Annotated in this window: 112 protein-coding genes, 1 tRNA gene and 1 pseudogene (1 of these 114 only partly in view); 62 read left to right on the forward strand and 52 right to left on the reverse strand. The window is 59.7% G+C overall.

Annotated features, from left to right (window positions below; translation table 11 throughout):
- Positions 1-62 precede the first annotated feature (62 nt).
- Positions 63-845 carry a 2-oxo-tetronate isomerase gene (gene otnI / locus AC07VO_RS00005; RefSeq protein WP_018928935.1) on the forward strand — a complete coding sequence of 261 codons (783 nt, stop codon included), beginning with the start codon at positions 63-65 and terminating at the stop codon, positions 843-845.
- A 4-nt stretch (positions 846-849) separates the two neighbouring features.
- Here the strand turns inward: otnI and AC07VO_RS00010 are convergent, their stop codons facing one another.
- The 3 genes from AC07VO_RS00010 to AC07VO_RS00020 form a co-directional block, all read right to left on the reverse strand.
- On the reverse strand, positions 850-1,668 hold the full coding sequence (locus tag AC07VO_RS00010; protein ID WP_018928936.1) for a DeoR/GlpR family DNA-binding transcription regulator: 819 nt from the start codon (positions 1,666-1,668) through the stop codon (positions 850-852).
- Positions 1,669-1,779: 111 nt separating this feature from the next.
- Positions 1,780-2,337, reverse strand: coding sequence for a hypothetical protein (locus tag AC07VO_RS00015; protein ID WP_064621261.1), 558 nt, complete (start codon positions 2,335-2,337; stop codon positions 1,780-1,782).
- A gap of 86 nt (positions 2,338-2,423) precedes the next feature.
- On the reverse strand, positions 2,424-3,722 hold the full coding sequence (locus AC07VO_RS00020; protein WP_374727781.1) for a methyl-accepting chemotaxis protein: 1,299 nt from the start codon (positions 3,720-3,722) through the stop codon (positions 2,424-2,426).
- A gap of 616 nt (positions 3,723-4,338) precedes the next feature.
- Here AC07VO_RS00020 and AC07VO_RS00025 point away from each other — a divergent pair.
- The 4 genes from AC07VO_RS00025 to AC07VO_RS00040 are packed head-to-tail and all read left to right on the forward strand — an operon-like array spanning position 4,339 to position 8,647.
- Entirely contained in the window at positions 4,339-5,196 is an 858-nt protein-coding gene (locus tag AC07VO_RS00025; protein WP_192350312.1) for a sugar phosphate isomerase/epimerase family protein, read from the forward strand.
- Positions 5,189-6,238, forward strand: a complete 1,050-nt coding sequence (locus AC07VO_RS00030) for an isopenicillin N synthase family dioxygenase (RefSeq protein ID WP_192350314.1) — start codon at positions 5,189-5,191, stop codon at positions 6,236-6,238. Before AC07VO_RS00025 ends, AC07VO_RS00030 begins: the two co-directional genes overlap by 8 nt.
- Before the next feature lie 26 nt (positions 6,239-6,264).
- Entirely contained in the window at positions 6,265-7,062 is a 798-nt protein-coding gene (locus tag AC07VO_RS00035) for a transporter substrate-binding domain-containing protein (protein WP_064617543.1), read from the forward strand.
- A gap of 49 nt (positions 7,063-7,111) precedes the next feature.
- Positions 7,112-8,647, forward strand: coding sequence for an amino acid ABC transporter permease/ATP-binding protein (locus tag AC07VO_RS00040; RefSeq protein WP_192350316.1), 1,536 nt, complete (start codon positions 7,112-7,114; stop codon positions 8,645-8,647).
- A gap of 29 nt (positions 8,648-8,676) precedes the next feature.
- Here AC07VO_RS00040 and AC07VO_RS00045 read toward each other — a convergent pair whose 3' ends face one another.
- From AC07VO_RS00045 to bamA, 11 genes are all read right to left on the reverse strand, one after another.
- Positions 8,677-9,441, reverse strand: a complete 765-nt coding sequence (locus AC07VO_RS00045) for a substrate-binding periplasmic protein (protein ID WP_192350318.1) — start codon at positions 9,439-9,441, stop codon at positions 8,677-8,679.
- Positions 9,442-9,657: 216 nt separating this feature from the next.
- Positions 9,658-10,635 (reverse strand): helix-turn-helix domain-containing protein, encoded by a 978-nt coding sequence (locus AC07VO_RS00050; protein ID WP_018928944.1) that lies wholly within the window; start codon positions 10,633-10,635, stop codon positions 9,658-9,660.
- Positions 10,636-10,723: 88 nt separating this feature from the next.
- Positions 10,724-12,202, reverse strand: a complete 1,479-nt coding sequence (locus AC07VO_RS00055; protein WP_192350320.1) for an aldehyde dehydrogenase family protein — start codon at positions 12,200-12,202, stop codon at positions 10,724-10,726.
- A gap of 75 nt (positions 12,203-12,277) precedes the next feature.
- Complete coding sequence (locus AC07VO_RS00060) at positions 12,278-13,126, reverse strand: VOC family protein (RefSeq protein ID WP_192350322.1); 849 nt, start codon at positions 13,124-13,126, stop codon at positions 12,278-12,280.
- Positions 13,127-13,150: 24 nt separating this feature from the next.
- Positions 13,151-14,797: a bifunctional 3-(3-hydroxy-phenyl)propionate/3-hydroxycinnamic acid hydroxylase gene (locus AC07VO_RS00065; protein ID WP_192350324.1), complete on the reverse strand. Its 1,647-nt coding sequence runs from the start codon at positions 14,795-14,797 to the stop codon at positions 13,151-13,153.
- Between the two features lie 24 nt (positions 14,798-14,821).
- Positions 14,822-15,643, reverse strand: a complete 822-nt coding sequence (locus tag AC07VO_RS00070) for an IclR family transcriptional regulator (RefSeq protein WP_028940728.1) — start codon at positions 15,641-15,643, stop codon at positions 14,822-14,824.
- A gap of 3 nt (positions 15,644-15,646) precedes the next feature.
- Positions 15,647-16,498 (reverse strand): fumarylacetoacetate hydrolase family protein, encoded by an 852-nt coding sequence (locus tag AC07VO_RS00075; RefSeq protein WP_086945614.1) that lies wholly within the window; start codon positions 16,496-16,498, stop codon positions 15,647-15,649.
- Between the two features lie 316 nt (positions 16,499-16,814).
- Entirely contained in the window at positions 16,815-18,266 is a 1,452-nt protein-coding gene (locus tag AC07VO_RS00080; RefSeq protein WP_064621263.1) for a carotenoid oxygenase family protein, read from the reverse strand.
- A 62-nt stretch (positions 18,267-18,328) separates the two neighbouring features.
- Positions 18,329-19,510 carry an MFS transporter gene (locus tag AC07VO_RS00085; RefSeq protein WP_192350325.1) on the reverse strand — a complete coding sequence of 394 codons (1,182 nt, stop codon included), beginning with the start codon at positions 19,508-19,510 and terminating at the stop codon, positions 18,329-18,331.
- A 54-nt stretch (positions 19,511-19,564) separates the two neighbouring features.
- A complete protein-coding gene (locus AC07VO_RS00090) occupies positions 19,565-20,557 on the reverse strand; it encodes a SphA family protein (protein WP_064617557.1) in 993 nt (330 codons plus the stop codon).
- Between the two features lie 221 nt (positions 20,558-20,778).
- On the reverse strand, positions 20,779-23,145 hold the full coding sequence (gene bamA, locus AC07VO_RS00095; RefSeq protein ID WP_064617559.1) for an outer membrane protein assembly factor BamA: 2,367 nt from the start codon (positions 23,143-23,145) through the stop codon (positions 20,779-20,781).
- Positions 23,146-23,368: 223 nt separating this feature from the next.
- Here bamA and AC07VO_RS00100 point away from each other — a divergent pair, with 223 nt between their 5' ends.
- From AC07VO_RS00100 to AC07VO_RS00115, 4 genes are all read left to right on the forward strand, one after another.
- On the forward strand, positions 23,369-24,052 hold the full coding sequence (locus AC07VO_RS00100; RefSeq protein WP_138867430.1) for a response regulator transcription factor: 684 nt from the start codon (positions 23,369-23,371) through the stop codon (positions 24,050-24,052).
- Complete coding sequence (locus tag AC07VO_RS00105) at positions 24,049-25,311, forward strand: HAMP domain-containing sensor histidine kinase (RefSeq protein ID WP_192350327.1); 1,263 nt, start codon at positions 24,049-24,051, stop codon at positions 25,309-25,311. The genes AC07VO_RS00100 and AC07VO_RS00105 overlap by 4 nt, the downstream gene beginning before the upstream one ends.
- 107 nt (positions 25,312-25,418) lie before the next feature.
- Positions 25,419-25,868, forward strand: a complete 450-nt coding sequence (locus AC07VO_RS00110; protein ID WP_138867432.1) for a hypothetical protein — start codon at positions 25,419-25,421, stop codon at positions 25,866-25,868.
- Between the two features lie 91 nt (positions 25,869-25,959).
- A complete protein-coding gene (locus AC07VO_RS00115) occupies positions 25,960-28,086 on the forward strand; it encodes a TonB-dependent siderophore receptor (RefSeq protein WP_192350329.1) in 2,127 nt (708 codons plus the stop codon).
- A gap of 74 nt (positions 28,087-28,160) precedes the next feature.
- On the opposite strand, the gene AC07VO_RS00120 is transcribed toward AC07VO_RS00115, so the two are convergent.
- Together AC07VO_RS00120 and baeS are read right to left on the reverse strand one after the other, a co-directional pair.
- The gene (locus tag AC07VO_RS00120; RefSeq protein WP_018928958.1) at positions 28,161-28,844 is read right to left on the reverse strand and encodes a response regulator; all 684 of its coding nucleotides are present in this window, start codon (positions 28,842-28,844) and stop codon (positions 28,161-28,163) included.
- Between the two features lie 3 nt (positions 28,845-28,847).
- A complete protein-coding gene (baeS, locus tag AC07VO_RS00125; protein ID WP_192350331.1) occupies positions 28,848-30,266 on the reverse strand; it encodes a sensor histidine kinase efflux regulator BaeS in 1,419 nt (472 codons plus the stop codon).
- Positions 30,267-30,379: 113 nt separating this feature from the next.
- On the opposite strand from baeS, the gene AC07VO_RS00130 reads away from it, so the two are divergent.
- Genes AC07VO_RS00130 through AC07VO_RS00140 form a run of 3 tightly spaced genes read left to right on the forward strand, consistent with a single transcriptional unit; the run spans position 30,380 to position 36,107 of the window.
- Positions 30,380-31,576 carry an efflux RND transporter periplasmic adaptor subunit gene (locus tag AC07VO_RS00130; RefSeq protein WP_064617570.1) on the forward strand — a complete coding sequence of 399 codons (1,197 nt, stop codon included), beginning with the start codon at positions 30,380-30,382 and terminating at the stop codon, positions 31,574-31,576.
- Positions 31,577-31,578: 2 nt separating this feature from the next.
- Positions 31,579-34,725: an efflux RND transporter permease subunit gene (locus AC07VO_RS00135; RefSeq protein ID WP_192350333.1), complete on the forward strand. Its 3,147-nt coding sequence runs from the start codon at positions 31,579-31,581 to the stop codon at positions 34,723-34,725.
- Entirely contained in the window at positions 34,722-36,107 is a 1,386-nt protein-coding gene (locus AC07VO_RS00140) for an efflux transporter outer membrane subunit (RefSeq protein WP_192350335.1), read from the forward strand. Before AC07VO_RS00135 ends, AC07VO_RS00140 begins: the two co-directional genes overlap by 4 nt.
- Before the next feature lie 28 nt (positions 36,108-36,135).
- On the opposite strand, the gene AC07VO_RS00145 is transcribed toward AC07VO_RS00140, so the two are convergent.
- Together AC07VO_RS00145 and AC07VO_RS00150 are read right to left on the reverse strand one after the other, a co-directional pair.
- Positions 36,136-37,899 carry an L-lactate permease gene (locus AC07VO_RS00145; RefSeq protein ID WP_018928963.1) on the reverse strand — a complete coding sequence of 588 codons (1,764 nt, stop codon included), beginning with the start codon at positions 37,897-37,899 and terminating at the stop codon, positions 36,136-36,138.
- Positions 37,900-38,004: 105 nt separating this feature from the next.
- Positions 38,005-38,643: a TetR/AcrR family transcriptional regulator gene (locus tag AC07VO_RS00150; RefSeq protein ID WP_192350336.1), complete on the reverse strand. Its 639-nt coding sequence runs from the start codon at positions 38,641-38,643 to the stop codon at positions 38,005-38,007.
- A 100-nt stretch (positions 38,644-38,743) separates the two neighbouring features.
- On the opposite strand from AC07VO_RS00150, the gene AC07VO_RS00155 reads away from it, so the two are divergent.
- Positions 38,744-39,397 (forward strand): NAD(P)H-dependent oxidoreductase, encoded by a 654-nt coding sequence (locus AC07VO_RS00155; protein WP_018928965.1) that lies wholly within the window; start codon positions 38,744-38,746, stop codon positions 39,395-39,397.
- 242 nt (positions 39,398-39,639) lie between these two features.
- Here the strand turns inward: AC07VO_RS00155 and AC07VO_RS00160 are convergent, their stop codons facing one another.
- Complete coding sequence (locus AC07VO_RS00160) at positions 39,640-40,578, reverse strand: class I SAM-dependent methyltransferase (protein WP_192350337.1); 939 nt, start codon at positions 40,576-40,578, stop codon at positions 39,640-39,642.
- 202 nt (positions 40,579-40,780) lie between these two features.
- On the opposite strand from AC07VO_RS00160, the gene AC07VO_RS00165 reads away from it, so the two are divergent.
- The gene (locus AC07VO_RS00165; RefSeq protein ID WP_192350338.1) at positions 40,781-41,188 is read left to right on the forward strand and encodes a response regulator; all 408 of its coding nucleotides are present in this window, start codon (positions 40,781-40,783) and stop codon (positions 41,186-41,188) included.
- Positions 41,189-41,246: 58 nt separating this feature from the next.
- Positions 41,247-41,915 carry an HAD-IA family hydrolase gene (locus tag AC07VO_RS00170; RefSeq protein WP_018928968.1) on the forward strand — a complete coding sequence of 223 codons (669 nt, stop codon included), beginning with the start codon at positions 41,247-41,249 and terminating at the stop codon, positions 41,913-41,915.
- Positions 41,916-41,940: 25 nt separating this feature from the next.
- Here AC07VO_RS00170 and AC07VO_RS00175 read toward each other — a convergent pair whose 3' ends face one another.
- The gene (locus tag AC07VO_RS00175; RefSeq protein WP_064617588.1) at positions 41,941-42,600 is read right to left on the reverse strand and encodes a methyltransferase family protein; all 660 of its coding nucleotides are present in this window, start codon (positions 42,598-42,600) and stop codon (positions 41,941-41,943) included.
- A gap of 166 nt (positions 42,601-42,766) precedes the next feature.
- On the opposite strand from AC07VO_RS00175, the gene AC07VO_RS00180 reads away from it, so the two are divergent.
- Positions 42,767-43,714 carry a pyridoxal-phosphate dependent enzyme gene (locus AC07VO_RS00180; RefSeq protein WP_064617590.1) on the forward strand — a complete coding sequence of 316 codons (948 nt, stop codon included), beginning with the start codon at positions 42,767-42,769 and terminating at the stop codon, positions 43,712-43,714.
- A 35-nt stretch (positions 43,715-43,749) separates the two neighbouring features.
- On the opposite strand, the gene AC07VO_RS00185 is transcribed toward AC07VO_RS00180, so the two are convergent.
- The 3 genes from AC07VO_RS00185 to AC07VO_RS00195 form a co-directional block, all read right to left on the reverse strand.
- Positions 43,750-44,067, reverse strand: coding sequence for a DUF2388 domain-containing protein (locus AC07VO_RS00185; RefSeq protein WP_026286632.1), 318 nt, complete (start codon positions 44,065-44,067; stop codon positions 43,750-43,752).
- A 95-nt stretch (positions 44,068-44,162) separates the two neighbouring features.
- On the reverse strand, positions 44,163-45,833 hold the full coding sequence (locus tag AC07VO_RS00190) for a Na/Pi cotransporter family protein (protein WP_192350339.1): 1,671 nt from the start codon (positions 45,831-45,833) through the stop codon (positions 44,163-44,165).
- Between the two features lie 199 nt (positions 45,834-46,032).
- The gene (locus AC07VO_RS00195; protein ID WP_018928973.1) at positions 46,033-46,329 is read right to left on the reverse strand and encodes a hypothetical protein; all 297 of its coding nucleotides are present in this window, start codon (positions 46,327-46,329) and stop codon (positions 46,033-46,035) included.
- Positions 46,330-46,781: 452 nt separating this feature from the next.
- On the opposite strand from AC07VO_RS00195, the gene AC07VO_RS00200 reads away from it, so the two are divergent.
- Positions 46,782-47,900 carry an NAD(P)/FAD-dependent oxidoreductase gene (locus AC07VO_RS00200; protein WP_192350340.1) on the forward strand — a complete coding sequence of 373 codons (1,119 nt, stop codon included), beginning with the start codon at positions 46,782-46,784 and terminating at the stop codon, positions 47,898-47,900.
- 223 nt (positions 47,901-48,123) lie between these two features.
- The gene (locus AC07VO_RS00205; protein WP_018928975.1) at positions 48,124-48,630 is read left to right on the forward strand and encodes a DinB family protein; all 507 of its coding nucleotides are present in this window, start codon (positions 48,124-48,126) and stop codon (positions 48,628-48,630) included.
- A 100-nt stretch (positions 48,631-48,730) separates the two neighbouring features.
- Here AC07VO_RS00205 and AC07VO_RS00210 read toward each other — a convergent pair whose 3' ends face one another.
- Both AC07VO_RS00210 and AC07VO_RS00215 read right to left on the reverse strand, forming a co-directional pair.
- Positions 48,731-50,125 carry a sensor histidine kinase gene (locus tag AC07VO_RS00210; protein ID WP_018928976.1) on the reverse strand — a complete coding sequence of 465 codons (1,395 nt, stop codon included), beginning with the start codon at positions 50,123-50,125 and terminating at the stop codon, positions 48,731-48,733.
- Complete coding sequence (locus tag AC07VO_RS00215) at positions 50,103-50,786, reverse strand: response regulator transcription factor (protein WP_064617594.1); 684 nt, start codon at positions 50,784-50,786, stop codon at positions 50,103-50,105. Before AC07VO_RS00215 ends, AC07VO_RS00210 begins: the two co-directional genes overlap by 23 nt.
- 160 nt (positions 50,787-50,946) lie before the next feature.
- Between AC07VO_RS00215 and AC07VO_RS00220 the strand changes: the two genes are divergently transcribed.
- From AC07VO_RS00220 to hcnC, 4 genes are all read left to right on the forward strand, one after another.
- The gene (locus tag AC07VO_RS00220) at positions 50,947-51,267 is read left to right on the forward strand and encodes a YdcA family protein (RefSeq protein WP_018928978.1); all 321 of its coding nucleotides are present in this window, start codon (positions 50,947-50,949) and stop codon (positions 51,265-51,267) included.
- A 287-nt stretch (positions 51,268-51,554) separates the two neighbouring features.
- Positions 51,555-51,869, forward strand: coding sequence for a (2Fe-2S)-binding protein (locus AC07VO_RS00225; protein ID WP_018928979.1), 315 nt, complete (start codon positions 51,555-51,557; stop codon positions 51,867-51,869).
- Complete coding sequence (gene hcnB, locus AC07VO_RS00230; RefSeq protein WP_192350341.1) at positions 51,866-53,275, forward strand: cyanide-forming glycine dehydrogenase subunit HcnB; 1,410 nt, start codon at positions 51,866-51,868, stop codon at positions 53,273-53,275. Before AC07VO_RS00225 ends, hcnB begins: the two co-directional genes overlap by 4 nt.
- The gene (gene hcnC, locus AC07VO_RS00235) at positions 53,268-54,527 is read left to right on the forward strand and encodes a cyanide-forming glycine dehydrogenase subunit HcnC (RefSeq protein WP_018928981.1); all 1,260 of its coding nucleotides are present in this window, start codon (positions 53,268-53,270) and stop codon (positions 54,525-54,527) included. Before hcnB ends, hcnC begins: the two co-directional genes overlap by 8 nt.
- A gap of 51 nt (positions 54,528-54,578) precedes the next feature.
- On the opposite strand, the gene AC07VO_RS00240 is transcribed toward hcnC, so the two are convergent.
- The 8 genes from AC07VO_RS00240 to AC07VO_RS00275 form a co-directional block, all read right to left on the reverse strand.
- Complete coding sequence (locus tag AC07VO_RS00240) at positions 54,579-55,448, reverse strand: isocitrate lyase/PEP mutase family protein (protein ID WP_192350343.1); 870 nt, start codon at positions 55,446-55,448, stop codon at positions 54,579-54,581.
- Positions 55,449-55,582: 134 nt separating this feature from the next.
- Entirely contained in the window at positions 55,583-56,617 is a 1,035-nt protein-coding gene (gene astA, locus AC07VO_RS00245; protein ID WP_064617603.1) for an arginine N-succinyltransferase, read from the reverse strand.
- Positions 56,618-56,678: 61 nt separating this feature from the next.
- Positions 56,679-57,695 (reverse strand): arginine N-succinyltransferase, encoded by a 1,017-nt coding sequence (locus AC07VO_RS00250; RefSeq protein ID WP_495007415.1) that lies wholly within the window; start codon positions 57,693-57,695, stop codon positions 56,679-56,681.
- A 119-nt stretch (positions 57,696-57,814) separates the two neighbouring features.
- Entirely contained in the window at positions 57,815-59,164 is a 1,350-nt protein-coding gene (locus tag AC07VO_RS00255; RefSeq protein WP_192350347.1) for an APC family permease, read from the reverse strand.
- A 53-nt stretch (positions 59,165-59,217) separates the two neighbouring features.
- Positions 59,218-59,970: an N-formylglutamate amidohydrolase gene (locus AC07VO_RS00260; RefSeq protein ID WP_192350348.1), complete on the reverse strand. Its 753-nt coding sequence runs from the start codon at positions 59,968-59,970 to the stop codon at positions 59,218-59,220.
- Positions 59,954-61,285 carry a type I glutamate--ammonia ligase gene (locus AC07VO_RS00265; protein ID WP_192350351.1) on the reverse strand — a complete coding sequence of 444 codons (1,332 nt, stop codon included), beginning with the start codon at positions 61,283-61,285 and terminating at the stop codon, positions 59,954-59,956. Before AC07VO_RS00265 ends, AC07VO_RS00260 begins: the two co-directional genes overlap by 17 nt.
- A complete protein-coding gene (locus tag AC07VO_RS00270; RefSeq protein WP_192350353.1) occupies positions 61,282-61,926 on the reverse strand; it encodes a cysteine hydrolase family protein in 645 nt (214 codons plus the stop codon). The genes AC07VO_RS00265 and AC07VO_RS00270 overlap by 4 nt, the downstream gene beginning before the upstream one ends.
- A gap of 2 nt (positions 61,927-61,928) precedes the next feature.
- A complete protein-coding gene (locus AC07VO_RS00275; RefSeq protein ID WP_018928989.1) occupies positions 61,929-62,783 on the reverse strand; it encodes a MurR/RpiR family transcriptional regulator in 855 nt (284 codons plus the stop codon).
- Positions 62,784-63,297: 514 nt separating this feature from the next.
- Between AC07VO_RS00275 and AC07VO_RS00280 the strand changes: the two genes are divergently transcribed.
- Complete coding sequence (locus tag AC07VO_RS00280) at positions 63,298-63,870, forward strand: histidine phosphatase family protein (protein WP_086945593.1); 573 nt, start codon at positions 63,298-63,300, stop codon at positions 63,868-63,870.
- Positions 63,870-64,625, forward strand: coding sequence for a precorrin-6A synthase (deacetylating) (gene cobF / locus AC07VO_RS00285; RefSeq protein ID WP_192350355.1), 756 nt, complete (start codon positions 63,870-63,872; stop codon positions 64,623-64,625). The genes AC07VO_RS00280 and cobF overlap by 1 nt, the downstream gene beginning before the upstream one ends.
- Before the next feature lie 18 nt (positions 64,626-64,643).
- Here the strand turns inward: cobF and AC07VO_RS00290 are convergent, their stop codons facing one another.
- On the reverse strand, positions 64,644-65,867 hold the full coding sequence (locus AC07VO_RS00290) for a DUF3422 domain-containing protein (protein WP_019651636.1): 1,224 nt from the start codon (positions 65,865-65,867) through the stop codon (positions 64,644-64,646).
- A 259-nt stretch (positions 65,868-66,126) separates the two neighbouring features.
- Between AC07VO_RS00290 and AC07VO_RS00295 the strand changes: the two genes are divergently transcribed.
- The 3 genes from AC07VO_RS00295 (at position 66,127) to AC07VO_RS00305 (ending at position 68,165) form a co-directional block, all read left to right on the forward strand.
- Positions 66,127-67,014 carry a universal stress protein gene (locus AC07VO_RS00295; RefSeq protein WP_018928993.1) on the forward strand — a complete coding sequence of 296 codons (888 nt, stop codon included), beginning with the start codon at positions 66,127-66,129 and terminating at the stop codon, positions 67,012-67,014.
- Between the two features lie 65 nt (positions 67,015-67,079).
- A complete protein-coding gene (locus tag AC07VO_RS00300; RefSeq protein ID WP_310391917.1) occupies positions 67,080-67,760 on the forward strand; it encodes a phosphoribosyltransferase in 681 nt (226 codons plus the stop codon).
- Positions 67,761-67,835: 75 nt separating this feature from the next.
- Positions 67,836-68,165 (forward strand): hypothetical protein, encoded by a 330-nt coding sequence (locus AC07VO_RS00305; RefSeq protein WP_018928995.1) that lies wholly within the window; start codon positions 67,836-67,838, stop codon positions 68,163-68,165.
- A gap of 119 nt (positions 68,166-68,284) precedes the next feature.
- Here AC07VO_RS00305 and AC07VO_RS00310 read toward each other — a convergent pair whose 3' ends face one another.
- Entirely contained in the window at positions 68,285-68,965 is a 681-nt protein-coding gene (locus AC07VO_RS00310; RefSeq protein ID WP_192350358.1) for a glutathione S-transferase family protein, read from the reverse strand.
- A gap of 285 nt (positions 68,966-69,250) precedes the next feature.
- Here AC07VO_RS00310 and AC07VO_RS00315 point away from each other — a divergent pair, with 285 nt between their 5' ends.
- Positions 69,251-70,171: an alpha/beta fold hydrolase gene (locus AC07VO_RS00315; protein WP_192350360.1), complete on the forward strand. Its 921-nt coding sequence runs from the start codon at positions 69,251-69,253 to the stop codon at positions 70,169-70,171.
- Here the strand turns inward: AC07VO_RS00315 and AC07VO_RS00320 are convergent.
- The 4 genes from AC07VO_RS00320 to AC07VO_RS00335 are packed head-to-tail and all read right to left on the reverse strand — an operon-like array spanning position 70,148 to position 74,764.
- A complete protein-coding gene (locus tag AC07VO_RS00320; protein ID WP_018928998.1) occupies positions 70,148-70,612 on the reverse strand; it encodes a response regulator in 465 nt (154 codons plus the stop codon). The two genes, AC07VO_RS00315 and AC07VO_RS00320, sit on opposite strands and share 24 nt — an antisense overlap.
- Entirely contained in the window at positions 70,609-72,936 is a 2,328-nt protein-coding gene (locus AC07VO_RS00325) for an ATP-binding protein (protein ID WP_192350363.1), read from the reverse strand. Before AC07VO_RS00325 ends, AC07VO_RS00320 begins: the two co-directional genes overlap by 4 nt.
- Positions 72,933-73,583, reverse strand: coding sequence for a response regulator (locus AC07VO_RS00330; RefSeq protein WP_192350365.1), 651 nt, complete (start codon positions 73,581-73,583; stop codon positions 72,933-72,935). Before AC07VO_RS00330 ends, AC07VO_RS00325 begins: the two co-directional genes overlap by 4 nt.
- Positions 73,580-74,764, reverse strand: coding sequence for a sensor histidine kinase (locus AC07VO_RS00335; protein ID WP_192350367.1), 1,185 nt, complete (start codon positions 74,762-74,764; stop codon positions 73,580-73,582). The genes AC07VO_RS00330 and AC07VO_RS00335 overlap by 4 nt, the downstream gene beginning before the upstream one ends.
- 172 nt (positions 74,765-74,936) lie before the next feature.
- On the opposite strand from AC07VO_RS00335, the gene AC07VO_RS00340 reads away from it, so the two are divergent.
- Complete coding sequence (locus AC07VO_RS00340; RefSeq protein WP_018929002.1) at positions 74,937-75,455, forward strand: SgcJ/EcaC family oxidoreductase; 519 nt, start codon at positions 74,937-74,939, stop codon at positions 75,453-75,455.
- Positions 75,456-75,513: 58 nt separating this feature from the next.
- Here the strand turns inward: AC07VO_RS00340 and AC07VO_RS00345 are convergent, their stop codons facing one another.
- From AC07VO_RS00345 to AC07VO_RS00355, 3 genes are all read right to left on the reverse strand, one after another.
- A complete protein-coding gene (locus AC07VO_RS00345) occupies positions 75,514-76,440 on the reverse strand; it encodes a bifunctional 5,10-methylenetetrahydrofolate dehydrogenase/5,10-methenyltetrahydrofolate cyclohydrolase (protein WP_018929003.1) in 927 nt (308 codons plus the stop codon).
- Positions 76,441-76,609: 169 nt separating this feature from the next.
- On the reverse strand, positions 76,610-77,098 hold the full coding sequence (locus tag AC07VO_RS00350; protein ID WP_192350369.1) for a copper chaperone PCu(A)C: 489 nt from the start codon (positions 77,096-77,098) through the stop codon (positions 76,610-76,612).
- Positions 77,098-77,703 (reverse strand): SCO family protein, encoded by a 606-nt coding sequence (locus tag AC07VO_RS00355; protein WP_019651622.1) that lies wholly within the window; start codon positions 77,701-77,703, stop codon positions 77,098-77,100. The genes AC07VO_RS00350 and AC07VO_RS00355 overlap by 1 nt, the downstream gene beginning before the upstream one ends.
- Before the next feature lie 786 nt (positions 77,704-78,489).
- On the opposite strand from AC07VO_RS00355, the gene nirB reads away from it, so the two are divergent.
- From nirB to AC07VO_RS00380, 5 genes and pseudogenes are all read left to right on the forward strand, one after another.
- Positions 78,490-81,051, forward strand: coding sequence for a nitrite reductase large subunit NirB (gene nirB / locus AC07VO_RS00360; protein WP_192350371.1), 2,562 nt, complete (start codon positions 78,490-78,492; stop codon positions 81,049-81,051).
- Complete coding sequence (nirD, locus tag AC07VO_RS00365) at positions 81,051-81,437, forward strand: nitrite reductase small subunit NirD (protein ID WP_018929007.1); 387 nt, start codon at positions 81,051-81,053, stop codon at positions 81,435-81,437. Before nirB ends, nirD begins: the two co-directional genes overlap by 1 nt.
- Before the next feature lie 31 nt (positions 81,438-81,468).
- The gene (locus tag AC07VO_RS00370) at positions 81,469-81,909 is read left to right on the forward strand and encodes a CBS domain-containing protein (RefSeq protein ID WP_018929008.1); all 441 of its coding nucleotides are present in this window, start codon (positions 81,469-81,471) and stop codon (positions 81,907-81,909) included.
- Between the two features lie 130 nt (positions 81,910-82,039).
- Positions 82,040-82,549, forward strand: a pseudogene (locus AC07VO_RS00375) (MCP four helix bundle domain-containing protein); the annotation flags it as partial.
- Between the two features lie 450 nt (positions 82,550-82,999).
- Positions 83,000-83,653 (forward strand): methyl-accepting chemotaxis protein, encoded by a 654-nt coding sequence (locus AC07VO_RS00380; RefSeq protein ID WP_371861319.1) that lies wholly within the window; start codon positions 83,000-83,002, stop codon positions 83,651-83,653.
- A 30-nt stretch (positions 83,654-83,683) separates the two neighbouring features.
- Here AC07VO_RS00380 and AC07VO_RS00385 read toward each other — a convergent pair whose 3' ends face one another.
- Positions 83,684-84,457 carry an L-iditol 2-dehydrogenase gene (locus tag AC07VO_RS00385; protein WP_192350375.1) on the reverse strand — a complete coding sequence of 258 codons (774 nt, stop codon included), beginning with the start codon at positions 84,455-84,457 and terminating at the stop codon, positions 83,684-83,686.
- A 100-nt stretch (positions 84,458-84,557) separates the two neighbouring features.
- On the reverse strand, positions 84,558-85,868 hold the full coding sequence (locus AC07VO_RS00390) for an ABC transporter substrate-binding protein (RefSeq protein WP_086945579.1): 1,311 nt from the start codon (positions 85,866-85,868) through the stop codon (positions 84,558-84,560).
- A 301-nt stretch (positions 85,869-86,169) separates the two neighbouring features.
- Here AC07VO_RS00390 and AC07VO_RS00395 point away from each other — a divergent pair, with 301 nt between their 5' ends.
- The 4 genes from AC07VO_RS00395 to AC07VO_RS00410 all read left to right on the forward strand — a co-directional run bounded on the left by AC07VO_RS00395 (position 86,170) and on the right by AC07VO_RS00410 (position 89,307).
- A complete protein-coding gene (locus AC07VO_RS00395; protein ID WP_064617637.1) occupies positions 86,170-87,072 on the forward strand; it encodes a helix-turn-helix domain-containing protein in 903 nt (300 codons plus the stop codon).
- Between the two features lie 241 nt (positions 87,073-87,313).
- Positions 87,314-87,387 (forward strand) — tRNA-Cys (locus AC07VO_RS00400).
- 214 nt (positions 87,388-87,601) lie between these two features.
- Positions 87,602-88,648 carry a DUF262 domain-containing protein gene (locus AC07VO_RS00405; RefSeq protein ID WP_495007416.1) on the forward strand — a complete coding sequence of 349 codons (1,047 nt, stop codon included), beginning with the start codon at positions 87,602-87,604 and terminating at the stop codon, positions 88,646-88,648.
- 2 nt (positions 88,649-88,650) lie between these two features.
- Positions 88,651-89,307 carry a hypothetical protein gene (locus AC07VO_RS00410; protein WP_495007417.1) on the forward strand — a complete coding sequence of 219 codons (657 nt, stop codon included), beginning with the start codon at positions 88,651-88,653 and terminating at the stop codon, positions 89,305-89,307.
- Between the two features lie 60 nt (positions 89,308-89,367).
- On the opposite strand, the gene AC07VO_RS00415 is transcribed toward AC07VO_RS00410, so the two are convergent.
- The 7 genes from AC07VO_RS00415 to AC07VO_RS00445 form a co-directional block, all read right to left on the reverse strand.
- Positions 89,368-90,435 carry a tyrosine-type recombinase/integrase gene (locus AC07VO_RS00415; RefSeq protein WP_495007418.1) on the reverse strand — a complete coding sequence of 356 codons (1,068 nt, stop codon included), beginning with the start codon at positions 90,433-90,435 and terminating at the stop codon, positions 89,368-89,370.
- A 2-nt stretch (positions 90,436-90,437) separates the two neighbouring features.
- Positions 90,438-90,701, reverse strand: a complete 264-nt coding sequence (locus tag AC07VO_RS00420; protein ID WP_495007419.1) for a DUF4224 domain-containing protein — start codon at positions 90,699-90,701, stop codon at positions 90,438-90,440.
- Positions 90,702-90,716: 15 nt separating this feature from the next.
- On the reverse strand, positions 90,717-91,460 hold the full coding sequence (locus AC07VO_RS00425; RefSeq protein WP_495007420.1) for a DNA cytosine methyltransferase: 744 nt from the start codon (positions 91,458-91,460) through the stop codon (positions 90,717-90,719).
- Between the two features lie 118 nt (positions 91,461-91,578).
- Positions 91,579-91,821, reverse strand: coding sequence for a pyocin activator PrtN family protein (locus AC07VO_RS00430; RefSeq protein WP_495007421.1), 243 nt, complete (start codon positions 91,819-91,821; stop codon positions 91,579-91,581).
- The gene (locus AC07VO_RS00435; protein WP_495007422.1) at positions 91,818-92,201 is read right to left on the reverse strand and encodes a hypothetical protein; all 384 of its coding nucleotides are present in this window, start codon (positions 92,199-92,201) and stop codon (positions 91,818-91,820) included. Before AC07VO_RS00435 ends, AC07VO_RS00430 begins: the two co-directional genes overlap by 4 nt.
- A complete protein-coding gene (locus tag AC07VO_RS00440; RefSeq protein ID WP_495007423.1) occupies positions 92,198-92,473 on the reverse strand; it encodes a hypothetical protein in 276 nt (91 codons plus the stop codon). The genes AC07VO_RS00435 and AC07VO_RS00440 overlap by 4 nt, the downstream gene beginning before the upstream one ends.
- A gap of 10 nt (positions 92,474-92,483) precedes the next feature.
- Positions 92,484-92,750, reverse strand: a complete 267-nt coding sequence (locus AC07VO_RS00445; protein ID WP_495007424.1) for a hypothetical protein — start codon at positions 92,748-92,750, stop codon at positions 92,484-92,486.
- A gap of 425 nt (positions 92,751-93,175) precedes the next feature.
- Between AC07VO_RS00445 and AC07VO_RS00450 the strand changes: the two genes are divergently transcribed.
- Entirely contained in the window at positions 93,176-93,574 is a 399-nt protein-coding gene (locus AC07VO_RS00450) for an HIRAN domain-containing protein (protein WP_495007425.1), read from the forward strand.
- Positions 93,575-93,627: 53 nt separating this feature from the next.
- Here AC07VO_RS00450 and AC07VO_RS00455 read toward each other — a convergent pair whose 3' ends face one another.
- On the reverse strand, positions 93,628-94,398 hold the full coding sequence (locus tag AC07VO_RS00455) for a S24 family peptidase (protein ID WP_495007426.1): 771 nt from the start codon (positions 94,396-94,398) through the stop codon (positions 93,628-93,630).
- A gap of 106 nt (positions 94,399-94,504) precedes the next feature.
- Between AC07VO_RS00455 and AC07VO_RS00460 the strand changes: the two genes are divergently transcribed.
- From AC07VO_RS00460 to AC07VO_RS00570, 23 genes are all read left to right on the forward strand, one after another.
- Positions 94,505-94,753, forward strand: coding sequence for a transcriptional regulator (locus AC07VO_RS00460; RefSeq protein WP_495007427.1), 249 nt, complete (start codon positions 94,505-94,507; stop codon positions 94,751-94,753).
- A gap of 140 nt (positions 94,754-94,893) precedes the next feature.
- The gene (locus AC07VO_RS00465) at positions 94,894-95,382 is read left to right on the forward strand and encodes a phage regulatory CII family protein (protein WP_495007428.1); all 489 of its coding nucleotides are present in this window, start codon (positions 94,894-94,896) and stop codon (positions 95,380-95,382) included.
- Positions 95,375-95,581, forward strand: coding sequence for a TraR/DksA C4-type zinc finger protein (locus AC07VO_RS00470; protein WP_121103596.1), 207 nt, complete (start codon positions 95,375-95,377; stop codon positions 95,579-95,581). Before AC07VO_RS00465 ends, AC07VO_RS00470 begins: the two co-directional genes overlap by 8 nt.
- On the forward strand, positions 95,578-98,280 hold the full coding sequence (locus AC07VO_RS00475) for a bifunctional DNA primase/polymerase (RefSeq protein WP_495007429.1): 2,703 nt from the start codon (positions 95,578-95,580) through the stop codon (positions 98,278-98,280). Before AC07VO_RS00470 ends, AC07VO_RS00475 begins: the two co-directional genes overlap by 4 nt.
- A gap of 340 nt (positions 98,281-98,620) precedes the next feature.
- Positions 98,621-99,091 (forward strand): hypothetical protein, encoded by a 471-nt coding sequence (locus AC07VO_RS00480; protein WP_495007430.1) that lies wholly within the window; start codon positions 98,621-98,623, stop codon positions 99,089-99,091.
- 234 nt (positions 99,092-99,325) lie between these two features.
- Positions 99,326-99,676 carry a phage holin family protein gene (locus AC07VO_RS00485; protein ID WP_237882082.1) on the forward strand — a complete coding sequence of 117 codons (351 nt, stop codon included), beginning with the start codon at positions 99,326-99,328 and terminating at the stop codon, positions 99,674-99,676.
- Positions 99,666-100,025: an HNH endonuclease gene (locus AC07VO_RS00490; RefSeq protein WP_495007431.1), complete on the forward strand. Its 360-nt coding sequence runs from the start codon at positions 99,666-99,668 to the stop codon at positions 100,023-100,025. Before AC07VO_RS00485 ends, AC07VO_RS00490 begins: the two co-directional genes overlap by 11 nt.
- 193 nt (positions 100,026-100,218) lie before the next feature.
- On the forward strand, positions 100,219-100,710 hold the full coding sequence (locus AC07VO_RS00495) for a phage terminase small subunit P27 family (protein ID WP_477810133.1): 492 nt from the start codon (positions 100,219-100,221) through the stop codon (positions 100,708-100,710).
- On the forward strand, positions 100,673-102,487 hold the full coding sequence (locus tag AC07VO_RS00500) for a terminase large subunit (RefSeq protein WP_495007432.1): 1,815 nt from the start codon (positions 100,673-100,675) through the stop codon (positions 102,485-102,487). The genes AC07VO_RS00495 and AC07VO_RS00500 overlap by 38 nt, the downstream gene beginning before the upstream one ends.
- Positions 102,484-102,669, forward strand: coding sequence for a hypothetical protein (locus AC07VO_RS00505; protein ID WP_495007433.1), 186 nt, complete (start codon positions 102,484-102,486; stop codon positions 102,667-102,669). The genes AC07VO_RS00500 and AC07VO_RS00505 overlap by 4 nt, the downstream gene beginning before the upstream one ends.
- 2 nt (positions 102,670-102,671) lie before the next feature.
- Positions 102,672-103,943 (forward strand): phage portal protein, encoded by a 1,272-nt coding sequence (locus AC07VO_RS00510; protein WP_495007434.1) that lies wholly within the window; start codon positions 102,672-102,674, stop codon positions 103,941-103,943.
- A complete protein-coding gene (locus tag AC07VO_RS00515) occupies positions 103,940-104,884 on the forward strand; it encodes a S49 family peptidase (protein ID WP_495007435.1) in 945 nt (314 codons plus the stop codon). The genes AC07VO_RS00510 and AC07VO_RS00515 overlap by 4 nt, the downstream gene beginning before the upstream one ends.
- Before the next feature lie 61 nt (positions 104,885-104,945).
- On the forward strand, positions 104,946-106,265 hold the full coding sequence (locus AC07VO_RS00520; protein WP_495007436.1) for a phage major capsid protein: 1,320 nt from the start codon (positions 104,946-104,948) through the stop codon (positions 106,263-106,265).
- A 48-nt stretch (positions 106,266-106,313) separates the two neighbouring features.
- A complete protein-coding gene (locus AC07VO_RS00525; protein ID WP_495007437.1) occupies positions 106,314-106,601 on the forward strand; it encodes a hypothetical protein in 288 nt (95 codons plus the stop codon).
- A 3-nt stretch (positions 106,602-106,604) separates the two neighbouring features.
- Positions 106,605-107,156 (forward strand): hypothetical protein, encoded by a 552-nt coding sequence (locus AC07VO_RS00530; protein WP_495007438.1) that lies wholly within the window; start codon positions 106,605-106,607, stop codon positions 107,154-107,156.
- Between the two features lie 2 nt (positions 107,157-107,158).
- Complete coding sequence (locus tag AC07VO_RS00535) at positions 107,159-107,521, forward strand: phage head closure protein (RefSeq protein ID WP_495007439.1); 363 nt, start codon at positions 107,159-107,161, stop codon at positions 107,519-107,521.
- The gene (locus AC07VO_RS00540; RefSeq protein ID WP_495007440.1) at positions 107,514-108,035 is read left to right on the forward strand and encodes a hypothetical protein; all 522 of its coding nucleotides are present in this window, start codon (positions 107,514-107,516) and stop codon (positions 108,033-108,035) included. Before AC07VO_RS00535 ends, AC07VO_RS00540 begins: the two co-directional genes overlap by 8 nt.
- Before the next feature lie 43 nt (positions 108,036-108,078).
- On the forward strand, positions 108,079-108,687 hold the full coding sequence (locus AC07VO_RS00545; protein WP_495007441.1) for a phage tail terminator protein: 609 nt from the start codon (positions 108,079-108,081) through the stop codon (positions 108,685-108,687).
- The gene (locus AC07VO_RS00550; protein WP_495007442.1) at positions 108,684-108,893 is read left to right on the forward strand and encodes a DUF2635 domain-containing protein; all 210 of its coding nucleotides are present in this window, start codon (positions 108,684-108,686) and stop codon (positions 108,891-108,893) included. The genes AC07VO_RS00545 and AC07VO_RS00550 overlap by 4 nt, the downstream gene beginning before the upstream one ends.
- Positions 108,890-110,374, forward strand: coding sequence for a phage tail sheath subtilisin-like domain-containing protein (locus AC07VO_RS00555; RefSeq protein WP_495007475.1), 1,485 nt, complete (start codon positions 108,890-108,892; stop codon positions 110,372-110,374). The genes AC07VO_RS00550 and AC07VO_RS00555 overlap by 4 nt, the downstream gene beginning before the upstream one ends.
- Positions 110,375-110,428: 54 nt before the next feature.
- A complete protein-coding gene (locus AC07VO_RS00560; RefSeq protein ID WP_495007443.1) occupies positions 110,429-110,776 on the forward strand; it encodes a phage tail tube protein in 348 nt (115 codons plus the stop codon).
- Positions 110,773-111,075 carry a phage tail assembly protein gene (locus AC07VO_RS00565; RefSeq protein ID WP_495007444.1) on the forward strand — a complete coding sequence of 101 codons (303 nt, stop codon included), beginning with the start codon at positions 110,773-110,775 and terminating at the stop codon, positions 111,073-111,075. Before AC07VO_RS00560 ends, AC07VO_RS00565 begins: the two co-directional genes overlap by 4 nt.
- A gap of 130 nt (positions 111,076-111,205) precedes the next feature.
- On the forward strand, positions 111,206-111,909 hold the 5' portion of the coding sequence (locus tag AC07VO_RS00570; RefSeq protein ID WP_495007445.1) for a phage tail tape measure protein. 1,216 nt of this gene lie beyond the right edge of the window; only the first 704 of its 1,920 coding nucleotides appear in the window; its start codon is at positions 111,206-111,208; the stop codon falls past the right edge of the window.

Raw genomic sequence — 111,909 nt, forward strand, 5'->3', positions numbered from 1 at the left:
GTCTTTAAGAGCGCCTTCGCCGGCAAGCCTGGCTCCTACAAAAAACATACATAGGAGCTACCATGCCTCGTTTTGCTGCCAACCTCAGCATGCTCTACCCGGAACATGAGTTTCTGGATCGTTTCGCCGCCGCGGCCGCCGATGGTTTTGAAGCGGTGGAATACCTGTTCCCCTACGACTACAGCGCCCAGGAACTCAAACAACGCCTGAGCGACAACGGCCTGGTGCAGGCGCTGTTCAACGCCCCGCCCGGCGATTGGGCGGCGGGTGAGCGGGGCACGGTGTCGTTGCCGGGCCGGGAGAGTGAATTTCGCAGCGGTTTCGATCGCGCACTGGAATACGCCGCCGTCCTGGGCAACTCACGCATCCATGTGATGGCCGGGTTGTTGCCGTCGGAAAGTGATCGACCACGGCATCACGGCGTGTACCTGGAGAACCTGGCCTATGCCACCGCGCAGGCCGCCAAGGTCGGTGTCACCGTGCTGCTGGAACCGATCAACACGCGCGACATGCCGGGCTTTTTCCTCAACCGCCAGGATCAGGCCCAGGCCATCTGCAAGGAAGTGGGCGCCGGTAACCTGAAGGTTCAGTTCGATTGCTACCACTGCCAGATCGTCGAAGGTGACCTGGCCACTAAACTGCGTCGGGATTTCGCCGGCATCGGTCATATCCAGATCGCCGGCGTACCGGATCGACATGAGCCGGACCTGGGCGAAGTCAACTATCCCTATCTGTTCGAGTTGATCGACCAGTTGGGTTATGACGGCTGGGTAGGGTGCGAATACCGGCCCCGTGGCAACACGTCGGCCGGCTTGCAGTGGCTGCGGGACTGGAAGGCGCGCTAACGCCTTACAGGTTGTTATCGGAAGGCAACAGCAGTTCGACACCCTGCTTGCGGATGCTATCGGCCGCGGCAGGGGTCAGTGCGTCGTCGCTGAGGATGATGTCGAACTGCTCGAGCCCGGCGATCCGGTACATGCTGAACGTGCCGTACTTCGAACTGCTGGCCACCAGCACCACTTGCGAGGCCGATTGCATCGCGACTTGCTTGACCTCCACCTTCAGCGCCGACGGCGTGGTGAGGCCGCGACGCAAATCCCAGGAGCTGGTGGAAATGAAAGCGATATCGGTGACGATCTGACGCAAGGTGGCCACCGCCAGCCCACCCACGCACGATTGATTCGAATGATCCAGTTGCCCGCCGGTGTGAATCACCGTGACATGGGGCGCATCGATCAGCGCTTGGACAATCCCGAAGTCGTTGGTCACCACGGTCATTCCCGACAGCGCCTTGATGTACGGGACGATTTCCAGTGTGCTGGTCCCCGCATCCAGATAAACCGTCATATCGGCATGCAGTAGCCGCGCGGCCAGCTTGGCCATCGCCTGCTTCTGCGGCAACTCGACCACCGCCTTGAACTGATGACTGGGCTCGCTGTGGAGCTGGCTGGCAATTCGCACGCCGCCAGTGACCGAGTAAGCACGGCCTTCCTGTTCAAGCAGCGCGATATCGCGGCGGATGGTCATGTGCGAGCAGTCGAACATTTCCATCAACTGATGAACGCTCAGCACCTGATGCTTGCGCAATTGGCGCAGCATCAATTCACGGCGCTGTTCAGGAATCATCGGTGCGCCGCTTTCGGCGGCGATGTCCTTTTGACTAGGCATTCGGGCTCCAGAGTGAAGAAATCCGCCGACAAGGAAAGCGGTGCAAACATAGTAGCGAATCTACGGTAAAGGAACGAGCTGTTGCGGATCTCTGTTCTGGTGACGGCAGCCTCAATCCAGATCCCGGCGGATAGCGTCCAGGCGTTCGTCGAGCAATGGGGTGAGGAGGGCGTAGCACTGCGCCGGGGTGATGGACACGGTGGTTGTCCCGATCAGGCAGCGTTGCAGTTGTTCGAGCGCAGTGTGCAGCGAATGGGGAGCGTGCTTGAGCAAGCGTTCGTGCAGGTACTGCAATTGAATCAGCATTTCCAATGGGCAACTTCGATGGGCGGCGGCGCGTACCGACAGCCCGCGCAGTCGTCCCAGCTCTTCAAGTTCCCAGCAGCGCGCGGCGATGCTCGGGCGCGCCAGGCTGAGCGCACAGCGTTGCAGTTCGAGGTGCTGGATGGCGCCGAGCAGGTCCTGCAGCAATCGGCAATGGCCATCGAAATCCGCCGGGTCGCGACGTAACGCGCCCCAGGCCTGGCACTGTGCGGAATACGGCCACTCCCTCCAGCGTTGGTCGAGCGCGTGCCCCAATGCCTGGCAACGTTGTTGCGCCTCGCGGGTGACTTGTCCGCCGAGACCGCGATGCTGCTGTAGCCCTTGCAGCAGGTCGAGACCGAGCAACAGCGCCTGCCTTAGTCCCGTATCACCCTGTGGCAGACGGACTTGGCGGGATGGCCCATCGTCGAATGCTGTGGCGAGTGCTGGATTCATGGGCGGCTTCCGACGGTGAGCTGGTTGAGATAACGGGTCAGGTCGTGCAGCGCATTGGTTTGCGTGCTCTGTTCCTGCACCGCGCCATTGACCTGTTGCAACTGTTCGCTGAGGGCATGATTGGCTAGCTGATGCTCGCTGAGCGCCTGTTGCATGGCGCCGAGCTGTTGCAGATTGGTCTGGCTATGTTGAGCCAGGTCGTCGAGGTTGGCGGCGAGCTGCTCGCTCTGTTCACTCCCGGCTGCCAGCAGATCGCGGTGTTCCTTGACCTCGCCATCCACCTGGCGCACGGCCATGGCGATCGCCGTCGCGGCGCTGGTGATTTCATGGGTCGCCCGGTCGGTGGCCTGGGCCAGGCTGCGGACCTCATCGGCGACCACGGCGAAACCGCGCCCGTGCTCGCCGGCACGGGCCGCCTCGATGGAGGCATTGAGCGCCAGCAACTGGGTCTGTTTGGCCAATGCCTGAATGCTGTTGACCGTGCTTTCCACGGCGGTCGTGCGCTGCAGCAACGCGTCCACGGTATGCGCGGTATTGCCCAGGCGGTGCTGAATGGCGCGCATGCTGTCGCCCACTGAGCGCGCCTCCAGGCAACCGGTTTCGCTCTGAGTGTGAGCGTTGGCGAAGGCTGCCAGCGCGCCCTTGGCCAAGGCATCGATGCTGTGCAGGGTCTGATCGATCTGTTCGCTGGCGGCGGCGATCATGGCAATGCGTTGGCTCTGTTCCGCTCCTTGGTCGCGGGCCTGTTGGGCCATCTGCTCCAAGGCACGGCTGGCGAACTGCACTTCGCTGCGCAAGCGTTCGTTGTTGCGCAGTTGCAGGCTGGCGGCCACCAGCAGTGTCGCGGGGTCGGCATCCCGGGAACTGCGCAGCAGTTGTGCCAGTTGCGTGTCCCAGAATGTCTGTAGCTGGCGTTGATGACGCTCGCGCAGCTGCCAGGCGCATCCCAGGTACAGCACGCCAGGTATCAGGGCCAATGCGCTTGCGGGCTGTTCGGCCAGTGCGAGACCACAGGCGCCGAGGGCCAAACCGAGCGGTAGCCAGAAGCCGATCCTGCTGCGTTCGAGCAGGGCTCTGCCAGGTTCGAACAAGGCTTTGGCGAATGATGTGCCGGCCGGGTGCGATGTGCCGCCATCGCTGCGCAGATGAACGATGGCGTGACCCGGTGGGTGCATTCCTTGAGCGGACATGAGGATTTCCTTCTGATGCCGGGATGAAAGCAAAAACGGCGCACGCTCTCCTGCCGCAATGGGCAGGGGAGCGGACGCCGTTGTCCGAGATGTTTGCCAAACCATCGGTGTTGATGGCTCAAGCTTGAACAGAGCCCAAGCAAGTTGTTTGCCAGCCTTTGTGCTCGACAACGGATCAGCCTGTCACCCCTGCGATGGAAGGGAGGTGCATCCGAAGGCTACAGGGCTGCGAAGGCAGAACAGGCGAGCAACGCACCAGTCGCGGGAATGGCAGAGCCGCCGTGCTCTGTTCTGGTTCGTGCCCATCCGCACCGGGCGCACACTTGGTAGCAGCTGCCGAGCCTGCGAGGCTGCGTTCGGCTGCGAAGCAGTCGTAAAACCAGAGCTCGCGATGTGTCAGGCAGACCACATCAGCCGGACTCACGACTGCTTCGCAGCCGAACGCAGCCTCGCAAGCTCGACAGCTGCTACAGCGAGCGCAGGTTCGACAGCTGCTACGGATCGCATTGCGGCTTACACAACGCGAGAAAATCCGGCATCGTTAGTTCATGAATTTCTGAACTAACTATTTGCTGCAGCCTATTCAATCGCTTGTCGCCCTAGCCTTAGGATTCGTCACACGGGACCGCAGCCATCAGAGCCGCGGCCCGCAGCAACTTCTTTCGACTGCCCAGTAACGCCAGCCCAATAGCGGGTGGCCTGACGCAGCCGAGAGGAATGCATGAAGCTAGAAATTTTCCGCACGTTATGGGGCTATACCGCCAGCAAGGCGCAGGCCCTGGATGAACTGCTCGCCGCCGGCTTCGATGGCCTCGAAGCGCGCCTGCCACTGCAGGCCGATGAGCGTGGCGAGTTCGGCGCTTTCCTGCGCAGTAATCAAGTTCCCTACATCTGCACACTGTTCAGTGCCTACGATGTATTGCCCGACCAGAACGCCACGCCCACCCAACACTTGGCCGACATTGATCGCAAACTGGGCTGGGCCTCGGAGCTGACCCCACGTTTCGTCAATCTGCTGGCAGGCAACGACCGCTGGCCGCAGGCATTGCAGGTCGAATTCTTCGGCCAGGCCCTGGAACTGGCCGCCAGGCATGGCGTGTTCTGCAGTTTCGAGACCCATCGCGCCCGTTCCCTTTACAGCCCTTGGGTGACCCTGGAGCTGATCCGCCAACTGCCGGACCTGCGTTTCACCAGTGACATCAGCCACTGGGTGGTGTGCTGTGAGCGACTGCTGGACGATCCGGCCGACGATCTTTCGGCTTTCGTCGAACGCGTGCATCACATCCAGGCGCGGGTCGGCTACGACCAAGGCCCGCAAGTCCCCCATCCCGCCGCACCGGAATATGCCCGTGAACTGGCGTTCCATCAGCGCCACTGGGAGGCCGTCTGGACCGCTCAGCGCGAACGTGGCTACCCGGTCAGCACCTTGACCCCGGAGTTCGGTGCCGACGGTTATCTGCATCACTTGCCCTTCACCAACATGCCGGTGGCCGACCTCTGGACCTTGAACCAGTGGATGGCCCGGACCGAGCGCGAACACTTCGACCGTTTCACCCGTGAAGGAGCCCGCCATGCGTAACACCTCGCCAACCCAAGCCAACTTCAACAGCATTCCGGTGGTGAACATCGCCGGGCTCTTCAGCATCGAACTGGAGCACCGCCTGGCCGTGGCCGAGCAACTGGGCCGCGCCGCCAGCGATGTGGGCTTTCTGTACATCACCGGGCACGGCATCGATCCGGCGCTGATCGAGGGCCTGCGCCAGGCGGCCAGGGATTATTTTGCGCAACCGCTGGACGCCAAGATGCGCCACTACATCGGCGCCTCGGAAAGCCACAAGGGCTTCGTGCCCGAAGGAGAGGAGGTGTATTCCAAGGGCAAGCCGGATCACAAAGAAGCGTTCGATATCGGCTTCGAAGTGCCAGCGGATGACCCGCTGTTCCTCAACCGTACACCGCTGCTGGGGCCGAACCACTGGCCCGACGTGCCGGGTTTCCAGAGCGCGGTACAGAACTACTATCAGGCGGTGTTCGCGCTAGGCCGCCGGCTGTTCGATGGCTTCGCCCTGGCCCTGGGGCTGGAGGAGGGGTACTTCGACGCGCTGGTGACTCGCCCACCCTCCAAGTTGCGGCTGATCCATTACCCCTTCGACGCCGATGTCGTCGACGCTCCGGGCATCGGCGCGCATACCGACTACGAGTGCTTCACCATCCTGCACGCCGATCAACCGGGGCTGGAGGTGCTCAATGATCAGGGGCAGTGGATTGACGCGCCGCCACTACCCGACGCGTTCGTGGTGAACATCGGCGACATGCTGGAAGTCATGACCGCGGGTGCCTTTGTGGCCACTGCCCACCGGGTGCGCAAGGTCGCGCAGGAGCGCTACAGCTTCCCGCTGTTCTACGCCTGCGACTATCACACGCTGATCAAGCCGCTGCCGGCATTCGCCAGGGATGACCGGGAGTACGAGGCGCTGGCGATTGGCGAACACATGTGGAGCCAGGCCTTACAGACCTACCAGTACCTGCGCAAACGCGTGGAGAACGGCGAGCTTGAGTTGCCGTCCCGGGCCCGAAAGCCATCGAGTTTCGGCCATCTGAAGAACACCACCTCTCATTCCTAAAAAAACAACCCACGGAGCTTCCCACCATGAAAATCCATTGCGCCTCGACCCGACTGAGCCTGCTCGCCGCCAGCCTGTTCTGCGCCAGCACCGCCTTCGCCAGCACCGCGACCCCCGGTGTATTGAAAGTCGGTATGGAAATCACTTACCCGCCGTTCGAGTCCTACGACGCTGACAAGAATGTGGTCGGCTCTGATCCTGAATTGGCCCACTCCCTGGCCAAGGCGATGAGCGTCAAGGCCAACTTCGTCGACACCAAGTTCCCTAATCTGATCAACGGCCTCAACGCCGGGCATTACGACGCGATCATTTCCGGCATGTACATCACCCCCGAGCGCCAGCTCCAGGCCCGCACTATCGCCTACGCCAATACCGGCGCGGCGATCATGGTGCCCAAGGGCAGTGAGTTGAGCCCGCAGGTTCCCGAGGACTTGTGCGGCCTGAAGATCGGCCTGGAGCAGGGCACCACCTGGGTTGCCAAGTTCAACCAGTTGTCCAGCGACTACTGCGTACCGAACAACAAAGGCGCCATCACCGTCAACGAATACCCCTCGGCCCCCGAAGTAACGCAGGCGCTGCTGTCGAAAAACATTCAGGCCCAGGTGGAAATCGCCGGTGCCGCGCACATGATCGCCCAGCGCACCAACGGGCGGGTCGTGGTCAGCTCGCAGAAGCTGGTTTACCCGCAGACCTTGGGCATCTACGTGAAAAAAGACGCCGAGGCGACCTATCAGGCGCTGGTCAAGGCCCTGGCCGACAGCAAAGCCAACGGCGAGTACGCCGCCATTCTCAAAAAATACGATCTGGAACCGGTCTCCGAGTAATGGCTGAAGCCGCGCCCTCGGTCGAGGGCGCGGCGAGCACGAGGTGTCTATGCAATTCGACTGGTCTTACTTTATTTCGCTGTTCTCCAAGACTGACTTCTGGGCGGCGAGCCTGACCGTCATCGAACTGAGCGCCCTGGCCTGGTTCCTGGGGATGTTGCTGGGCTTCATCCTGGCGTCAGCCAAGTTGTCCGGCTCGCCCTGGCTGCGCTTGCCGGCGTCACTCTACATCTGGTTCTTTCGCAGCATTCCGCTGCTGGTGCTGGTGGTCTTCATCTACAACCTGCCGCAGTTGCTGCCCGGTGCCGGGCCGGTGCTGTCGGTACCGTTCTATTCCGGTCTGTTGGCGCTGGTGGTCACTGAGGCCGCCTACATGGCCGAAATTCATCGTGGCGGACTGATCTCGGTCGCCAAGGGCCAGAAGGAAGCCGGCCGCGCCCTGGGTATCGGCCTGCTCGGCCTGCAACGGCTGATTGTGATTCCCCAGGCATTTCGTATCTCACTGCCGACCTTGATCAACGAATACATCACGGTGGTCAAACTGACCTCGTTGATCTCGGTGATTTCATTGACCGAACTGTTGACCGTCGGCCAGCGCCTGTATGCGCAAAATTTCCTGGTGATGGAAACCCTGGCGGCGGTGGGTGTGTACTACGTGCTGATCGTCACGCTGTTCGGCTTTGCCCTGCAGCGTCTGGAACGCTACCTGGACCTCAACCTGCGGACACCGCAAACCCTCGACAGCGCCTCGACACAAGCGCTGCGTGACAGCCTGGCGCCTGTGCTATCGAGCAAGCTCAAGCCGCCATCCAAAGGCGCCGCCCCGGCCCTGCAACTGCAGGGTGTGCACAAACGCTACGGCGATCATCATGTGCTCAAGGGCATCGACCTGAAGGTACAAAGTGGCCAGGTGATTTCGATCATCGGCCCGTCCGGCTCCGGCAAGACTTCGCTGATTCGTACGGTCAATGGCCTGGAGCGCATCGATCAGGGCGAAATCCTGTTGTTCGGCGAGGGCTTCATCAATGCCTGGGACAAACCGGATAGCCGTCGGATTCGTCAGGGCGTACGGCGCATCGGCATGGTGTTCCAGAGCTTCAACCTGTTCCCGCACCGCACACTGCTGGACAACATCAGCCTCGCTCCCCGTTATCACGGTGTCGGTCGTGTGTTGAGCGAGCAACGCGCCTGCCAGTTACTCGACAAGGTCGGCCTGTTGGCACACGTCCACAAATATCCGCATCAACTGTCCGGCGGCCAGCAACAACGCGTGGCGATTGCCCGGGCCATGGCCATGGACCCGGATATCCTGCTGTTCGACGAACCGACCTCGGCGCTGGATCCGGAGCTGGTCGGCGAAGTACTCGCGGTCATCAGCCACCTGGCCCGCGAAGGCATGACCCTGCTGATTGTCACCCACGAGATGGATTTTGCCCTGTCGATTTCCGACCGGGTGATCTTCATGGAAAACGGCCACATTCAGCTGGATGCCTCGCCACAGGCGATCCGCGAGCAGCCCGAGGCTCATCGAGTGCGGCGGTTCATGGGATTGCAGGTGCCAGAGGAGGAGGGATGCCTGCCTTGAATGGGTTTAGCCGTGTGCCCTCAGAATTCCTATGGCGACAAATAGCGCTTTTGTATGCGCGCCAGGGTGCCGTCATCGCGAAGCGTTTCAACCGCCGCGCGCAAGTCTTGCACCAGTTGGGCGGAGCACTGCTTCGAGCAAGCCAGGTAGAGGTCCACACTGCTCATGACGGGGCTCATGTGCAGTGTATGTTCAGACACTTTCGGCCAGATGTATCGACTCTCCGGGACACCGTTGAACCAGGCATCGATGCGACCTTTCAAGAGCATCTGCGCGGGGTTGTCGCCAATGGTCAGGGGGTGGATCTGCTCGTCGCTGAAGCCTTGTTCACGGAGGATTTCCTCCTGCGCACTGCCCAGGCCGACGCCGATCCCCCGGTAGGTTTGTTTCGCTTGCTCGAAGCTGCTCACCGGCCGGTCAAGGCTGAAAAAAGCACGCTCCATGGGCATGATCGGCGCGATCCAGGTGAAGCGATCTTCACGTTCCTGCGTGCGTGACAAAGGGGCGATCAGGATGTCCTCAGTCTCGCTGACATGTTTCTGCGATCTGGCCCAGGGAAGCACATGGACATGCGCGACATAGCCGGCGTTGGCAATGGCGGTCATCACGGCCTCGCCGACCATGCCGTGGCCTTTGGAGCCATCGACGAACGTCAGGGGTGGAGCGTCCGGGATATACAGTTCGAGCGGCAAGGGCGCGCCACTCGCGTGACAGGCAATCAGCAGCGAGATCGACAGGCACAACCTGCAAAGCGTCTTTGTACGGGCAGTTGAGATCCGTGAACTCCCGCTCATGGTTGATCATTCAGGCATTGAAAGTAGGGGGGAGCCACAATTCACCGGTGGTATTGATCACAGGGATGATGAGTCTGTTTTTGTATTGGATTCGGCATCGACGCCGTATTTTACGCAGACTTTGTGGCGGGACACATCTACCTCCCAAGTGAATGTGTTTTGCGGGGCCAGTACCTGTTGTGCACCCGCATCACAATGGGCGAGCAGCAGGTGGCGTCAGGATCGGGCCTGGGTATCGCGGAACAGCTTGGGCGATATGCCGAATGCCGATTTGAACTGTCTGCTGAAATGAGCACTGCTGCCATAGCCCCAGGCAAAGGCGATGTCGGTGAGTGAGCGATGGGCATGTTCCCGGCTGCGCAGATCTTCGGCGCAGCGCGACAGGCGCCGTTGCCAGATGTATTCGCTGATGCTGCAGCCGAGCTCTTCCTGAAATGCGCGGTGCAAACTGCGCACCGAGCATTGCTCGACGCTGGCGATGCGCTCGATGGTCAGGTCGCGGTCGGCCAGGTGGCGCTCGATATACGCCTTGAGACGGTTTTGCTTGAAGAAGCGGAAATCGTGTTCGAGTTGTTTTTCTTCCTGTTTGTTCTTCAGGGCGTTATCCAGAAGCCCCACGATGCTGTTGCCGATCAGTTCGGCCGAATGATTGTTGAGCAGTGGGTACTGGCTGTACGCATCACTAATCAGATGCATCAACATGCGGCCCAATCCATTGCGCCCGTTCAGGTGAACATCGCCCGCTTGCGGTGGCTGTCGGGCCGGCCCCTTGAAGAGCAGGATAAAATGTTCGCAACCTTGAGTGCTGGTGACGCTGAAGGGCTGGCCGCTGTCGACCAACAGCATCTCGTCAGGCGCTAATGCGCTGCAGTGCCGACCTTGTTCGAAATGACTGACGCCGGCGATCTGCAGAATCAGCATGCGCGGCGTATCGGGTGAGTCGACCGCTTTGCTCAGATGGCGTGAGTAGCGATGGGCACTGGCGGTCATGCGGCAGAAGCCGAGCTGACCCAGATCGCCATATTCCAGCCGACCTTGAAAGTTGCTGTTATGCAACGGGTCGATGAATGTCGACTCCAGACGCTTGATGTAGTCCGGCGTGCGACCCAAGTGATCGCTCATGAACTCTTTCCACTTCATCAGCCGGTCGGATCGAACAACCTGATCGGTGGACACACAGGCTAAATGACTCATTTTTTCGCCTCTTTTCTTATTGTTTTTGTTGATTGGGCAAATGGGTCAACACTTGCCCAATTTTAGTCCGGTCAGTATCGATCAAGAGTCAGAAAGGGTAGTGGTGGCTCCCCGGTTGCCAGGTGACCCAATGGGCGCGGGTGAATTCATCCAGGGCGTAGTGACCATTGAAACGCCCGAGGCCGGAGTTCTTTTCGCCGCCGAAGGGCGCATTGGGCTGGTCGTCGACGGTGATGTCGTTGATATGGGTCATCCCGGCCACGATGCCACGGGCGAAGTTCAAGCCTCGGGCCATGTCCCGGGTGAATACCGCGCTGGACAGGCCATATTCGCTGGCGTTGGCCAACTCCAACGCATGCGCTTCGTTTTCTGCGATCAGCAGCGGCAGCAACGGCCCGAAGGTTTCATCACGTGCCAGTTCCTGATCGGCCCCGACTTCACCGAAGACATGCGCAGGCAACACCAACCCGGACGCTGGGCCGCCACACAACCGCTTGAGGCCCGCATTCTCGGCGGCATCGATTTTACGCAACAGGCCATCGAGCTGGTTCTGATTGACCACCGGCCCGATCACGGTGTCTGCGTGGGCCGGGTCGCCGGTCTTGAGCTTGCGCACTCGCTCCACCACCAGCGCGGTGAAGTCCGCATACAGCGAGCGGTCGACGATCACCCGGTTGACGCTCATGCAGATCTGGCCCTGATGCAGGAAACGCCCGACCACTGCTGCGTGCGCGGCTATATCAATATCCGCGTCATCCAGGACCACCAGTGGAGCATTGCCGCCCAACTCCAGCGCAACGCGCTTGATGTGTTTGCCGCCAGTCGCAATCCGGCCGACATTGCGACCGACATCGGTTGAGCCGGTGAAGGAAATCAGGCTTGGCACCGGGTGTTCGACGAAGGCATCGCCGATCTCCGAACCTGCACCGACCACGACATTGAGCGAACCCTCCGGGAAGCCTGCGTCTTCGAACAAATGAGCAATCAGCAGGCCGCCTGTTACGGCCGTGTCGCTGGCGGGTTTAAGCACCACTGTGTTGCCAAGCGCGAGTGCCGGGACCACCGAACGCATGCTCAGGTACAACGGAAAATTCCATGGGCTGATCACCCCGACAACACCCAGCGGTTCACGGAAGACAAAGCTCTGTTCACCGGGCTTGTAGCTTGTCAGGATTCGTCCTTCAACCTGCATCGGCAACGTTGCGCACTCACGCACCAGGTTCAGGGTGAACTGCCATTCCATGCTCGCCTTGATGCGCGTGCTGCCGGACTCACGTATCAGCCAGTCGATGATTTCATCGCGGCGGTTCAGGATGACATGAGCGAGTTTCTCCAGTTGCGCGCTGCGCTGTGTCGGATGCAGCTGTGCCCACGCTGTTTGCGCACGATATGCAGCCTGATAGGCATCGTCGAGATCGGCAATCGAGGCCAGTGGCATTTCCAGCAGTTGCTCGCCATTGAAGGGGTTGCGGTCATCCAGGCGCCGCGAGGAACGACCTGCGCGCCAGGTGCCATTGATGTATTGGTCGCCATTGATGGCGTAGAGGGGCAAATGTTGAGTCGTCATAGTCTTACCTTTGGAGGCAGGTGGCCGCGTCGATTAAGGACATGGATGATGCAAAACCTTGTCTGAAGAATGTGCTCAGCTTCTGATCCAGGCGCGCCCCCAGGAATTGAGTGTGTACTCCTCCTGCGGCCAGACACCGGGTTGGCGGGCGGCATCGGTCATTTCGAGTTCGGCGGAAAACTCCAGGCGGTTGCGATCGGCATCGACGACCATAAAGAACAGATTGTTGCCCGGCCCATGCCGGCCGGGGCCGAAGAAAATGGTGATGCGTTCCTTGGCGAAGCGATCACCCCAGTCGCGGATGTCATTCCATTCATTGGTTTCGTAGCAGTGGTGATCCCATTCGTTTTTCGAACCGCGGAAAAATGCCAGCGAATGATGTTCATCGTCCGAGCGCAGGAAGCACACCATGAGCTGGCCGGTCTGCTCGTCGACGACATTGTCCGATACCGTAAACCCGACCTTATTGACGTAGAAATCGATCATGGCTTCCAGTTCAGTGGTCTGGAATACCACGTGCTGCAAGCGGCCCGGCATGCCTTGACGGTCGACACCGGGATCAATGCGGGACACGCCAAATATCGTTTGTCGGCCTTGAGGGTCACGAAGCACAAAGGCATCCGGTTCGAGCAACGGCGAGTCGATGTCTTCGACAGCACAGCCGTTCTCGTTCAGGCGGGCACGCAGTTCTCCCAGCCGAGCCTGATCGCCCAGGTCATAGGCCGCCGCGAGCAGGCCGCTGTGATCGGCGGGCGACACGAGCATGGCGCGTTGCGGGCCACTGAGTATCCAGCTGCCATCGGGCTGTACCAGACCTTCCATGTCCAGCATGCGCCGGTAGAAATCGATTTGTCGTTGCGGCTCTTTGCTCGCCAGATGCAGGTAGCACAGGCGTGCAGGGGTGCAGGTCTGTAGGGTTTGCATAAACACCTCCGTGGCTTTAAGAATTCAGGGAAAGACTGGCGCGATGCTTGATTCGGCTTTTTGGTTTCGCGCCTGTGCGATGCCGAACAGCAACTGCAAAGATTCGGCAGCCTTTGTTTCGCCGGCCTTATCGAAAATGGCGGCGATATAGCGATCCGGGCGCAGCAGTAAGAACGTGTTTGAATCGCCCAGTATTTCTTTGAGCAAACCCTGGCGGTCATGAAGCACCGTGCAGCCAGGCATCGAAGGGATGTTTTTGACAGGCTCGGGAAGGATCAGAATGCGCTTGGCTTCGAGGTGGAACCACAAGCCATGCTGGAGTTCGTCGATGCGTTGGCGGCTGTGGTCGCCGTACTGAATCAAGGCGAAGCCGGCACCGATCGAGTCATCGAGCAGAATTTCCTGGCCTTGAACATCGGTGAGCATCGGTTGAGGGAACATGTGTCCGCAGGACAGTTTCCCGGCTTTGCCTTCGATCAGTACCAGCCCCTTGGTGAATCGGGGTTTAGGCTTGAAGCGCATTTGCAGGAAATAGTCCCGCAACGGCGGCAGCAGGCCGATCAAAGCAAATGCACCGCTGATCAAACGAGCGCGCAAGACAGTTGCCGGCGCCATGACCACGCCGAGGTTCAAGGCCAGTCTGATCAATGCCCAGGCGTGATCGCGACGCTCGCTTTCGTAAGACAGTAGAGCCGTTTCAGCCATTTTTCCCTTCAGCACGCCGATCAGTTTCCAGGCCAGGTTATGGGCATCGCGAACACCGCTGTTCATGCCCTGTCCGGCATAAGGCGGAGTCAGATGCGCGGCATCGCCGGCGAGAAACACGCGGTTCACTTGCCACCGTTCGGCAACCCGGGCGTGGAAGGTATAAACGGTCTTGCGCACGATGGACGCCGGGGTGTTGCCCTTGAAGGGATAAAGTAACGCTTGCAGGCGAGCATCGCCGAGTACCTGCTCATCGGTTTCGTCCGGCTTGAGCAGAAACTCGAAGCGGCGTGTGCGGTGGGGGCCGGGTACTTCAACGACGGGACGGCGTGCATCGCAGTACACACGTGTTTGCCAGAACGGATCGTCATCCTGATCAGTGTCGACCACCAGCCAGCGCGAGGAGAAGCTCGAGCCAACCATCTCGATTCCGAGTTGCTTGCGCACCGGGCTACGACCACCGTCGCAGGCGACCAGATAGGCCGCATGGACTTCGACAGTTACGCCGCTTGCGTCACGGATCAGTGCGCGCACGCCATGCTTATCCTGACTGAATTCCAGCAGCTCATGGCTGAACCGTGCCTTCAGGTTGGAAAAGCGCTCGAGGCCCATTTTCAGGGTGTGTTCAAACAGTGGCTGGCGAAATGCATTGCGCTTGGGGAACCCATACAACTTGCCGGTGGGCTCGACTTTGCCGAAGCAGCGGCCACCGGGCCGAGTGAAGTAGTGCACGCCATAGCCCGGCACTACATCTCGCAACACGGCTTCATCCAGTCCGACGGCCTGCATGGTGCGCAAGGATTCGTCATCGATCGAAACGGCCCGCGGCTCGGTCACGGTGTCCGGCTTGCGATCAATGATCAAGGTGTCCACATCGGCTTGGCCAAGCAAGTTGGCCAGGGTCAGCCCGGTGGGCCCGGCGCCGATGATCAAGACGTGTGTACTGATTTTTTTGAGGGGTGTCATTGTTGTTGTTCCCTTCCGGATGGCTCAGTCCAATGGCTTGGGGCGGTTGGCGAGTGCAGCCATGAGTTGCGACAGGTTTTGCGCCAGGGCGAGGACCTGCTGTCCTTGCTGTTCTTCCTGAGTGCTGTCACGTTCCTGAATCGGGCGCACGCAGCTGATGCTGCCGACGACTTTGCCATCGCCATCGAAGATCGGAGCGGCGAGGCCATAGACGCCAGCGTCGACTTCGCCGGCGCTGGCCACATAGCCCTGATGACGAAGACGCTGCAGCGAGCGGCGGAACTGTTCCCAGGTCTGACCAAGGTTGCTGGCGCGCACCTCATCGGGGTTTTCCAGGAAGAGTTGGCTGTGTTGACGCGAGGTCATGTTGGCGAGGATGGCCTTGGAGGTCGCCCCCAGGAACAACGGCCTCGGTGAGCCGCGTGAGTAGCTGACCTCGCTGAACAAATCGCCGTATTGATGAATGCAGACCACCTGGTCCTTGAACAGGCGGCAGATCAGCCAGATCTGCTGCTCGCTCCAGCGTGGGAGGCTTGGCTCCAATGATTGTGCGGCGCGCACCAAAGGGTCGCTCAGTCGCAACTGACGGTCCCAGGTAATGATTCTCGCGCCCAGGGCGTAACGTCCGGCCCCGACCTGGAACAACAAGTTGGCCTCGGCCAGTTCGCGCACATAGCGGTAGATGGTTGAACGGGTAAACCCCAATGCACCGCCCATGTCATCGACAGCCCAGATCGGACTCTCTTCGGTAAACAGATCGAGTACCCGCAGCATGCGCTCCAGGCTAGAACCTTTACTGTCGATATCCTGCACCGGCAATTGTTCCGATTCGCGTAGTGTGGCCATGGCTTACTGCTCGTCGACGATGCTGTTGCGCAGGATGCCGATTCGCGAAATTTCGATCTCGACTTCATCGCCCGGTTTCATCCATACCGGCGGTTCACGGAACGCGCCGACGCCGCCGGTGGTGCCGCTGACAATCACATCGCCGGGGGCCAGTTCGGTGAAGGTGGAGCAATATTCGATCAGTGCGCGGACATCGAAAATCATGTCGCTGGTGCTGGTGTGCTGCATGACTTCGCCATTGAGGCGGGTAGTCAGTTCCAGGTCCTGCGGATCGCCGATCTCGTCGCGGGTGACCAGCCAAGGTCCAAAGCCGCCGGTGTTCGGGAAGTTCTTGCCCGGAACGAATTGAATGGTGTGTTTCTGCCAGTCGCGGACACTGCCGTCGTTGTAGCAGGCGTAACCGGCGACATAGTCCAGCGCGTCGGCTTGTTTGACGTGACGCGCCGGTTTGCCGATCACCACCGCCAGCTCGCCTTCAAAATCAAGCTTGTGCGAGGCCTTCGGGCGAACGATGGGTTGCAGGTGGGCAGTCTGGCTGTCAGCGAAACGAGTGAAAATCATCGGGTAGGTCGGCATCTCACGACCGGTTTCACGTACGTGTGTGGCGTAGTTGATGCCAATGCACAGCACTTTGCCCGGGTTCGGGATGACGGGGAGAAAAGTTACTTCAGCCAATGGGATACGAGGCAGGCTCGCGAGGACCTCGTGGCTCAGTTCGGCCAGGCGATTGTTGGCGATAGCCTGCTTGAGATCGGTGCCGAAGGTTTGCTTGACCGACTCCAGATCGATGACATGCTCGCCATCGACGACGCCGTAGGTGCTACGGCCTTGAACAATAAAGCTCGCGAGTTTCATTGAGTGCTCCTTGATAGAGGATCAGCGCATGCGCAGGGAGCAAAGAAGCTCGGCACTGCTCATGCAGCTATGGCGGCAGGTAAGCCGCGGCGGTTGAGGTTCAATCTAGTTGTGGATATTAATCCTGTAAAGCGGGATTTATTAAAAATCCCAAAATGCAGGAATTATGCTTTTTTATGTATTTTTGGCAGCATTTTGCCGACCCTCCGGAACAGGCAATACGAGACAGTGACGTGTTTGGAAGGTCAGGGCAGGAGCCGTATCCCGGCCTGGTGAATCACAGGCTTCCTGTCATTTCAGTGGGTCGCCGATGGGTTCATTGTTTGCTCGGCACCCAGCAACCATGTAGCGACATGCGCATCCGGAACGGCACTTTGATTCGTGCAATGGGGCCATTCTCCATGTCACGAGAATCCAGAACTACAAGCTCGCTGCGACCGTCCGCGATGTGATTGAGAACGGAAACGACGTAGCCATCCGCCTCCTGCGCATCAGGGGAGCGCGGAATGAAAATGGGCTCCTGGAAGCATCCGCTGTCACCGGGAAACCAGGCATCGGTGGTGCCTGTTTTCAGGTTCACATGGGCCAGCAGATTGAAGAATTGAAACGGAATCGGCCCATTCGCGGGGTTGTACGGGCGCTCTGGATCGAACGCGAGCACAAAGCCGTGCTCATATTTTCGACCGATGTAGCGGTCATCGCACCTTGGGAATTCGCAGGGGTAATCCGTCAATGGCTGCGGTTGAATGTCCTCCTGCGTGCTGGTCAGGTCGAAGGTCCAGCGCATCAGGCTGGCCGCCAGTGTTTCGGGTGGCGGGACATGACCGTCGGCCTGGGGAAAGAAGTAAAAGATATTCCCGCCGGTGACCGGCATGTCTACGTAAACCTTGTCGCCCTCATCGAACGCGTTGAGCGTATGGCCCTGGAAACCGTCCTTGGGGCCCTTGAACCATCGAACGTCCTCCGCGCGCCCATTGCGTGGTACGACGGCGAAGAGCTGAGGCAGATCGGGTTGCCATTGGAAATGCTGGCCACCTTTCTTCATACGCTCGAGGTCGGTCGTCAACGGAATCAGCGGGAACACCACGTAGTGTTCAGTCACCGCGAAATCATGAACCATGGCCGCGTACGGCGCCTGGAACCAGATTTGGTGCAACAGCTTTCCGTCGGGCGACAGTTCGAAATAGGCCAGGTCAGGTGTGCCGTCGCCTTTGGCTTCGTAGCTGAAGGCCAAGAGGTTTCCTGTTACCGGGTCGAGCTTGGGGTGGGCGGTGAACGTCGCTGATTCGATCTGCCCGTCAAAATGCCACTCGCCGAGGGTTTCAAGTGTTTCAAGATCCATTGCCCAGGGCATGGCATCTTCTTTGAGTGCAAGCAGCACACCGTTATGAGCGACAACGCTGGTATTGGCGGTGGTGTTGTTCTTCGCCGCCAGTGGATCATTGGTGTAGACGTTGCGATAGATTCCATTGAGCGAGCGACCTTCGCGGCGCTGAGCCATCAACCGGTCGGTTATTACGTAGCGACGTCGTATCGACACCTTGCCATCGGCAAAGTAGAACGCGCTGACCATTCCGTCGCCATTGAAGAAAATATCCGAGCCCAGCATCGGCGGGTATTGCGGGTCTGGCGCAACCTGATAAAAAGCGCCACGGATCGAAGCGGGAAGGGTGCCTTCAATCTCCAGGTCGAACACCTCGGCTTCTATCCGACTGGGTGCATAGAGCGCGCCGGAAAATTCAGGGGTTTGGGGAAACGGGGTGGTCATCGGCATAACCTCTGAAGATGGGTATCGATTGTTCATTGACGGGGTTCCTGTTTGATATCAGGTCAGGTCGACTGAGGCGACAGTGCTGTTGCGCAAGGCTTCGCGTCACGACGAAAACGTGCAACGAGCAGACACGAGATAAGCAGGGCTGTCAGGTAGGCCGAGGCCGCCAGCCATCCGACGGCGCGGAACTGTCCTTCGCCTACCACGAGTGCCGCGCCAAACGGGCCGAGCCCCTGACCAACGAAAATCGCGGCGTTACCCAGCCCGGCCAGTCGGCCGGAAGGGTCCAGCTCGGCCGCCATAGACAGTAAGTAAGGCAGACTGAAAAACCATACTGCATGGATCAGGCAGGCAGTGACTGCAAACGCGACAGGGGTATTGCCATAGACCATGACCAGAGTCGCAATCAGCGCCGTGCCGAAGCTCAGTAGTTGCGGAAACAGCAACCCAAGGCGTCTGCCGATAAGTCCGGCCAGTGCCGCTCCAAGGGCACCGGCAAGGATGCTGCCCCCCAGTATTCCACCGATCTGTTGCGGTTCCAGGCCAATGCTTTTACCGATGCGCTCTTGATAAACCCACAGTGCGGAATGGCCAAAAAACAGCAGCGTAAAAAGCATCAGCAGTAAGATCGATGTGAGCCCGAAAGGCGGGATCGAGCCGCTCGCTGCCCGATGTGCCTCGGGGTAGCTCCTCGGCACTCTCCAGCTACCAACCATCGCCAGGGCACTGGCGATGGCCAAGAGATAAAACGCCCCGGCCACGCCGAATGATTTCAGAATCACCGGCATGGAACTCACAAGCAGCATCCCCCAGAGCAGGTTGCCGATGTTTATCACCGCGAACGTCGAATCCTTGGATGTGCGCAGGGCTGCGGTGGCGTAGACAACGGCCATGACCGCGCCACCGCTTGCGCCGCATATCATTCGGCAGATCAGTAGCAACCCCTGACTATGCAGTTGAGCACTGGCCAGATTGCCGAGTACCAGCATCAGCAAGGCAATCAGGGCAAAGCGGCGCCGGTCGACGCTGGCCATCAACATGGCGCAAACGCCGCAGGCGACGGCCATCGCAATCAGTTCTGCCGCAAAAATGGCGCCGATGGCATTCAGTGGCAAACCGAGTTGGTCGATAAAGGCTCCGCCCAGAATAGGCTGGATTTGCAACGTCCCTAAGGAAATGACCATCATCAGGCAGATAGCGGCCAATGATTTTTTACTGTCAATGGAGTCGAGCGCGTTCATGAAACATCACCTCGGGTAAAAGGGCCCGCTCATGCACGAGTGGGCGCACATCGGTCAGAATGTGTGGGCGTATCGGATCTGGACGGCGTAATCCGTTTGCGCGCGGTTCTCGACGCCGGTCTCTTTATAGGTGTTCAACCAGAAGCCCTGGCCATCGCTGATTTTCCAGAACAGGCCCGGGCCAATGCCCAACACCTTTTCCCGAGAGTTGCTCAGCCGACCTCCGTTAACCTCGTCATCTGATATTTGCCTGAAGTAGTACCCGTTGATCCCGACGGATACGTTGGGGACCACTTCATACGAGGCCGTGAAGTTGGCCCACGCCGATTGTCCTGCCCGGGTGTCGCGCACAGGCTGGCCCTCGAAAAGTTGCGTCGAACTGCTCGCCGGATCGTTGTTCTTGAAGTTGTACAGGTAGTGCAGCCTCCAGCTCACTTCCCAACGAGGCGCCGGCATCCAGGTCGCGGCCCAGTAGGGGTTCAGAGAGAAGTAGTTGGAGCCTGGGTTCAGGTCTTTATGTTTATCGTATTTGCCGGTTGGAAGGATGGTGTCGAAAGCCAGACGCTGCACAAACACGGGCCTGCCGTGGGCGTCGACGATCGGGTCGAACTGGATCTGCGGCCCTACCGTGACATCACCAAGCCCTGTGCCGTTATCCTGGAGCTTGGCACCGTTGTCGCCAAAGTCACCGTCCAGGGAGATGATGGGCACCAATAAGCTCCAGCCCAGGTGTGCACCACCGCCGATGGTGTCGGGTGAGTAATAGCTCAGTTGGTTGATCAGCGAGATGACGTTGATCTTCGGATTGTCGAAGGCGCCATTATCCTTGCCTGCATTGTCCCTGATGCTGCGTGCGGTGCTGAATTTCAGATAGGTCAGGTGGGACAGACCGGGCGGCCCCGCGAAACCGTCGTAGAAACTGGTGCCGCCCAGATTGATACCGCTGGGTTCACTCACCGACGGTGGTGGAGGGCCCTCTGCTGCTGGTACGGCAAGCGATGCGAAGCTGAGTGCCAGGCATACTGGCAGGGATTTTTTCAGGCTCATCGAAGTGGCTCTATTCTTGGAATTGTGAGCCGGGGTAGCTCCCCTGGCACTTCGACTTTAATTCCCGGACGTTCGTGATGCTTGAGCACAGCGGCCAGAGTTGACTGAGAGCGCCATGATGCAAGGGGGGGCAGCGCGAAACCTGTGGGGGCGGGCTTGTCCCACATTCTGCACATCGTGTCAGTGCGCCAACGAAGTGGAATGCTTGCGGACTCACCGGTTCAAAAAGTCTGCCCCATGGAGAACTGGAACACTTGCGTATCAGCGTTCTCAGGCTTTTTGACCGGGAAGGCCAGGTTGAAACTCAACGGTCCCATCGGGCTGTACCACGTGACGCCGACCCCCACGGAACTGGCCAGTTGACCGAGGTCGACACCGTCGCAACCCTGGGTGGTGCTCAGGTAGCACTTGTTGGAGTAGACGCTGCCGACGTCCCAGAAAACCGAAGTGCGCAGGGATTTGTTGTCTTTGATGAAGGGCATCGGGAACAGGTATTCGACCCCGCCGGTAATGAGGATATTGCCGCCCAATGCGTCGGTGTCCCGATCCGAATAATACGCCTGGCCGGCACTGGCATAGGTGCCGGTGGCCGGGGTGTTGCGCGGGCCGAGGGTGCCGCTTTCAAAGCCGCGCACCGAACCTTCGCCACCGGCCGTGTAGTTTTCATAGAAGGGCAGGCCGTCGGTCGAGCCGTAGCTGTTGCCATAACCGAGCTTGGTGTGGAAACGCAGCGAAGTGGCGTTGCTCAGTGGCAGGAAGGTCTGCCCGGTGTAATCGATCTTGTAGAAACTCAGATCACTGCCGGGCACTGTCACCGTCAGATTGAGGTTCTGCGAATGTCCGCGGGTGGCCAGCACGCCCTTGTTCAGGGTCGATTCCGACCAGCCGAGGTTGGCCTTGAAGTTGTTGAACTCCTTGCCCTCGCGTGCAATGAAATCGTAGATCTCATCAGCACTGTAGGTGCCTGGCTCGATGTTGTCGTGTTGCACGGTCAGGCCGAAACTCAGCCGTGAGGTTTCATTGATCGGGTAGCCAAGTGAAGTGCCGGCGCCATAGCTGTTGATGGAGTAGTACGAAACGCCGTCACTGTAATAATCGCTGTAGTCGGTGGCGTTGTAGAACAGGTTGTAGCCCAGGCTCACCCCGTCCGGCGTGAAGTAGGGGTTGGTAAAACCGAAGTTGTACTTGCTTTGGTAGTCCGAGCGGGTCAGGCCCAGGCTGGCGTAGTTGCCCGTGCCCAGGAAGTTGTTCTGAGTGATCGAACCTCCGAGGATCAGGCCGGAACTCTGAGAGAAACCGACGCTAGCGCTAATCGAACCGGAGGCCTGCTCTTCGACGCTGTAGTTCACGTCAACCTGGTCGTCGACGCCCGCTACAGCCGGCGTCTCGACGTTGACTTCCTTGAAGAAGCCCAGTCGTTCCAGACGGGTCTTGGATTGGTCGATCAGGTAGGTCGATGCCCAGCCACCTTCCATCTGACGCATTTCGCGGCGCAGCACTTTGTCGTCGGTCTTGGTGTTGCCACGGAAGTTGATGCGGTTGATGTAGGCCCGCTTGCCCGGGTCGACCACGAAGGTGATATCGACGGTATGGTCGTCATTATTCGGGTTGGGGACCGCATTGACGTTGGTAAAGGTGTAACCCTCGTTGCCCAGGCGACGGGTGATCAAGTCCGAGCTGGTGGTCATCAGCTTGCGGGAAAACACCTGGCCTTTCTGAACCAGCAGTAGCGATCTGATCTGGTCTTCAGGCACTTTCAGGTCACCGCTGAGCTTGACGTCACGAACGGTGTACTTCGCGCCTTCGTTGATGTTGACGGTGATATAGACGTGTTTCTTGTCCGGGGTGATCGACACCTGGGTCGAGGTGATGTCCATGTTGATATAGCCGCGATCCAGGTAATAGGAGCGCAGGCGCTCCAGGTCACCGGAGAGTTTTTCGCGGGCGTACTTGTCGTCGTTCTTGAAGAACGACAGCCAGTTGCTGGTCTTGAGCTCGAACAGGTTGATCAGGTCTTCATCAGCAAAGACCGTGTTGCCCACCACGTTGATGTGTTGGATCGCCGCGACAGAGCCTTCGTCGATCTTGATTTTCAGGCCCACGCGGTTACGCGGTTGTGGGATCACTTCGGCATCGACCGACGCCGAGTAGCGGCCCTGAGCGACGTATTGGCGCTGCAGCTCGTTGCGCACGCCTTCGAGGGTGGCGCGCTGGAAGATCTCGCCTTCGGCCAGACCGGATTGCTTGAGGCCCTTCATCAGGTCTTCAGTGGAGATCGCCTTGTTGCCTTCGATCTCGATACTGGCGACCGAGGGGCGCTCGACCACCGTGATGATCAGCACGTCACCGTCGTGCCCCAGCTGGATATCCTGAAAGAAACCGGTCTTGAACAACGCACGGGTGGACTCCACCAAACGACGATCATCCGCTTCATCACCGACGTTCAACGGCAATGCACCGAATACGCTGCCGGCGGAAACCCGTTGCAGGCCATTAATGCGAATATCGGAAATTTTGAAGCCTTGGGCGTGCGCAAATGTGGCGTTGAGCAATAGTGCAGCCGAGCAGAGCAGGCGCGAAAAATTCATCAAGATCTTATCCAGAACACATCGACAAGCAGCGTAGGCGGGCGCGGATATCTCACAGCAAGACGAGTTACCGCGAAGCGAGCAGGCTGGTGGAGGTGAAGCATAAAAGCTCGGTGCGTTTGGTGCGGTTAACCAAGTGTCAAGTTAGGTAAAGGTTTGCCCGGGGCGATGACGCTGTGCAGCGCAAGGGCGATAATGCGCGGCCCCCACTCAAGAGCCCGCCATGATCTCTGTATTGCTCGTCGACGATGACCAGGAACTGACTGGAATGCTCAGCCAATACCTGGAGCGTGAAGGCTTCGAGGCGACCGCCGTGCACACGGGCGAGGAGGGTGAGATTCAAGCACTGTCCGGGCGCTACAGCATTGTGGTGCTGGACGTGATGCTGCCACGCCTGTCGGGTATCGAGGTGCTCAGGCGCATTCGCGCCGTGAGCCAGGTACCGGTGGTGTTGCTCACGGCCCGTGGCGATAACATCGACAAGATCACCGGCCTGGAACTGGGGGCCGATGACTATGTGCCTAAACCCAGTTCACCGGGGGAACTGGTGGCGCGTTTGCGGGCAATCATGCGTCGGGTGCAGCCGGCGGATCAGCCCACCACCGAAGTGATCAGGACCGGCCCGCTGGTCTTGTGGCCCGGCAAGCGCCAGGCCCAGTGGCAGGGGGGCGAGCTGGGGGTGACCAGTACCGAGTTCAGCCTGCTCGAAGAACTGGCCCGCTGTGCCGGGCAGGTGGTGAGCAAACAGGACCTGTCGCTCAATGCCTTGGGCTGTCCCTTGACCCGCTACGACCGGCGCATCGACGTGCACATCAGCAGCATTCGCCAGAAGCTCGGTCCGCGCCCTGACGCCAAGGCCTGGATTCAGAGCGTGCGTGGCCTCGGTTATCTGTTGATCGCCGAATGATGAAACCCAGTCGGCTGTTCTGGAAACTGTTCCTGGCGTTTTGGCTCGCCACCAGCCTGACGTTTCTGGTCGGGGTGGGCATTCTGGTACTGGGTAATCACGGGCCTGGCGATCCTCATTTGGAGGCCATCCTGGCCAGCGAGGAACAGCTGCTGCGACAATTCGGCGTCGAGTCGGGAAGGCAATTGCTGACAGTGTGGCGGCACCCCGGTGACGAAACCATTGGTGTCTATGACAGTGCCGGTCAACTGCTGGCTGGGTCGCCGGTTCCGCGGCCAGCGTTTGAGCGAACGGTCATCAGCAAGGACGGTCTGGCCCTCTCGCTCAGATCCTCACAGCCCCTTGGCAAAGAAGGTGAGCAAGGGCCGGGGCGTTCGATCCCGCTGATCATCGGCACGGTGATGAGTGCGCTGTTCAGCGGGTATATGGCGTATTACCTGGCGTGGCCGTTGGCCTATCTCAGGCGGGCGATGAGCGATGTGGCCAAGGGGCGCTTCGAAACCCGGGTCAAACCGATGATGGGCGGGCGCCGCGATGAAATCGTCGATCTGGCCGGGGACTGTGACCGAATGGCCAACCAGCTGAAACTGCTGGTGGAGGCCCAGCAACACCTGTTGCATGACATCTCTCACGAACTTCGCTCACCGTTGACGCGCATGCAAGCTGCCATCGGGCTGTTGCAGCAAGAACCGGCCCGCCAGGAAATGGTGGAGCGCATCCAGCGCGAATCGGTGCGAATGGATACGTTGATCGAGGCGTTGTTGACCCTGGCGCGCATGCAGGGCCGGCCCGAGAGTATCGACCGCGAGCCACTCGACATCATCGAGTTGCTGACGGTGATCGTCGAGGATGCTCAATTCGAGGCGGGAATGAAAGGTTGCCGGGTCAGCCTGCAGGCGTGCCCGGCCTTTGTCAGTCGGGTCAGCGGCGAGTTGCTGTATCGGTGTTTCGAGAACGTCATTCGCAACGCGGTGCGCCATACCAAACCGATGACGGCGGTTGTTGTGTCGGCTGAGGTCAATCTCGAAGCAGACTGCCTGACGGTGCGGATTACCGATCAGGGGGCGGGTGTTGAAAACGAGCGGCTGCTGAGCATTTTCCACCCGTTCGAGCGTGGCTTGAGCGAGGCCAGTGCCGGTTTCGGCCTGGGCCTGGCGATCGCCTCAAGGGCCGTGGAAATGCATGGCGGCACGATTGTGGCGCGCAACGAGCCGTCCGCTGGGCTGACCGTGGAAATCAGCTTGCCCCGTCAGGCGTGATCTTTACACGATATTACATTGGCTTGACGGCTCTGTACGCCTCGCCTCAGTAGACTTCCCGCTCAAACTTACGCAGCGTTTGCTGATGTTTCAGCGTGGAGGTGGGCATGTTTCTGGTTCATAAAAAGGGCTTTGTTTCCGGCAAGAAAATGGTCGACGGGCTGGTGCCCTATGACTTCTTTTGTGAAGACAATCCGGCCATCAATCTGTTTGTGTTTACGGGTTCTACCGCGCAGGGCAAAACGGTCGAGGAACAGACGCTCTGGGGCTTCACCCGGCTGGAGCGTTTCGAGGCGCTGACCAGCACCCTGGTATCGAACAAAAAAAATGATGGCTGGTTTCAAACGGTCAATGTGCTCACCGGGCCAGCCCAGAACGGCACCCAAAGCGTGAAATTTCAGCGGGTGCTGAAGATCATCAAGCATGCCGCTGTATCGAGCCGTGTCGCCGGCAAGGTGCAATACGAGATCCTCACGGATGACGGCGACACTTATTTCACCCGTCCGCCCGCGACAGCAGACAGCGCGCAAACCATCATCTATGTGGCAGAGCAATAACTCGTTAGTTAATAACCGCGAAGGTGTTTACTGGAAATACATCGCACCATACAATGAGAATCATTACTACTAACTCATTGAGTGCAACGTCTTGAGCCATCCCCACCTCTTTGCCCGCCGCAAGGTTTTCATCAAACACGCGCTGCCGACACTGTCCTGCGTGATGTTCGCCGGTCCTTTGTGGGCACAGGAACTGATTGAACTGCCGACCACGGATATTCAGGCGAGCCGCGTCAGTCAAGACACCAGCTACACCACCTCTCAAGCCAGCACCGCAAGCAAAAGCGATGTGCCGATCAAGGAGGAGGCGCAATCGGTCAATGTAGTAACCCGGCAAACCCTGGCCGACTATCAGGTGCGCTCGCTGGACGACGCGATGAAGTTCGTCAGCGGCGTCAGCCAGGGCAACACCCTGGGCGGTTCCCGGGACTCGTTGGTCAAGCGCGGTTTCGGCACCAACGATGACGGCTCGATCCTGCGCGATGGCGTGCGTTCCAACCTGGGGAAAAACTTCAGCGCCACGACGGATCGCATCGAAGTGCTCAAAGGGCCTGCGTCGATGCTGTACGGCGCGTTGGAACCCGGCGGGTTGATCAACGTGATCAGCAAGAAGCCTGAATACGCCCAGAGCACGACCCTGAGCGGCTCTGCCTACAGCGAAGGCGGCGGCACCATGGCCGTGGACACCACCGGGCCGCTGGGCGATACCGGCCTGGCCTATCGCCTGATTGCCGAACGCGGCCACGAGGATTACTGGCGCAACTACGGCGTGAACGAAAGCACCCTGATTGCACCCTCGCTGACCTGGACGGGCGAGCGTGCCAGCCTGACCCTCAGCTACGAATACAACGATTACTCCAAACCCTTCGACCGTGGCACGGTGTTCACCAATGGTCATCCGGCGGACATCGACTACGACAAGCGCCTCGACGAAAAATGGGCCAAAAGCGTCGGTATCCGTGAATTGGCTACCGCGCGTTTCGAGTATCAGCTGAGTGACGACTGGAAAACCCGCGTTACCTACGGCTGGAACAACGACCGCTACAGCCTCTCGATTGCCCAGCCGAGTTCGTTGACCGGCAACAACCTGCGACGTGCTGCCAACGGCGCTCACTACGACGATGAAACCCGTTACGCCAGCTGGGATTTCATCGGCCAGCAGGAACTGTTCGGCCAGCGCCATGACTTGCTGATCGGCGCGGACACCGAAGCGTCCGACCAATTCCGTGGCAAAACCTACCGTAATACCGCGCAGTCAGGTTTCGACATCACCTCGCCGGTTTATGGTCGTCTGGCCGAGCCGAGCCTTGTCAGTGCCAGCCAAAGTGACCTGAGCAACCAGCTGAATTCCAGCTCCGTGTACTTCAAGGATAACTGGCACCTCGATGACCGCTGGATCCTGGTTCTCGGCGGTCGCCAGCAGCATTACGATCAGTACAGCGATCAGGGCCGCGGCAGCAGCTACACCGTCAACCGCGACGATAACGGCGATGCCTTCGTGCCGTTCCTGGGGCTGGTCTACAAAGCCACCGACAGCTTGTCGCTGTACGGTAACTACAGCCGTTCGTTCAAGCCCAATACCCAAGTCGACGATGCCGGCCATACCTTCGATCCGGAGGAGGGCCGCAGTTATGAGGTCGGCGCCAAGTACGATCCGCTGCCGGGGCTGAACATCAACCTGGCGCTGTTCGACATCGAGAAGAAAAACGTCGTGACCACCCAGACGGTCGGTGGCGTCAGCCTCTCGGAGGCGGCGGGCAAAGTCGGCTCACAGGGCCTGGAACTGGACATCACCGGGCGTGTGGCCGAGCGCTGGGACCTGATCGGCACCTACGCTTACACTCACACGGAAATCCTCGACGATCCGGATGACGAAGGTCACCGCCTCGCCGATGCGCCGAAGCACACCGCAAGCCTGTACCTTACCCATCACCTGAATGTGCCTACGGAGTTCGGGGCCTGGCATGCGGGCGGCGGTGCGCGTTATGTCGGCGAGCGTGCGGCCAACAATGCCAACGATTTCTGGCTGAGCAGCTACACCGTCGCCGATGCCTTCGTGCGCTGGGAGGCGCCGATGTTCGGGTACAAGACTTCGCTGCAGTTCAACGTCGACAACCTGTTCGACAAACAGTACTACCCGTCCTCCACCGGCAGCCAACTGGCGGTCAATGTCGGAGAGCCGCGCACGGCACGCCTCAGCGCCAGCGTGACGTTCTGATCGCACTGTCTTGATGTGCCGCCCCGTTCTGCCCGTGGAACGGGGCGGTAGTCTTCCTTCATCTCGACGACGCTTCAGGCGTCGGCGAGCTGAAACCGATAACCCACCCCGTACAACGATTCAATTGGATGCTCCCCCGGGCAGGCTTGTTCGAGCTTACGCCGCAGATTGCGGATATGACTGTCGACCGTGCGGTCGGTGACCACCCGGTGATCGGAGTAGATCCGGTCGAGCAACTGATCCCGGGAAAACACCCGTCCCGGCGAGCGGGCGAGGGTGCTTAGCAGGCGCAATTCCAGTGGTGTCAGGTCCAGCGTTATGCCGTCGAGGGAGGCCAGGTACTGTTCTTCATCAATCTGTAGACGCGGTGGTGCAGACGTCAAAAGCTGAGGGCTGCGTCGCAGGATGGCTTTGACCCTGGCTACCACTTCACGCGGGCTGAAGGGTTTGCAGATGTAGTCGTCGGCGCCCAGGTCCAGTCCGAGCAGGCGATCCACTTCCTCGACGCGGGCGGTGATCATGATGATCGGTACGGCACTGAAACTGCGCAGTTCCTTGCACACTTGCAGGCCATCGCGTCCAGGCAGCATCAGGTCGAGCAGGATCAGCCGTGGCTCGCGGGCACGGACCGCCGGTACTACCTCCAGCCCGTTGTCCAGGCATTGGGTCGCATACCCAGCGGCGATCAGGTAGTCACGCATCAACGCGGCCAGTTTGGGCTCGTCTTCGACGATCAGGATCGGGTTGTCGTTGACCATGGTTCAGGCATTCCGTGGCAGGCGCAGGGTCAGCCAAAGGCCACCCAACGGGGAATGATCGGCACTGAGGCTGCCGCCATGAGCCAGGGCGATGCTGTGACAGATCGCCAGCCCCAGACCGGCGCCACCACTGGCACGGTTGCGTGAGGTTTCGCCACGGTAGAAACGCTCGAACAGACGCGGCAACTGATCCGCGTCGACCCCGGGGCCGGAATCCAGGAAATCGATGCGTACGTCGTCGCCATCGCTGGCCGCACGAATACGCAGCACACCGCCTTCATCGGTATAGCGCACGGCGTTTTCCAGCAGATTGCCGAACAGTTGCTGCAAGCGCTTGGGGTCGGCTTCCACTCTTAGGGGGGGTGTCGGCAGCTCCAGCTCCAAGCGCAAGTGCCGGGCATTGCAGCGTTCCTGGAACATCGCTGCGCAACTGTCCAGCAGCTCGTTGAGATCACATTCGCTCTTGCGGTAGGTCAGCGCACCCACATCGGCCAGGGACAGTTCATACAGGTCATCCACCAGTTTACTGAGCATGCCGACTTCGCCTTGCAGCGATTTCATCGACGACTGATCGAGCGTGCGCACACCATCCTCGATGGCCTCCAGCTCACCGCGCAACACTGACAGCGGGGTGCGCAGTTCATGGGACACATCGGCCATGAACTCCCGGCGCATTTTTTCGTTGCGCTCCAGCGTATACGCAAGTTGATTGAAGTCGCGGGCCAACTGACCGACTTCGTCATTGGAGGACACCGCCACCCGGTTGCTGTACTCGCCTGCGGCCAATCGATGCGTGGCCGCGGCTACTCGCTTGACGGGGTCAAGCAAAGTGCGGGCGATCCACCAGGCGATCAGCATTGCCAGCAGCAACGAGAACACGCCCACGGCCAGACTGGTGCGCAACAGGTACAGGCGAAAGCGTTCACCGCCGGCTTCGGTCACGTTCTGGAACGGCGTTACCGCCAGCCAGCCGACGGTTTTACCGGCCACCTCGATCGGGCGCATCAGGGCGTCGTCGGCAATCGCCGAGTAGCCCATGACCAACTGCTTTTGCTGGTCCAACAGAGCGATGCGAAACACCGCGCCGGTCAGGTCAGACGTGGGCAGGGTCGGCTGCTGCGGGTTGGTGAAGTCTACGCCCGGCTCCGGTCGCATGAGTTCGAACCAGCGATCCGGCTGGTTGCGCAGAAATTCCCAACTGCCTTCGCGCTCATAGGCGCTGGCCAGGCGCGGCAGCACTGGGGTCATGCGCAACAGAGCCTGTTCGTTGAGGTAATCGAGAAAGCCTTTGCCGAAGCTCCAGCCGTTGGCCAGCCCCATGCTCAGGATGACAAACAGCACACTGGCCAGTACCGCGATAAACAGTTTGGTGGAGATACTCAGTTTCATGGGCTCGGGCAGGTCGGTGAATGGCCCGCCCATTTAGGCCCTGGCGCGACGAAGATTCAAGGGCGGCAGGCAATCTTCAATTTTCCTGCACATTTGCCTCGCAGTATGGCGTCTGGCTTCAGCCACCCCGTCTTGCAGAGGCATTTATGTCGACCAAAATTCTCGCCAAATCCCTGGTAACCGCCGCGGTTTTACTGTCCTTGATCATTCTGGTGGTGTTGAGCGGTTGCTCCCCCGGCGCATCCGCGCCCGTGGTCGAACCGGCCAAGGTGTCAGTGATCACGGTGCAACCCCAAAGCCAGGCGCTGACCACGGAGCTGGCCGGGCGCACTCAGGCGTTCATGATCGCCGAGATTCGCCCGCAGGTCGGCGGTATCGTCCAGCAACGGCTGTTTGTCGAAGGCGCCGAGGTCAAGGCCGGGCAGGCGCTGTATCAGCTGGACGCGTCCTCATACAAGGCTGCATTGGCTGAAGCGCAGGCGACCCTGGCCAAGGCGCGCGCCACATTGAAGTCGGCTCAGGCCACGGCCAAGCGTGATGCCCAGTTGGCGAAGATCGATGCCATCAGCCAGCAGGACAACGAGGATGCCCAGGCCAGTCTGCTGACAGCCGAGGCTGAACTGCAAGTGGCCCAGGCCGGCGTGGATACCGCGCGCATCAACCTGGCCTATACCCGCATCAGCTCGCCCGTCAGCGGGCGCATCGAAACCTCGACGGTCACCCCCGGCGCACTGGTGGTGGCCAATCAGGACAGCGCACTGACCACGGTGCAGCAACTGGACCCGATCTACGTGGATATCACGCAATCGACCACCGAGCTGTTGCGCCTCAAGCGCGACCTCGCCAGCGGTGTGCTGCAAAGCAACGGCGAGGGCGAAGCGCGGATCAGTCTCAAGCTCGACGACGGCAGCACCTACGCCCATGAGGGCCGCTTGAAATTCAGCGGGGTCAGCGTCAATGAGGGCACCGGCACCGTGACCCTGCGGGCGGAAATCGCCAACCCGGACCGGCTGTTGCTGCCGGGCATGTATGTACGGGCGGTGCTGGAGCAGGCCCGGGACGATCAAGCGATCCTGATTCCGCAGCAAGCCGTGACCCGCAGCGCCAGTGGCGTGACGTCGGTGTTGCTGGTGGTCAATGGCAAGGTCGAACAGCGCGTGCTGACCATCGATCGCGCCGTGGGCAACCAATGGTGGGTCACCTCGGGCCTGACGGCGGGTGACCAGGTGATTGTCGAGGGCGGGCAGAAAGTGCGGGTTGGCGCCCCGGTGCTGGCGCAAAACCCGGGCACTCGCAGCCGCACGCGGCAATCGGCGCCGACTGCCATTGCGCAGGAGGGCTGAGCATGGCGCGGTTCTTTATCGATCGACCGATTTTTGCCTGGGTCATCGCCATTGTCATCATGCTCGCCGGCGCCTTGTCGATCAGCCAACTGCCGCTGGAACAGTACCCGGACATCGCTCCGCCAACGGTACGGATCTCCGCCACCTACACCGGCGCCTCGGCCGAGACCGTGGAAAACTCGGTGACGCAGGTCATCGAACAGCAGATGAAAGGGCTGGATAACCTGACCTACATGTCGGCCTCCAGCAGTTCGGCGGGCAGCGCCAGCATCAGCCTGACCTTTGCCGCCGGCACTAACCCTGATGTGGCGCAGATGCAGGTGCAGAACAAACTGCAACAGGCTGAATCGCGACTGCCGCAATCGGTGCAGAGCGAAGGCCTGACCGTGACCAAGGGCGGTTCGGACTTTCTGATGATTGCCGCCCTGGCCTCCGACAACCCAAGCGTCACCGGCACCCAGATCGGCGACTACATTTCCAGCACCTTGCTCGACCAGATCAGTCGAATCGATGGCGTCGGCGACGTGCAGACCCTCGGTTCGGGTTATGCCATGCGCATCTGGCTGGATCCGGCACTGCTGGAAAAGTATGCGTTGATGCCCTCGGACATCAGCAGCGCCCTGGAAGCACAGAACACCGAAGTGTCCGCCGGCCAGCTCGGTGCCTTGCCGGCGGTGGCCGGGCAACAGTTGAACGCCACTATCAGTGCCCGCAGCAAGCTGCAAACCGCCGAAGAATTTCGCAATGTGGTGGTCAAGTCCACCAGCAATGGGGCGGTGGTGCTGTTGGGGGATGTGGCGCGGGTCGAACTGGGCAGCGAAAGCTACGACGTGAGTTCTGCCCTCAACGGCAAACCTGCCGCCGCCATGGGCGTGCAGCTCGCCGCCGGGGCCAATGCCCTGAGCGTGGGTGAAGCGGTGAAGGCCAAACTCAAGGAACTGGAGCCTTTCTACCCTGCGCAAATGCAGCTCAAGAACGTGATCGCTTACGACACGACCCCCTTTGTCAGCCTGTCCATCGAAGAAGTGGTCAAGTCTTTAGGCGAAGCGATCGTGCTGGTGGTGCTGATCATGTTCCTGTTCCTGCAGAATCTGCGGGCCACGCTGATCCCGGCGATCACCGTGCCGGTGGTATTGCTGGGCACCTTCGGCGTGCTCGCGCTGTTCGGCTATTCAATCAATACCCTGACCATGTTCGCCATGGTCCTGGCCATCGGACTGCTGGTGGACGATGCCATCGTGGTGGTGGAGAACGTCGAGCGGGTGATGAGTGAGAAGGGACTTTCGGCGCTGGCGGCGACTCGCCAGTCCATGGCGGAAATCACCAGTGCGCTGATCGGCATCGCTCTGGTGCTCAGCGCCGTGTTTATTCCCATGGCATTTTTTGGCGGTTCCACCGGGATTATCTATCGGCAGTTTTCGGTGACCATCGTCTCGGCCATGCTCCTGTCGGTGTTGGTGGCGATGACCCTGACACCGGCCTTGTGTGCGACCTTGCTCAAGCCGTCCGATGCCCAGGGCCATGGTGCGCAAAGCGGCTTCTTCGGCTGGTTCAACCGCAGCTTCGAACGCAGCGCCTTGCGCTATCAACAATGGGTCGGCGGCATTTTGCAGCGTGGGCGTAGGAGCCTGCTGGTGTACGGGGTGATTTTGCTGGCGATGGGTGCTGGTTATGCCAGCCTGCCGACTTCGTTCTTACCGGACGAAGACCAAGGCATCCTCATGGCGCAGATCCAGTTGCCGGTGGGCGCCACTGATAGTCGAACTCAGGCAGTAATGAAGCAGTTCGAGAGCTACATGCTCGAACAATCGGAAGTCGAGGCGCTGATCAGCATCAGCGGTTTGGGCATGGGTGGCAACAGCCAGAATACCGGCCGGGCTTTCATCAAACTCAAGGACTGGAGCGAGCGATCGGGGAAAGGGCAGGACGCGGCTTCTATTGCCCAACGTGCAACCCTGGCGTTGGCGAGCATTAGCGATGCCAACGTGTTTGTCATGCAGCCGCCCGCTGTACGTGGCCTGGGGCAAAGTTCGGGTTTCGACCTGCAACTCAAAGACCTTGGCGGACTGGGGCATGACGCCCTGGTCGCCGCGCGGGAGCAGTTCATCGAGTTGGCGAAGAAAGACCCGCGGCTGCTGGGAGTACGCAGCAATGGCCTGGACGATACACCGCAGCTCAAAGTCAGCATCGACGATCGCAAGGCCGGCGCCTTGAGTCTGAGCACCAGCGACATTAACAGCACCTTGTCCACCGCGTTGGGCGGCACTTACGTCAACGACTTCCTCAACCAGGGGCGGGTGAAGAAGGTCTACGTGCAGGGCGAGGCGTCGGCGCGGATGCAGGCGGCCGACCTGGAGCACTGGTTCGTGCGCAACAGCAAAGGTGAGATGGTGCCGTTTTCCTCGTTCGCCAGCAGCGCGTGGAGCTATGGCTCGCCGTTGCTGGAACGCTACAACGGCAACGCCTCGCTGGAGGTGGTCGGTGATCCGGCACCGGGGGTGAGCGCCGGGGTTGCGATGGATGCGGTGGAAGCGATCATCAAACAACTGCCCGAAGGCATCGGCTACGAGTGGACCGGGCAGTCATATCAACTGCGCTTGTCCGGCTCCCAGGCGCCGCTGCTGTACGGGATCTCGGTGTTGTTTGTGTTCCTCTGCCTGGCGGCGTTGTACGAGAGTTGGTCTGTGCCGTTTTCGGTAATGCTGGTGGTGCCGCTGGGGGTGGTCGGCGCGGTGCTGGCGACCCGCTTCAGTGGTTTGAGCAACGACGTGTACTTCCAGGTCGGGCTGTTGACCACGGTGGGACTGGCGGCGAAGAACGCGATTCTGATCGTTGAGTTTGCCAAGCACCTGCAAGAGCAGGGCAACAGCCTGCGGGACGCGACACTGACTGCCGTGCGCCAACGCCTGCGACCGATCCTGATGACGTCTTTGGCCTTCATGTTCGGCGTGTTGCCACTGGCATTGAGCTCCGGCGCCGGTTCTGCCGGGCGCCAGGCCATCGGCACTGGCGTGCTGGGGGGCATGTTCAGCGCCACCGTGCTGGGGATCTTCTTTGTGCCGCTGTTTTTCGTGCTGATCCGTCGTCGTTTCGGTCGCGTATCCACCGCAACAACCGCCAACCCAACCGCGCAGAAAGGTGATGCATGATCAAGTTTCATTGGCCCTTGTTGGCTGCTCTGGTGTTGCTCAGTGGTTGTGTCAATCTGGCGCCGCAGTATCAGCGCCCCGAAGCGCCGGTCGCCGGGCAATGGTTGCCGTCGACCAGCGTGGCCTCAGGCGATTCGGCGGCGGATATTCACTGGCAGCAGTTTTTTACCGACAGTCGCCTGGCGCGCTTACAGACCCTGGCGCTGACCAACAACCGTGATTTGCGTCTGGCCAGCCTGAACATCGAAAAGGCCCAGGCTCAATATCGCATTCAACGGGCGGCGGCGTTTCCCACCATCGATGCAGGAGTCAGCGGCACACATAGCCGCACGTCCAGCAGCGGCACGGCGAGCACCAGTCATGAGTACAGTGCGCAACTGGGGCTGAGCAGCTATGAACTGGATGTGTTCGGGCGAGTACAGAACCTTCAGGACGAAGCGCTGGAAGACTATCTGGCACTGACCGAAACCCGGCGTAGCACCCAGATCAGCCTGGTGGCTGAAGTGGCCACGGCCTGGCTGACGCTGGCGGCGGACAATGAGCGTTTGCAACTGGCCCAGGAAACCCTGCGCAGCCAACAGGCAACCTACGAACTGAACCAACGCAGCCATGCCTTGGGCGGTTCTTCCGGCTTGGCCCTGGCCCAGGCGCAAACCACTGTGGAGTCGGCCCGAGGCGATGTGGCGGTCTACGCCAGTCAGATTCTCCAGGACCACAATGCCTTGCGCTTGCTGGTCGGCAGCGATATTCCCGATGAACTGCTGCCCGGCGCGAGCCTGCAATCGGTCGCGCTGCTGGTTCAGGTGCCGGATGAGTTACCGTCCAGTCTTTTGCAACGGCGCCCGGATGTGCTGGCCGCCGAGCACACCCTCAAGTCGGCCAACATCGATATCGGCGCGGCCCGTGCGGCGTTCTTCCCGAGCATCAGCCTGACCGCCAACGCCGGTTCTGCGAGTTCGGCCTTGTCCGGTCTGTTCAAGTCCGGCAGCGGCGCCTGGACCTTCGCCCCGAGCGTCAGCCTGCCGATCTTCGATGCCGGCAGCAATCGCGCGACACTGGATGCGGCCAAGGTCGAGCGTGAAATTCAGGTGCAGACCTACCAGCAAACCTTGCAGACCGCCTTCAAGGAAGTGGCCGATGCCCTGGCGGTGCGCAGCACCCTGGACCAACGTCTGACGGCCCAGCAAGCCTTGACCGACGCCAGCCGTAAAAGCTTTGAACTGGCCGACGCGCTCTATCGCGGCGGCTCGCAAAGCTACCTCGAAGCGCTGGACGCCCAGCGTTCGTTGTACAGCGCCCAACAGGACCTGATCACCCTGCGTCTGGCCGAGCAGAGCAACCGGGTGACGTTGTACAAGGTAATGGGGGGCGGCTGGAATTAATGTTCGCGATCAGGCCCGCCCCCCTGGATCAGTGCCCGCCCACCACCATATGGCTAAACGGCGCCACATACGCCTGCAACGTCACCAGCCCGCCGACCAGAATCGCCAGCACCACGGAGTGGAAAAACACGTAGCGCAGGATTTCCCCTTCATGGCCGTACCAGCGGGTGGCGGTGGACGCGACCACGATCGACTGGGCGTCGACCATCTTGCCCATGACCCCGCCAGAACTGTTCGCGGCGGCCATCAGCACCGGGCTCAGGCCCAGTTGCTCGGAGGTCACCCGTTGCAAGCCGCCGAACAGCACGTTGGAGGCCGTGTCCGAGCCGGTCAGGGCCACGCCGAGCCAGCCGAGCAGGGTGCCGAACATCGGGTAGAAAATGCCCGTTGCGGCGAAGGCCAGGCCCATGGTGGCATCGAGGCCCGAGTAGCGGGTGAGAAAACCCAGGGCGAGCATCGCCACAATGGTGGTGAGCGAATAGCGCACCACCCACAGCGTTCGCAGGTAATGGTGCAGCAGTTGCGGGATTGAGTACCCCATCAGCAGCCCGCCGAGGATCGCCGCGAGCAAGATGCCGCTACCGGTGCTGGTGAACCAGGTGAACTTGTAGATCGCGTCCTCGGCTTTCGGTGCGGGCACCACCGGCGGGACCTTCTCGATCTGTTGATGAATCGTGGTGAAGGTCACGCTCGGGGCAAAGATCGGGTTGGCCTCGCGCATCGGTTTGCCCTGCGGATCAAGCTTGGCCGAGTGGGTTTGCGGATCCATGGCCGGGCGGGTATCGAACAAGTTTTTGAAGCCCTGGGTGCCCCAGGCGAAAACGAACACCGTGAGGATGATCCACGGCATCCAGGCGCGCATAACCGCGGGTTTTGCATCGCTGGCAAAGGTCGCGCTGGCGACGGGTTTCTGGTCATGCTCCTGGGCTATTTTGGAGTTGTCGACTCGCCCTGACAGGGCGGCCGAGGTATGCACCGTGGCTGGTTTCCAGACCCTGAGGAAACCAGTCAGGCAGGCCATGGAAATCAGCGCTGCGATCACATCCACCAGCATCGGCCCGTGGTAGTTGGAGACGAGGAATTGCGGTATGGCGAAGCTGACGCCGGCAACCAGAATCGGCGGCCAGATTTCCAGCATCTTGCGCCATCCGGCGAAGGCCCAGATCAGCCAGAACGGCACGATCACCGAGAAGAACGGCAACTGCCGACCGACCATCATCGACAGCTCCATTTCATCCAGCCCGGTCACTTTGGCCAGGGTGATGACGGGCGTGCCCAGAGCACCGAACGCCACGGGCGCGGTATTGGCAATCAACGCCAGGCCAGACGCGGCCAGGGGTGAGAAACCCAGCCCGATCAAAATGGCCCCGGTTACCGCCACGGGAGTGCCGAAACCGGCGGCCCCTTCGAAGAAGGCACCGAAGCAGAAGGCAATCAGCAGCAATTGCAGACGTCGGTCGTCGGTGATGCGCGCCAGGGAGTCTTGCAGCACTTTGAACGAGCCGTTCTCGGTGGTCAGCCGATGCAGGAAAATAATGTTGAGCACGATCCAGCCAATCGGCAACAGACCGTTGGCGGCGCCGAACAGTGCGGCCGAGCCCGCCATGTTCGCGGGCATGCCGAAGGCGAAAATCGCGATTAGCAAGGCCGAACCCAGGGCCAACAACGCCGCCAGATGCGCCTTGATGTGGAAAAACGCCAGGGAAACCAGCATCACCACCACCGGCGTCGCCGCCATGAGGGTTGATAGCACCGGGTTACCGAAGGGGTCGTAGATTTGCTGCCAGACCATTTTCCACCTCTGCTTTTTATTGTGGGTAGCGCGGGGAAGGTGGCTTGAGTATAGGTGGCAATACGCTGCTGTCCTGGCGAGTGCTTGCCAGCCCTACGATGCGCTTTAGGTTTCTAGACCCTCCTGACGTGCGCTCCTTTCGACCATCGCCACGATCGTTTCGAAGAGTTCGTCCTGTGCCTGCTCTGCGGTGATTTCTCCGGTCGCGGCGGCATGGGACAGCGCCTCGGCGGCACCGAGCATCGCCCGAAGACTCGCTGGCGCGATATCACCGGTTCCGGCGAAGGGGAGCAGGGCGTTGCGGCACTTGCCCATGAAGATCGCTTCGTACTCGCGCTTGATCTTTTCCAGCTCGGGCGAGCTCGTCAGCGCCGCGATCACACCCGGGATCTCGCGGCCCTGAAGCAGAACGCAGTCGACATAAGACGAGGCGATGACCGTTGCCTTACTGGCCAGTGTCGGTTCACTGGCTTCAAGCGCGGTATCCATGAGCGCGGTCTGACGTGCGTCGAACTCCTGATAGAGCACCGCCAGCAACCCGGGGCGGGTGGTGAAGTGATCGTAAACCACCGGTTTTGTGACCCCCGCCTGTTCGGCGAGCCGGCCAAGCGTCAACGCGTCCGTACCTTCCTCTCGAACGAGTTGCCAGGCGACATCCAGCAACTGGCGCAGGCGCTCCTCCCGCGACATCCGCCGGCGCGGTTGCGGACTGGAATCTTGCTCGGGTGTTTCGGTGCTTGACATGGCTATATACCAAAAGTAGCTTACTGAGCGTAACTTACCAAGAGTATATAAGGCTCGTCTTTCACCCTCAATCACTCATTCCGTAGCAGGAGATTTTGTTATGCACGCGCTCATCGTTGTGGCTCACCATGACCCCCAATCGCTTACCCATAGCCTCGCGAGGCACGTCGCTGAAGGTGTATCCGAGGCGGATGCCGACCACTCTTTCGAAATTGCGGACCTCTGGGCGCAAGGGTTCGATCCGAGATTCGGCGCGGCCGATCTCGCCGTCCATCACCGTGAAGCACCGCCGCCCGCCGATGTGGCCGCCGAGCAGGCGCGAATCGATCGCGCCGATGCGCTGGTGCTGGTTTATCCGGTTTATTGGTGGTCGATGCCGGCGCTGCTCAAAGGCTGGATCGACCGTGTGTTCGCCAATGGCTGGGCGTTCGATTTCGCGGCGGATGCCAGGTTGGAGAAGAAGCTTCGCCATCTGCGGGTTCATCTGGTGGGTGTTGGCGGTGCCGACGCAGGAACCTATGCGCGCCACGGTTATGCCGACGCCATGAAGACGCAGATCGACCATGGGATCTTCGATTATTGCGGTGCTTGCGTGGTGACGTCCGAGTTGCTGCTCGAATCGGAAATCCAGGAACCGACGGTTCATTTGCAGGCTGCGCGCACGATCGGTCGTGAGCTTTTTGCTGCCTCCGGGCGCCGCGACGCGGAGCAGGATGTTCAGCGTTGCCGAGCGGTCAGCGCCGAGGCTTTTTGACAGGCAAAAAAAGAGCCTCAAAGCTCTTTGATGGGGAGGAAGTAGAGCCGAGAGGCTCAAGATGCGCATGAAACAAGGGGTGGGCTTATTGGGGTTCAGTTCACCCACCACTTACGCAACGGCTTAAACCTCCAACCGCTGCGTACCACTATCGTAGGAAGCCGTGGTTTAGCACTCAAGTACCATTAGTCTGCTGAGTCTGGCCGGCCTGCCTGGTGTTGAATCACCCTTTTGATTTTCAACTACCCCTGCCTGAACACCAACGCCTTCAACCCACACTCAACATCGGCATCGGGAAACTCCGGCGGATTCTCCAACCGTTGCTCAAACCGCAGGCTCGGTGCTTCGCGAGTGACGCCGTCGATGAGGAAGTCCGCGCCAAAAGCCGGGTCGTTCATGCAGGCCAAAACCGTGCCCTGGGGGCTGAGCAGTTCCGGGAGACGGCGCAACACGCGCTGATAATCCTTGGTCAGCAGGAAACTGCCTTTCTGAAAGGACGGTGGGTCGATGATCACCAGATCATAAGGGCCGCTATTGATCACTTTGCCCCAGGACTTGAACAGGTCGTGGCCGAGAAAGCTCACCTTGCTCAAGTCATGGCCGTTGAGCCGGTGATTGTCGCGACCACGGCTCAGGGCCGCGCGGGACATGTCCAGGTTGACCACATGGGTAGCGCCTCCCGCGATGGCGGCCACTGAAAACCCGCAGGTATAGGCAAACAGGTTCAGCACCCGCTTGCCGTCAGCATTGGCCCGCACCCAATCGCGGCCGTAGCGCATGTCGAGAAACAGGCCGGTGTTCTGTTTGCGGCCCAGGTCCACGCGATACTGCAGGCCGCCCTCGGTGATCGTCATTTCCTCGATCGGCTCCCCGATCAGCCATTCGGTGGTGCTTTCCTGCAAATAGCGATGTTGCAGCAGCAAGGTATGCGCGCCTGAGGCTTTCCACGCAGGCGCCTGCGTGATCGCCATCAGTCGCTGCTTCAAATCATCCAGTTGCGACGCTTGCGGCTCCTTGAATACGCAGACCAGCACCACGCCCTGGAGCCAGTCGACGGTCAATTGCTCCAACCCCGGCCAGCAGCGGCCACGGCCGTGGAACAGCCGACGGGTTTCTGCGGGGGCTGTCGCAAGCGCAGTGAGCAAATGGTCGTGGAGGATGGAGAGGGCATCTGGATTCATCGGGCAGGGTCGGTCATGTGGAAAGGGCGGCATTTTAACCACAATTATGCGCGGACAAACGGTCATGTTTAGCGGCCTGGAACGGAGAATGCCCTGGATAGGTGTATCAAAAATGAATTTTTCGCGAGGTCCGCTGTTCATACCTGTAGGTGGCGGATTTGAGCCTGCGAAACTATTTGCGCAATCAGGGAGTGGCACAGTCATGAGTCCAGCATCAACGGCGGGCGCGCGCTTGTCTGGCGGATTGATTCTTGTGGTTGAGGACGACCCGTTGATCCTGGAGTTTCTTTGCGAAATTCTTCAGGAGGAAGGCTTTGCGGTTGAACCACAGATCAGCGCGGACGCCGCATCGCAGTTTCTGGAACAGCACGCCCCGCAAGTGAGGTTATTGCTGACGGACATCACCATGCCGGGCAAACTCAATGGCGCGGACCTGGCCAATCAGTTTGGCGACCGTTGGCCAGACAAACCGATCATGATCATGTCCGGCTTCGAAACTCCGAAAAGCTCCGGGGTCAAGCATCCGGTTTCGTTCATCAAGAAACCCTGGGCGGTGGGGCAGTTGCTCGATTGTGTGCAACGCGCCTTGCAGTCGACCCGAACCCTGTAGGCGCTGGTGTACATTAGCTGACAACATTTGCCTGGCTCTTGCAAAAGGACGTCGCCCTTTGTCTGTCAAAACATCCCTGCTCAACAGGTCATTCCGTGGCTTGCTGTTCGATATGGACGGCACCGTCCTCAACTCCATCGCCGCCGCTGAGCGGATCTGGACTACCTGGGCCGTGCGCCACGGCGTCGATGTCGAAACCTTTCTGCCGACCATCCATGGCGTTCGCGCCATCGACACCATCAATCGCCTGGCGTTGCCAGGGGTAGATGCCGAAGCTGAAGCGGCGTGGATCACCGAGGCGGAAATCGATGATGTGGAGGGGATTGTCGAGGTGTCCGGCGCGGCGAATTTCCTCAAGTCGCTGCCCGCCCACCAATGGGCCATCGTCACCTCTGCGCCGCGGGCCCTGGCGTTGCGCCGAATGGCCGCGGCCGGTATTCCCGAGCCGGGCGTGATGGTTACCGCCGAAGACGTCAGCGCCGGCAAGCCCGATCCTGCGGGCTATCGGCTGGCGGCTGGTCGACTGCAGGTGGACCCAGCCGAGTGCCTGATCTTCGAAGACGCCGACGTCGGAATTCGCGCAGGTGAAGCGGCGGGTGCCAACATCATGGTCATCACCGCGACCCACGTTCATCCCCTTCAGACCCGGCACGCCACACTGGCCAGTTATGACTCGGTCACGAGCCATGTGGATGCCAATAACCTGATCCGTTTACACTTTTTGTAATCGACACGGCCCTGATGCGGTCAGTTCAGTAGATCCCCGGAATCAATCGCCAGCTACGGGCGCAATAAGCTTCGTATTCGTTGCCGAACTGCGAGCGTAACAGCGCTTCTTCAGAGCGAATGCGGGCGATCAGCGGTATCAACATCAGCGCCACCAGCAGTAACCCGACACCGGAACGAAAGGCCAGCGCCCAGCCCACGCCATTGATCAGCAGCCCCAGGTAGCTGGGGTTGCGCACATTCCGATAAATTCCGTCGGTGACCAGACGGTGTCCTGGCTGAATCGCCACTAATCCGCTGAAGCGCTTGCCCAGTACAAACACCGGCCACATCCGCAACGCGCCGCCGCCAATGAACAGCAGCGCACCCAGCCAACGCACGCCCTCGCCACCGAAGGTCCAGAAGTCGATCCGGTCGGTGTAGGCCGGCAGATACCCGCTCAACAACCCGAGCACCCCGAAAACCGGCAGCACCCAGCGATTGGCCCGGTCTTCACGTTCGCCAGTGCTCAAATTGCCCTCACTGAACAACGACACGATCGCCATCACCAGGGTCGCAAGCGCAATGACCACCAGCGGTGGATGCGAGAAAAACGCCGCCAACCCGCCCAGCCCGAACACCGCGAGAGCGAGGTAGGCAAGGGTGCTGACGAGGGCCAAAAACGCGAGTTTGGCTGAGATTTTCATAACTGATCTCGCAAAAAGGGCATATCACCAGTGTAGAGGGCAGCCCGTTATGAGAGCGGTAGTCGTCGAGCAGGGTGAACTAAGCTTGGATAAGGATGAGCCTGTCCGTTCACTTCCGGCCCGTTGAAAGATCTCAACGCGCCGGTGCTGTCACAAGGAGCACACGATGCTTCACATCAGAACGCCCCTGATTCTGCACCCGGGTCTGTCGACTCCGACCCGGCGAATCTGGCTCAAGCTGGAAAACCTGCAACCCAGCGGCTCGTTCAAACTGCGCGGCATGGGCCTGTTATGCAGTCAGGCGGCAGAGCAGGGCAAGCGCAAAGTCGTCTGTCCTTCCGGTGGCAATGCCGGTTTGGCCACGGCGGTGGCCGCCGCCAACCTTGGGCTGAAAGCCTGCATCGTGGTGCCGAACACGACCCCGGAAACCACCCGCGCCAGGATCAGAAAAACCGGTGCCGAGGTGATTGTCCATGGCAAGGTCTGGGACGAGGCCAATCAACGGGCGAAAGAACTCGCGAAGGGCGCAGACACCGAATACGTGCCGGCTTTCGATCACCCGGTGTTGTGGGAAGGGCACAGCACCATGGTCGATGAAATCCTCGAGGACTGTCCTCAGGTCGATGCGTTGGTGACATCCGTGGGGGGCGGCGGTTTGCTGGCGGGCCTGCTCACCGGCCTGATCCGTCATCAGCGCATGGATTGTCGGATCGTTGCGTGCGAAACCCAGGGGGCGGCGTCGTTCGCTGCCGCCATCGCTGCCGGGCACCCGGTCAGACTGCCGCGCATCGACACCGTTGCCACGTCACTCGGCGCCGCGCAAGTGGCCGCTTGGCCGGTGCAGCACATCCTTGATTTCCCGCATGAATGCGTGGTGCTCAGCGATGATGAGGCGATCATGGGCGTGGTTCGTTACGCCAACGACCTGCGCCAGTTGGTCGAACCGGCGTGTGGCGTTTCATTGGCGATTGCCTACCTCGACCATCCGGCAATTGCCGAGGCCCATGACGTAGTGATTGTGGTGTGCGGCGGCGTCAGCATCAGCGCGCAGTTGGTCGCCGGCTGGGCACGCCTGTCTGCCGGGGTCGAAAAACACAGCGTTGAAGCAAGGTAGGGCTGTCACTAGCCCTACCGCTTACGTTTCAGACTTTATTGACCGGCTGGAACACCTTCTTGAACGAGGATCGCTCTGGCCAGGTCTTCATCGCTGGCCTTCAGGTCGGGATGATTCTGGCGAATTTCCTTCAATACCGACTCCAGGTAAACGCCACGGATCGTGCCGCCGCTGGCGACAAAACTGGAGGCGTCATCCCGGGCGGGAATGACCATTTTGTGATCCTTGAACGTTGAGTACAGCGATGCGGATACCCCGGCTGAGGTGGCGACATCGCCCGCATCCACACGGGCCATGGCTGAGCCAAAGGGCAAGCAAAGCACGAGTGAAGATACTAAAAACAGACGGCGCATGACGGCGTCCTCCGAAGCGTGAAGCGTAAAAGAAGTAACACATAATTTAGGATGCCCGGCGGTGGTCAGGAGTTCCCTGCCGATCGACATATGCCTCACTCAATTCCAGCCAGATCTACCGTCATGCGACCCGTAGCGGGAGCATCGATGCTCTCGACCGAGCGCTCACCGGCGCGTTCGAGCAGCGGATACGCCAGGGCGGCGATGTGGTGATGCATGCGCCGGTAATCACGCAGTACCCGCTGGAAAATATCACCGGATTGCGCCCAGGCACTTTTGTCTTCCTGCAACTGGCGAAAGTGCTCGCGGCTGGCGCAGGCTTCGAGCCTTCTGACGGTCTCCTTGCGCTGGATCAGTTGATGGGCGGTGGCGATGTCTTCGCGCAGGAACACGGTGATCGCCAGGCTCAGGCTTTCCAGAACGGCGTCGTGCAGCGGGGCGATGTTGCCCAGTTCGAAGGCCGAGAACTGTTCACCCCGACGCAAGCGGCGCATGGCCAACTGCGTGAGGCTGCTGGAAAGAATGTCCGCGGCATGTTCGAGGTTGATCACGAACGTGAGGATTTCCTGGGAACGATCAGCATCGCTGTCACTGATGCCTTCCTTGCCGATGTCGGCCAGATAAGCGCGAATTGCCGCGCTGAGCAGGTCCAGGGATTGATCGATCCGCTGCACTTCATCGGCGCAGGCCGGTAGCGATGTGTGGAACAGCTGCAGCATCCGGCCGAGCATGGTCGAGAACATGTCGGTCATGCGCAACGCTTCGCGAGCGGCATTCGACAGGCCGATGTTGGCCACTTCCAGGCCGGCCTCGTCCAGATAGCACGGCATGCCGGGATCGACATCCCGCTCAGGTGCCGGCAGCAGTCGGGTGAGGGCATTGGCGAGTACGTCGGTCAGACCGATGAACACCAACGCCAGCAGTAGATTGAAACCGGTGTGCAGGCACACCACCAGGGTCGAGGGCGCGAGCGGCGCCTGAGCGAGCAACCCGGCAAACGGCAAGGCCGCCAGAGCACCGACCGCACGCACCAGCAGGTTGCCCAGCGGCAGGCGTCGGCCGACGCTCGATCCGGCGTTGATGACCGAGGGCAGCGCACCGCCAATGTTCACCCCCAGCACCAGCGCGACGATGGTGCTGGCCGAGAGCATGCCAGTGGCGGCCAGCGAGACGATCAGCAACACCACGGCCACGCTGGAGTGGCACAGCCAGGTGAGGATCAGCGCCACCAGCAGTGCAATGACCAGATCGCCCTCGAGGCTCTGCATGATCAGCTGGAAGATCGGCGTGCCTTCGACTTCCGCCAATGTGGAGCCGAGCATGTGCAAGGCCAGGAGCATCAGCCCCAGGCCGATCAGTGCACAACCGACGCTTTCGTAGCGCGAGTCATCGCGCAGACGAAAGACGATCAGGCCCGCCAGCAAAACGCTGGGCGTGAGCATCGACACATCAACGCTGAGCAATTGCACCACCAACGTCGAGCCGATGTTGGCGCCGAGCATCACCGCCAGGGCCGGCGCCAGTCCCAGCGTCCCGGCGGCAGTGAACGAGGTCGCCATCAGGCTCACGGCGGTGCTGCTTTGCAAGACCCCGGTGATACCGATCCCCGACAGCAACGCCATCCAGCGGTTGTTCAGGTTGTGGCCCAGCCACTGACGCAGCGGCGTGCCGAAGCCGCGTAACAGCGCCGAAGAAATCATATGAGTGCCCCATAGCAACAGGGCAATGGAGCCGGCGAGGTTGATCAGTAGAGTAGTTCCCGACATGAGGGCTCTCCCTTGTTTCGTATTGCATTTATTGAAGGCCCGGAACCCGGCTCGTGGTATCTGAATAACACCCGTGATTGTGGTGTTACTTGATGGTCCGCAACTAATTCCAATAATTCAGATTTTTTACGGGCAATAAGAAGTTGTCGGATTCCCGTTTAAGGAAACCGTTCTGGAAGGACTTTGAAGTGCCTTCAGATCAACTGAAAATGCATGCCCCGATAGACAGGCCGAGCATCAGGCTCGCCTGCTGGAAGAGGCGCGCGATGCGCCGACTTTGTGGGTCCTGACTGTCGTCGAAGCTCCAGCGTTGCTGAAGCCGGCCGGTTGTCGGGCAGACACGCCAGTTGGCACGAGGGCGCACCTTGGCGTGGGTAGAAGGGGCGGAGAACGGGGCGCAGAGCCGAGTCGTCGGCAGACGCTCACGGCAGGGCTTGACCCGCATGGTCGATGCAAAGGCGCGTACGCCCGGCAGTACAGTGGTTTTGAAGTTCATAACATGCCTCTGGGCCGGAATGATTCCGGTGAGGCAAGTTACGGTGGAGCCTCAAGCTCTAGCGCAGCTCACCCGACCGAAAAGTCGAGGCCCGTCATTGTCTGGGTTATGTGCCAGATCCTGCGTGTGAGCAGTCATCCGACAGCGACTAGATACTGTGTCCATTGAATTCTTTTGTGAGTTGAAAAAAGCCGTTGTTATCGGCCGGCGCAATTTACTCAGGCAGGTTGGCAAAGTCAATCGCCGATAGCCGGTTAAGGTTGTGTTGAAGGGGGGAAGTTGGAAAGTGTTCAGGTCAATGACAGTTAATTGTTATTTTGAATGATCGTTAAATGGGAAATTAAACATAGAGTGTGAACGCCACGTAGCAGACCGTATGAAGTCATGCTGGCGATATCCTCCAGCCTGATCGATTATCGCATCCAGGGCTGGCTTGAATGAGTGGAGGGCAGGTGAGCGTCGATATCGAATGCGTGGTAGTCGGGGCTGGCGTGGTCGGCCTGGCGGTGGCCAGAGCCTTGGCCCGGACCGGACGAGAAGTGATCCTGGTCGAGGCGGGCGAGGGGATTGGCGTGGGCATCAGCTCGCGCAATTCGGAAGTGATCCACGCCGGGATCTATTACCCGAGCGGCAGTCTCAAGGCGCAATTGTGCGTGGAGGGCAAGCAACGCCTGTATACCTTCTGCGATGAGCGCGGTGTCGATTACCGGCGCCTCGGCAAGCTGATCGTGGCCACCGATGACCGTCAGCGCCATGCCTTGCAGGCGTTGCTGGAGCAAGGCCGGCGCAACGGTGTCGATGACCTGCAATTACTGGATGCCGGTCAGGCACGAGCGCTTGAGCCGGCGTTGTTTTGTGTTGCAGCGCTTTGGTCACCGTCTACCGGGATTGTCGATTCCCATGCCTTGATGCTGGCGCTTCAGGCCGATGCCGAAGCCTGGGGCACCTCGGTGGCCTTTCATACGCCGCTTACATCGGCCCGTTGTACCGAACAGGGTTTCGAGCTGCACATGGGGGGGACTCAGCCGATGACCTTGAGCTGTCGTGAACTGATCAACTGCGCCGGACTGTCTGCGCCAGAGGTGGCGAGCCGGATCGAAGGCTTGCCGGCGCGGCACGTGCCCAAGGCCTGGCTGTGCAAGGGCAGCTACTTCAGTTTCAGCGGCCAGGCGCCGTTCCGGCATCTGGTTTATCCAGCACCGGAAAGCGCCGGGCTGGGCGTGCACATGACCCTGGACCTGGGTGGTCAGGCCCGTTTCGGGCCGGATGTCGAATGGGTCGAGCAGATCGATTATCGCGTCGACCCCCATCGTGGCGAAGGCTTCTATCAGGCGATCCGGCGCTACTGGCCGGCGTTGCCCGATGACAGTCTGCAACCGGCCTACAGCGGCATCCGCCCGAAAATCAGCGGGCCGACCGAGCCGGTCGCCGACTTCATCATCAGCGGCCCGGACATTCACGGCGTACCGGGCCTGGTCAATCTGTTCGGCATCGAATCGCCGGGGCTGACCAGTTGCCTGGCATTGGCCGAACGGGTGGTGCAGCGTTTAATTCGCAATGAAACGCTGTAGCAGCTGGCGAAGCCTGCGTTCGGCTGCGCAGCAGTCGTGAATCCTGCGCACGTGGTTTATCTGACCCACCCGCAGCGTATGGTTTAGCGACTGCTGTGCAGCCGAACGCAGCCTTCGGCAGCTGCTACAAAGTCGTGCGGCGCAACCGATGATCAGGGTTTAGGCTGCAACCAGCTGCGAGGACTATTCTTGGCAATGCGCCCATCGCCATGGGAGATCTCTGATGATCAACGTACGCACTGCCCGCATGCTCGCCGATTACAAGCGCTGGGCCGATCAGCGACTCTTCGACAGCCTCATGGCGCTGCCACCTGAGGAACTCAATCGCAAACGGGTGTCGGTGTTCAATAACATGATCGGCGCCTTGAACCACACCTATGTGGTGGATTGCATCTGGCAAGCTCATCTGGAGGGCCGGGGGCACGACTTCAAGACCTCCCATGGCCTGCTCCATACCGAGCTCGCCGAGTTGCGAATGGCGCAACAGGAGATTGATCAATGGTTCTGTGGCTGGAGCTCGGCCCAGACCGAGGAGTCGCTGGATAAACCCATCGAATTCACCTCCATGTCGGGGGAAAGCGGGGTCATGAGTGCCGGCGCCATGCTGTTGCATGTGGTCAACCACGCCAGCTATCACCGGGGCTGGGTGATTCAGATGTACTTCGACATTCCGGCCATACCGCCGATCACCGACCTGTCAGAGTTTTTGCGCGAGGTTCCCGGGTATTGAGTCGAGCCCTGGCCCGATAACAGCATAAATCCGCTGTGGGAAGTGGCCCTGTGGCGAGGGGGCCGCTCTCACATTGATCTTCTTTGTTATGGAGATTGGGTCAAGCCTGGGGAATCAGGTTCTGCCGGCAATCGAGCACCAACCGCGCACCCCCTAACTCACTGCTGTCCACCTCCAGCGTAAACCCATGCAGGCTGGCAATCGCGGCTACGATCGACAGGCCCAGCCCGAATCCGCTTTGCGGGTTGCCGCCTTCGGCGCGATAGAAACGCTGAAACACCGCCTCGCGCTCGGCCGGCGCAATCCCGGGGCCGGAGTCGAGCACTTCAATGCGCGTGTGCCCCGCGTCATTCACCCCACGCAAAATCACCTGGCCACCTGGCGGGGTGAATTTGATCGAGTTGCTCAGCAAGTTCGCCACGGCTTCAAACAGCAGAGCGCGGTCGCCGTTGAGCCCGGGCAAGGATTCGGGCATTTGCAGTTCAAAGGTCAGTTCGCCTTCTTCCGCCAGCGGCAGATAAAAGTCATGCAACTCCCGCAGCAACGGCACCGGGTCCAGTCGCACGAACCCCGAACGGCGCTGGCGATCCTCCAGTTCGGAAATCCGCAACAAGCCACGGAAACGCGCCATCAAGGTGTCCGCCTCGCCGAGCACCGAATCCAGTTGCACGGCCAGCGTCGAGCCTTCATCGGCCTGCTGCTGAATCCGGTACAGCTGCGCCCGCAGACGAGTGAGCGGCGTGCGCAGGTCATGGGCGATGTTGTCGCACACGCCCTTGACCTCATGCATCAAGCGCTCGATGCGTTCGAGCATGGCGTTGACGATGGCGGCGAGCATGTCCAGTTCGTCACGGCGATTGGACAACGGCAGGCGCCGGGTCAGGTCGCCGGCGACGATGGCTTCGGCGCTGGCCTGGATCGCCCGGATCCGCCGCAGCGGGCGCCGTCTCAATAAATGCCAGCCGGCGATGCCCGGCAAAATCGTCAGCGACACGCCCCACAACAGCGCGTGCAGGATGATCCGGGTCACGGCAAACAACGAACCGTTGTCCCGCACCAGCACCAGCCAGCGGCCGTCCAGGGTTCGGGTCGCGACGGCGTCGCAGCTGTCGGCGGGCAGGGTCGGGTCGTCGGATTCGGCGCAATCGCCGAGCATGTGAATTTTGCCGTCCAGCGGCAGTTCTTCGGGGATCTGGCGCAAGGCGCCGCTGAGGTAGCGCTGCTGGTCATCGAACAGGCCATAGGCATCGATGCCGCGAATGTCGAAGGTCATGCTGGCGGCGAGGGCATCCACCAGTTGCTCGCCCTGGAAGCGTGAAAACAGATGCTGACGTTGCATCAGCGAGTGTTTGGCGAGGGTGTCGAGGTAGTTGGACACCTCGTAATACATGACCCCCATGAGAATCGCGCTCCAGGCGACGAACAGCGAACTGTAAAGCGCCAGCAAACGGCTGCTGGAGGAACGCCAGCCTTTAGAGGGGTTCAGCAATGACATAACCCGAGCCTCGCACGGTCCGAATCAGTGGGGCTTTGCCTGGCGGGTCGATTTTCTTGCGCAGACGGCCGATGTGCACGTCGATCAGGTTGGTGCCGGGGTCGAAGTGATAACCCCATACTTCTTCGAAAATCATCATCCGCGACAGAATCTGCCCGGTGTTGCGCATCAGAAATTCCAGCAACTTGTACTCGGTGGGCAACAGCGTCAGCAACTGGCTGTTGCGTCTGGCCTCGTGGCTGATCAGGTTCAGCTCCAGATCGGCCACGCGCAACGTGGTGGCCTGGGCGGTCACGGTGTTCTGCCGGCGCAGCAAGACTTCGACCCGGGCGGCCATTTCATCGGTGGCGAATGGTTTGGTCAGGTAATCGTCGCCGCCGGCGCGCAAGCCACGCACGCGTTCATCGACGTCGGAGAGGGCGCTGATCATCAGGATCGGCGTGGCCACGCCCATGGTGCGCAAGGTGGTGACAATCGCCAGGCCATCGAGCTCCGGCAGCATGCGATCGAGGGTGATCAGGTCGTAGTCGCCGCTGACGGCGCGCTCCAGGCCTTCGCGGCCATTGTCGACCCAATCCACTTCGAGGCCGTGGCTGCTCAGTTCGGCGACGATTTCCCGGGCGGTCACGGCGTCGTCTTCGATGGTCAAAATACGGGTCATAGGGCTTGCCTGATAATCGGTTCAATACGAAGTTGAGGCATTTTGCCAAGAATTACATTCGGCTGATTAAATTAACTTTCATGTGGTCTCGTGAGGCTGGTCGCAACATTGATATCATCCAGCCATGACTCTAAATGGAAGCTGCACTGTGCGCACTTTAATGGTTCGTGGCTGGATGCCAATATTTGTGCTGTTGTGCCTGTTCGGTTCATCCGCCTGGGCTGCCAATACGCCGTGTTCGGGGAAGAAGGGCGGTATCGATCGTTGCGACGGCGATCTGTTCCTGTGCAATGACGGCTCCATCAGCGGTTCAAAGAAAAGCTGTTCGGCGATGTTTGGCACTAAAAGCCAGGCGCGGCCGCAGACGCTGTTACAGGAAACCGATGGCTGCGCCTGCGGTACCGGTACGTTCTGCACCGGGCCAAGAGGCGGTGTGTATTGCCTGACGCCCAGCGGCAACAAGAGTTACAAGCGCAAGTAATTCGTTTGCAGCCAAAAAACGCTTAGCGCAATGCTTAGCGTCGATGTTGGATAGGACGCAGGTGTTTTCACTGGCCTGGATCAATATTTCCTTCGGCGATATTTCCTAACATAAAAAGATCCAGCCCCATCTCGCGGTATTGACTACATTGCTTGGACGCGCAGCTGATGCGTTGTCGAAGTACCAGTGCAGACCTTCTCGTTGTTATTAGTCAGGTGGCCCGCAAGGTGTAGTGCAGCATGGAGCTGAAGAATCTCACCTGAACCTTTCACGGATGAACAATCGCAATGCAACGCATAAACCGAACCTTCGATATCCAGCCACTGGTGCGGGCGGATATGACTGTGTGCATCAATGGCCAGACTGTCAGCGCCGCCATCGGCGAAACCGTCCTGACGGTCATTCAGTCACTGGGCATTCGCCAGGTGGCCCGTAACGATCACGATCAAATCAGCGGTGCCTATTGCGGCATGGGCGTGTGCCAATGCTGCCTGGTGAAAATCGATGGGCGCCACAAACGGCGTGCCTGCCAGACGATCGTGCGTGAGGGCATGCGCATCGAAACCCGGGTCAACCGTATCGCCGGGCAGGAGGTTTTATGAGCCTGCAACCGGTGATCGTCGGCGGCGGGCCGGCGGGTATGGCCGCGGCCATTGAACTGGCGCGCCATGGTGTGCGTTGTACCTTGCTCGAAGAGGCTTCGCGTCTTGGCGGGGTGGTCTATCGCGGCCCCTTGCGCGATAACGTGCAACTGGATTACCTGGGGCCACGCTATTCGGAAGTGCTGGCCAAACTGCATGGAGAATTCAATGAGCATTCGGGCCTGATCGACGTGCGCTTGAACCACCGCGTGGTCGGCGCCGAAGGCACCCGGGCGTTGGTGGTGCTGGACATCAACGAGCATTTGCAGGAGGTCGAATACCCGCAGCTGCTGTTGGCTGCCGGTTGCCATGAGCGCAGCGTACCGTTCCCCGGCTGGACCTTGCCTGGGGTGATTCTGCTGGGTGGTTTGCAACTGCAAATCAAGAGCGGCGTCGTTCAACCCCAGGGGCCGGTGGTGATTGCCGGCACCGGTCCGCTGTTGCCGCTGGTGGCCTGCCAGCTACACGCTTCGGGGGTGAGCGTCGCCGGAGTCTACGAGGCGTGCGGGTTCGGCAAGATCGCTCGGGAAAGCCTCGCGCTATTGAACAAGCCACAGTTGTTCCTCGACGGTTTGAGCATGCTCGCGTACCTGAAACTGCACGGCATTCCCATGCACTATGGCTGGGGCGTGGTCGACGCACAGGGCGAGGATGAGTTGAGTTCGGTGACTGTCGCGCCGTACTCCAGCACCTGGGAGCCAGACCTGAGCCGCGCCGAACGGATTGCCGCGCAGACCCTGGCGGTCGGCTATGGCTTCATTCCTCGCACTCAACTCAGCCAGCAAATGGGCCTGGACCACGGCTTCAGCGATGACGGCTACCTGCGGGCCAGCGCCAATGTCTGGCAGCAAAGCAGCGAACCCCATGTGCATCTGGCCGGTGACATGGGCGGAATTCGCGGAGGCGAGGCGGCCATGCTCGCGGGACGAATCGCAGCAGTGTCGATCCTGCTGCAACGTGACGTGCTGGATGCGGAGCTGGCGCGTGTCAGACGTGACCGTTACCTGTCGAAACTCAAGTCCATCGTGCGCTTTCGCGCCGCCGTCGACCGTTACACCGAACGCGGTGCCGGGCAGACCGCATTGCCGGTCGCCGACACGGTGATTTGCCGCTGTGAGCACGCGACCCGCGCCGACATCGATCGGGCGCTGGAGCAGGGTGTGCAAGACCTGGCCAGCCTGAAAATGCGCACCCGCGTGAGCATGGGCGACTGTCAGGGGCGGATGTGCGTCGGTTATTGCACGGACCGTTTGCGCAAAGCCACCGGGCGGCAAGATGTGGGCTGGTTGCGACCGCGCTTTCCCGTCGACCCGATTCCTTTTTCAGCATTCCAGTCTGTCGGCACGGAGGCTGCAAGCCATGAGTAAGTTCTACGACGTGATCATCGCCGGCGGCGGTGTGATCGGGGCGTCCTGCGCCTATCAGTTATCCAAGCGCAAACACCTGAAAGTCGCGCTGATCGACGCCAAGCGACCCGGCAACGCGACCCGTGCTTCGGCCGGGGGCTTGTGGGCGATCGGTGAGTCGGTGGGCTTGGGCTGCGGGGTGATTTTCTTCCGCATGATGTCGGCCAATCGCAAGCGCGAAGCCCAGGGCGCGGCGGTGGCGGTGGACTCCAGCACGCCGCATATCCTGCCGCAGTCGTTCTTCGATTTCGCCTTGCAGTCCAACGCGATGTACCCGGATTTGCACCGGGAGCTGCAGGACAATCACGGGATGGATTTCAAGTTCGAGAGGACCGGCTTGAAATTCGTGATCTACGACGATGAAGACCGGCTCTACGCCGAGCACATCGTGGCGTGCATTCCGCACCTGGCGGATCAGGTGCGCTGGCTCGATCAAGCGGCACTGCGCGAAGCCGAGCCAAGTGTCAGCCATGAGGCGAGGGGGGCGCTGGAGTTTCTCTGCGACCATCAGGTCAGCCCGTTCCGCCTGGCCGATGCCTACACCGAAGGCGCGCGGCAAAACGGTGTGGACCTGTACTTCAACACCAACGTCACCGGGGTGCTGCATCACGGCTCGCAGGTCACTGGCGTGCAGACCTCCGAGGCCGGTGTGTTCCGTTGCGATACGCTGATCAACGCTGCGGGTGCGTGGGCCGCCGACCTCAGCGAGCAGGCCACCGGCATTCGCATTCCGGTGAAACCGGTGAAGGGCCAGATCCTGCTGACCGAGCGCATGCCGAAGATCCTGCGCGGTTGCCTGACCACCAGCGACTGTTACGTGGCGCAGAAAGACAATGGCGAAATCCTGATCGGCAGCACCACCGAAGACAAAGGTTTTGACGTGACCACCACCTACCCGGAAATCAGCAGCCTGGTGCAAGGCGCAGTGCGCTGCATTCCGGCGCTCGCCGACATCAACCTGAAACGTTGCTGGGCCGGGTTACGTCCTGGTTCGCCGGACGAACTGCCGATTCTCGGGCCGATGAAAGGCGTGCAGGGTTACCTCAATGCCTGCGGACATTTCCGCACCGGCATCCTGACCTCGGCGATTACCGGCGTGGTGCTGGACAAACTGGTGAATAACGAGCCGTTGCCGCTGGATATCACACCGTTTCTGGCGGATCGGTTTGAAGTGACGCCGGAGGTCGAATCGAAAGAAGCGCACATGGCTTGACCTCAACCTCACCACAGACGCGCGAGCGCTGTGGTGAGGGCGCTTGTGCCGTCACTCTTTAACGCTCATGAACTCCTTGGCCCAACGAATGTAGTCCTCCGGCTGCGTATAGGTATGCGTCAGTTCGGTGGCGTTCAGGTCGGAGGCTTGGGTGAAGATCTGGCGTTGTTCGCGCAGGCTGTCGTAAGTGGCTTTGATGGCGGCGAAGTAGGCGCCATGGCCGTCGATGGTGACGCGCACGCCCAATTCGGCCAGGCGTTTGTCGTCGCGCAGCAACGGGTTGCCGTAGGTGACCAGCATCAGCGGTACGCTCAGGTGTTCGGCGATCTGTTCCAGATGATCGAAATCCTGCACGCCCACCATGCAAATCCCGTCGGCCCCGGCCTGTTGGTAATGCAGGGTGCGGCTGATGATTTCCTGGACCGGCAGGATCCCTGCGTTGGTGCGGGCGATGATCGCCATTTCCGAGTCGACCCGGGCTTCCAGCGCCGCGCGGATCTTGCCGACACCTTCGGCGACCGTGATCAGGTCGGTGGACTTGCGACCGAATTGCGCCGGTAGCAGAGTGTCTTCGATGGTCAGGGCGGCCACGCCGGCGCGTTCGAGTTCGACGATGGTGCGCATGACATTGAGCGCGTTGCCGTAGCCGTGGTCGGCGTCGGCAATGACCGGCAATTGCGCCACTCGGCCGATGCGGGTGGCCTGTTCGGCGAACTCACTGAGGGTGATCAACGCAAAATCGGGGGCGCCCAATACCTGCAACGACGCCACCGAACCACCCAGGATTCCCACCTCAAAACCCAGGTCGGCGGCGATGCGTGCCGACATCGGGTCGAAGACAGAGGCCGTGTGGTAGCAGATGCCGGAAGCGAGCAGTTGGCGGAAATTACGGCGTAAATCTTGGTGAGAAAGCCTGGACATACGAGTTCCACCATATAAAGGAATGGAAGGGCTTGAGCAAAAGTGTCAACGCCGAAGGAACAAAAGGCTATCACGCGGGCGGGTAAAGGATGATGACGAATTTTTTTGGCAAGTGAACGCAAGATCTTTTCCGCTCACGCCGCTACCGCTTGCTGCTGTTGGTTGAGCAGCGGCACCGCGCGTACCGAGCTGCCGGGTTGCAATTGCAGGCGTTTGGCGGTGAGGCGGTCGACCACCAGGCTATTGCCCACCAGCCGCGCCCGGGCGGTGGTGATGCGGCAGTTTTCCAGGCGACGGTTGTGGATCAGCCATACCGGGGCCTGGTCGTCGGGCGTGCCGATGGCCAGCACCAGTGATTGGCTGTCGCGCACCGCGCGGATTCTCGACACCGGGGCTTCGATCACCGGGCCTGCGTCGAAGATGTCGATGTAACCCTTATGGGCAAACCCCTCGGCGGTGAGGATCTTCAGCGCCGGTTCGGTGTTGGGGTGGGGCTTGCCGATCACCGCCTGGGCCTGTTCGGTGAGCAGGCAGGTGTAGAGCGGCTGGCGCGGCATCAGTTCGGCGATGAACGCTTTGCTGCCCAGCCCCGACAAGTGATCGGCATGGCTGAAATCCATCTTGAAGAAGTGCCGGCCCAGGCTGTCCCAGAACGGTGAGCAGCCATGTTCGTCGGCACTGCCGCGCAGTTCGGCGATGAGCTTGTCGCCGAACAGCTGGGGGAATTCGGCAACGAACAGCAGTCCCCCCAGCGACAGCAATCGACCATTGCTGCCATAACGTTGATCGTGTCGCAGGAACAACGAGCAGATTTCCGATTGCCCGGTCATTTCGTTGTTGAGGAACAACGTGGGGATCTGGCGCTGAATGCCCAGGTCCGGCGATGAACTGACCGTGAGCCCGACCCGGTAGTTGTACCAGGGCTCACGCAGACCGACGGCCCCGATCAGGGCACTGACGCCGACCACTTGCTGATCATCGTCTTCGAGCACAAACAGGTAGTCGGCATCCGCGCGCTCGACCTGTTCGGCGAAAGTCCGCTGGGCCCAGCGCACCCGGTGGGTCAGGCGCTCTTCGTTGGCCGGCAGGGTAGTGAACCCGGGGCCGGCCCGTTGTACCAAATCCAGTAAAGCGGGCAGGTCGGTCATTTGAACCGGGCGCAAAATCATGATGCAGCTCCTTCTTCGCGCCTGCTCGGGCGCTGTCGTTGGGCTCGGGGCCGGTTGCCACTCACAGGGCGATCAGCCGGATCGCACTGGCGTCGGTCACGTTCAAGGCCGCGCACATCTCGGCGCTCAAGGCGATAGGTTGCCCGGCGCAGTAGTCCAGTTCGGCGACGATGGCGCGGTAGTCCTTCAACGAATCGTTGCTCACCAGGTAACTGCCACGGGCGTCGATGGGCGAGCCCGTTTGCACCGTGCCGGCCTGGCTCTGGGCGATGGAACGAATGCTTGAGGTGCGGGCGTACAGCGTCGGGCCGCCGTCGAACAGGTCGATGTAGCTGTTGGTCTCGAAGCCTTCGCGCTCCAGAATGTCGAAGGCCTCCTGGCCATCGGGGTGGATCCGGCCGATGCAATCTTGTGCAGCCTGCGACAGCATCGGCACGTAGATCGGGTATTGCGGCATCAATTCTGCGAGGAATGTCCGGCTCTGCAGGCCGCAAAGCCGCTCGGCCTCGACATAAGGCAAATCGAAGAAATGCTTGCCCAGCGCATCCCAGAACGGCGATTGCCCCTGTTCGTCGCTGTAACCGACGATCTCGGTGATCACCGCTTCGGCAAAACGTGCCGGGTGGGCGGCGATGAACAGCAGTCGCGCCCGGGACAGCAACTCGGAAAATGGCGTGCGCTCCAGTGCCGAGTCGATATGGAGACCGCGCAGCAAAGAGTGACCGCTGAGGTCTTGGCACAACGACAACGCCGGCACCCCATGCTCGATGTTCAGCTCCCGTGAGGCGCTGGTGAAATGGCGGTTGCGCAAACTGTAGAACGGTTCGCTGAACCCGGCGGTGGCGAGCACTTCCGAGCAGCCGACCAGACGGCGAGTCGTCAGGTTTTCCAGCACGAAGAAATAGTTCTCCGGACCTTGGCCCTGGACGTCTTTTTCGAACGAAGCACAGGAATCGAGAATTTTCTCCCTCAGGCGTTCGGTGTCGTCCGGCAAGGACGTGACCCCCACCAGACTGTCACGCGCCAGTTGCTGCAACTGGGGCAGGTCGGTTAACTCGACTGGACGTAAGACCAGCATGGACATACTCCTGTATCAAAGGGTTCGGCGGCTTGCACCGAACCTGACTATCACTGTCGGTTTCCACGCGTAAAATCGGCAGTCGCCTGAAATCATGTCAGACGTTGCTCTTTTTCTTGTCAGCCGTTGCTTGGGTCGGGCAGTGCGGTGCTGGCACCCAGTTTGTTGAGGAAGAACAGATAGACCAGGCCCAGGGCAATCCAGATCAGGCCGAGTTTCTGCGCATCGACGCCCATGTTGTACATGATGGCCGCGACGATGATGAAGCCGATGACCGGGCAGATCAGGTGACGGATCACCTGGCCGGATTGCTGCCGGCGCCAGTAGTAGTTGATCACGGTCAGGTGCAGCAGCATGAAGCCGCTCAGGGCGCCGAAGTTCACCAGGGAGGTGAGGGTGTCCACCGAGTTGATGAACAGGTAGCAGATCACCAGCGACAGCACCGCCACCAGATAAATGCTCAAGTACGGTGTGTTGTGTTTCGGGTGCACTTTGGCCAGCACTTTTGGCAGTTTGCCGTCTCGGGCCATGCCGAACAGCAGTCGCGAAACCGCCGCTTGGGAGGTGATGGCGACCGCCACACCCCAGGCCAGCGCGGTGGCCACGGCGGTCAGGGTGGCCAGCCAACTACCGGCGGCGATTTCGGCGATTTCATAGAACGCGGTGTCGGCGGACTTGAAGCCCAGGCCGGCGGCCAGGTCGGTGGCGATCCAGGTCTGCACGACGAAGATCACGCCCATCACCACCAGGGTAATCAACGCTGCTTTGCCGACGCTGCGGCCCGGATCGCCCTTGATCTCTTCGGCGAGGGTCGAAATCGCATCGAAGCCGAGGAACGACAACACCGCGATCGACACCGCTTGCATCAACAGGGCGAAGTTGAAGGTTTCGGGGTTGTACAGCGGCGCCAGGGTCAGCTGACCGTTACCGCCGCCACTGTGCAAGGCAGTCCAGGCGTAGAACAGGAAGATCCCCAGCACCACCAGTTGCGCCAGCAGGAAGATGATGTTCATCCGCGCGGTGAAGGTGATGCCCCGCAGGTTGACGAAAGTGGCGCTGACCAGAAAGGCCAGGATGAAACCGACTTTCGGGATGTCCGGGTACAAATGATTCAGCGCCATCGCCGCGTATCCGTAGAGCAGCGGCGGAATCAGCAGGTAATCGAGCAGCATCAGCCAGCCGGCGATAAACCCGACATGTTGGTTGAGGCCGCGTTGTGCGTAGGAATACACCGAGCCCGCCACCGGAAAGGCCCGGGCCATGCTGCCGTAACTGAGGGCGGTGAACAGCATCGCCACCATGCCGATGATGTAGGCCAGCGGCACCATGCCGGGTGCTTCGGCGTTGACGTAACCATACACGCCGAACGGAGCGATGGGGATCATGAAGATCATCCCGTACACCACCAGGTCGGTCAGTGACAGGCTACGTTTCAACTCTTGCCTGTAGCCGAATTCTTCAATGTCCATGAAGCCGTTCTCCTTGATATAAGCAGCTACACGCTGCGAGTTTGAAGCTGTTGCTATAGCAGCGGTGCCAGATAGTCGGTCCAGCGACTGACGTCCTCGGGGGTGCGCAGCAGGTCGTTGCGCACCTCGATCAGCACCGAGTCCAGCCCGCGTGCATCGCCGTGAACCGGTACGGTCATGTCACCCAGCGGATCGACTTTGTATGGCTGATTACCGGCGACTTTCAATGGGTGCCGGCTCAGGCCGTCGATCATTCGCTGGGCGTACTCCGTGGCCTGGCCGTACAACACGCCGACTTCCAGCGATCGCGGCTGGCCGTAATATATCGGCGTGAAACTGTGAATCCCCACCACTCGAACCGGTTTATTTTGCTCCACACGGGCGTCGATCAAGGTTTGCAGGCGTGCATGAAACGGTTTGAACAGGCAGTGCCGGCGGTATTCACGGGTGGCCTCATCCAGATCGCGATTGCCCGGCACCTGATAAATCTCGCTCTGCAACGGAATGCTGTCCGGCGCGTGGCGCGGGCGGTTGAGGTCGATCAACAGCCGCGAATAGTTGGCCGCCAACAGGGTCGCGCCCAGTGCTTCGGCCAAACCCTCGGCCAGCGCCAGGGCGCCGATGTCCCAGGCGATGTGTTCGCGGGCGGCCTCCTCGCTCAGGCCCAGGTCGTTTAACCCGTCCGGGATAAAACGACTGGCGTGTTCACACACCAGAATCAGCGGGTGCTCGGAAGCTTCCCGGCTCAGGGTGTAGGCAGGCCGGGTGTAGAGGCCCAGTTCGGCGGATTCAGTACAGGCGCGCATAGTGCTCACAGAGGTCGGCGGGCGAGAGCTGTTCCGTCAGCGTCAGTTCCTCGGTTTTCAGGGCGAAGTAGGTGTCCAGTAACGCGCTCGGCAGGGCTTCGATCAGCGCCTCGCTGTTGCGCAGGCAATCCAGTGCCCGGGACAGCGACGCGGGCAGGGCGACGATGCCGCGGGCATGGCGTTGCTCTTCGTTCAGGGAGTCAGGGATTTCATCGGTGATGGCGTTCAACGCCAGGCGCTGCTCGATACCCAGGCGCCCGGCGATCAGCAATGCAGCCATGGCCAGGTGCGGTGAGGCGGTGGCGTCCATGGCGCGAAATTCCAGGTTGTACTGCATCGCCACGGATTTGCCGCCCAGGCTGACGGTCGGGCAAATCCGCAGCGCCGCTTCGCGGTTGCGTTGGCCGAGGCAGGCGTAGGAAGCGCTCCAGTGGTGGGGCTGCAAGCGTTCATAGGAAACCGGCGTTGGGGCGGTGAACGCACAGAGAGCCGGCAAGTAATGCAGAACGCCGGCGGCCCAATGCTGGCCGAGGGACGACAGGCCGTTGGCGGTGCCGGCGTCATACATCATCGGTTGGCCGGCCATGTCTTGCAGGCTCACGTGCAAATGCACGCCGTTGCACACGGCATGCTCGGCCGTCTTGGGGGCGAAACTCAGGCTGAGGCCCATTTGCCGGGCAATCTCACGGGTGATCTCGCGCACGTTCACCGCGCGGTCGGCGGCGGCGACACCAAGGGCCGGGCGGCAGGTGATTTCGTATTGGTGCTTGCCGTATTCCGGCAGGAACATTTCCGGTTCGACGCCGCCGGCTCGCAGTGCACTGAGCAGCCAGCCGCCGAATTCGGCGCCTTGGCGCTGGGCTTCCAGAGAGAACGCCAGGTGCTCCGCCGCGCCGCTGTCGAGGTTGAATTCGTGTTCGAACGCGGCGTTGATCTGCAAACCCAACTCGTCGCGATAGCGCTCCACTTCGTTGCGCAACAGCGTACGAGGGCAGGCGCCCCACGGACGGCCATCGGTTTCGCGAATGTCGCCGTGAATGAAGTCCAGCGCCGGGGCGTCGGCATCCGGGCCGTTGTTGACGGTCACCCGGCTGCTCAAGTCGGGAATCAGCCGTAAATCCCCATAAGCGCCCCAAGGGTTGCTGGAGGCGATGATGTCTTGCGGGGTCAGGGCGCTATTGGCCGGCACCCAGCCGCAACCGGCCACTTGATAGGCATCGAGTTCGTCGGTGGGGAAGGAACGGCCGCGTGTCACGCCGATCAGGTCGGTGGTGACAATGGTGGTCATGGGCAGGGGTGACAGGCGTTCGCTCATGGCTGGATCTCCTGCAACCGGCCAAGCACAGTCTGGGTGTCGGTGATCCAGCAGTAGCCCTTGATGGCGTTCAGGCAGGCGTGATGCCGCTGTTCGGTGTAGGTGGCGCAGGCATCTTCGACCAGCGTTACCAGATACCCGCGGTCGGCGGCGTCGCGCACGGCCATGTCGACGCATTGGTCGGTGACGATGCCGGCGATGATCAGGTGGCGGGTTTCAAGGTTGCGCAGCACGTAGTCAATGCTGGTGGAGTTGAACACCCCGGAAGAGGTCTTGGGCAGCACGATTTCGTTTTCGGTCGGCGTCAGCTCTTCGATGATTTGCGCTTGCGGGCTGCCCTTGGGCAGGTGCATGTCCGAGAGTTTGTGGTCCAGCGAACGGTCGCGGCCATCGGCGGTGAGGCTTTCGATGAGTGTGTGCAACACGTTTTGCCGGGCGCTGCGAAAGGCATCGAGCAGCCTGCGTTGATTGGGCACCACCTGCGTGCGGGCGCGGGTCAGGAAGTAGTCGGCATCCGGTTCGTTGAGGTGTGGGTCGAACTGCGGTTCGAGCCAGGCACGTTGCATGTCCACCAGCAACAGCGCGGTGTGGTCGGCGGCAAACGGCAAGTCCCGGGGCGAATGGTGGGGGAGCATGAACATCCTTATTTATCCTCCAGCAGGTGAGTGTCGAAGTCGGCTCGCAGGGCATCGATGCCTTCCAGGCGATCGGCCAGATCGGGGCTGCGCAGGGTCAGGCAGGCAATCAGTGCTTCAACCTGGGCCAGCGCCGGCACTATCGAGTCGAAGGCCGACGCCGATTCCACCGGTGCGCTGATGATCAGGTCGGCTATTTCCCGCAGCGGTGATGCGTAGATGTCGGTGAACAACACGACGCGCGCATGTCGGCTCTTCGCGGCATTGGCGACCCGCAGGGCCTGGGACTGATAGCGGCGATAGTCGAACACCAGCAATACGTCCTGACGCTGTACGTCAAACAACCGGTCCGGTAATTGGGCGTTGTCTTCCAGGGCGAAACAGCCGGGCCGCAACAGGCGCAGGTGATTGAGCAAATAGTTGGCGAGGAAACTGCTGAAGCGACCGCCAAAGCAGTGGACCTGGTGGCGGGTGTCGAGCAGCCACTCCACCAGAATCCGCACATCTTCGGGCTGGGTCAGCGCCTGGGTTTCTACCAGTGCCCGATGGCTGTCTGCCAGATAATGACTCCAGGGGTCATCTTTCTTGAGTTGGGCGCGGGGCTGCAACAGGGTGCTGGGGGAGCGCAGGCGGTGATCCATGTCACTGAGCAAGGCTTCCTGAAAATCGGCGTAACCGCTGAAACCCAGCTTTTTTACCAGCCGCACGATGGTCGGATCGCTGACACCGGCATGTTCGGCCAAGCGTGACATCGGGCCCAGTCCGTTACGCGGGTACTGGTCCAGCAAGGCACGTATGACTTTGCGTTCCGACGGCGTGAAGTCCAGGCCGGGCTCGGTGATCAGGTCTCTGAGAGGGGGCATCCGGGCTCCTGCTGGATGGGTATGTCGGTTTCATTTCATAAAACGCTAAATTAGTATTTATGTAACGTGCGCTACATGTCTAGTTAATTTTTGTGCGGATTTTGAAAGCACTAAAATGGGGCAAAACCCCCGTGCGTGCGGGGCTGAGTGGATGTCGACAGGCTTTGTAGGACATCGCCCATAGAGGTGTGAGATATCGACCCAGCTCAGGAATAAAATGGGCGTTGTGAGCCCACGCCGTAGCAGCTGCCGAGCTCGCGAGGTTGCGTTCGCTGGTAGCAGCTGTCGAGCCCGCGAGGCTGCGTTCGGCTGCGAAGCAGTCGTAAACCCTGAGTGCACAGTGTGCCTGACGGATCACAGTGCCTGATTTTACGACCGCTACGCGGCCGAACGCAGCCTCGCAGGCTCGGCAGCTGCTACAAGGAAGGCGCCTAGAGTGCGTTTCTTGCGGCACAATGAACCGATTGTTCGCGGCATCGTGCCATCTTTCATCCCATCGACAGAGAGAACCTTCGTGCAGGCAACCCGCTTGACCCTGATTTGTCACGCTCGAACCGTCGCACAGAAACTGGCGCGTTTTCCTACGAATGAACCCGTGGAAATGGATTGGCAATCGGCGAAGGGCTCGCGCTGTCGTCTGTTCAAGCGAGCCCCCCGTTTACTCTGCGGCCCTGAACGGCGGACCCGGCAAACCGCTGAGCTGTTTGGCGACAACGTGGAGATTGTCACGGCATTGGGGGATTGCGATTTCGGACGCTGGAAGGGCACGTCGATCGACGATTTGCAAACATCCGAACCCGAGACGCTCCAGGCCTGGCTCAGCGACCCGACGTCGGCGCCCCACGGTGGAGAGTCAGTGGCGCAGCTCGGTGAGCGAGTGGCCGCGTGGATGAAAGCCCTTGAGGCGACGCCGGGGCATATCGTTGCCATCACCCATCCGTTTGTCATTCGCGCCGCGCTGATGCAGGTGTTGCAGGGCACCGGGTTCAACCAGATCGATGTCGAACCGTTGTCGGCCGTCGAGTTGCGGTTCAACGGTCGCTGGCGGTTACGCTTGACGGGCATGGACCCTGAAGGAGTGCTGTGATGAAAAGACTTCTGGTTATCGGTGTCGGCGCGGGCAATCCCGACTACATCACGATGCAGGCGGTGAAAGCGCTGAACCGGGTCGACGTGTTTTTCCTCATGGACAAAGGCCAGAGCAAAGACAAACTGATCGACCTGCGCCGCGAGCTCTGCGAGCGCTACATCACCGATCACGACTACCGCTTCGTTGAAGCCCACAGCCCGGAGCGTGAGCGCGGGGATGTGGACTACAACGCCAGCGTCGAAGACCTGAACCGTGCCAAGCAGCAGACGTTCGAGCGGTTGATCAATGAGGAAATGACCGACGACCAGTGCGCCGGTTTTCTGGTGTGGGGCGATCCGGCGTTGTATGACAGCACCATTCGGATCCTGCAGGCGATTCTGGCGTCTGGTCGTTGTCTGTTCGAATTCGAGGTGATCCCTGGCATCACCAGCGTGCAGGCGCTGGCGGCGCAACATAAGGTGCCGCTGAACAGCATCGGCCGCTCGATTGAAATCACCACCGGCCGACGGCTGGCGGCCGGCCAGGTAAGCGATGCCGACAGCCTGGTGGTAATGCTGGATGCGCAAGATGCCTACCATCACGTGGCTGATCAGGAGACAGACATTTACTGGGGGGCCTATCTGGGGACGCCGGATGAAATCCTGATCAGCGGCAAGCTCAAAGACGTGGCCGATGAAATTGAGCGGGTGCGCAAGGCGGCGCGGTTGGCCAACGGGTGGATCATGGATACCTACCTGTTACGCAAGCCTTGAACGCCGCCAACCGATTGATCAGTGTTCTTTGGCCTTTCTGATCCTGATCAAAATAAACAGCAGGATGCACAGCGCGAGCGGGGTCATGGCCAGCATGGCGTCCCGCGCGGAAATGTCCGCGCCCAGGGTGTGCAGGCCCGAGTAGAACAGCTTGAACAGGCTCAGCAAATAATAGGTGATGGCGATAATCGACAAGCCTTCGACCGCACGCTGGATTTTGATTTGGGTATCGGCGCGAGCGTTCAGGCTGCTCAGGATTTCCGAGTTCTGTTCTTCCATTTCAACCTGCACCCGCGCCTGCAGCAGATCCCCGAGGTTGGCCACGCTTTTGGCCAGCTGCTCCAGGCGCTGTTCGGTGACGTCACAGTACCTGACGGTAGGTTTGAAGCGTCTTTCGATGAAGATCCCGAGTCGCTGGCAATCGCCCACGTGAGTTTCCCTGAGTTCGCCCAAACGCTCGAAAACCAGCTGGGCATACGCTTGGGTGGCGCTGAAGCGGTGTCTAGTTTTCGCGGTGCTGCTGACCACTTGCGCCGATAAACTGGCGATATCAGTCAACAACGCTTTCGCATTGCCGGTATCGGGGCCGGCGTTACGTTCCGAAAGGTTGACCAATGTCTTATCGAAGACGTTGAGCTGAGCGCTCAAGGTTTTCGCGGTGGTAAGGGAAAGCGACGCCATCATGCGGTAGGTTTCGATTTCCAGCAGGCGGCGGATCATCCGGCCTTGGCGATAGGCATTCAGGCGCTTGTTGACGAACAGGAAACGGTTAGTGCCGTCCTCGCTCAGGCGAAAATCGCTCCAGACCGTCGCATCGCCACCGCCGATGCATGAGCCGCAAGGGTCTTTGAATCCATAAGCCGACAGATCGCCGGAAAACGACGCATCGTTGCGCACCACAATCTGCACGGCGTTGATCACGTGCTGCATGAAGGGTTCGACGCGGTCCATCAAGGTCTTGGGGGGCTGGCTCCAGTCAGGCTCCTGACTGGAAGAAGGCACCACCAGTGTCAGCGTCAGGAACTCAGCGTGCCGCTCCCACTTCAAGGCATGCCCTTCCAGCCTGGTGATGCCCTGGGCCGCATCCGGGTCGACGGGGCCGGGGCAGCAGCGACTCAGCAGGGTGTCGCATTGCCCGTCATTAGCCAGAAACGCCAAATGAAACACGTGGGCGGGCTCGTCGAAATACAGCGAAGGGCGCGCGTGCAACTCATTGTGCAGGGTCAGTCTTTGCGGGTGCATGCTGTCGAGGCCATGTTGGAGTTGTTTGTTCTTGGGACTGGGTGACCGATTCTTGAGTCACAAACAAACCCGAGCCATCGACCATCCGGTGGGCATTTCCACAACACCGTTGTGAACTATTCTTTCCCAAGTGGGCACCTTCAATGACGCCCACAGGGGATTGATATAAATCAAGGCCCAAGAGACTTTAAGGAGGGAGTCTGGGCTGAAGCCGGGTTGCTGACCTGGCGAAAACGCCATCGCTGTCCGGAGTCAGATCATGAGCCAGTATCAACGGTTATTACTGATCATCAACCCGCTCCTGCGCCAGTCTCCCGCGCTCAACCATGCCGCTGCCGTGGCCAAGGCCAGCGGGGCGAGTTTGCATATTGCGGCGCTGATCCCCTCGTTGGACATTCTGTCGTTGCTCGAAGAGGGCGACCGGAAAGTGGCTCGGGCGAACTACCTGCAGGAACACCGCGACTGGCTCAAGGAACAGGCGGAAAAAATGCAGGGCAGGGGGATCGAGGTGACAACCGAGGTCGCCTGGGCCGACAACATGCGCCAGGACATCCTTGATCACGTCACGGAAATGCAACCCGATCTGTTGATCAAGCAAGTCCAGCATGAGCCAGTGCTCAAGCGCGCGTTCTTTACGCCGCTGGACTGGCGTTTGTTGCGCCATTGTCCGGTGCCGGTCTATCTGGTGGGCGCCGAAAGCCATGCCTTGCCGCAGAAGGTGGTGGCCGCGGTTGATGTTGGCGATACCGAGCCTTCGAACAGCGAACTCAATGACCGGATCATCCTGCAGGCGTCTGCCCTTGCGCTGCAATGCAATGCCGAGTTGCATCTGCTGTACGCGTGTGACATTCCGGCTGCTTTTCTGGCGGATCTGGGCGGTGGCCTGACGCTATCGGAGCTTACCCGGGAATTGCGCAAGGACCTGGAAACCTCATTCCTCAAGTTGGCCGCCCGGTTCGGCGTGCCCGCTGAATGCCGGCATTTCATCACAGGGCATCCGGTGTCGGCGCTGAGTGAGTTCGCCCACGAACACCAGATAGATGTGATCGTGATGGGTAGAACGCAATACGGCAGCCTGGAGAAACTGCTCGGCAGCACGACCGAACATATTCTGTACCAGGTGCCTTGCAGCGTTCTGGCGGTGTAGTCGCAAGCATCCTTGGCGAAATTGACTTGCCCGTTTCGGGGTTCCCGCCCCAGGGAGGTTTTCAGATGAATCACAGTCCTTCATTGCAAACCATCTTGCATGACCGGGTTGATGCCGGCCGAAGCCTGGTGGAGTCGCTGCTTAAATACGCCAAAAGAGCCGATGTCATCGTCCTCGCCTTGCCCCGTGGCGGCGTGCCGGTCGCCTATGAAGTGGCCACGGCCCTGGAGGTTCGCCTGGACCTGATGCTGGTCCGCAAGCTGGGCGTGCCGTCCCACCAGGAATTCGCCATGGGCGCTATCGCCAGCGGTGGCATTCAAATCGTCAATGACGATGCGCTGCGGGCTAATGGCATCGACCAGCGTACGCTCGACGCTGTGGTGGCGAAGGAAACGCAGGAAATGTTGCGTCGCGAGCAGCTATTCCGGGCATCCCGCGAGCCTTTGGCACTCAAGGATCAAGTGGTGATTCTGATCGACGACGGTCTGGCGACAGGGGCCACGATGATGGCCGCGATACAGGCCGTGCGCCTGCAAGCACCATCACGCATCGTCGTTGCCGTGCCGGTGGCCCCCATGGAAACGGCAGAGGCGCTGCGTGACGAAGTGGACGAGCTGATTTGCCCGCTCACCCCCGATTGGCTGGTATCAATCGGCTATTGGTACACGGACTTCACTCAGACGTCGGATGAGGAGGTCATTGATCTTTTACATCGGGCCTGGCAGAGAGAATCAATGATGAAATGAGGCAAACTGCTGGCCCCCCGATCTTCGGTTCGTTGTCAAACTTGCTTTCTTTTCAGCAGGTTAGGCATTGGCGATATGCGGACTTTGGTATGGATGACTGCAACGTTTGTCCTGGTGGCTATTTCGTTTGGAGCCCAGGCAAAGGAACTGAGCAAGAACTCTCGCTATGTATGCAGCTGGGGCTCGGAAATAGCCGAGGGCGCGCAAGCCTCGAAACTTTCCGGGCTTACGCTTTACGGAGCACGCAAGAAGCTGCAATCGCGCAAGTTTCCCCGGCCGTGGATGCGCATGACGGCCATGGGCATCACGGAGCAAACCTATAACAGCCCTTCGCGTCTCAAGCCTGCCGGCATCAAGCAAACGTATTACGAGCAATGCATCCGGCATGAGTTGGCGCAACGGTAAACCGCCGGTCGCAGGGGCCGTTCCTACGACCCCATCCCTCCCGCACAGCCTTGCGAATCCCCTCCAGCAACATCGCAAACGCCGGGTTGTCTACAGATCGCATTGCGGCCAATGACTGGTCATGCATTATCCGGCGCCTCACGAAACCGTTGTGCAAGGCGATCCGCAAACGGATAGAACGAAAACCAGGGCCTGGCTTCGTCGATCACCCGCAGGAATGACGGTCGCTGGATCAACCGGTCGAAATAGGCGCTCAAATGCTGGTAGTCGTCGGGGAACGGCACCAGTGTGCAGGCATAGAACAGCGCCGGGGCGGCGGCACAATCGGCCAGGCTGAAATCCGGGCTGGCCACCCAGATTCTGGACGCCATCCGGCGCTCGAGCATGCTGTACGCCGTCGCAAGCGTGGCCCGTTCCCTGGTCAAATCACCGTTGGTCGCGTGTATCCGATCACTGACAATCTGCTGGACCGGCGTTTGTAGATAATTGTCGAAAAATCGGTCCCATAAGCGCACCTCCAACGCGGTCTCCCAATCGTCCGGAACCAGGCGCTGTTCACCTGGATACAGGCGATCCAGGTACTCGATGATGACGCTGGACTCCGGCAGATTACGTTGACGAGCATGATCGCGAAGTACCGGGAATTTTCCGATGGGCCACAATGCCTGAAGCTCTGCGCGGTCGGCGGCGTCCGTGAGATCGATGATTCTTCTGTCGAACTCGATGCCGTTTTCGTAGAGCGCGATGAGCACTTTGTGGCAGTACGACGACAGCGGATGGTAGTAAAGCGTTAGCGACATTTTTCAACTCCTTGTAGGGCAGATGAAAAGGGTGGGGCAATCAACAAGCATAGGCTGATGCCGGCGAAGCGTCTGGGCAGATGCTTTCGAGCTTGTGAGCTTGCACACGGGAGAATTCCTGCTTAACTGGAAACCGCTGGTCGGGTTGTGACTCATTGGTCATGGCGTTCATCTCAGCGCCCTTGTACCGTTGTCGCTGGTTTGTGCTGTCAGGCTTGTCCGGAGGAAGCCGGACAGTCGACCACGCTGTGTGTCTGGTCCAATTTGTTCAAGGAATAGAATGAAATGATGCCGAAAACTGCCATCGTCGAGATTGGTAAAAAGTACAAGGTTTATACCGAGCACTATCTCAACGCCGCTGCTGACAAGACGATCATTCTGGTCAATGGCTCGCTGGCAACGACCGCATCCTTTGCGCAAACGGTGCGTTACCTGCGGCCACGCTTCAATGTGGTCCTCTACGATCAGCCCTACGCCGGTCAATCGAAACAACACAACCGGCATGACCAACCGATCCGCAAGGAAGACGAGGCCGAAATACTGCTGGAGTTGATCGAGCACTTTCGCGCCCAGCATGTGCTGTCCTTTTCCTGGGGTGGCGCGGCGACCTTAGTAGCGCTGGCCCAGCGGCCCCGCCGGATCGAAAAGGCGGTGATCAGTTCATTCGCCGCGCGGATCAACACACCGATGCGTGAGTATCTGGAGAGCGGGCGGCACTTTCTCCATGCCTGCGATCGACGCAACGTCGGGCGTTTGATCAACAGCACGATCGGCAAACACCTGCCGTCGCTGTTCAAGCGTTTCAATGAGCGCCATGTCAGCAGCCTGGACGAACACGAATACCGGCAGATGCATTTTCACGTCAATGAGGTGTTGACCCAGGACACTCACTGCTACGTGTCTTGTGCCGATGCCATCGAAGTCCCGCTGCTGTTTATCAACGGTGAATGGGACGAGTACACCTCGGTGGAAGACGCCCGTCTGTTTGCGGCGCATACCCCCAAGGCGCAGTTTCAGACCATCGAGAACACCGGGCATTTCCTCGACATGGAACACCCCACGGCCTGGCATGACACGCAGCGAGCCTTGCTGGGCTTTCTGCAGCCGCCAGTCGTGAAGACGCCAAGCCAGCCACGCAATCCGGCTTTCAGCGGCAAATCGTCAGTGATTCCGCCCCTGCAATCAGCTAACTGGCTGCGGCCTTAACTGACGCAGCAACTCGATTTGATCCGCAGGGACCAGCGTGCGCAGGGCTTTATACAGTGCGCGGGTCTCTAGCAGGTTCCAGACCCGCAGCATGGTTTCCAGGGCGTCCAATGGCTTGCTGATGAAGTCCTTGGCGCCCAGGGCCAGCGCGCGCAGGCGGGTATCGCGGGTGGCGTCGGCGGTGAGCACGAGGATCGGCAGGTATTCGCCGGCCGGAATGCGCCGGTTGAGCTGTTCGAGCACGGCAAAGCCGTCGAACTCCGGCATGTGCAGATCGAGAATGACCAGATCCGGCTCGAAGCTGTTGAACAGGTCCAGGGTTCGCAGCGGTTGGGTGCTGCTCAGTACATTGGTCAGGCCTTCGCGGACCAGCAACTGCTCCATCAAATCGAGGTTGGGTCGTTGGTCGTCGATGATCAGAATGCGCAGGTCGGTGTTCACACGGGCTCCGGTAGGTGCTGGTCAAGATGGGCGAGGAATGAAGGAATATGAATCGGCTTGGTCAGCACCGCGGTCGCTCCTGCTTCCAGCAAGGCCTGGTGAGTGAGGTCGCTGGCATCGGCGGTGATCATCAGCACGGGCGTGGCGCGGGTGCTGGAGGACAGACGCAAGCGCTGCAGAACGTTGAAACCATCAAGATCCGGCAGCGCCACATCCAGCAAAATCAGCTGCGGCGCATGTTGCCGGGCCAGGTCCAGGCCCATTTGCCCCTGCATGCTTGAGAGCAACTGGATGTGTGGCCGTCGCTGCAGCAGGGTTTCGATCAGGGCCAGGCTCGACAGATTGTCTTCGATGCACAGCACTTTGCCCTGGTAATCGGGGGCGGCGAGGGCGGGCGTTGCGGTTGGCGGGCTGATCAGTGCCGCTGGTGGCTCAGTGGTTGACGGCAATCGCTCGAAGGGTAGCTCCAGGGTGAAACTGGAGCCGTTGCCGGGTTGGCTTTTGACGGTCAGGCTGCCGTTCATCATTTCCAGAAGACTCTTGCTCAACGCCAGGCCGAGGCCCGTGCCTTCCACGTTCGGGTCGGTCTCCAGGCGCTCGAACGGTTTGAACAGTTGGTCCTGTCGATCAGCCGCAATGCCCTTGCCGGTATCGCAGACCGATACTGAAATTCGTTGTTGATGAACCCTGACCTCAATGTGCACCTGACCCTGGGGCCGGTTGTATTTGATCGCGTTGGACAACAGGTTCAGCAGCACCTGAACCAGCCGTTGCCGATCGGCGACGATCCCGCTGTCGGCGGCCAGCATCGGCAGTTCCACCAGTTGAATGCCGGCGTCGCAGGCCATGGGCGACACCAGCGTCAGGGCTTCTTGCAGCACCACCGCCAAGGGCACGGCTTCAACGTTGAGTGGCAGGCGCCCGGCCTCGATCTTGGCGATGTCCAGCACTTCGTTGATCAGGGTCAGCAGGTGTTGCCCAGCCCGCAGGATGTGACCGATCTGCGCCCGCTGCCCTTTGGGCGAATCCATATCCAGCAGTTGCGCGAAGCCGAGAATCGAGTTGAGCGGAGTACGCAGTTCGTGGCTCATGCGCGACAGAAACTCACTTTTGGCGCGGCTGGCGCGTTCCGCTTCTTCCCGCGCAGTACTTAGCGCGATCTCGGCAACACGGCGATCGGTGATGTCGCGGGTGATCTTGGAGAACCCGCGCAGGGCGCCACTGCTGTCGTACTGGGCGGTAATCACCACACTGGCCCAGAAGCGGCTGCCATCCTTGCGGCAACGCCAGGCCTCCTCCATGTAATGACCATTGCGTGTGGCCTCGCGCAGCGCCATGTCGGGATGCTGCGGACATTCTTGCGGCAGATAAAACACCGAGAAATGCTGGCCGACGATCTCCTGTTCGGTGTAGCCCTTGATCCGTTCGGCGCCGGCATTCCAACTGGTGACGAAGCCGCGTGTGTCGAGGGCGAAGATACCGTAGTCCTTCACCCCGTCGATGATCAGCCGCAAGCGTTCTTCGTTGTCGCGCAAGGCTCGTTCGCGTTCGGCCAGTAACAGCCCGGCCTCGACCAGGCGCGTGCCCAATTGACCGATCTCATCGTTCTCCGGCGGTTGCGGCAATAACGGCTGACCGAGTGCCAGCCGTTGGGCGTTACGCTGAACCTGCTGCACCCGGGCGACGATGCCTTTGGACAGAAACAGCACCGCGACAATGGCGCCGAACAACCCGCAAACAGCGGCCAGCAAGGTGGAGAACAACAGGCGCTGTCGAGTGGAGGCCGCCGCTGCGGTGCGCTCGGCCAGCAGGGTGTCCTCAAGCGTGCGCATGGCGCTGATGCGTTCGCGTAATTCGTCGAGGACATGTTTGTTGTTGATCAGGATCGTGGTGATCGACTCTGGGGTTGCGTTGCGATCATCGAGCAGTTCAACCAGACCTTCGACCTTGGTGTCGATCAGCGGCGTGATCGCCTCCAGATGTTTACGCACTCGCTGATCGCGAACGTTGCGGTCGAGCCGCTGCAGGGCCGATTCGATCAAGGGCTTGGCTTGCCGGTAACCTGGCAGGAAATCCTCGCGATGGGTCAGCAGATAGCCGCGCACGCTGGCGGCGGCCTCGGCGAGCAGGGTGTGCACCGCCTGAATATCGCCTTGCACCAGCAACACGCGGCGCACGTCTTCTTCCGCGCGCGCGGTCTGCCGTTCGGTGGTGTAGATCAGCACCAGCGAGAGCAACAGAATCACCAACGGCAGGGAAATCACCACGAGGGCTTTGCCGCGTAACGGCAGATCGGCCCAGCGGCGGGCGCTTGACGCTTTCATGACTGGGTCACCAGACCCAGCGCAATACCACGCACAGCGGCCTGGGTGCGGTCGGCGGCGCCGAGTTTGCCGATGACCCGTTCCACATGGGCTTTGGCCGTGCCGGTGGTGATGCCGAGTTTTGCACCGATTTCACGGTTGCTCATGCCGCTGGCCACCAGCCCCAGCACCTGGCGTTCCCGTGGGGTCAGGGTTACGGGAACGGCGCCGCTGGCGTTGCGCTCGGTCAGGCGGCGCAGCAACTGCGCGCTGACTGAACTGTTGAGGGCCTGCTCGCCGTCAGCGACACGTTGCAAGGCGTCGATCACTTCGTGGCGGCTGGCATCCTTGAGCAGATAGCCCACGGCGCCGGCGTTCATGGCGGCTTCAAGGTGATCGGGGCTGTCGTCCATGGTGAACATCATCACTTTCAGGCTCGGCAGGCGCTCTTGAAGCAGGCGTGCGGCGCCCAGCCCGTTGAGCACCGGCATGCGGATGTCGAGGATGACGATGTCGGGCAAAAGACGTTCACATAAGTCCAGTGCTTGCTGGCCATTGCACGCCTGGCCGACCACTTCGAATTGCGTCAGGCCGGCGAGCAACGAGACGAAGCCGGTGCGCGTGACTTCATGGTCGTCCGCGACCACCAGTCGTATAACGTCAGTCATTGAGGGGTTCCATTCAGGCCGGAGGGGACGGTGGCGCGCAGTTGCGTTCCGCCGTGCGCATGGCTGATGCAGGTGAACTCGCCGCCCAGCAGGCTCGCGCGTTCCTGCATCGCGGCAAGCCCCAGGTGCCGGGCGCCGCAGGTATCGAGGGGTTGTTCCATGGCAAAACCCTGGCCGTTATCGTCCACCCGCAGCGAGGCGTGTCCGTCATGCAGTTGCAGCGCCAGCACGACGTGGCTGGCCTGCGCATGTTTGAGAATATTGTTGATGCCTTCCTGGGCGATCCTGAACAGGGCGATCTCCACCTGGCTGGGCAAACGTGCTTCGCAACGTGCACTCCAGTTCACTTTGATCCCGGCCTCGCGCAGGCGATCGGCCTCTTTGTCGACCGCTTTCAGCAAGCCAAAGTCGTCGAGCACCGTCGGACGCAGGCCACGGATCAATTGCCGGCCTTCACCGACGCAATGCTGGGCCAGTTGAAGAATCGTCTGTAAGTCCGCACTGAGTTCGTCGGGCAATGGCGGGCAGCGGCCGGCAAAACCTTGCAGGCGTTGATGCAGCCCGGCGAGGGTTTGTGCCAGGCCGTCGTGCAGGTCGTAGGCCATGCGTTTGCGTTCGTCTTCCTGTGCCCGGAACAGTCTGTGGACCAGATCGGACATGGTGCGCTCGCGGGCCACCAATGCGTCGAGCAAGCGCTGGTTTTCCAGGTGCGCGGCGAGCAGGGTGGCGAGCAGTTGCAGGGATTCGAGGTCTTCGGTGTCCGGTGCGCTGATGCTGACGCTGTTGGCCAGCACCAACGCACCGAAGGCGGCACCATCGCCACCGCGTAAAGGCACCCGCAACACATTGGGCAGATCCGCGCTCGGCTGTTCCTGCCATTGCGGTGCGCACATTGCGGTGTCGGCGAGGTGCTCGAGGCTGCGCAAACGATCACGGCTGCCGTGACTGGCGGTGGTCCGGACCTGCGCATCCATGTCCCATTCCAGCAGTAGCGCATGGTCCATCGCCAGGAAGGCGCAGGCCCGTTGCAGCACCCGTTGGCGCATGGCCTCAGGAGCCAGTTGGGTCAGCTCCTGGCCGGTATCCACCAGCAGCCGCAGCCGCGCGGCGCGACTTTGCGACTGCCGATATTGAGTGCGAATGGCCAGGGCGCTACCGGGGTCATGATCAGGGTTTTGCATGGGGGCAGGTTCCGGCGCGGGCACGCCCGTTCGGGCAGGGGCGTCATTAAACCTTGTTAGCAGGGCAGGGCGCTATCTGCCGAATGGCATAGGCGAATGGCTCCGGTTGGCCGATGGCGGGCCGCGTTCCGGGCGGCACAGTGTGCCCATCGACCATCATTGGAATAGCGCAATGAAATTCAAGATCTCGACCATAGCCCTGTTATTCGCCCTGACCGCCCCGTTGGCTCAGGCGTTGGAAGCGGTGCCATACGTTTACAGCAGCGTGGCGCAGCAACCGACCAATGCGAAGGATCGTGAAATCGCCGCCCTGTTTGACCATTGGAACAGCGCGTTGAAGAGCGGCAATGTTCAGAGCGTGGTCGACCTGTATGCGCCGAACGCGGTGCTGCAACCGACGGTATCCAATCAGGTGCGCACCACGCCGGCACAGATCAAGGACTACTTCGATCACTTCATGGCGCTCAAGCCGGTAGGGCTGATCAACTTCCGTGAGATCCGCCCATTGGGCGCCAACGTGGCCATGGACAGTGGCGTCTACACCTTTACGTTGACCGAAGCCGATGGCAAGACCCGTCAGGTGCAGGCACGCTACACCTTCGTTTATGAGCAGGTGGGCGGTCAGTGGAAGATTCTCAACCACCACTCTTCGGCGATGCCGCAAACGCAGGTGTTGCACGCGGGGAAATAAACAAGAGGATGTGCAAAACCGACACGGCCCACACTCAGGTGGGCCGTTTGCATTGTGCTCAGTTTAACGCCAGGTCGTCTTCGGGCTGCTGCCCGCGAGCCTGTGCCGCGCGTTGCAAGCGGCTGGCGATCAAGGTGTTCTTCAACAGATAGGCAATGGTCATCGGCCCGACGCCACCGGGAACCGGGGTGATCGCGCTGGCGACGGTGCGGGCGCTGGCGTAGTCGACATCGCCCACCAGACGGTTGCCGAACTCGCTGGTGATGCGGTTGATGCCGACATCGATCACCACCGCGCCGGGCTTGAGCCAACTGGCATCGATCAACGCTGGCCGGCCCACCGCCGCGACCACGATATCCGCCAACCGGCACAAAGCCGGGGCATCGACGCTGCGCGAGTGCACCACGCTGACCGAACAATTGGCCTGCAGCAGCAAGGTCGCCATCGGTTTTCCGACGATGTTCGACCGGCCGATGACCACCGCGTGCAAACCACTCAAGTCATCACCGCAGGTTTCGTGCAACAGGCGCATGCAGCCGCTGGGCGTGCACGGAGTCAGCACTTCGATGCCTTGCACCAGCCCGCCAACGTTTTCCCGGTGAAAACCGTCCACGTCCTTGATCGGGTCGATGGCATGAATCACTGCCTGCTCATCGATAGGGGCCGGCAAGGGCAGTTGCACCAGGATGCCGTTCACCGTGGGATCGGCATTGAGTTGTGCAATCAGTTCCAGGACCTGGGCCTGGCTGGCGGTTTCCGGCAGGCGGTATTCCAGGGAGCGGATACCGACTTCCTTGGCGCGCAGCAGTTTATTGCGCACATACACATGGCTGGCCGGGTCGTCGCCGACCAACAAGACCGCCAGGGCGGGGTAGATCTGTTGGCCAGCCAGGGCCAGAACCTCTTCCCGGACCTCGTCGAGAACCTTGGCAGAAATGGCTTTGCCGTCGATATCGCGGGCAAATGTGGGGGTGCTGCTGATCAAGAGAGTCACCGTTGTCTTGATTGAATGGGGGTGAAGTGATCATCGCGGCGTCTTCACGCGCCGATGATCCATCAGAGACATGCAGGCAAGGGTGCTCAGGCTATCAGGTGAGGGCAGGCATACGCCACCGGAACACCAGCCAGCGATCAGACAGGCTGGGATCGAGCTCTCAATGCATCTTGCTGTGATCAGGCATGCCGAGCGCCTTAGTCTCGGCGTCAACGGTGATCGTCTCTTTTTCGCCCTTGGCGTTTTCCACGGTCAGGGTCAGGGGCACTTTGCCGCCTTCCTTAACCTGGGCCGTCAAATCCATCAACATGATGTGATAGCCATGGGGATCGAAGCTTACCGGTTTGCCGGCCGGCAGCGCGACGGACTCGACCTGGCTCATGCTCATCACATCGTCTTTCATGCTGGATTGGTGAATTTGCACGGTGTTCGCTACCGGCGACTGTACGCTGAGCAGTTTGCTATCGCTGTCGGCCTGCAGGGTCATGAAGGCGCCGGTCGAATGCTGACCGGCCACCGTCGCGCGGACCCAGGCGTCGCTCACCTGGGTTTGAGCGGACACCTGCCAAGCCATGCCAATCAGGGAAAGACCCAGGACCAGTTGTTTGATACCCAGCTGTTTAATACGTGGTGCGCAAATCGAAGTCATCAGCAGACCTCCATGACGGTGAGCAGGTCTTCTGCACACTCTTTAGCGGTAAGGGACGCGGACAGCCCCAGGCGCAAATTGCCTCGGGAGTCGAAAACGAAGCTGGTCGCGGTATGGGAGAGGGTATAGGTCGAACCGCTCGGGATCTTTTCATAGAACACACCGAACTCCTTGGCGGTGGCGGCGGTTTCTTCCAGCGTACCGTACAGTGCCTCGAAACTCGGATCGAAGGCCTTGACGTAGGCGTCGAGCATTTGCGGCGTATCGCGCTCGGGGTCCAGGGTGATGAAGATCACTTGCAGGCGTTCGCCATCGCGGCCCATCAGTTTTTTCGCCTGTGCTGCACGGGCCAGCGTCGTCGGGCAGACCGCCGGACATTGGGTGAAGCCGAAGAAGATCATCGGCATCAGGCCCCGATAGCTGCCCAGCATCCGGTACTCGCCCTGGGCGTCCTTGAGTTTGAAGGTACGCCCCATGATCTTGTCACTGAGGTCCTTGCCGTACTTGAACGACAGCTTGCTGCTGTCATCGCAGCCAGCGAGCAGGCCGAGGCTCAGCAGGCTCATGCCGCGCAGGACCGTGCGACGGGTATACAACGTACTCATGAACAAAAGCATCCTGTGTAGCGACCGGGAATCTACAGTGGCTGATCAATCAGACGAAAAAAAGCGCATGGATGTTAACAAACTGTTGCCCTGTGACGCTTAATCGATGGCTTGGCGGCATGCGCCAAAAGGTCGCGGCCTCGATATATCTGAAAATACAAATACGCGATGCTGCTGAAGGCAACGCTTACCCGGGCCGGTAAGTTGAGCAGCGACGAGCCGCAATTACTGATTTGACGACTGCTGCGCAGCCGAACGCAGCCTCGCAGGCTCGGCAGCTGCTACAGATCGGCATTGACGCTTGCCCGAATGGCACCGGGAAATGCCCGGCAGGGTGTAGCGCATGCACTTTTAAAGAGCCACGCCTGACAACATGCACCAGTGCGAAGCGGTTTCCTGAGCTGTTCCTTCCTTCAGTCCCAACGTCCGCCCACCCGCTCGCGGGGGGCTGCAAAGTTGACTCGCGCCTGATGAGACCCGCCCGGGGCGCGGTCTTTATCAAACTCTCCCATCGTTCAGCCGTTGGTTTTCCAGAACTGAGGAAGTCATGCGCTGCAGACTGGCACAAAGGCTGCATTCTCCCTTCAGCCTCATCTGAAAAAGAGGGGCAGCCCACTCGATCAACGAAGATCGACCGGCCGGGCAGGTCGTGGGCAACATCGGTGGATCAGGCGAAGGCGCCAGGTCGAACACCGCGAAGAACAGGCAAAGACGCCTGAAACCGAGAGGTTTCAGGCGTTTTTTTTTGCTTTTTTATCCGTGATTGGCTTTGGCTGGGTGCTTACTATGAATTCCAATGTTGCCGCATTGAACAAACTGCAAACGCTGATCGTGATCGGCAATGGCATGGTCGGACATCATTGTGTCGAGCAGCTCATCGAGCGCGGCGCCCTCGACCATTACCGCCTGCATGTCTTCAGCGAAGAGCCGATGCGTGCCTACGATCGTGTGCATCTGTCCGAGTATTTCGGCGGTCGCGATGCCGAATCGCTGGCCCTGGGCGAAGCCTCCCTGTATCAAACGCCGGGCGTCACCCTGCATTTGGGTGTGCCGGTGCTGGAAATCGACCGCGCCCGGCGCCAGGTGATTACCGCGCAAGGTTGCGTCGCCTACGACAAACTGGTTCTGGCCACCGGCTCTTATCCCTTCGTGCCACCCATTGAGGGGGCCGAAGGCGACTCGCGCCTGGTGTATCGCACCCTTGAAGACCTCGACGCGATTCGTGCTGCGGCGGCCAATGCCCGGCGTGGCGTGGTGGTCGGCGGTGGCCTGCTCGGTCTGGAGGCCGCCAACGCCCTGAAAAGCCTGGGCCTGGAAGCCCATGTGGTGGAATTCGCCCCGCGCCTGATGCCGGTGCAGCTGGACGAGCAGGGCGGTCTGGCGCTGAAGGCGCAAATCGAGCGGCTCGGTGTGGGTGTGCACCTGTCCCGTGGCACGCAGTCGATCAGTGCCGGCGAGCAGTACCGCTACCGGATGAATTTTGCCAACGACGAATTTCTTGAAGCCGACCTGATCGTGTTCTCCGCCGGCATCCGTGCGCAAGATGCATTGGCCCGCCAATGCGCACTGGACATTGGTCCTCGCGGCGGCGTGGTGATCGACGACCAGTGCCTGACCAGCGATCCGCACATCTACGCCATCGGCGAGTGTGCCGCCTGGAATGGCAGCCTCTTCGGCCTGGTCGCCCCCGGTTATCAGATGGCCCGTGGCGTCGCGTCGCTGCTGTGCAATCAAGCCGCCGAGCCGTTCCAGGGCGCCGACATGTCGACCAAGCTCAAACTGCTCGGTGTTGACGTCGGCTCCATCGGCGATGCCCATGCGCAGACACCGGGCGCGCGCAGTTATCAGTTCATCGATGAAGCGACGGCCAGCTATCGCCGCCTGGTGGTGGATGCCGACAGCAAGCGTGTACTTGGCGCAGTGTTGGTCGGCGACAACAGCTATTACGACACCTTGCTGCAATACATGCAGAACGGCATTGCCTTGCCGTCGGAACCGGCCAGCCTGATTCTGCCGTCCTCCACCGGCGCGCCAACCCTGGGCCCGGGCGCGTTGCCCGAGTCGGCAACGGTGTGCTCGTGCCATAACGTCACCAAGGGCTCGATCTGCTCGGCCATCGATGGCGGCTGCACCGACCTGGGCCTGCTCAAGTCGCAGACCAAGGCGTGCACCGGTTGCGGCGGTTGCGCGGGGCTGCTCAAGCAAGTCTTCGAGCATGAACTGATTGCCCGTGGCGTCAGCGTCGACAAGAGCCTGTGCGAACACTTCGCCTACACCCGCCAAGAGCTTTATGCGCTGGTGCGGGTAGAAGGGGTGATCACTTTCGAAGAACTGCTGGCCAAGCACGGCCGTGGACACACCGGTTGCGACGTGTGCAAACCGGCAGTGGGCTCGATCCTCGCCTCGTGCTGGAACCAGCCGATCATGGACGCCTCGCTGGTGCCGTTGCAGGACACCAACGATACCTTCATGGCCAACATGCAGAAGAACGGCACCTATTCGGTCGTGCCGCGCATTGCTGGCGGTGAGATCACTGCCGACAAACTGATCGCGATCGGCGTGGTGGCGAAGAAATACGACCTCTACACCAAGATCACCGGCGGCCAGCGGATCGACCTGTTCGGCGCGCAGTTGCATCAGTTGCCGGACATTTGGTCCGAGCTGATCGAGGCCGGTTTCGAAACCGGGCACGCCTACGGCAAGTCGACCCGTACCGTGAAGTCTTGCGTGGGCAGCACCTGGTGCCGTTACGGCGTGCAGGACAGCGTGAAAATGGCCCTGACCCTCGAAGATCGCTACAAAGGCCTCCGCTCGCCGCACAAGCTCAAGTTCGCCGTCTCCGGTTGTACCCGTGAATGTGCCGAGGCGCAGAGCAAGGATGTCGGCGTGATCGCTACCGAGAACGGCTGGAACCTCTATGTGGCCGGCAACGGCGGCATGCGTCCGCGTCACGCCGAGTTGTTCGCCACCGACCTGGACGATGCAACCCTGATCCGTTACATCGACCGTTTCTTGATGTTCTACATCCGCACCGCCGATAAATTGCAGCGCACCTCGGTCTGGCGCGAAAGCCTGGAGGGCGGGCTGGATTACCTCAAGGACGTGATCATCAACGACAGCCTGGGGCTTGGCGCAGAACTTGAGTCGCAGATGCAACTGGTGGTCAACCGCTATGAATGCGAATGGGCCAATGCCCTCAAAGACCCGGAAAAACTCAAGCGCTTCCGCACCTTCGTCAACGATCAGCGACCGGACCCGGACATCCATTTTGTCCAGGAGCGCGGTCAGCGCCGGCCGATCATGGCCGCCGAACTCAACCTTATCCCTGTCACCGAGGAGAATGCCTGATGAGCCAGTCCAATACCCAGCGTGTCGATGCCCTTGCCACCGCAGCCAATGCCCAAGCCTGGCAGGCGGTGTGCAGCCAGCAGGATCTGGTCAGCAACTCCGGCGTTGTCGTTTGGCTCGACGGCGCCCAGGTCGCGCTGTTCTACTTGCCACAAGCCGAAGGCCGCACCCTCTACGCCATCGACAACCATGATCCGCAATCTGGCGCGAACGTGATTGGCCGCGGACTGATCGGCAGTCTCAAGGGTGATCTGGTGGTGGCGTCGCCGATCTACAAGCAGCACTTTCGTCTTGAAGACGGCAGCTGCCTGGAGTACCCCGAACAGCGCCTGCGGGTGTGGCCGGTGCGTCTGAACGCCGGCGTCGTGGAAGTCGCGGCGGCTTGACCGTCGCCCTGGACCGTATCGGAGAACGTTGATGAAAACAGCCGCACAGTTGCTGAAACTGAAGATCGTGCAAAACCAGCAGGTGCACAGCATCGCACCGGATCAGATGGTGCTCGACGCCCTGAAAATGATGGCCGAGAAGAACGTCGGCGCGCTGCCCGTGATCGAAGAAGGGCAGGTGGTCGGCGTCATCAGCGAGCGCGACTATGCGCGCAAGGTGGTGCTACAGGGGCGTTCTTCGGTCGGCACGCCGGTGCGCGAGATCATGAGCGCACCGGTGGTGACTGCCGACAGTTTGCAGAGCATCGAGCGCTGCATGGAGGTCATGACCGACAGTCATTTGCGTCATCTGCCGGTCCTGGAAGGCGGGGAACTGATCGGGCTGCTGTCGATCGGCGATCTGGTCAAGGAAGCCATCGTCGAGCAGGCCGATTTGATACGGCAACTTGAGCATTACATTCGCGGGCATTGAGCCCGCGCATACCGTAGGTCGCAAAAATCGGCTGGCGTGGAAATAAACCTAAGTAACCGGTTGGAACAGTCGATAACCCCAGCAGTAGGCAATTAGCCGACCACGCACCTGCCGACAGGGGAACCATCGAGTGTCCATAAAATTACGTTTGATCTTGTTGATAGGCACTGGCTTGCTCACCGCCCTGATCGTGAGTCTGGTCAGCTATGTGGGTAACACCCGGATGGCTGAAGCGGTGAGTGACAACGAGGTCAGTATGACCGCGCTGCGCAACCACCTCGAAGCCGACATGATGCACGATGCACTGCGCGCCGATGTGCTGTCGGCGATGCTGGTAGGGTTGGGCAAGAGCCCCAGCAGCAAGGCCGAGGTGCGCAGTTCACTCAATGAGCATGCCGCGCATTTTCGCGAGATGCTCGGTGACAACCTCAAGCTGCCGGTCAACGACACCCTCAAGGCCGCGCTGGACAAGATCAAGCCAAGCCTCGATACGTACATCAGTGCCGCCGAGCGCATTGTCGGGCTGGCGCTGGATAATCCTGATTCCGCACAACAGCAACTGGGTACGTTCAATAACGCGTTCAGCCAACTGGAAAGCCAGATGGCCACCCTCAGTGAGCTGATCGAAACCAACACTCAACAGACCAGCGCGGGCACTCGGCAAACCATCAGCAGTGCCAACTTCACCCTCGGTGTCGTACTCATTGCCAGCTTGTTGCTGCTGCTCGCCCTGGGACGCTCGGTCATCCTGAGCATCATGGGGCCGTTGCAGATCGCCAGCCGGATTGCCGACAGCATCGCCCATGGCAACCTGAGCGAGGCTATCGTCGAGCCCACCCGCAAGGATGAAGCCAGCACCTTGATTCGCAGCCTGGCAACCATGCAGCGTGACCTGCGCGGCATGATCGAAGTGGTTCGCAGCAACGCCCACGGCGTAAGTGGCATGAGCCAGCGGTTGAGCAGCGGTTGCCATCAGGTCGCGGGCAGCAGCCAGCAGCAAAGCGTTGCCGCCAGCACCATGGCCGCGGCGGCCAGCGAAATGACTGCGAGCATCGAGGAAATCACCCGGCATGCCGAGCGTGCACTGAACATGGCCAACCAGGCCGAGGAACTGGCCAAGGACGGCGGTCGGGTGATTCATCAAGTGGTCAGCGACATGGACGGGATTGCCCGTTCGGCGCAGCAGTCGGCCCAGGTGATCCGCACCCTGGACAAGGAGTCCGAGGGGATTTTCAGCATCATTCAGGTGATCAAGGGCATCGCCGATCAAACCAACCTGTTGGCGCTTAACGCCGCCATCGAGGCCGCCCGTGCCGGTGAGCAGGGCCGTGGTTTCGCTGTCGTCGCCGATGAAGTGCGTAGCCTGGCGGGCCGCACCAGCGCCTCCACCCAGGAAATCGCCACCATGGTCGCGCGTATCCAGCAAAGCACCCGCGAGGCGGTCAGCAGCATGGAGGCGGGCGTCGCGCAGGTCGACAAGGGCATGGCGGTGACTGCCGACGTCGAGCGCGCCATCCGCGAAATCCTCCAGGCCACGCTCAACACCACGGAGCTGGTCAATGACATCAGCCGCACGATCGGCGAGCAGAGCCTGGCCAGTAACGAAATCGCACATCAGGTGGAAATGATTGCCGGCATGTCCGAAGGCAATAGCAAGGTGATCAACCAGACCGCCTCGACCACCGATGAACTGTCCAGCCTGGCCGGACAGCTCTCGCAGTCGGTGGATCGGTTTCGCCTTTGAGGCATTGGCTGGCCCTGATATCAGGGCCAGTCAGCTCATCCAGTTGCCGCCATCGACGTTATAGGTTTGCGCCACGATGTAATCGCTTTCGGTCGATGCCAGGAAGATCGCCATGCCGACAAGGTCATCCGCCGTGCCCATGCGCCCGTACGGCACTTCCTGTCCCGCCAGTTTTTTCTTTTCCCCGAGCGGGCGGTTTTCATAGCGGGCAAACAGCGCGTCGACGCCGTCCCAATGCTCGCCGTCCACCACCCCCGGCGCGATGGCGTTCACGTTGATGCGATGGGGAATGAGATTGAGACCGGCCGATTGCGTGAGGCTGATCACCGCCGCCTTGGTCGCGCAATACACCGCGACCAGCGCTTCACCGCGCCGCCCGGCCTGACTGGCCATATTGATGATCTTGCCACCATGGCCCTGGCGGATCATCTGCTTGGCCGCGGCCTGCAGTGTGAACAGGGTGCCGGAAACGTTGATCGAGAACAGCCGTTCGTAGCTGTCGCGAGAAATCTCTGTGATCGGCGCGAGATCAAACAGCGCCGCGTTATTGATCAGGATGTCGAGCTTGCCTGTGGTGGCGATCACCGTGGCGATGGCAGCGTCGATGGATTGCTGATCGGTCACATCCATCTCGACTGCATAAGCATTGGGCCCCAACTCGGTTGCCGTGGCTTGGGCACGCTCCAGGTTGATGTCGGCGATCGCGACCGTAGCGCCTTCGCGGATGTAGGCTTGCGCGAATGTCCTGCCTATTCCTCTGGCGGAACCGGTAATCAGGGCGCTTTTTCCTTCTAGACGTTTCATTGTTCCCATCCAATCGTAAGAGCTAAAGAGTTACCCGTTGAGGGCATTAAAAATGGTCGTTAGTCTGCGAAGCCCCCGCAGTGATCGCGCCACGCCGTTGTTACTTGGGATAACCGGCGCGCTTCATTTCGCGTTCGGTGCTTTGCTGCGCGGAGGCCAGGGCCTGTTCCACTGGCATCTGCCCGGTGAGCGCCGCGGATACCAGTTTGCCGACCGACGTGCCAATCGCCTGGAATTCGGGAATGGTCACGTACTGAATACCGACGTAGGGCACGGGCTGGACTGATGGGTGCGCCGGGTCGGCGTTCTGCATCATTTTCAGCGTGACACCGGCGAAGGGCGCAGCCTGCAAATAGGCGTCGCTGTAGGTCGACATGCGGGTGCCCGGCGGTACGTTGCTGATGCCATCCGTCTCGGCAACCAGTTGGATGTATTCCCTGGAGGTGGCCCAGGTCACAAAGGCTTTGGCGGCTTCCTTGTGTTTGGATGTCGCCGGGATGGCCAGTGACCAGGCATAGAGCCAGGACGAACCCTTGTCGGTGACTTCTGTTGGCGCGGCGACGAAACCAACATCATTGGCCACCTTGCTTTGCGTTGTGTCGGTGATGAACGAGCCGGCGACGCTGGCATCGACCCAGATTGCGCATTTGCCACTGTTGAACAGGGCGAGCGTCTCGTTGAAGCCATTGCTCGACACACCCGGTGGGCCGTACTGCTTCAGGGTGTTGACGTAGAAGTTGGCGGCGGCAGTCCATTGCGGCCCGGTGAGTTGCGGCTGCCACTGCTCATTGAACCAGCGCGCGCCAAAGGCGTTGGACATGGTCGTCAGCAGCGCCATGTTCTCACCCCAACCGGCCTTGCCGCGCAAGCACATCCCATACTGTTCTTTATCCGGCTGGTGCAGCTTGCCGGCGAACTCGCCGAGCTGCGTCCAGGTCGGGTGCTCGGGCATGCTCAGGCCGGCGTTCTTGAACAGGTCGGTTCGGTAATAGGTGACGGTGCTTTCGCCATAGAACGGCAGGGCATAGAGCGTGTCGTTGACCGATAACCCTTGGCGAACCGCAGGGAAAATATCTTCGAGGTCATAGCTGGCGGGCAGGTCCTTTATTGGCTCCAGCCAATGCTTGGCGCCCCACAACGGTGTTTCGTAAGTGCCGATGGTGAGCACGTCGAACTGGCCGCCCTGAGTGGCTATGTCGGTGGTCAGGCGCTGACGCAACACGTTCTCTTCAAGCACCACCCAGTTGAGCTTTACGTCGGGGTGCAGCTGTTCGAAAGTTTTGGACAGTCGCTGCATGCGGATCATGTCGCTGTTGTTCACGGTGGCGATGGTCACCGTTTCACCTGCCTGGCAGAGCAGGGCAGAGCCCAGGCCGGCGGACAGAAAAAGCGCGCTTGGAATGATCTTCATCGTGATCTCCGCTCTGCGCCTGGGGCGGCAGAAGCTTTATTGTTGTTGTAGATCCCGGTGCAGGTCATAGCCGCACCGGGATGACCACAGAATTGCAGCTACCCAAGCAGCGAACAAATGAATGGCATACGCGCCGCTGATACTTTTTTGACCGTGGAAAAAAAGTATCAGTGGGCGCCATGTAACGTGCTAGGCGCCGGGCGTCGTTAGTGCGAGTCTCATGTCAGCGTCCCGAGACTTCGACTCGTCCCAGGCTTCGCGGTACCTTGATAAAACCAACAAAAACGGAATCGCCAGGGTGATGAACCATCACGTAACCGCAGACAAGCCGCCAGCGCTTGAAGTCATCCTCAACGAGCCCCAGCACAGCTTTCGTTGGTATGAGCACGACTATCCCTTCGACCTGGCGCGCTGGAACCATCATCCGGAGTTCGAGATCCACCTGATCCGCGAAGGCAGCGGTCGGCTACTGGCTGGTGACTACATCGGCGTATTCGAAGCCGGCCATGTCGCCCTCATCGGCCCGGGCCTGCCTCATGACTGGATCAGCGATCTGGGCAAAGGCGAGGTGATTACCGGCCGTGACGTCGTGTTGCAGTTCGATGGCCAGATGCTGATGCAACTGCGCGACAAGGTTCCGGAGCTCAGCGAGTTACAAAGCCTGTTTCGCCAGGCGGCGCAGGGCATCGAATTTCATGGCAACACCCGCAAAAAAGCAGCTCGACTGATGGAAGAGATCGGCCAGTGCCACGGCTTGCAGCGACTGTGCCTGTTCCTGTCGTTGCTGCAACTGCTGGCATCGGCCCCTGACAGCGAGAGACAGACGCTTGCCAGCCTGCAATACGCGCCCATGCTCGACGCATTGACGGCCCAGCGCATGAGCATTGTCTTCGACTACATCCTGAACGACCTCGCTGACGAGTTGCGGATGTCGGTCATCGCCCAGCGGCTGGACATGAACGAGCCGGCCTTCTCCAAATTCTTCAAGCGCGCCACCGGCCATACCTTCGTCGACCTGACGCGCAAACTACGAGTCCAGCGCGCCTGCCGTTTGCTGGCGCAAAGCAGTTTCAGCGTTGCCGATATCTGTTTTGAGGTGGGGTACGCCAACTTGTCGAATTTCAATCGGCACTTTCGCCATGAAATGCATGAGACACCCAGCGAGTATCGGCAGCGGTTGCAGCGCGCATCTTGCGGTGGGTAGCGCTTTCTGTGGCGCTGAAGTGTTAGTCTCGAAAGCAACCGGGTAGTGGCGTTAGCGCATCTGGAATTATTTTCTTCCAGTTCTTGACATGCCTTTCGAACCAGTCCAGAATTGCGTCCATTCCTGATTCAGGAACACGAAAACCCCTTAGATTTCAAAGGGTTGGAAGCTAGATTAGAATCTTGTTTCCAGGTACGAGTTTACACGTTTGATGTTGCGCTACTGAACATCAGATGTTTGAGGCCGAATAGCAAAATGGTTATGCAGTGGATTGCAAATCCACCTACGCCGGTTCGATTCCGACTTCGGCCTCCACTACAAAAAACCCCGTAGATCAATGATTTACGGGGTTTTTTCTTGCCTGCGAAAAAGCCAAGTGTTCCGCAATTTTTTGGAGGTGTTCCGCAACTGAGGAATGCGGGAAGGGCTTATCCTACCTTGCAAGCCTTGCTTATCTCTAGTCGGAACGCTTAATCTGATGGCCAAACGCCACGGATCAGCGCCGGGTCAATTACCTCAAGGAAATTCAATGAATCTGAACATTGGCCAAGTCACACTCATCGACTTGCTAGGTATGCTTGATAGAAAAGAGCTAATAATTAACAGAAATTATCAGCGTGGTTCTGATATCTGGCCGGCGACTGCTCGTAGTTATTTCATTGATACTATTCTCCAAGACTTTCCATTTCCTAAAATTTATCTGTACCAGGCGTTTAATGCTGAAACAAAAAAGCCATACAAGGAACTAGTGGACGGTCAGCAGCGTGTTACAACGATACATGATTTTTATCTCAACAAATTTGCGCTAAGTAATAACTCTAAAAAATTCGCGGGTATGCGTTTTCGTGATCTGGATGAGGATACCCAGCGGGTGTTTCTGAGTTATCAGATTGAGCACTCGACAATCCTCTCAGGTACTCGGACAGAGCTGCTTGAAATGTTTAGACGAATGAACGCATACACAGCTCCTTTAAAAGAAGCAGAGAAACGTCATTCGACCTATCAAGGTGAATTCAAGTGGTTTGTTGCGTTGTATGCTGAAAATATGTATGCACCACTTTTAGAGGTTTTTGAGATTCTTACGGAAAAGCAAATTGCGCGTATGGCGGATGCTGAGTTCGTTTCTGATCTTGTTGTTGTTCTTGAAATGGGAATGCAGACTAAGCGCAATACTTATATTGAAAAGCTTTACCGCGAATATGATGATGTTTTTCCTCGGAAAGAGGAGTACTCAGCGGTGCTGACAGGTTTCTATAACGATGTTGTGACCTCGATGGCTGGTATTCGTGGATCTCACATAACGAAGTCTTATGTTATGCATTCTCTTTTTTGCGCATATGCAGCTATCAAATGTGGTTTTCCGGGAAGCGATGAGTTTGTGGAAAATCCTTCGAAGAATACCGTAATAGATTATGGCAGCGCTGTCCCTCGATTACTTGCGCTTGCAGATGCGCATGAAAATCAAGAGGACGAGGGGCCATTTAAGCAATATGTCGAAGCTTGTACGTCCAGTACCACTCAGCAAACGCAGAGGAAAATTAGAACGCACTATTTGGTCGACGCACTCTTGGGGTGATTATGAGTTTATATAGACTTAATAGTTGGTTTAATGGGCGCGTTAATAATTATAATAATAAGGTGGTTTATCTTCAGGGGCAGATTGGTGTATTGCCTGATTGGCAGCATCGCTATTTAACTGAGAGCCTTATTTCTGATGTTTGGCTGACTTGGTGCTGGTTTTCTCGACTGCTAATTCATAAGTCTCTACGTGGAACCAAAGCGAGAGATAATAGAGTTGTTGTAGGTAGAGTTGGTGATAATACTTGGCAGCGAATTGGTCATGAGTGCAGTAAGGCTGCGAAGTCTGAAAGTCATAGAGGGGCGTTGCCTTCTAACTTTTTGATGCGAAGGGAGCCGACTTGGGGTGATGTCGGGAGCCTAATAAAAATGATCACCGCATTGGCGCCTGCGAATCAAAGCCAGTTGCTTACCGCGTTTGGTCTCCCCTTGCAAGGGCCGAAACATATTCAGTTGGTGCGTAATTGCGCTGCTCACAAAACCGTAGAGAATTTACTGTCACTTCGCTCGGAATTTGCGTTGGTATACTCCATTCCAAGTATCGCTACTCCTGCTGAAATAGCATGGGCGCAGAAAATTGGAACAACAGAGCTCGCAATAGATTTGTGGTTGCACGAAATCAAAATTATTGCTGACGTCGCCACGGCATCTGCTTAATGTATTGGATGCATGAGGATAGATTGTCGTTACCTTGTCCAAGACGCTTCCATTGATTTGCTATTTTGTAGGTTTTACTATTTCTCCAACGCGCCGGTAGACTTTCTTCGTCATTTCCTGAGTCGAGTGCCCGAGCAACCGGCTCGCATGGGCAATGTCGTCGATTTCGCTGGCGGCTTTGGGGCGGATATCACGAAACTGGAATTGACGGATAGTCGCTGACAAATTCGTATCGCCGTCGGAACTGGCCTTAATCGCTGCTTTTTCTCGCGCTTCATCCCACCGATTGCGCAGCATCGCATAGCTCATCCGCAATCCGGCTTGGTTGGTTATCAGATTAGAGGTTTTGATACCGGCCATCGCTTTGCGATCGAGCAGCGCGTCCAGAAAGGCGCTGAGATCAGAGGCTGCGGTGCCATCGTGTAGGCGGATCCGCAGTCGTTTCTGGGTTTTGCCCTGGCCGACCATAAGGAAGCCATTGTTGATGTCGGTTACCGATGCTTTCAGCACGTCGGCTGGACGTTGACCTGTCAGGTAGGCTAGGTCCATAGCATCTTTGAGCTCGGGCGGTGCCTCGGCGTACACTGCATCCCACACGACTTCGCCGGCGTAGTAGTCCCGCGGTATCTCTTTGTTTCGGCGTAGGCCGAAACACGGGTTCGCCTTGTCAGTCATGCCCCATTCACGGGCGAAGGTGAACATCGTAGAAAGCAGTGCGATCTCCCGGTTAGCTCGCACCTTGGCCGTCCGGGCGTCACGGTACTGGGCAATAACCTGTGGTGTGATGGCATCAATGGGGGCGGACTCGAACGCTTTCCGTAGTTGCCTTAGGCCTTTTGTGTAATCTTCTTGGGTGCCTTGCTTGAGTTTTGGAATAACATTTGACTCATAGTCGTCGAACAACCGGCCCATCAAATGGGTGGATTTGGGTATGGCTTTGCGATCGAGGCGCGCCCATTCAATCTTGGCTTCGTCGAGGTCGCCGCCGAGAGGGATCTCGACACGGTTACCGTCTGCGTCCCTGCCGTTGTAGTAGTAACCCGTCCAGGTGGTACCGTTTTTTCTCTTGCGGGTGCGGCGGATCATCCGTGGCGGCAAATCCCGGTTGGTTGCTTTCTTCTGCCGCATTGTCAACCCACACGCGAAAGGTCAAGTGTCCAGGTCTCGGTCACGGCGTTGTTTGCCATAGGCTTGACGCCGGCCAGCTTTAGGCGGGCATAGACCCGACCGACAACAGGCCGCTGGGCGCCGGTCAACACGAACTCCCAATGATTACTGGTTAGCCACTGGCGCTGGTAGGACGGGATTTTGTAGCCTGTTATGGCCGTTAGCTCCTCTTCGGTCAACGTCTCGCTTTGAGTTGGCAACTGAGTTGGCGCACCGGAATTGTTCATGTTGGCACCTCGATTTTAAAGTTCATAAAATGCATTTGCTGCCACTCTTGGAACCTGTCCGTTGCCAAGGGCCTTAAGTCGGTCCATCCGATGGGCCACCCCATCAGCCACTCGACCCATTCCGGGTTCAGATGACCACCATCCGATGCCATTACTGCGTGATCCAGGCGATCGTTCGAGCGGTCGGCGCCGGACTTGCGAGTCAATGCGGCAAGGGAGGATCCCTTCGACATGCTGGCCACGGGCGTTGGCCACCTTCTGATTGGTGTCTTCTGCAATGAGCCAGATCCGGTCTCGCTGGTGGGGCGCTCCGAAATCAGCCGCTCCGATAACACCCCACCACGCGTCGTACCCCATTTCGGCAAGGTCACCGAGAACCACGGCAAGTCCTCTTCCCACAAGCAATGGTGAGTTCTCCAGCTCGATGTACCGCGGTCGTACCTCATCGGTAATTCGTGCCATTTGCCGCCACAGGCCGGAGCGAGATCCCGCGATCCCCAAGCCGTTACCTGCGGCCGAGATGTCCTGGCAAGGAAATCCCCCCGAAACCACGTCAACAAGGCCTCTCCATGGGCGCCCGTCAAAACTGCACACGTCAGACCAAATCGGGAAAGCCGGGAGCAGTCCATCGGTTTGTCGTTGCGCCAGAACCTGTGCGGCGTAGGCATCACGCTCAACGGCGCAGACGGTGCGCCATCCCAGTAGGTGGCCGCCGAGTATTCCTCCACCAGCGCCCGCGAAAAGAGCCAGCTCATTCACACGCGGCCCAACCGGCCGGCAGTTCGAACAGGATGATGTAGGTTTCAGTTTGCATGTGCTGTGTTCCTCACTGAGTGCATGTTGTTTGCCCTTGGGCGGCAGGGGGCTACCGTTGAATTCAGGCTGCCGCCTTCGTTGCTTGGGCATCGAGGTAGTCGGCCAGGTTGTGCAGGTACACCACCGGCTTTGCCCGGGTTGAGCAGTGCAGCCGCGTCACTATCAGCTGGATGCGACCGGCCTTAATTTCGCTCAACAGGTAGCGGTCGGTGCGGATATGCGTGAAGTACTGCTCCCGTACCGCCGTCAGTGATGGGCAGGGTGTGGCGAACTGTTTGCGGAGTTGGTCGAGGGTGTTGCTCACGCTGCATCCTCCCCGAACCCCTCCGAGCGAGGCCCCAGCTTCAGGCGGATCAATTCGGCCAGACCCTCTTTGCTTTTGCTCATGCCGGCGGCGCAGACGTGGCCCTTTTCGTCAGCTACAACGGCACCGAATGGATACTCCGGCGAGTTGGTAGGGGTGACATAGGCCACTTGCCCGTCTTGGATGACATTGTTTACGCATCGGAATACCTCGGCTAGGTCGGAGCTCAGTACCGGCATGCTTTCCAATAGCTGAACAGCCTCAGTCGAGGCGCCGATCATCGTGGCGCGGCTGATGACGCCGGGGCAGTTGAGGAATATCGGGATCAACTTCAGGGCGCCGAGGGCTTGGGTGTACGCGTTGGCTTGATTGGTTTTCATGCGACGGCGTCCTTGTTCGTGATGGTGATACCCAGTTTCTTGGCAAGCCATTGCACGCCGGCCTCGGTGACCATCACCACGGCGTAGTGCTTGTAGCGGTTGGTGGTGCCGATCTGGACGCTGCGCGGATCTGAAAACAAATGGCCGCCGCCACGGTGGTGGCTGACCAGGTCACAGCTTTGCGTCAGAACACGAAGGGCGCGCAGTTGGTCGCGGAACTTTCGGGGTTTGAGGCCGAGCACGGCGGTCGTTTCCTCCAGGGTGCGGTTCATGGCGCTGTCCTCAGGCTGGATCTGGCTTGTTGGCGACTTCTTGAATGAAGTCCCGCAGATGCAGGTGATTGGCTCTGTCATTGCGGCGCAGCTTGATCGTGTCTGTGCGCCCGGCCACATCGACATGAACGATGGTTAGTGCGGTAGTGAACTCCACAGTCAGTTCTGCCTGGATCGTTTGCTCTGGCTTAGATAAACCACACATGGCATCTCCGCCCACTTGGAGCATGTGGTGCAAGAGTTCCTGCCGAGCCAAGGGAATGGAGAACTTGTTCATGCGGCATCACCCCCTAATGGCTCGGTGGAGTTCGCATCCTGTTTCGCAGGTGCGAGGCGGCAGCCAGGGGTGACGATGACCAACAAACCGGTGTGCTTCTGAATGGCATCAACCGCTGCGGGGCTGGTACATGCTGCAGGGTGGAGGTACACCGGGCAGCGGGTGGTGCTGTGCTGTGTCGTTTGCATGTCTCGTGCTCTTTGGTGAGAAGGACAAATAAACGATACGTGTATTTTTGTATTTAGGTCAACGGTATTTTTTGTTTTTATGGTTCTTGACACAACAACCGGTATCTGACGAAAAGAAGACGAGGAATTTTTCTGACGGCTTTACCCCAAAATTTTCTAATTCGCTGTGTAAATGCTGCTTGGGAGAACGATACCCGGTAAATTCACATCTTCGGGAGATTGATCTAGGGACCCAAAATGGAAGATGTCGAGTACGGAGCTGTTTACCAGCTCACGGTCAAAGGAACTGGCTTCAATAATCCAGATGGTGCTAGCCGCGCGTCTATCATCAAGCGTTTCGTGGAGGAGGGGATGCCGGTGTTGTTGGTGCCGGAGCCACAGAACGCACAAGATCCTAACGCCATTGCAGTGTTCATCGAGGTTAAGAGGTGGTTTGTCACCTGGAAAAGCTATCAGATCGGATATTTGAGCGCGCACTGGGCGAAGAGTTTTAGCAAGCGCTTTGCGAAAGGAGGGCAAATCGAGGAGGCGTATGTGAGAAGTTACTTCGCACCAATGGATAGGACGTTTCCGAGAGTTTCAATTGAGGTTGTAGCAAGTTGGCCGCCTACCAAGAAGGCTATGGAGGACGCATAGCTAGAGGGTCTGGGGAAATTTTCCAGTGATAGGATTTCCCCCAGGCAGTGCGATTACCTCAGCACGGAATACCAAAAAACACGCCCGAGAATCTGAATGTTTTCGGCCTCAATATCTACTGCAGAATATTCTTCGTCTGAATACTCGTCACGATTCAGGCATCTCATCCTAAGTCCGCCCCGCGGCAAGCGATATAGCATCCTTACTCTCAATTGGTTGTCGTGATTGACTGCGAAGATATCGCCGTCCTTCACCGTAACGCGTCCTCTGTCTATTCCCACAGTGCTGCCATCAGGGATAACAGGATCCATCGAGTTACCGGAAACTCTTGCACAAACGATATCCGCCGCTTCTATCTCCATTTGGAGGAGTGTTGGCTTGTCGATTCCAAGCTTTACCGTGCCTCGTTGCTGAATCGCGGTACCGCCAGTTTCGTCTTGTACTTCCATGAGCAAGGGAACCTCTACTTCATCATCAAGTGGAGGTTTCTCATCCCATACCCGCACGGGCTCGACAATTAGCGATGCGTTGGCTTGATGTTTAGATGTCTCAGGTGCTACGCCGTACTGAAATGTTCCAGGCGACAGGGTTTCGATCACTATTCCCATTGGCAAATTGAGCACGTCGGCGATCACGGTAGCGTGTTTGGAAGATTGGGATTTCCCCTTCTCAAACGCGGCATAGGTCTGTTGCGTGAGCTTTTTCGGCGGCCTCAAGCGTTCGGTCACCCTTTTGGCGACATCTTCTTGAGTGAGGTTTAGCTCTTCTCGGCGTGCTTTGAATATCTGGGCGAGAGGGCTTGGTGTCGGGGAGAGATCATTCATTCAAGAAGGCTACAAAAACTTTTGTATTTCATCAAACGTAAAAACACGTTGGACGCTTACAAAAATTATTGTAAGCTCACGTCGTACTTTCCGTTTTGAGGTTGCTATGAGCATTTCTGACTCCATGCGAGAAGCCCTTGCTAAGGCGATAGAAGTTGCAGGTGGCCAGACCGCTTTCGCATTGCTGGTATCAACCGAAGATCGGCCGGTATCGCAGCAACTCGTTTCCTATTGGTTCAGAAAAGGTGAGTTGCCTGCTGAATTGGTTTTAAGGGTAGAACGGTTGACGGGAGTTGCACGTGACGTGTTACGTCCAGACGTCTTTCTGCTACCCGAAGACCTGAAAGCTGCTTGATAGGTGCTGGGACTGGGACCTCTCACCAAAGAATCCCCCAGCCCAGCTACGACGACACACAGCACATGCACATCGGTCGTGGTCTTAGGATAGGGCGTACCCTTTCTTATGGCTAGGCCGTAAACGGGGAATTTACGGTTATGAGTCGAACAGATCTTTTGCCGGACGCAGGTCCGGTCCTTCCTCTACGTCAGGCGATCTATCGCGCTGGTCGTGACTATAAGGGCGGAATCACCGCCCTTGCCTTTGAGATGGTGTTGGATAACGACACCCTTCAAAAGAAACTCAAGCTCGACGAAGAGCGTCGCTGGCTGAATCCTGATGAGCTTGAGGAGGTGATCAGGCTGACAGCCGATCCGCGCTTGCTCGACGCGCTCATGCGGCCGGCGGGTGCGGTTTGGTATCGCCCAGTACCGGTACCGGCAACACGCGATGCCTTGAAGGCCGTTGGTAAGCTGCTCGGCGAAACTGGTGAATTCGTGGCCGCAATGCACGATGGTGCTGCCGACAATGTCTGGGAGCTTCACGAAGTCCTCGATCTTGAAAAGCAGGGCATGGACGTGATCCGCGAAGTCCTCGGCATCATGGCGGGTGCCCGTCAGGCGATGGAGGATCGCATCCATGGCTGACGATATCGATCGCGCCAACGACCAGGCGCAATACCTGCTCGACGTTGCGCTTCAGCGCAGCCGCCGTGCGCCATCAAGCCGCATCAGCGCGCAGTTTTGTGCGGATTGCGACGAAGCTATCCCGTTGCTTCGACAGCAGACGATTGCAGGTTGCCAAACCTGCGTTGACTGTCAGGGGTTGCGGGAGGCTCGGCGATGAGTGAACCGGCCAAAGGAATAGCCATCGCCACATGGGCAAAGCGTTACATCAATACTTTCGACCTCGCCCTAGTGTCCATTGAGCCAGGTGAAAAAGTCCCAAAGGGTATGGGTTGGAACAAACCCGGCGGCTATTTCACTGATGCCGCCACGGCTGAAGCGTTCTGGCAACGAAACCCTACTCACAACCTCGGTGTTGTACTCGGACCGAGTCGTGTCTGCTCGTTGGATGTCGATGACGTTCAGTGGACGCGGCATGTGCTGTACGAACTGCTGGGCCTCGATCTGGATGCCATGGCGGTGGTGTATCCGACCATTGTCGGTAACCCTGCGCGTTTTCGGGTGTTGTTCAAGCTGCCGGAAGGCGTTGAGCTAACCCGGCATTCTTTATCTTGGCCGAATGAAAACGACCCTGATGGTTCGATTTTCAAAGGTTTGATGGATAAGGCCAAGGTTGCGAAAGAGCAGGGCGATGTTGCAGGGGAAGCCGCGGCGCGTGCCGAAGCCGATCCGTTCAAGCGCTTTACGGTGTTTGAGCTGCGTGCAGGCCTGGTGCAGGACGTATTCCCGCCGTCGATTCATCCGGGTACCGGCAAGCCTTACACCTGGAAAACCCCACCAAACGCCGCGGACGGGTTGCCGACGCTCACCAACGATCTGCTGAACATCTGGCAACACTGGGACATCTTCAAGCGTGATGCTGAGGCGGCGTGCCCGTGGGCGGTCAAGTCAACAGTACCGCCGGCGAAGGTCAACAAACGTCCTGCTCCTACGGCAGGTAAGCCTCCATCGGTAATTGATGAGTTCAATCGTTGCCACGACGTCTCAGAGCTTTTGCGTACCCACGGTTACATCAAACGGGGCAGCAAGTGGCTTTACCCGCAGAGCAGCACTGGCCTGCCGGGCGTGACAATCAGTGATGAGGGCAAAGTTTACTCGCACCACGGCGCCGATCCGCTCGCGAACGGGCATCAGAATGACGCCTTCGAGGTGTTCTGTTTGCTCGAGCACGGCGGTGACCAGTCGAAGGCGGTTAAGGACGCCGCGCGTATGTTGGGTATGCAGCATTCATCGCGGCCTGATCCGCGTGATCTTCCCCCGACCCCATCCGATGACACGAGCGAGCCGGGCTCGCCGAATGACGTCGCCAGCGAGGCTGCTTCGGCTCCTAATGGGGGCGCGGGGGAGGTGCTGACGCTCGATCACGTCCTTCGGCGTTTTGCATTGGTAGAAGGCACCACGCACGTGTGGGATTTCGACCAATCGCGGGTTATGAAAAAGTCGGCATTTGAAGCGCGTGTCGGTAAGCCTTTGGCGAAACAGTGGCTGGAGGACACCGAGCGTCGAAAGCTGATATCCGATGACCATGTGCGTGACATCGAACAGTCTCGACGCATGGCAGGCAAGAAAGGCGGTGCCTTCGGCATGCCGCCGACCGAGCGATACGTGTACATCGATGGCACGAAAGATGTTTGGGACCGCGAGAAAAAGCGGCGGGTAGCAGAGGGCGCCGTGAAGATGGCCCTGGGGGATACGTACCCGTTGTGGTTGAACAGTAGCGAGCGTCGGGTGGTCGATGTCGACCATATCGTCTTTGACCCGACAATGACCAAAGACCCGAACGTCTACATCAACACCTTCGATGGCCTGCCGCTTGAACCGATCAATGATGAAGCCGCCTGCGAAAACCTGCGCTGGCTGATTTCGTTCCTTTGCAACCATGATCAGGACGCCGCTCGGTGGTTGACGCGGTGGATGGCGTACCCGTTGCAACACCTCGGCGCCAAGATGGACACGGCTGTTCTGATGCACTCGATCATGGAGGGCTCTGGTAAAAGCCTGCTGTTCGCCGATGCGATGGGCATGCTTTACGGTCAGTACGCAGCCACCGTTGGACAGACCCAGCTTGAAAGTAACTTCAATGCCTGGCAAAGCCGGAAGCTCTGGTCGGTGTTTGAAGAGGTCGTCAGTCGCGATCAACGCTACAACCAGGTGGGCAAGATCAAACATTTGATCACCGGCAAGACGGTACGTATGGAATCGAAGTTCATCAATGGCTGGGAAGAAGCCAACCATATGAACGCGGTTTTCCTGAGCAACGAGATCATGCCGTGGCCCATCAGCGAAAGTGACCGGCGAATGCTGGTGATGTGGCCAGAGCTTACCCTGCCGGAAGACCGCCAGAAGGCTATCGGTCAGGAGCTGAAAAACGGCGGGGTAGCGGCTCTGTATGGCTGGTTGTTGTCGGTTGACCTCGGTGATTTTGACCAGCGCACTCGGCCACCGAGTACGGCGGCGCGTGAACGCCTGGTGGCGTTGAGTCGGGCCGGCTGGCAAACATTCCTCAACCTTTGGAAGTACGGCGAGCTGGGGCGCGATCTGTGGGGAGTATGCCTTTCGACCGACCTTTATTCGCTGTTCCTTGAATGGTGTCACCGCAACAAAGAGCACGTGATGAGCCAGACGAAGTTCTCGCTGTTCATCGGTTCTGAAGTGGACAAGACCCGATCTATCCCTTGGACCGAAGTCAGCAACAGGCGATTTGGTGCGTTTTTCTTTCCGAACGACCCCGGTGCTTCCCAGCCCCCATCACTGAAGGCGGCCGATCTGGGCAAGACGGTCACCAGCTGGCGCGCCCAGGCGAAGTTGGCCGGCTGGAACGTGGACAACTGGGAACACGTCAAGGCGGCTGCAGCATGAGTGCGCCTAAATGTGTGTTGGGTGTGTCGGGCGTGTGTCGAGTTGGTTTTTGGTACCCCACACAATTTCAGGCCTTTGTTTATGCGGCTTTCCGGCTGTTGTGCTGGGTGTGTTGGGTTTGTCGTCGCGCACGCGCATACGTGACGTTAATTGCATCGAAAATAAGGGCGGGATTTTTTCCTTATGCGAGGACCAATAAACCCAACAAACCCAACACACTCAACTCAAAGCTAATAAAGGTATTGATTTTAAAAGGATTGATTTGTGTTGGGTTTGTGTCAGGTTGCGGGTTTTCTGTGTTGGGTTCGGTTTTTCGGGGGGAAGGGCGATGATTGAGGAAATGGAAGTACTGTTGAAGCACTGGGGCGAGCAATGCCGTCTCAACGGCGAAAGCGGCGGCATGGGCAGCCCGATGGCAACGATCATGGAGTGGGGCGGATGCGCACCTCGCGGCACGCCTGGCTCGCGGATCATCCTCGGTGCTGGAGCTGGCCCTGATGGTGTTGCTCAAGAGATCACCGCCGCGTTGTCGGAGATCGCTCGGCAGGATGAGCGTGGTGAGCGGTTGCAGCGGTTGGCAGCCTTGCGTTATGGCGATGATCCGGCGCCGACTTGGCTTATGCAGTTGCACCTGCTGGGGTTAGAGTCGAGAGCGAAACAGACTTACTACGACCAGGTGCACCGCCTGCATGAGCGGCTGCTGGAGGTGCTGACCGAGCGTGCCGATGCCCGTAAGTGGCTTACCGCTGGTCGGGGCGTTTTGCCTCAAAGTCTCCTCAAAGTTGCGTCAAAGTTGCATCGAGCCGGATAACCGAAAATGCCCCCTTTTCGGTTCCGTACTCAGGGGGTAAAAAGTCACCACGATATGAAATTTGCGCCTTGGCGCTGACCTCGCACGTGCTGTGCAGCTTCACCCGGCCCACCCTGAGCCGGTCACCCTAACCCCGCTTCGGCGGGGTTTTTCATTTGTGCTGCGATCCTTATGCGGGTCGCCAGCCTTGCCCGAAACAGTAGGGCTTTTCTTCCGTCGCCGAGGAGGCAACGCATGTCGACTGAACAGGAGGTGCAGCAGTCGCTGGCCGATCTTCCTACCTGGCTGCTGATTCTGGTGGCGCTTGCGGGTTTAACCGGGGAGATGTGGCGCGCTGATGCGGCAGGGATGGCTGTGCCGGTGTTGATCAAACGGGTGCTGTTGCGCTTCGGCGCTTCGGCCGTATTTGGTCTAGCGACGGTAATGCTTGCCACTGCCTTGAGCTGTAGCCTGATGACGGCTGCAGCGATCGGCAGCGTCGTGGCTTGCCTCGGCGCCGATGTAGCCAGCGGGTTGTACGCTCGTTGGCTGGCAAAGAAGGCCGGCCTGTGCGAGGTCCCGCCGAGCAGTCAGCATGAGCAGTGATCGGCGAGGCAGCAGCACAGAGCGGGGTTATGGGTACAAGTGGCAGAAGTCTCGTGATGGTCATCTACGTCAGCATCCCTATTGCACCATGTGCTCGACTGATCAACGACCAGTGGCGGCGACGGTTGTCGACCACAAGATCGCGCCGAAGCTCAAGGACGCCAAGGACAGCGGCGATCCTGTTCGCATCAAAGCCGCATGGAAGTTGTTCTGGAGCCCGAAGAACTGGGCGAGCCTGTGCAAGTTCTGCCACGACTCGACGAAGCAGCGGATCGAGAGGAGCGGACGGCTCCCCGGCTGTCGTGATGACGGCCGACCGCTCGACCCGGGCCACCATTGGAACCGGTGACCGCCTGTCGGCGGCGCACCAAAAACGGGCGCGCCCATGGGCAGGGGGGGTGAAAAACTTCGCCCCGAATTCCTTCTAGACCGCTCGCCCCCCTCTCTTCGCAAAGTCGGGAAAAATGAGGGGAGGGGGGTATCAATAGGCAGGGATATTTATGGCCGGAAACGGAAACTCGGGTCGCCCTGGAAAACCAGCGGTGCTCAAACTTTTACAGGGAAATCGGGGCCGGGAAAATCTCGGTGACCTGCTGGCCGAAGCCACTTCCCCGGCGGTCCCCGTTGGGGCACCGCCGATGCCAGACGTCCTGTCGACAGAGGCGATAGCTGAATGGGAACAGTTGGTTCCCGCACTGATCGCCCTCGGTATCGTTTCGAACCTGGATTCGATGGCGCTGGCGACTTATTGCCAAGCCGCGGCTGACTGGCGCCGCTACCAGCGGCTGATCACCAAGCGCAACGCTGCATCCGATGACGAATTGGGTGGCGATATCCAGACCTTCAAAACCGGCGCGCAACAAATGCACGTCCTCCGCCAGCTGGCGAACGACGCCGAAAAGCGCGCCAACGCCGCCGGCGCTCAGTTTGGCCTGTCGCCAATGTCCCGGCGCAATCTGAAAACCACGCCGGCGCCGCAAGGTGAGCTATTCCCCAATGAGCAACGAGACGCCGCAGACAAATACTTCAGTTGATGATCGCGTCACCGCCTTTGCCCATGCCGTACTGGCCGGCGAAATTGTCGCCGGTCCCAACGTTCGCAACGCCTCTAAACGTCATCTGCGTGACCTCGAACACGGACCGGCTCGCGGGTTGGTTTGGGATCTGGCAAAAGCCAATCGTGCGATCGGCTTTTTCGAAGATGTGCTTTGCCTCAACGGCGGCGATTACGAAGGCATGCCTTTCCTGCTCGCTCCCTGGCAGGCATTCGTGGTCGGAAGTTTGTTTGGTTGGATGACCGTTGACGGTTATCGGCGTTTCCGATTGGGCTACATCGAGACTGGCAAGGGCTCTGGTAAAAGCCCACTGGTTGGTGGGATCGGCCTTTACGGGTTGGTTGCCGACGGTGAACAGCGCGCTGAAATCTATGCGGCGGCCACCAAGCGCGATCAGGCGATGATCTTGTTTCGCGATGCCGTGTCGATGGTGGACATGTCGGAAAAACTTCGCTCCCGACTCGTGCAGTCGGGGCGCGACGAAAAAGTCTGGAACCTGTTTTATCCGAACACCAATTCCTTCTTCAGGCCGATCAGTGCCGACGAAGGCAAGTCCGGCCCACGGCCCCACATTGGGCTGCTCGATGAAGTGCACGAGCACAAGAGCGCGGCCACTGTGAACATGATGCGCGCCGGTACCAAGAACCGCCGCAAAGCCATGGTGGTAATGATCACCAATAGTGGCTCCGACAAGAAGACGGTCTGCGGCCAGTACCACGATCTGGGCGTGCGGATCTGCGCGGCCATCGAAGATGACGACAGCTTCTTCGCCTTCATCTGCTCGCTGGATGAAGGTGACGACCCGTTCAAGGACGAAGCCTGCTGGGCCAAGGTCAACCCATCGCTCGACTACATCGCCGAAGGACAAAGCGATGGCATCCCCGGTCGCAAGTACTTGCGTGAGCAGGTCCAGTCGGCCCGAGGATTGCCGGCTCAGGAGTCGGTGGTGCGCCGTCTCAACTTCTGCGAGTGGACGCAAGCCGATGCCCCGTGGATTTCTTGGGGTGTTTGGAAGCAGGCCGAAGAACGTGTACCAATGCGGCTACTTCGCAACCGCCGATGCGTTGGCGGACTCGATCTAGCCAGCACCACGGACTTGACTGCATTTGTCCTGATCTTCTGGCCTGCCCCACACGATCCGCACTGGCGGCTGCTGCCGTACTTCTGGATCCCGGACGACGACCTGCAAGGGCGCGAAGATCGCGACAAGGTGCCCTACGCCATGTGGGTTAAAGATGGGCACCTTGAAACGACCCCGGGCCGGGCCATCAGCAAGCTGCATGTGCTGCGTCGCCTGGTCACGATCTCCGCGTACTTCGACGTTGAGCGCATTGCCTATGACCGGTGGCGCATTGAAGACCTGCTGCAGCTGATGTCCGAGTACGACATCGCGCTACCGGAAATGGTGGGCTTCGGCCAGGGCTACAAGGACATGGGGCCGGCGGTGGATGAGTTTGAACGCCGTCTGCTGGGCCTGGCCCCTGAGCAGGACGTAATCGATCTTGATCCCGATGACTGGGAGGTTATTGAAAGCGAGACAGTTGAAACCCTGCGTCACGACGGCAACCCGGTAATGACCTGGTGCGCCGGCAACGCGGTGATCGTTTCCGATCCAGCCAACAACCGAAAGGCCGACAAGGCCAAGGCGACCGGTCGGATCGACGGCATCGTCGCATCCATCATGGCCGTCGGAATCAGCAGCAAGGCTGCTGGGCCGAGTGGCAAATCCATCTACGACGAAGGGGCGGGTATATGAAATTGGTCATCCTTTCATGGCTGGCCGGTCTGCTGGGCTTCGGTCTGCTGGTGTACGGCGTGGCAATGATCAGTACGCCGGCTGCCTGCATCGTCGCAGGCCTAGGCTTGATGGCCTGGTCATTCCTTGCTGATCGCGCATCCGCCGCACTGAAAGCCAAATCCAAACCCCGAGGAGGTTGAGCATGTTCTTTTCAAGCGTGCTCGGCGAGGGGCGCGGAAATCTCACAGAAACGGGCGGCGGCTTTTGGCGTGGTCTTCTTGGTGGTGGGCGTAACAGCTCGGGCGTGAGAGTCACCCCCGAGTCGGCGCTGGGCCTGCCGATTCTGCAAAACTGCGTCACGTTGCTGGCTGAGACCATGGGGCAATTGCCCTGCGAGATGTACCGCCGGTTGGATAAAGGTCAGCGTGAAGCGGCCATCAACCATCCGGCGTATGACGTCCTTCGGTACCAGCCGAACGGATTTCAGACGCCGTATGAATACAGGGAGTGCACGCAAGGTGCTGCCGGCTTGCGGGGCAACGCTTACAGCTTCATTGATCGTCGGGATGACGGGAACGTCGCGGCGCTCTGGCCGTTGTGCAACGGCAAGGTGCAGGTGCTGAAGGGCGGCGACATGCTGCCGTATTACCGGATCAGCGGCGGCGAAGCACTGCCTATGCGCATGATTCACCACGTTCGGTGGTTCAGTACCAACCATTACGTGGGGCTGTCGCCGATTGAGGTGCATGCCGAATCGCTGGGTTTGGCTCAGGCGGTGCGGCAATACACGGGCAAAAGCTTCGCCAACGGTGTGACGGTGTCAGGCGTGATCGAGCGCCCACGTGAAGCCCCGGCGATCAAGGATCAAGGCAGCATCGACAAGATCGTCGATCAGTGGGGGCAGAAGTTTGGGGGCATGGACAACGCCAAGAAGGTTGCACTGTTGCAAGAGGGAATGACCTTCAAACCCGTCTCCATGAACAACGTGGACGCAGAGGTGTTGGGCATTCTCAAAACCACTGGCACCGACATCGCCCGGATTTACAAGATCCCGCTGCCCATGGTCAACGACCTGGAGAAGTCCAACTACAACACCCTTGAACAGCTGATGATTCAGTTCGTGGTGTTCGCCCTGTTGCCTTGGGTCAAGCGTCACGAACAGTCGATGATGCGCGACTTCCTGTTGCCCGCTGACCGGCGCGAGTACTTCATCGAATTCAACTTGTCCGGCCTGCTGCGCGGTGATCAGAAGAGTCGTTATGAGGCCTACGCCATCGGCCGCCAGTGGGGCTGGCTCAGCGTCAACGACATCCGCCGGCTGGAGAACATGCCTCCGGTACCAGGCGGTGATATCTACCTGCAACCGCTGAACATGGTGGATGCAGGCAAGGGCGCCCCTGACTTGACCAACCCCAACGTGCGAGCGCAGCTCGAACTGCAGCACGCTGAAATAGAGAGGATTCTGGCGCAATGAAAAACTACCTGCGAGCCTCCAGCCTGCTGTTCAATCAGCCGCTGTTGGTGACGCCTGACATGTTGGACCTCGGCGTTCGCTGGGCAAACCAGGCGATGAGCTTGAACATCGTCAACATCGGTGGTCAGGGCGTTGCCAACCTGTGGTCGGATGACGGCATGGACCGAATCGCTCAGCGTGAAGAAGAGCGTCGGATGGCAATCGCGCGCACCGGCATCGAGGTGATTCCGGTCAGTGGCGTGTTGGTCAGTCGCGGCAGCCACGTCAGCATGTGCGAGACGATGACCAGCTATGAAACTCTTCGGTCGCAGATTCGCAACGCTGTCGCGGATCCGATGGTCGAGCGCATCGTGTTGGATATCGACAGCCCGGGCGGTTCTGCCGTCGGCGCGTTCGAGTTGGCGGCTGACATTCGCGCCATGGCCCAACAGAAGCCCATCACCGGCATCGTCAACTTTATGGCCTACAGCGGCGGCTACCTGATCGGTGCGGCCTGTAGTGAGCTAGTAGTGAGCCAGACCAGTGGCGTCGGCTCCATCGGTGTCATCGCCAGTCACATGGACCGATCCAAGCAAGAGGAAGGGATGGGCGTCAAGGTGACCACCGTGTTTGCCGGCGCTCACAAAAATGACCTCAGCCCTCACGAACCGCTGAGCGACCAGTCGCTCAAGTACCTCAACGATGTTGTGCAGGAGAGCTATCAGCTCTTCGTCAATGCGATTGCCGACTACCGCGGGCTCTCGGTGCAGCAGGTCATTGCCACTGAGGCGGGCTTGTATCGAGGGCAGGCTGGTATTGCGGCGGGCCTTGCCGATCGCATGCAGAGCCCGCAACAAGCCGTCGATGATTTATCCAACTCGGTGGCATTGAGCCGAGCGAACCGCCAGCAAGGCCGCCTTTCGGTCCGAGCAGCTGCACTGAATTTTCAAACCCAGATCTGACCGCGTTCGCGGCAGTCGTCAAAACCCGCCTTGTGCGGGTTTTTTATGCCCAGGAGGCACCATGTCCCTTGTACTTCAATTGCGTAGCGAACGCGCCAAGATCAACGACACGCTCCAGGCGTTGGCTAAACTCGAAGCCGGCGGCGAGGCTCTGTCGGCTGAGCAGTTGACTCAATTCACCAGCCTGGAAGCCGAGTTCAATGCGCTGACTGACAAGATCAGTCGGGCGGAAAAGGCTGAGCGAATGGCGGCCGCCAATGCGGTACCAGTCAATGAGTCGGCGCAAGGCCGAACTGGCCCGCCACCAGGTTACATTTCCGGATCGGGTCCAGCTAATGCGCCAGGAGTGCGGATGGCTCAGATGGTCCGTTTGCTGGCTGCTGCGGGAGGCAATCAGCATCAGGCTGCTCAAATGGCGGAACAAGGTGGATTTTCCACTGATGTTGCCATGGCATTGAGCACGGTGACGCCGGGTGCTGGCGGTGTGTTGGTTCCTCAAAACTTTGCGACCGAGATCATTGAGGCTCTGCGCCCGATGTCGGTGGTGCGCAAGATGGGTGCTCGCAGTCTGCCGTTGAACAACGGCAACCTGACTCAGCCTCGCATTACCGGCAACACCATCGTCACCTACATCGGTACCGAAACCGACATCCCGCTCACTGGTATGACGTTCGCGGATACGAAACTGTCGGCGAAAAAAGCCGCTGCGATCGTGCCAATCTCCAATGACCTGATTGCCAACGCTGGCATCAGCCCGCGAATCGATGACATCGTCGTAGCCGACCTGGCAGTGTCGATGGGGCTTTCGGAAGACCTGCACTTCATTCGTGCCGACGGTAGCGGCACGCTTCCCAAGGGCATGCGTTATTGGGCGCAGGCGTTCAACGTGTTGCCGGCTCCCGACACTGCAGGCATCACCCTGGAACAAATCGACCTGTTCTGCGGCGGCATGATGCTTCGCATCGAAACCGCCAACGTGATGATGAAAGACTGCGGTTGGTTGATGCATCCGCGTGTCTTCCGCTGGTTGCAATCGTTGCGTGATGGCAACGGCAACAAGGCTTATCCGGAAATTGAACAGGGTCTGTTCAAGGGCTACCCGGTTGGTCTGAGCAACCAGATCCCGGTGAACCTCGGCGTCGGTGGCAATGAAACTGAATTCTATTTCGTCAACTTCGCAGACATGATGATCGGCGAAGACATGGACTTGACGATCTCGTTCAGTAGCGAGGCATCGTACAAGGACTCCGAAGGCAACATGGTCAGTGCCTTCCAGCGTGACCAGACCCTGGTCAAGGTAATCGCCAAGCACGACTTCGGTCCACGTCACGTGGAATGCATCGTGGTCGCCGTCGCCGTGAAGTGGGGCGCTGGCATGTAATCCTTTTGCCCCGCTTCGGCGGGGCTTTGCATATCTGAGGTCGAAGCGATGAGCAATAAAGTTGTGGTGCGTTTTCTGAAAGCCTGGCGTGGTTACTCGGCAGACGAGTTGGCTGGATTTGACGAAGAGGTTGTTGAAGGTCTGAAATCCAAGGGCTTCGCTGAAGTCTACGAAAAGCCAAAAGCCGGTAAGACCGCAACGGCGAAAACCAGTAGTGCAAAGAATGCTGGTGAACCGGGCGCGGCCAGTTCGCCCGCTGAGACGTCAGGCGCAACGTCAGATGGTGCTGATGGCGGCGAAGGTAATACGGGTACCGATGACGACGCGAAGCCGTAAGCCATGGCCCGTCGAATCGAGTACTTCGGCGACCCGGTCCTGACACTGGAACAGGTGGCTTTCCAGTGTCGGGTTGAGCCGGAAGACATGGAGCCGGCGCTGATCGAGCAGATCATCATTCCCGGTGTTACCACCCAGTGCGAGTCGAAAACAGGTGCTTCGATTCGTGGTGCCGTTTACGAAGAAGAATGGCCAGCCGATCGGCAGAGCGGGCATGCCTTGGATGTTGGGCAGGCCAATGAGGTCGTTTCGGTGTTGTCGCAGCAGCCAGACGGAACATGGACCGAGCAGGCCGGACCATTCGAGTTGCGGCAGGATCAGCGGGAAAGCTTTCTGTTCTTCCCAGCATCTCGCCCCGGTGGTCGGCTTCGGATTCGCTACAAAGCAAAGCTCGATCTTGACCTTAACCCTGGTGTCCGCAACTGGTTGTTGATGGCGGCAGCGACGATCTATCGCCATCCGGAAATGTTCTTGGTGGGTCAGACGCTCGCCGAACTGCCGTCGGCATTTCTAGATCACCTAGTGGCAGATATCACCGTACCGCCGAGGTTTTAACTATGGCCATGCGCGAGCCGAGTGCGGGGGAGTTGGACCGGCGTATCACCCTAAGGTTGAGAACCGACATCCCTGCGCTGGATCAGGGGCTTGAATCATTGTTCACCGAGCAGAAAAAACGATGGGCAAAAATTGAGCCGGTCGGTACCGCTGTTTACGCGAACGGTGTCCAGACCGATGTGAAGATCACCCATCGGGTGACCTTCTACTATCTGAAGGGCATGAGCGAATCGCACGAAGTTGTACACGGTGCCACGATTTATCGCGTGCGCAGGGTCGCGGACATGAACGGCAATCGTCGGTTTACCCTGCTTGAGGTTGAAGAGTTAGGGCCGGAGCAAGCCGGGGGAGGGATCTATGGCTAACTCAGCTTCCGTTGACGGTTACTTGCATTTCGAGGGCTACGACAACCTGCCGCGAGATATCTTCGACAAGAAGAAAATTCGTGCAGGCATGCGCAAAGCCGGGCGGCTGGTGATGCAAAAGGCCCAGATGAACCTGGCTCTTGCACGTGGTGAGGAAGGCTACCCGGTCAATCGCACTGGGGCGACTTTGGAGTCGATCACTTTCAAGGTGTCGCGATCGGGCTTCCTGGTCAAGGTAGCCCCGCGCAAGACCAGTGCCATGTCGGAGTTCTATCCAGCCTACTTGCACTACGGTGTGAAGAAAGGCCGTCGCCCTGGGAAGCTGGCACCAGGTAAGGGCAAGGGGCGAAAGAATCGTCGCGCTGCTGGTGCCCGCGCTCGACTCGTTGCTGAACGGGCTGCCGGTGAGTGGCGTATCAAGCCCCGTGACAACTACATGGCCGATGCATTGCAGGACTCCAATGCAGACGTTCAAGCCATTCTCTCTGCGGCGTTCGCCGCGGCGTTGAGCTGATCTCCGCCTGCAGCTGCTGGCGCTTCTATCCTTGGAACAAACGATGAAAATCAGTCTGATCGTCGCGCACCTGCGTGCGTACTGTCCTGCCTTTTCCGGTCGTGTGTCGGCTGGCATTGATTGGGACGCCGTGGCTACCAGTGCCAAGTTAAGCCATCCCTCGGCGTACGTGATCGCCGCCGGTGATGACGCCGGCGGAAACGACCTACAGAACGGAGTCCGCCAAGACATCACCGATTTGTTCGACGTGATCCTAGTGCTCGACAGCACCGATGAGCGCGGCCAAGAGGCGGCCGATCTGCTGCACGATCTGCGCGCTGACTTATGGAAAGCCCTGGTGGGCTGGAAGCCCGGCACCGAGTACGACCCGATCGAATACGGCGGTGGCAGCTTGGTCTTTATCAATCGGGCCCGAGTCGTGTACCGCTTCAGCTTTGAAACCGCGTTTCAACTGGGCCGAAACCGGGCGTCCGACCCTCCCGAAACTTGGGAGGAGTTCGAACTCGATGGCCTGCCCGCGCTTGAGGGGGTCGATTTCAACGTCGACTTCATTGATCCCGCTGACCCCAACCTCCAGCGGCCGGGCCCAGATGGCCGGGTCGAGGCAACTTTCTCCGTTGAACTACCGAAACCCACTGAGGACTCCCCATGAGCCGCATGACTGTGTACCCGGCCGCGGGCCGGGTGGTGCCCGACCCTGAAGCCGGCGGCGACTTGCCCGCGGAGGGGCGTGAAGTCCCGCGTGACGCGTATTGGCTGCGCCGCCTGCGTGATCTGGACGTCACCCTCGACGCGCCAAAGAAGACCAAGCCCCCCACTAACCCCTCGGCTACGGCCACCCCAGGGAGCGCTGAATAATGATCAGCTTTAACACCATCCCCAGCGATCTGCGCGTGCCGCTGTTCTACGCCGAGGTCGACAATTCACAGGCCAACAGCAGCGGCTCGAGCATGCCGCGGCTGATCGTGGCGCAGGTCAACGATGACGCCACCGGGGCGGAAATTGGCCAGCTGACCCTGGTGTCGAGCCTGGGCCTGGTCAAGGGCATTGGCGGCGTCGGCTCGATGCTCGCGCAGATGTACGAAACCTGGCGCCGTATCGATCCGGCCGGAGAGGTCTGGTGCCTGCCGCTTAAAGGTGAAGGCGTCAAGGCGGCCGGCACCGTCACCATCACAGGTGCCGCCACCGCGGGTGGCGAGCTGAACCTGTACGTCGGTGGCAGCCGTGTGCGCGCGACCGTGACCAAGGGCGCCACTCCGACGGTGGTCGCCGTGGCCTTGGCGGCGGCGGTAAATGCGGCCGGGCTGTCGGTCGTGGCCACGGCGCTGGTCGGTGTTGTGACGCTGACCTGCAAATGGTCCGGCGCGAGTGGCAACGACCTGCTGCTGCAGCTCAATCGTTTGGGCCGTAACAACGGCGAAGCCACCCCGGCCGGCCTGACCGTGGTGGTGGCGCCAATGAGTGGCGGCGTGGGGTCGCCCGACGTCGCGGTGGCCTTGGCCAGCTTGGGCGACGAGCCGTTCGAGTTCATCTGTGCACCGTGGGCCGACGCCACCTCGCTGGATGCCTGGAAAGCCTTTATGGACGACACCAGCGGTCGCTGGAGCTGGGCCAAGCAACTTTATGGGCATGTCTACACCGCCCTGCGCGGCACCCTCGGTTCCCTGGTGGCGTTGAGCGCGACGCGTAACGATCAGCACGCCACCATTCACGGCTTTGAAACCAGCTGCCCTGATCCGGTGTGGAACGTGGCGGCGGCCTATGCGGCGCGCAGCGCGGTTTTCATCTCGGCGGACCCGGCGCGGCCGACCCAAACCGGCGAGTTGAACGGTCTCACCCCGGCCCCGGCGGGCGAGCGCTTCACCTTGACTGAGCGTCAGTCGTTGTTGAACCGCGGTATTGCCACGGCCTACTTCGGCGGCAACGCGCAGCGTATCGAGCGGGCGATTACCAGTTACCAGCTCAACGCTTTTAACCAGCCGGATGATTCCTACCTGGACAGCGAAACGCTGCACCAGTCGGCCTATGTGATCGGCTACCTGAAAGCACGGGTCACCAGCAAGTACGGCCGGCACAAGTTGGCCAATGACGGCACGCGGTTCGGCGCCGGCCAGGCCATTGTCACGCCGAATGTGATCCGCGCCGAGATGATCGCCGGCTACTACGCGCTGGAGCAGTTGGGCATCGTGGAAAACGCCGACGCCTTCGCGGCCAATCTGATCGTTGAGCGTTCGAGCACCAACCCGAATCGGCTAAACGTGTTGTATCCGCCGGACTTGGTCAATCAGTTACGGATCTTCGCGCTGCAGTACCAGTTCCGCCTGCAGTACGCAGTCTGAATCAACCCCCGTCTATAGCCCGCCGCGTGCGGGCTTTTTTGTAGGAGAGAGGCCATGGGCCAGAAAGTTGCGGGCACCGTCTACATCAAGGCTGACGGCGTTCAGTTCACTGTCACCGGCGGCGTGGAGGTGCCGCTCAGTGACAAAAAGCGCGAGTCGGTGGCACCCGGTTTTTTCAAGGAAGAGGACCTAGTGCCGTACGTGAAGGCCACCGTGGTGGACGCACCGGACCTGCCGCTCAAGCAAATCATGGAGGCCACCGATCAGACGGTCACCGTCGAGTTCAAGAACGGCCGTGTGTACGTGCTGGCGGGTGGGTTTGTGGTGGACGAGCCGACCTCCAAGGGCGATGACGGCACCATCGATATCCAGTGGGATGGCAGCAAGGGGGGCTTCCAATGAGCCAGGTAATTACGCACAACCTGTCCGCGCCGATTCAGGCGCATGACGAACAAGTGCTGGAACTGACCCTGCGCCGGCCGACGGTAGCCGAGGTGCGCGCGATCAAGGCGCTGCCGTACAAGATCGACAAAAACGAAGAAGTGTCACTGGACATGGACGTGGCGGCCAAATACATCGCGGTCTGCGCGGGGATTCCGGCGCCGTCGGTGAATCAGCTGGACTTGGCGGACCTGAACAACCTGGCCTGGGCCGTGGCCGGTTTTTTCATGACTGCGGCATCAGCGACCTTGGTGGCCTGATTGCCGTGGCCTATGACCTGGCTTTTTTTTGGAAAGTCGGACCCGAACAAATGATGGTGCTGCCGTTGGATACGTTCACCGAATCGCTGGAGAACGCCCAGCGCATTAATCAAGTTCAGCAGGGGTAGGTATGGCCGATAAGTTTCAACTTAAGGCGCTGATTACCGGCGTCGATAAGCTGTCGCCGACCTTGGCCGGTATCCGGAAAAATGTCGCCAGCTTCCGTAAGGGGCTGGAACGCACGGGGCTGGGCAAGATCGGCTTTAGTGACATCGTCACGGGCGGAGCTTTGGCGGCCCCGTTCATTGCCGGGGCCGCGGCCGCGATTGAATTTGAGTCGCAAATGGCTGATGTGCGCAAGGTGGTCAACTTTGACACCCCGGTGCAGTTCAAGCAGATGGGCGAAGACATCGGGAAAATGTCTGAGCGGCTACCGATGGCTGCCAATGACATTGCCAAGATCATTGCCGCCGGTGGGCAGTCGGGCATTGCCCGTGATGAGCTTCTTGGGTTCGCCGAAGCGGCAGTGAAAATGGGCATTGCCTTCGACCAGAGCGCCGACGAAAGCGGCAGCATGATGGCGACGTGGCGCACCGCGTTCAAAATGACCCAGACCGATGTGGTCGGGTTGGCGGACAGGATCAACTACCTGGGCAATACCGGCCCGGCCAACACCAAGCAGATTTCCGCGATTGTCACGGAAGTAGGGTCGTTGGGTGAGGTGGCCGGTCTTTCGTCGGGGCAGATCGCCGCGCTGGGGGCGACCATGGCCGGCGTAGGCGTGAAGCAAGATGTGGCCGCTACCGGCATCAAGAACTTCATGCTGGCAATGAC

It is taken from the genome of Pseudomonas sp. GW821-FHT03E01 (assembly GCF_059420765.1).

What these genes read in the sequence shown, in the direction of transcription:
- AC07VO_RS00410 (WP_495007417.1), top strand. Translation starts at nt 88,651, where the DNA reads ATGAGTTTATATAGACTTAATAGTTGGTTTAATGGGCGCGTTAATAAT.
- AC07VO_RS00465 (WP_495007428.1), top strand. Translation starts at nt 94,894, where the DNA reads ATGAGTCGAACAGATCTTTTGCCGGACGCAGGTCCGGTCCTTCCTCTA.
- AC07VO_RS00460 (WP_495007427.1), top strand. Translation starts at nt 94,505, where the DNA reads ATGAGCATTTCTGACTCCATGCGAGAAGCCCTTGCTAAGGCGATAGAA.
- AC07VO_RS00210 (WP_018928976.1), bottom strand. Translation starts at nt 50,125, where the DNA reads ATGTCATTGCTGAACCCCTCTAAAGGCTGGCGTTCCTCCAGCAGCCGT.
- AC07VO_RS00225 (WP_018928979.1), top strand. Translation starts at nt 51,555, where the DNA reads ATGCAACGCATAAACCGAACCTTCGATATCCAGCCACTGGTGCGGGCG.
- AC07VO_RS00505 (WP_495007433.1), top strand. Translation starts at nt 102,484, where the DNA reads ATGAAATTGGTCATCCTTTCATGGCTGGCCGGTCTGCTGGGCTTCGGT.
- hcnC (WP_018928981.1), top strand. Translation starts at nt 53,268, where the DNA reads ATGAGTAAGTTCTACGACGTGATCATCGCCGGCGGCGGTGTGATCGGG.
- AC07VO_RS00500 (WP_495007432.1), top strand. Translation starts at nt 100,673, where the DNA reads ATGAGCAACGAGACGCCGCAGACAAATACTTCAGTTGATGATCGCGTC.
- AC07VO_RS00450 (WP_495007425.1), top strand. Translation starts at nt 93,176, where the DNA reads ATGGAAGATGTCGAGTACGGAGCTGTTTACCAGCTCACGGTCAAAGGA.
- AC07VO_RS00295 (WP_018928993.1), top strand. Translation starts at nt 66,127, where the DNA reads ATGAGCCAGTATCAACGGTTATTACTGATCATCAACCCGCTCCTGCGC.
- AC07VO_RS00560 (WP_495007443.1), top strand. Translation starts at nt 110,429, where the DNA reads ATGGGCCAGAAAGTTGCGGGCACCGTCTACATCAAGGCTGACGGCGTT.
- AC07VO_RS00080 (WP_064621263.1), bottom strand. Translation starts at nt 18,266, where the DNA reads ATGACCACCCCGTTTCCCCAAACCCCTGAATTTTCCGGCGCGCTCTAT.
- AC07VO_RS00330 (WP_192350365.1), bottom strand. Translation starts at nt 73,583, where the DNA reads ATGACTGACGTTATACGACTGGTGGTCGCGGACGACCATGAAGTCACG.
- AC07VO_RS00315 (WP_192350360.1), top strand. Translation starts at nt 69,251, where the DNA reads ATGATGCCGAAAACTGCCATCGTCGAGATTGGTAAAAAGTACAAGGTT.
- AC07VO_RS00445 (WP_495007424.1), bottom strand. Translation starts at nt 92,750, where the DNA reads ATGAACAAGTTCTCCATTCCCTTGGCTCGGCAGGAACTCTTGCACCAC.
- AC07VO_RS00390 (WP_086945579.1), bottom strand. Translation starts at nt 85,868, where the DNA reads ATGAAGATCATTCCAAGCGCGCTTTTTCTGTCCGCCGGCCTGGGCTCT.
- AC07VO_RS00055 (WP_192350320.1), bottom strand. Translation starts at nt 12,202, where the DNA reads ATGACGACTCAACATTTGCCCCTCTACGCCATCAATGGCGACCAATAC.
- AC07VO_RS00190 (WP_192350339.1), bottom strand. Translation starts at nt 45,833, where the DNA reads ATGTCGGGAACTACTCTACTGATCAACCTCGCCGGCTCCATTGCCCTG.
- AC07VO_RS00515 (WP_495007435.1), top strand. Translation starts at nt 103,940, where the DNA reads ATGAAAAACTACCTGCGAGCCTCCAGCCTGCTGTTCAATCAGCCGCTG.
- AC07VO_RS00175 (WP_064617588.1), bottom strand. Translation starts at nt 42,600, where the DNA reads ATGAAAATCTCAGCCAAACTCGCGTTTTTGGCCCTCGTCAGCACCCTT.
- AC07VO_RS00120 (WP_018928958.1), bottom strand. Translation starts at nt 28,844, where the DNA reads ATGGTCAACGACAACCCGATCCTGATCGTCGAAGACGAGCCCAAACTG.
- AC07VO_RS00185 (WP_026286632.1), bottom strand. Translation starts at nt 44,067, where the DNA reads ATGCGCCGTCTGTTTTTAGTATCTTCACTCGTGCTTTGCTTGCCCTTT.
- AC07VO_RS00105 (WP_192350327.1), top strand. Translation starts at nt 24,049, where the DNA reads ATGATGAAACCCAGTCGGCTGTTCTGGAAACTGTTCCTGGCGTTTTGG.
- AC07VO_RS00240 (WP_192350343.1), bottom strand. Translation starts at nt 55,448, where the DNA reads ATGTCCAGGCTTTCTCACCAAGATTTACGCCGTAATTTCCGCCAACTG.
- AC07VO_RS00150 (WP_192350336.1), bottom strand. Translation starts at nt 38,643, where the DNA reads ATGTCAAGCACCGAAACACCCGAGCAAGATTCCAGTCCGCAACCGCGC.
- AC07VO_RS00195 (WP_018928973.1), bottom strand. Translation starts at nt 46,329, where the DNA reads ATGAACTTCAAAACCACTGTACTGCCGGGCGTACGCGCCTTTGCATCG.
- AC07VO_RS00340 (WP_018929002.1), top strand. Translation starts at nt 74,937, where the DNA reads ATGAAATTCAAGATCTCGACCATAGCCCTGTTATTCGCCCTGACCGCC.
- AC07VO_RS00325 (WP_192350363.1), bottom strand. Translation starts at nt 72,936, where the DNA reads ATGAAAGCGTCAAGCGCCCGCCGCTGGGCCGATCTGCCGTTACGCGGC.
- AC07VO_RS00090 (WP_064617557.1), bottom strand. Translation starts at nt 20,557, where the DNA reads ATGAGCCTGAAAAAATCCCTGCCAGTATGCCTGGCACTCAGCTTCGCA.
- AC07VO_RS00405 (WP_495007416.1), top strand. Translation starts at nt 87,602, where the DNA reads ATGAATCTGAACATTGGCCAAGTCACACTCATCGACTTGCTAGGTATG.
- AC07VO_RS00025 (WP_192350312.1), top strand. Translation starts at nt 4,339, where the DNA reads ATGAAGCTAGAAATTTTCCGCACGTTATGGGGCTATACCGCCAGCAAG.
- AC07VO_RS00020 (WP_374727781.1), bottom strand. Translation starts at nt 3,722, where the DNA reads ATGGTTTGGCAAACATCTCGGACAACGGCGTCCGCTCCCCTGCCCATT.
- AC07VO_RS00335 (WP_192350367.1), bottom strand. Translation starts at nt 74,764, where the DNA reads ATGCAAAACCCTGATCATGACCCCGGTAGCGCCCTGGCCATTCGCACT.
- AC07VO_RS00265 (WP_192350351.1), bottom strand. Translation starts at nt 61,285, where the DNA reads ATGAGCGAACGCCTGTCACCCCTGCCCATGACCACCATTGTCACCACC.
- AC07VO_RS00385 (WP_192350375.1), bottom strand. Translation starts at nt 84,457, where the DNA reads ATGAAACGTCTAGAAGGAAAAAGCGCCCTGATTACCGGTTCCGCCAGA.
- astA (WP_064617603.1), bottom strand. Translation starts at nt 56,617, where the DNA reads ATGATTTTGCGCCCGGTTCAAATGACCGACCTGCCCGCTTTACTGGAT.
- AC07VO_RS00070 (WP_028940728.1), bottom strand. Translation starts at nt 15,643, where the DNA reads ATGGCCACACTACGCGAATCGGAACAATTGCCGGTGCAGGATATCGAC.
- AC07VO_RS00490 (WP_495007431.1), top strand. Translation starts at nt 99,666, where the DNA reads ATGAGCAGTGATCGGCGAGGCAGCAGCACAGAGCGGGGTTATGGGTAC.
- AC07VO_RS00010 (WP_018928936.1), bottom strand. Translation starts at nt 1,668, where the DNA reads ATGCCTAGTCAAAAGGACATCGCCGCCGAAAGCGGCGCACCGATGATT.
- AC07VO_RS00415 (WP_495007418.1), bottom strand. Translation starts at nt 90,435, where the DNA reads ATGCGGCAGAAGAAAGCAACCAACCGGGATTTGCCGCCACGGATGATC.
- AC07VO_RS00290 (WP_019651636.1), bottom strand. Translation starts at nt 65,867, where the DNA reads ATGCACCCGCAAAGACTGACCCTGCACAATGAGTTGCACGCGCGCCCT.
- AC07VO_RS00370 (WP_018929008.1), top strand. Translation starts at nt 81,469, where the DNA reads ATGAAAACAGCCGCACAGTTGCTGAAACTGAAGATCGTGCAAAACCAG.
- AC07VO_RS00470 (WP_121103596.1), top strand. Translation starts at nt 95,375, where the DNA reads ATGGCTGACGATATCGATCGCGCCAACGACCAGGCGCAATACCTGCTC.
- AC07VO_RS00485 (WP_237882082.1), top strand. Translation starts at nt 99,326, where the DNA reads ATGTCGACTGAACAGGAGGTGCAGCAGTCGCTGGCCGATCTTCCTACC.
- AC07VO_RS00065 (WP_192350324.1), bottom strand. Translation starts at nt 14,797, where the DNA reads ATGACACCCCTCAAAAAAATCAGTACACACGTCTTGATCATCGGCGCC.
- AC07VO_RS00220 (WP_018928978.1), top strand. Translation starts at nt 50,947, where the DNA reads ATGGTTCGTGGCTGGATGCCAATATTTGTGCTGTTGTGCCTGTTCGGT.
- AC07VO_RS00035 (WP_064617543.1), top strand. Translation starts at nt 6,265, where the DNA reads ATGAAAATCCATTGCGCCTCGACCCGACTGAGCCTGCTCGCCGCCAGC.
- AC07VO_RS00215 (WP_064617594.1), bottom strand. Translation starts at nt 50,786, where the DNA reads ATGACCCGTATTTTGACCATCGAAGACGACGCCGTGACCGCCCGGGAA.
- AC07VO_RS00085 (WP_192350325.1), bottom strand. Translation starts at nt 19,510, where the DNA reads ATGAACGCGCTCGACTCCATTGACAGTAAAAAATCATTGGCCGCTATC.
- AC07VO_RS00260 (WP_192350348.1), bottom strand. Translation starts at nt 59,970, where the DNA reads ATGCGCGCCTGTACTGAATCCGCCGAACTGGGCCTCTACACCCGGCCT.
- baeS (WP_192350331.1), bottom strand. Translation starts at nt 30,266, where the DNA reads ATGGGCGGGCCATTCACCGACCTGCCCGAGCCCATGAAACTGAGTATC.
- AC07VO_RS00535 (WP_495007439.1), top strand. Translation starts at nt 107,159, where the DNA reads ATGGCCATGCGCGAGCCGAGTGCGGGGGAGTTGGACCGGCGTATCACC.
- AC07VO_RS00155 (WP_018928965.1), top strand. Translation starts at nt 38,744, where the DNA reads ATGCACGCGCTCATCGTTGTGGCTCACCATGACCCCCAATCGCTTACC.
- AC07VO_RS00165 (WP_192350338.1), top strand. Translation starts at nt 40,781, where the DNA reads ATGAGTCCAGCATCAACGGCGGGCGCGCGCTTGTCTGGCGGATTGATT.
- AC07VO_RS00310 (WP_192350358.1), bottom strand. Translation starts at nt 68,965, where the DNA reads ATGTCGCTAACGCTTTACTACCATCCGCTGTCGTCGTACTGCCACAAA.
- AC07VO_RS00275 (WP_018928989.1), bottom strand. Translation starts at nt 62,783, where the DNA reads ATGCCCCCTCTCAGAGACCTGATCACCGAGCCCGGCCTGGACTTCACG.
- AC07VO_RS00420 (WP_495007419.1), bottom strand. Translation starts at nt 90,701, where the DNA reads ATGAACAATTCCGGTGCGCCAACTCAGTTGCCAACTCAAAGCGAGACG.
- AC07VO_RS00255 (WP_192350347.1), bottom strand. Translation starts at nt 59,164, where the DNA reads ATGGACATTGAAGAATTCGGCTACAGGCAAGAGTTGAAACGTAGCCTG.
- AC07VO_RS00530 (WP_495007438.1), top strand. Translation starts at nt 106,605, where the DNA reads ATGGCCCGTCGAATCGAGTACTTCGGCGACCCGGTCCTGACACTGGAA.
- AC07VO_RS00040 (WP_192350316.1), top strand. Translation starts at nt 7,112, where the DNA reads ATGCAATTCGACTGGTCTTACTTTATTTCGCTGTTCTCCAAGACTGAC.
- AC07VO_RS00475 (WP_495007429.1), top strand. Translation starts at nt 95,578, where the DNA reads ATGAGTGAACCGGCCAAAGGAATAGCCATCGCCACATGGGCAAAGCGT.
- nirB (WP_192350371.1), top strand. Translation starts at nt 78,490, where the DNA reads ATGAATTCCAATGTTGCCGCATTGAACAAACTGCAAACGCTGATCGTG.
- AC07VO_RS00380 (WP_371861319.1), top strand. Translation starts at nt 83,000, where the DNA reads ATGGCCAACCAGGCCGAGGAACTGGCCAAGGACGGCGGTCGGGTGATT.
- AC07VO_RS00130 (WP_064617570.1), top strand. Translation starts at nt 30,380, where the DNA reads ATGTCGACCAAAATTCTCGCCAAATCCCTGGTAACCGCCGCGGTTTTA.
- AC07VO_RS00350 (WP_192350369.1), bottom strand. Translation starts at nt 77,098, where the DNA reads ATGACTTCGATTTGCGCACCACGTATTAAACAGCTGGGTATCAAACAA.
- AC07VO_RS00140 (WP_192350335.1), top strand. Translation starts at nt 34,722, where the DNA reads ATGATCAAGTTTCATTGGCCCTTGTTGGCTGCTCTGGTGTTGCTCAGT.
- AC07VO_RS00060 (WP_192350322.1), bottom strand. Translation starts at nt 13,126, where the DNA reads ATGCAAACCCTACAGACCTGCACCCCTGCACGCCTGTGCTACCTGCAT.
- AC07VO_RS00525 (WP_495007437.1), top strand. Translation starts at nt 106,314, where the DNA reads ATGAGCAATAAAGTTGTGGTGCGTTTTCTGAAAGCCTGGCGTGGTTAC.
- AC07VO_RS00205 (WP_018928975.1), top strand. Translation starts at nt 48,124, where the DNA reads ATGATCAACGTACGCACTGCCCGCATGCTCGCCGATTACAAGCGCTGG.
- AC07VO_RS00435 (WP_495007422.1), bottom strand. Translation starts at nt 92,201, where the DNA reads ATGAAAACCAATCAAGCCAACGCGTACACCCAAGCCCTCGGCGCCCTG.
- AC07VO_RS00395 (WP_064617637.1), top strand. Translation starts at nt 86,170, where the DNA reads ATGAACCATCACGTAACCGCAGACAAGCCGCCAGCGCTTGAAGTCATC.
- AC07VO_RS00510 (WP_495007434.1), top strand. Translation starts at nt 102,672, where the DNA reads ATGTTCTTTTCAAGCGTGCTCGGCGAGGGGCGCGGAAATCTCACAGAA.
- AC07VO_RS00045 (WP_192350318.1), bottom strand. Translation starts at nt 9,441, where the DNA reads ATGAGCGGGAGTTCACGGATCTCAACTGCCCGTACAAAGACGCTTTGC.
- AC07VO_RS00480 (WP_495007430.1), top strand. Translation starts at nt 98,621, where the DNA reads ATGGAAGTACTGTTGAAGCACTGGGGCGAGCAATGCCGTCTCAACGGC.
- AC07VO_RS00135 (WP_192350333.1), top strand. Translation starts at nt 31,579, where the DNA reads ATGGCGCGGTTCTTTATCGATCGACCGATTTTTGCCTGGGTCATCGCC.
- AC07VO_RS00100 (WP_138867430.1), top strand. Translation starts at nt 23,369, where the DNA reads ATGATCTCTGTATTGCTCGTCGACGATGACCAGGAACTGACTGGAATG.
- AC07VO_RS00250 (WP_495007415.1), bottom strand. Translation starts at nt 57,695, where the DNA reads ATGCTGGTCTTACGTCCAGTCGAGTTAACCGACCTGCCCCAGTTGCAG.
- AC07VO_RS00440 (WP_495007423.1), bottom strand. Translation starts at nt 92,473, where the DNA reads ATGAACCGCACCCTGGAGGAAACGACCGCCGTGCTCGGCCTCAAACCC.
- AC07VO_RS00545 (WP_495007441.1), top strand. Translation starts at nt 108,079, where the DNA reads ATGAAAATCAGTCTGATCGTCGCGCACCTGCGTGCGTACTGTCCTGCC.
- bamA (WP_064617559.1), bottom strand. Translation starts at nt 23,145, where the DNA reads ATGAATTTTTCGCGCCTGCTCTGCTCGGCTGCACTATTGCTCAACGCC.
- cobF (WP_192350355.1), top strand. Translation starts at nt 63,870, where the DNA reads ATGAAAAGACTTCTGGTTATCGGTGTCGGCGCGGGCAATCCCGACTAC.
- AC07VO_RS00305 (WP_018928995.1), top strand. Translation starts at nt 67,836, where the DNA reads ATGCGGACTTTGGTATGGATGACTGCAACGTTTGTCCTGGTGGCTATT.
- AC07VO_RS00160 (WP_192350337.1), bottom strand. Translation starts at nt 40,578, where the DNA reads ATGAATCCAGATGCCCTCTCCATCCTCCACGACCATTTGCTCACTGCG.
- AC07VO_RS00075 (WP_086945614.1), bottom strand. Translation starts at nt 16,498, where the DNA reads ATGAAACTCGCGAGCTTTATTGTTCAAGGCCGTAGCACCTACGGCGTC.
- AC07VO_RS00520 (WP_495007436.1), top strand. Translation starts at nt 104,946, where the DNA reads ATGTCCCTTGTACTTCAATTGCGTAGCGAACGCGCCAAGATCAACGAC.
- AC07VO_RS00565 (WP_495007444.1), top strand. Translation starts at nt 110,773, where the DNA reads ATGAGCCAGGTAATTACGCACAACCTGTCCGCGCCGATTCAGGCGCAT.
- AC07VO_RS00270 (WP_192350353.1), bottom strand. Translation starts at nt 61,926, where the DNA reads ATGTTCATGCTCCCCCACCATTCGCCCCGGGACTTGCCGTTTGCCGCC.
- AC07VO_RS00180 (WP_064617590.1), top strand. Translation starts at nt 42,767, where the DNA reads ATGCTTCACATCAGAACGCCCCTGATTCTGCACCCGGGTCTGTCGACT.
- AC07VO_RS00050 (WP_018928944.1), bottom strand. Translation starts at nt 10,635, where the DNA reads ATGAGTCATTTAGCCTGTGTGTCCACCGATCAGGTTGTTCGATCCGAC.
- AC07VO_RS00030 (WP_192350314.1), top strand. Translation starts at nt 5,189, where the DNA reads ATGCGTAACACCTCGCCAACCCAAGCCAACTTCAACAGCATTCCGGTG.
- AC07VO_RS00300 (WP_310391917.1), top strand. Translation starts at nt 67,080, where the DNA reads ATGAATCACAGTCCTTCATTGCAAACCATCTTGCATGACCGGGTTGAT.
- AC07VO_RS00550 (WP_495007442.1), top strand. Translation starts at nt 108,684, where the DNA reads ATGAGCCGCATGACTGTGTACCCGGCCGCGGGCCGGGTGGTGCCCGAC.
- otnI (WP_018928935.1), top strand. Translation starts at nt 63, where the DNA reads ATGCCTCGTTTTGCTGCCAACCTCAGCATGCTCTACCCGGAACATGAG.
- AC07VO_RS00540 (WP_495007440.1), top strand. Translation starts at nt 107,514, where the DNA reads ATGGCTAACTCAGCTTCCGTTGACGGTTACTTGCATTTCGAGGGCTAC.
- nirD (WP_018929007.1), top strand. Translation starts at nt 81,051, where the DNA reads ATGAGCCAGTCCAATACCCAGCGTGTCGATGCCCTTGCCACCGCAGCC.
- AC07VO_RS00455 (WP_495007426.1), bottom strand. Translation starts at nt 94,398, where the DNA reads ATGAATGATCTCTCCCCGACACCAAGCCCTCTCGCCCAGATATTCAAA.
- hcnB (WP_192350341.1), top strand. Translation starts at nt 51,866, where the DNA reads ATGAGCCTGCAACCGGTGATCGTCGGCGGCGGGCCGGCGGGTATGGCC.
- AC07VO_RS00355 (WP_019651622.1), bottom strand. Translation starts at nt 77,703, where the DNA reads ATGAGTACGTTGTATACCCGTCGCACGGTCCTGCGCGGCATGAGCCTG.
- AC07VO_RS00110 (WP_138867432.1), top strand. Translation starts at nt 25,419, where the DNA reads ATGTTTCTGGTTCATAAAAAGGGCTTTGTTTCCGGCAAGAAAATGGTC.
- AC07VO_RS00145 (WP_018928963.1), bottom strand. Translation starts at nt 37,899, where the DNA reads ATGGTCTGGCAGCAAATCTACGACCCCTTCGGTAACCCGGTGCTATCA.